This window comes from Pseudomonas huaxiensis (genome assembly GCF_003231275.1).
In the GTDB taxonomy this organism is placed as follows: domain Bacteria; phylum Pseudomonadota; class Gammaproteobacteria; order Pseudomonadales; family Pseudomonadaceae; genus Aquipseudomonas; species Aquipseudomonas huaxiensis.
The window spans coordinates 1-115343 of the sequence record NZ_QKVL01000003.1 but is presented as its reverse complement, the minus strand read 5'-3'; the positions used below and the strand labels follow the sequence as shown (position 1 = coordinate 115343).

At 57.7% G+C, this 115343-nt stretch carries 98 protein-coding genes, 2 tRNA genes and 1 other RNA gene (1 of these 101 running past the window's edge); 56 read left to right on the top strand and 45 right to left on the bottom strand.

All coding sequences use genetic code 11. The annotated features are described in order from the left end of the window. The 4 genes from DM374_RS05405 to DM374_RS05390 form a co-directional block, all read right to left on the bottom strand. A protein-coding gene (locus DM374_RS05405; protein ID WP_047335638.1) for a YqaJ viral recombinase family nuclease crosses the window boundary here: on the bottom strand, positions 1 to 590 show its 5' portion. Its footprint begins 415 nt before the window's first position; 590 of the gene's 1005 nt are visible here — the first part of the coding sequence; its start codon is at positions 588 to 590; its stop codon lies beyond the left edge, outside the window. 111 nt (positions 591 to 701) lie between these two features. Continuing rightward, the gene (locus tag DM374_RS05400; RefSeq protein WP_110968954.1) at positions 702 to 1670 is read right to left on the bottom strand and encodes a DUF932 domain-containing protein; all 969 of its coding nucleotides are present in this window, start codon (positions 1668 to 1670) and stop codon (positions 702 to 704) included. Between the two features lie 66 nt (positions 1671 to 1736). Then, a complete protein-coding gene (locus tag DM374_RS33645) occupies positions 1737 to 2066 on the bottom strand; it encodes a hypothetical protein (RefSeq protein WP_008436736.1) in 330 nt (109 codons plus the stop codon). A 488-nt stretch (positions 2067 to 2554) separates the two neighbouring features. Continuing rightward, positions 2555 to 3568, bottom strand: a complete 1014-nt coding sequence (locus DM374_RS05390; RefSeq protein ID WP_225422449.1) for a GlxA family transcriptional regulator — start codon at positions 3566 to 3568, stop codon at positions 2555 to 2557. A gap of 54 nt (positions 3569 to 3622) precedes the next feature. On the opposite strand from DM374_RS05390, the gene DM374_RS05385 reads away from it, so the two are divergent. Continuing rightward, complete coding sequence (locus DM374_RS05385; protein ID WP_025110503.1) at positions 3623 to 4354, top strand: DJ-1/PfpI family protein; 732 nt, start codon at positions 3623 to 3625, stop codon at positions 4352 to 4354. A gap of 308 nt (positions 4355 to 4662) precedes the next feature. Next, complete coding sequence (locus DM374_RS05380; protein WP_047335640.1) at positions 4663 to 5049, top strand: nuclear transport factor 2 family protein; 387 nt, start codon at positions 4663 to 4665, stop codon at positions 5047 to 5049. 337 nt (positions 5050 to 5386) lie between these two features. Here DM374_RS05380 and DM374_RS05375 read toward each other — a convergent pair whose 3' ends face one another. The 4 genes from DM374_RS05375 to DM374_RS05360 form a co-directional block, all read right to left on the bottom strand. Next, positions 5387 to 5869 (bottom strand): copper chaperone PCu(A)C, encoded by a 483-nt coding sequence (locus DM374_RS05375; RefSeq protein WP_016973811.1) that lies wholly within the window; start codon positions 5867 to 5869, stop codon positions 5387 to 5389. Further along, entirely contained in the window at positions 5869 to 6474 is a 606-nt protein-coding gene (locus DM374_RS05370; RefSeq protein ID WP_016973810.1) for an SCO family protein, read from the bottom strand. The genes DM374_RS05375 and DM374_RS05370 overlap by 1 nt, the downstream gene beginning before the upstream one ends. 366 nt (positions 6475 to 6840) lie before the next feature. After that, on the bottom strand, positions 6841 to 7581 hold the full coding sequence (locus DM374_RS05365; protein WP_016973809.1) for an SDR family oxidoreductase: 741 nt from the start codon (positions 7579 to 7581) through the stop codon (positions 6841 to 6843). 264 nt (positions 7582 to 7845) lie between these two features. Continuing rightward, positions 7846 to 8835: a GlxA family transcriptional regulator gene (locus tag DM374_RS05360; protein ID WP_110969113.1), complete on the bottom strand. Its 990-nt coding sequence runs from the start codon at positions 8833 to 8835 to the stop codon at positions 7846 to 7848. A 356-nt stretch (positions 8836 to 9191) separates the two neighbouring features. On the opposite strand from DM374_RS05360, the gene DM374_RS05355 reads away from it, so the two are divergent. The 4 genes from DM374_RS05355 (at position 9192) to DM374_RS05340 (ending at position 16689) form a co-directional block, all read left to right on the top strand. Continuing rightward, positions 9192 to 10466, top strand: coding sequence for an MFS transporter (locus DM374_RS05355; RefSeq protein ID WP_110968953.1), 1275 nt, complete (start codon positions 9192 to 9194; stop codon positions 10464 to 10466). 159 nt (positions 10467 to 10625) lie between these two features. After that, entirely contained in the window at positions 10626 to 11801 is a 1176-nt protein-coding gene (locus DM374_RS05350; RefSeq protein ID WP_110968952.1) for an efflux RND transporter periplasmic adaptor subunit, read from the top strand. Positions 11802 to 11977: 176 nt separating this feature from the next. Next, the gene (locus tag DM374_RS05345; RefSeq protein ID WP_110968951.1) at positions 11978 to 15163 is read left to right on the top strand and encodes an efflux RND transporter permease subunit; all 3186 of its coding nucleotides are present in this window, start codon (positions 11978 to 11980) and stop codon (positions 15161 to 15163) included. Continuing rightward, positions 15160 to 16689 (top strand): efflux transporter outer membrane subunit, encoded by a 1530-nt coding sequence (locus tag DM374_RS05340; protein WP_110968950.1) that lies wholly within the window; start codon positions 15160 to 15162, stop codon positions 16687 to 16689. Before DM374_RS05345 ends, DM374_RS05340 begins: the two co-directional genes overlap by 4 nt. A gap of 309 nt (positions 16690 to 16998) precedes the next feature. On the opposite strand, the gene DM374_RS05335 is transcribed toward DM374_RS05340, so the two are convergent. After that, positions 16999 to 17499 carry a GNAT family N-acetyltransferase gene (locus DM374_RS05335; RefSeq protein WP_110968949.1) on the bottom strand — a complete coding sequence of 167 codons (501 nt, stop codon included), beginning with the start codon at positions 17497 to 17499 and terminating at the stop codon, positions 16999 to 17001. 756 nt (positions 17500 to 18255) lie between these two features. Between DM374_RS05335 and DM374_RS05330 the strand changes: the two genes are divergently transcribed. The 4 genes from DM374_RS05330 to DM374_RS05315 all read left to right on the top strand — a co-directional run bounded on the left by DM374_RS05330 (position 18256) and on the right by DM374_RS05315 (position 22924). Beyond that, positions 18256 to 18987, top strand: a complete 732-nt coding sequence (locus tag DM374_RS05330; protein ID WP_110968948.1) for an SDR family NAD(P)-dependent oxidoreductase — start codon at positions 18256 to 18258, stop codon at positions 18985 to 18987. 610 nt (positions 18988 to 19597) lie between these two features. Continuing rightward, entirely contained in the window at positions 19598 to 20236 is a 639-nt protein-coding gene (locus DM374_RS05325) for a putative natural product biosynthesis protein (RefSeq protein WP_110968947.1), read from the top strand. Continuing rightward, on the top strand, positions 20236 to 20649 hold the full coding sequence (locus DM374_RS05320) for a DUF2946 domain-containing protein (protein WP_110968946.1): 414 nt from the start codon (positions 20236 to 20238) through the stop codon (positions 20647 to 20649). The genes DM374_RS05325 and DM374_RS05320 overlap by 1 nt, the downstream gene beginning before the upstream one ends. A 97-nt stretch (positions 20650 to 20746) precedes the next feature. Further along, a complete protein-coding gene (locus tag DM374_RS05315; protein WP_110968945.1) occupies positions 20747 to 22924 on the top strand; it encodes a TonB-dependent siderophore receptor in 2178 nt (725 codons plus the stop codon). A gap of 87 nt (positions 22925 to 23011) precedes the next feature. On the opposite strand, the gene DM374_RS05310 is transcribed toward DM374_RS05315, so the two are convergent. Beyond that, positions 23012 to 23299: a c-type cytochrome gene (locus DM374_RS05310; protein WP_110968944.1), complete on the bottom strand. Its 288-nt coding sequence runs from the start codon at positions 23297 to 23299 to the stop codon at positions 23012 to 23014. A gap of 680 nt (positions 23300 to 23979) precedes the next feature. On the opposite strand from DM374_RS05310, the gene DM374_RS33090 reads away from it, so the two are divergent. From DM374_RS33090 to DM374_RS05295, 4 genes are read left to right on the top strand one after another with little or no spacing between them, the layout of a single operon-like run. Beyond that, positions 23980 to 24492, top strand: coding sequence for a hypothetical protein (locus DM374_RS33090; RefSeq protein WP_157969665.1), 513 nt, complete (start codon positions 23980 to 23982; stop codon positions 24490 to 24492). After that, the gene (locus DM374_RS05305; RefSeq protein ID WP_157969664.1) at positions 24489 to 25745 is read left to right on the top strand and encodes a DGQHR domain-containing protein; all 1257 of its coding nucleotides are present in this window, start codon (positions 24489 to 24491) and stop codon (positions 25743 to 25745) included. The genes DM374_RS33090 and DM374_RS05305 overlap by 4 nt, the downstream gene beginning before the upstream one ends. A 33-nt stretch (positions 25746 to 25778) precedes the next feature. Further along, a complete protein-coding gene (locus DM374_RS05300; RefSeq protein WP_157969663.1) occupies positions 25779 to 26894 on the top strand; it encodes a ParB N-terminal domain-containing protein in 1116 nt (371 codons plus the stop codon). After that, positions 26884 to 27780, top strand: a complete 897-nt coding sequence (locus DM374_RS05295; protein WP_110968941.1) for a restriction endonuclease — start codon at positions 26884 to 26886, stop codon at positions 27778 to 27780. The genes DM374_RS05300 and DM374_RS05295 overlap by 11 nt, the downstream gene beginning before the upstream one ends. 145 nt (positions 27781 to 27925) lie before the next feature. On the opposite strand, the gene dndE is transcribed toward DM374_RS05295, so the two are convergent. From dndE to DM374_RS05240, 12 genes are all read right to left on the bottom strand, one after another. Beyond that, positions 27926 to 28273, bottom strand: coding sequence for a DNA sulfur modification protein DndE (dndE, locus tag DM374_RS05290; protein WP_110968940.1), 348 nt, complete (start codon positions 28271 to 28273; stop codon positions 27926 to 27928). Then, positions 28273 to 30267 (bottom strand): DNA sulfur modification protein DndD, encoded by a 1995-nt coding sequence (gene dndD / locus DM374_RS05285; RefSeq protein WP_110968939.1) that lies wholly within the window; start codon positions 30265 to 30267, stop codon positions 28273 to 28275. Before dndD ends, dndE begins: the two co-directional genes overlap by 1 nt. After that, a complete protein-coding gene (gene dndC, locus DM374_RS05280; protein ID WP_110968938.1) occupies positions 30264 to 31892 on the bottom strand; it encodes a DNA phosphorothioation system sulfurtransferase DndC in 1629 nt (542 codons plus the stop codon). The genes dndD and dndC overlap by 4 nt, the downstream gene beginning before the upstream one ends. Then, the gene (gene dndB / locus DM374_RS05275; RefSeq protein WP_110968937.1) at positions 31889 to 32974 is read right to left on the bottom strand and encodes a DNA sulfur modification protein DndB; all 1086 of its coding nucleotides are present in this window, start codon (positions 32972 to 32974) and stop codon (positions 31889 to 31891) included. Before dndB ends, dndC begins: the two co-directional genes overlap by 4 nt. 478 nt (positions 32975 to 33452) lie before the next feature. Then, positions 33453 to 34073 carry a class I SAM-dependent methyltransferase gene (locus DM374_RS05270; RefSeq protein ID WP_157969662.1) on the bottom strand — a complete coding sequence of 207 codons (621 nt, stop codon included), beginning with the start codon at positions 34071 to 34073 and terminating at the stop codon, positions 33453 to 33455. Then, entirely contained in the window at positions 34070 to 35059 is a 990-nt protein-coding gene (locus tag DM374_RS33085; RefSeq protein WP_157969661.1) for a hypothetical protein, read from the bottom strand. The genes DM374_RS05270 and DM374_RS33085 overlap by 4 nt, the downstream gene beginning before the upstream one ends. 161 nt (positions 35060 to 35220) lie before the next feature. Then, positions 35221 to 36477 carry an integrase domain-containing protein gene (locus tag DM374_RS05265; protein WP_110968935.1) on the bottom strand — a complete coding sequence of 419 codons (1257 nt, stop codon included), beginning with the start codon at positions 36475 to 36477 and terminating at the stop codon, positions 35221 to 35223. 185 nt (positions 36478 to 36662) lie between these two features. Then, positions 36663 to 37054: a transfer-messenger RNA gene (gene ssrA, locus DM374_RS05260) on the bottom strand. A 96-nt stretch (positions 37055 to 37150) separates the two neighbouring features. Further along, positions 37151 to 37429, bottom strand: coding sequence for a hypothetical protein (locus DM374_RS05255; protein WP_095159715.1), 279 nt, complete (start codon positions 37427 to 37429; stop codon positions 37151 to 37153). A 126-nt stretch (positions 37430 to 37555) separates the two neighbouring features. Further along, complete coding sequence (locus DM374_RS05250) at positions 37556 to 40366, bottom strand: FAD-binding and (Fe-S)-binding domain-containing protein (protein ID WP_110968934.1); 2811 nt, start codon at positions 40364 to 40366, stop codon at positions 37556 to 37558. A gap of 79 nt (positions 40367 to 40445) precedes the next feature. Beyond that, a complete protein-coding gene (lldD, locus tag DM374_RS05245) occupies positions 40446 to 41591 on the bottom strand; it encodes an FMN-dependent L-lactate dehydrogenase LldD (RefSeq protein ID WP_095159717.1) in 1146 nt (381 codons plus the stop codon). Positions 41592 to 41660: 69 nt separating this feature from the next. After that, positions 41661 to 43328, bottom strand: coding sequence for a lactate permease LctP family transporter (locus DM374_RS05240; protein WP_110968933.1), 1668 nt, complete (start codon positions 43326 to 43328; stop codon positions 41661 to 41663). A gap of 254 nt (positions 43329 to 43582) precedes the next feature. Here DM374_RS05240 and DM374_RS05235 point away from each other — a divergent pair, with 254 nt between their 5' ends. Next, positions 43583 to 44350 carry a GntR family transcriptional regulator gene (locus DM374_RS05235; RefSeq protein WP_095159719.1) on the top strand — a complete coding sequence of 256 codons (768 nt, stop codon included), beginning with the start codon at positions 43583 to 43585 and terminating at the stop codon, positions 44348 to 44350. A gap of 79 nt (positions 44351 to 44429) precedes the next feature. On the opposite strand, the gene smpB is transcribed toward DM374_RS05235, so the two are convergent. After that, positions 44430 to 44912, bottom strand: coding sequence for an SsrA-binding protein SmpB (gene smpB / locus DM374_RS05230; RefSeq protein ID WP_095159720.1), 483 nt, complete (start codon positions 44910 to 44912; stop codon positions 44430 to 44432). Positions 44913 to 45121: 209 nt separating this feature from the next. On the opposite strand from smpB, the gene DM374_RS05225 reads away from it, so the two are divergent. Beyond that, a complete protein-coding gene (locus DM374_RS05225; protein WP_110968932.1) occupies positions 45122 to 45556 on the top strand; it encodes a type II toxin-antitoxin system RatA family toxin in 435 nt (144 codons plus the stop codon). A 148-nt stretch (positions 45557 to 45704) separates the two neighbouring features. On the opposite strand, the gene DM374_RS05220 is transcribed toward DM374_RS05225, so the two are convergent. After that, entirely contained in the window at positions 45705 to 46226 is a 522-nt protein-coding gene (locus DM374_RS05220) for an outer membrane protein assembly factor BamE (protein ID WP_110968931.1), read from the bottom strand. A 97-nt stretch (positions 46227 to 46323) separates the two neighbouring features. Here DM374_RS05220 and fur point away from each other — a divergent pair, with 97 nt between their 5' ends. Further along, a complete protein-coding gene (fur, locus tag DM374_RS05215) occupies positions 46324 to 46728 on the top strand; it encodes a ferric iron uptake transcriptional regulator (protein ID WP_095159723.1) in 405 nt (134 codons plus the stop codon). Between the two features lie 63 nt (positions 46729 to 46791). Here fur and recN read toward each other — a convergent pair whose 3' ends face one another. Then, entirely contained in the window at positions 46792 to 48465 is a 1674-nt protein-coding gene (recN, locus tag DM374_RS05210) for a DNA repair protein RecN (protein WP_110968930.1), read from the bottom strand. Between the two features lie 226 nt (positions 48466 to 48691). Here recN and grpE point away from each other — a divergent pair, with 226 nt between their 5' ends. From grpE to DM374_RS05165, 8 genes are all read left to right on the top strand, one after another. Beyond that, on the top strand, positions 48692 to 49258 hold the full coding sequence (grpE, locus tag DM374_RS05200) for a nucleotide exchange factor GrpE (RefSeq protein WP_110968928.1): 567 nt from the start codon (positions 48692 to 48694) through the stop codon (positions 49256 to 49258). A 102-nt stretch (positions 49259 to 49360) separates the two neighbouring features. Further along, the gene (gene dnaK, locus DM374_RS05195) at positions 49361 to 51280 is read left to right on the top strand and encodes a molecular chaperone DnaK (RefSeq protein WP_110968927.1); all 1920 of its coding nucleotides are present in this window, start codon (positions 49361 to 49363) and stop codon (positions 51278 to 51280) included. Positions 51281 to 51472: 192 nt separating this feature from the next. After that, positions 51473 to 52597: a molecular chaperone DnaJ gene (gene dnaJ, locus DM374_RS05190; protein WP_110968926.1), complete on the top strand. Its 1125-nt coding sequence runs from the start codon at positions 51473 to 51475 to the stop codon at positions 52595 to 52597. A gap of 13 nt (positions 52598 to 52610) precedes the next feature. Next, on the top strand, positions 52611 to 53414 hold the full coding sequence (gene dapB, locus DM374_RS05185; protein WP_110968925.1) for a 4-hydroxy-tetrahydrodipicolinate reductase: 804 nt from the start codon (positions 52611 to 52613) through the stop codon (positions 53412 to 53414). 267 nt (positions 53415 to 53681) lie between these two features. Then, complete coding sequence (gene carA, locus DM374_RS05180; RefSeq protein ID WP_110968924.1) at positions 53682 to 54818, top strand: glutamine-hydrolyzing carbamoyl-phosphate synthase small subunit; 1137 nt, start codon at positions 53682 to 53684, stop codon at positions 54816 to 54818. Between the two features lie 107 nt (positions 54819 to 54925). Beyond that, positions 54926 to 58147, top strand: coding sequence for a carbamoyl-phosphate synthase large subunit (gene carB / locus DM374_RS05175; protein ID WP_110968923.1), 3222 nt, complete (start codon positions 54926 to 54928; stop codon positions 58145 to 58147). Beyond that, on the top strand, positions 58144 to 58626 hold the full coding sequence (greA, locus tag DM374_RS05170; RefSeq protein WP_177431512.1) for a transcription elongation factor GreA: 483 nt from the start codon (positions 58144 to 58146) through the stop codon (positions 58624 to 58626). Before carB ends, greA begins: the two co-directional genes overlap by 4 nt. Positions 58627 to 58654: 28 nt before the next feature. After that, entirely contained in the window at positions 58655 to 59050 is a 396-nt protein-coding gene (locus tag DM374_RS05165; protein ID WP_110968922.1) for an MFS transporter, read from the top strand. A gap of 12 nt (positions 59051 to 59062) precedes the next feature. Here DM374_RS05165 and DM374_RS05160 read toward each other — a convergent pair whose 3' ends face one another. Continuing rightward, a complete protein-coding gene (locus DM374_RS05160) occupies positions 59063 to 59371 on the bottom strand; it encodes a YhbY family RNA-binding protein (RefSeq protein ID WP_110968921.1) in 309 nt (102 codons plus the stop codon). A 100-nt stretch (positions 59372 to 59471) separates the two neighbouring features. Between DM374_RS05160 and rlmE the strand changes: the two genes are divergently transcribed. The 16 genes from rlmE (at position 59472) to DM374_RS05075 (ending at position 75421) form a co-directional block, all read left to right on the top strand. Continuing rightward, on the top strand, positions 59472 to 60095 hold the full coding sequence (rlmE, locus tag DM374_RS05155; RefSeq protein WP_110968920.1) for a 23S rRNA (uridine(2552)-2'-O)-methyltransferase RlmE: 624 nt from the start codon (positions 59472 to 59474) through the stop codon (positions 60093 to 60095). Positions 60096 to 60305: 210 nt separating this feature from the next. Further along, on the top strand, positions 60306 to 62213 hold the full coding sequence (ftsH, locus tag DM374_RS05150) for an ATP-dependent zinc metalloprotease FtsH (RefSeq protein ID WP_110968919.1): 1908 nt from the start codon (positions 60306 to 60308) through the stop codon (positions 62211 to 62213). Between the two features lie 8 nt (positions 62214 to 62221). Further along, on the top strand, positions 62222 to 63073 hold the full coding sequence (folP, locus tag DM374_RS05145; RefSeq protein WP_110968918.1) for a dihydropteroate synthase: 852 nt from the start codon (positions 62222 to 62224) through the stop codon (positions 63071 to 63073). A 16-nt stretch (positions 63074 to 63089) separates the two neighbouring features. Then, positions 63090 to 64430 (top strand): phosphoglucosamine mutase, encoded by a 1341-nt coding sequence (glmM, locus tag DM374_RS05140; protein ID WP_110968917.1) that lies wholly within the window; start codon positions 63090 to 63092, stop codon positions 64428 to 64430. A 66-nt stretch (positions 64431 to 64496) separates the two neighbouring features. After that, the gene (tpiA, locus tag DM374_RS05135) at positions 64497 to 65252 is read left to right on the top strand and encodes a triose-phosphate isomerase (RefSeq protein ID WP_110968916.1); all 756 of its coding nucleotides are present in this window, start codon (positions 64497 to 64499) and stop codon (positions 65250 to 65252) included. A 3-nt stretch (positions 65253 to 65255) separates the two neighbouring features. Further along, entirely contained in the window at positions 65256 to 65645 is a 390-nt protein-coding gene (gene secG / locus DM374_RS05130) for a preprotein translocase subunit SecG (RefSeq protein ID WP_095159738.1), read from the top strand. 19 nt (positions 65646 to 65664) lie between these two features. Then, positions 65665 to 65750 (top strand) — tRNA-Leu (locus DM374_RS05125). A gap of 98 nt (positions 65751 to 65848) precedes the next feature. Continuing rightward, positions 65849 to 65925: transfer RNA gene (locus DM374_RS05120), tRNA-Met, on the top strand. A gap of 131 nt (positions 65926 to 66056) precedes the next feature. Beyond that, complete coding sequence (rimP, locus tag DM374_RS05115) at positions 66057 to 66515, top strand: ribosome maturation factor RimP (protein ID WP_157969672.1); 459 nt, start codon at positions 66057 to 66059, stop codon at positions 66513 to 66515. Between the two features lie 60 nt (positions 66516 to 66575). Continuing rightward, entirely contained in the window at positions 66576 to 68057 is a 1482-nt protein-coding gene (nusA, locus tag DM374_RS05110) for a transcription termination factor NusA (protein ID WP_110968915.1), read from the top strand. A 26-nt stretch (positions 68058 to 68083) separates the two neighbouring features. Continuing rightward, the gene (infB, locus tag DM374_RS05105; RefSeq protein WP_110968914.1) at positions 68084 to 70591 is read left to right on the top strand and encodes a translation initiation factor IF-2; all 2508 of its coding nucleotides are present in this window, start codon (positions 68084 to 68086) and stop codon (positions 70589 to 70591) included. Positions 70592 to 70710: 119 nt separating this feature from the next. Continuing rightward, positions 70711 to 71109 (top strand): 30S ribosome-binding factor RbfA, encoded by a 399-nt coding sequence (gene rbfA, locus DM374_RS05100; RefSeq protein WP_095159741.1) that lies wholly within the window; start codon positions 70711 to 70713, stop codon positions 71107 to 71109. A 3-nt stretch (positions 71110 to 71112) separates the two neighbouring features. Continuing rightward, a complete protein-coding gene (truB, locus tag DM374_RS05095; RefSeq protein ID WP_110968913.1) occupies positions 71113 to 72030 on the top strand; it encodes a tRNA pseudouridine(55) synthase TruB in 918 nt (305 codons plus the stop codon). A gap of 153 nt (positions 72031 to 72183) precedes the next feature. Continuing rightward, positions 72184 to 72453 carry a 30S ribosomal protein S15 gene (gene rpsO / locus DM374_RS05090; protein ID WP_110968912.1) on the top strand — a complete coding sequence of 90 codons (270 nt, stop codon included), beginning with the start codon at positions 72184 to 72186 and terminating at the stop codon, positions 72451 to 72453. Positions 72454 to 72704: 251 nt separating this feature from the next. Then, a complete protein-coding gene (pnp, locus tag DM374_RS05080; protein ID WP_095159744.1) occupies positions 72705 to 74810 on the top strand; it encodes a polyribonucleotide nucleotidyltransferase in 2106 nt (701 codons plus the stop codon). Between the two features lie 257 nt (positions 74811 to 75067). Continuing rightward, complete coding sequence (locus DM374_RS05075; RefSeq protein ID WP_095159745.1) at positions 75068 to 75421, top strand: BON domain-containing protein; 354 nt, start codon at positions 75068 to 75070, stop codon at positions 75419 to 75421. 104 nt (positions 75422 to 75525) lie between these two features. On the opposite strand, the gene DM374_RS05070 is transcribed toward DM374_RS05075, so the two are convergent. The 15 genes from DM374_RS05070 to dksA all read right to left on the bottom strand — a co-directional run bounded on the left by DM374_RS05070 (position 75526) and on the right by dksA (position 96478). After that, complete coding sequence (locus DM374_RS05070; protein WP_110968911.1) at positions 75526 to 78462, bottom strand: DUF748 domain-containing protein; 2937 nt, start codon at positions 78460 to 78462, stop codon at positions 75526 to 75528. Positions 78463 to 78561: 99 nt separating this feature from the next. Continuing rightward, complete coding sequence (locus DM374_RS05065; protein WP_110968910.1) at positions 78562 to 79578, bottom strand: class I SAM-dependent rRNA methyltransferase; 1017 nt, start codon at positions 79576 to 79578, stop codon at positions 78562 to 78564. Positions 79579 to 79654: 76 nt separating this feature from the next. Further along, complete coding sequence (locus DM374_RS05060) at positions 79655 to 80833, bottom strand: acetyl-CoA C-acetyltransferase (protein ID WP_110968909.1); 1179 nt, start codon at positions 80831 to 80833, stop codon at positions 79655 to 79657. 135 nt (positions 80834 to 80968) lie between these two features. Continuing rightward, positions 80969 to 81838 carry an oxygenase MpaB family protein gene (locus tag DM374_RS05055; RefSeq protein WP_110969111.1) on the bottom strand — a complete coding sequence of 290 codons (870 nt, stop codon included), beginning with the start codon at positions 81836 to 81838 and terminating at the stop codon, positions 80969 to 80971. A 110-nt stretch (positions 81839 to 81948) separates the two neighbouring features. Continuing rightward, complete coding sequence (gene acs / locus DM374_RS05050) at positions 81949 to 83883, bottom strand: acetate--CoA ligase (RefSeq protein WP_110968908.1); 1935 nt, start codon at positions 83881 to 83883, stop codon at positions 81949 to 81951. A gap of 161 nt (positions 83884 to 84044) precedes the next feature. Next, positions 84045 to 85709 carry a glucose-6-phosphate isomerase gene (pgi, locus tag DM374_RS05045; protein WP_110968907.1) on the bottom strand — a complete coding sequence of 555 codons (1665 nt, stop codon included), beginning with the start codon at positions 85707 to 85709 and terminating at the stop codon, positions 84045 to 84047. A 165-nt stretch (positions 85710 to 85874) separates the two neighbouring features. Beyond that, positions 85875 to 86732 (bottom strand): pantoate--beta-alanine ligase, encoded by an 858-nt coding sequence (gene panC / locus DM374_RS05040; protein WP_110968906.1) that lies wholly within the window; start codon positions 86730 to 86732, stop codon positions 85875 to 85877. Continuing rightward, entirely contained in the window at positions 86729 to 87529 is an 801-nt protein-coding gene (gene panB / locus DM374_RS05035) for a 3-methyl-2-oxobutanoate hydroxymethyltransferase (protein ID WP_110968905.1), read from the bottom strand. Before panB ends, panC begins: the two co-directional genes overlap by 4 nt. A gap of 251 nt (positions 87530 to 87780) precedes the next feature. Continuing rightward, entirely contained in the window at positions 87781 to 88257 is a 477-nt protein-coding gene (folK, locus tag DM374_RS05030) for a 2-amino-4-hydroxy-6-hydroxymethyldihydropteridine diphosphokinase (protein WP_110968904.1), read from the bottom strand. Between the two features lie 5 nt (positions 88258 to 88262). After that, entirely contained in the window at positions 88263 to 89651 is a 1389-nt protein-coding gene (locus DM374_RS05025) for a polynucleotide adenylyltransferase PcnB (protein WP_177431511.1), read from the bottom strand. A 704-nt stretch (positions 89652 to 90355) separates the two neighbouring features. Next, positions 90356 to 91792, bottom strand: a complete 1437-nt coding sequence (locus tag DM374_RS05020) for a sigma-54-dependent transcriptional regulator (RefSeq protein WP_110968902.1) — start codon at positions 91790 to 91792, stop codon at positions 90356 to 90358. Between the two features lie 22 nt (positions 91793 to 91814). Beyond that, on the bottom strand, positions 91815 to 94769 hold the full coding sequence (locus tag DM374_RS05015; RefSeq protein ID WP_177431510.1) for a sensor histidine kinase: 2955 nt from the start codon (positions 94767 to 94769) through the stop codon (positions 91815 to 91817). After that, a complete protein-coding gene (locus DM374_RS05010) occupies positions 94753 to 94929 on the bottom strand; it encodes a hypothetical protein (protein WP_010796831.1) in 177 nt (58 codons plus the stop codon). Before DM374_RS05010 ends, DM374_RS05015 begins: the two co-directional genes overlap by 17 nt. A 151-nt stretch (positions 94930 to 95080) precedes the next feature. Next, positions 95081 to 95968 (bottom strand): tRNA glutamyl-Q(34) synthetase GluQRS, encoded by an 888-nt coding sequence (gene gluQRS / locus DM374_RS05005; protein WP_110968901.1) that lies wholly within the window; start codon positions 95966 to 95968, stop codon positions 95081 to 95083. Between the two features lie 66 nt (positions 95969 to 96034). Continuing rightward, a complete protein-coding gene (gene dksA, locus DM374_RS05000) occupies positions 96035 to 96478 on the bottom strand; it encodes an RNA polymerase-binding protein DksA (RefSeq protein ID WP_110968900.1) in 444 nt (147 codons plus the stop codon). A 213-nt stretch (positions 96479 to 96691) separates the two neighbouring features. Here dksA and DM374_RS04995 point away from each other — a divergent pair, with 213 nt between their 5' ends. Both DM374_RS04995 and sfsA read left to right on the top strand, forming a co-directional pair. Continuing rightward, complete coding sequence (locus DM374_RS04995; RefSeq protein WP_110968899.1) at positions 96692 to 97864, top strand: pyridoxal phosphate-dependent aminotransferase; 1173 nt, start codon at positions 96692 to 96694, stop codon at positions 97862 to 97864. After that, complete coding sequence (sfsA, locus tag DM374_RS04990) at positions 97864 to 98577, top strand: DNA/RNA nuclease SfsA (RefSeq protein ID WP_110968898.1); 714 nt, start codon at positions 97864 to 97866, stop codon at positions 98575 to 98577. Before DM374_RS04995 ends, sfsA begins: the two co-directional genes overlap by 1 nt. Here sfsA and DM374_RS04985 read toward each other — a convergent pair. Next, a complete protein-coding gene (locus DM374_RS04985; protein ID WP_110968897.1) occupies positions 98567 to 98884 on the bottom strand; it encodes a Rieske (2Fe-2S) protein in 318 nt (105 codons plus the stop codon). The two genes, sfsA and DM374_RS04985, sit on opposite strands and share 11 nt — an antisense overlap. Before the next feature lie 168 nt (positions 98885 to 99052). Here DM374_RS04985 and DM374_RS04980 point away from each other — a divergent pair, with 168 nt between their 5' ends. Genes DM374_RS04980 through DM374_RS04965 form a run of 4 tightly spaced genes read left to right on the top strand, consistent with a single transcriptional unit; the run spans position 99053 to position 102641 of the window. After that, positions 99053 to 99934 carry a heme/hemin ABC transporter substrate-binding protein gene (locus tag DM374_RS04980; RefSeq protein WP_110968896.1) on the top strand — a complete coding sequence of 294 codons (882 nt, stop codon included), beginning with the start codon at positions 99053 to 99055 and terminating at the stop codon, positions 99932 to 99934. A gap of 50 nt (positions 99935 to 99984) precedes the next feature. Continuing rightward, positions 99985 to 100968 carry a FecCD family ABC transporter permease gene (locus DM374_RS04975; RefSeq protein WP_177431517.1) on the top strand — a complete coding sequence of 328 codons (984 nt, stop codon included), beginning with the start codon at positions 99985 to 99987 and terminating at the stop codon, positions 100966 to 100968. Further along, entirely contained in the window at positions 100968 to 101735 is a 768-nt protein-coding gene (locus tag DM374_RS04970) for a heme ABC transporter ATP-binding protein (RefSeq protein WP_110968894.1), read from the top strand. The genes DM374_RS04975 and DM374_RS04970 overlap by 1 nt, the downstream gene beginning before the upstream one ends. Positions 101736 to 101738: 3 nt before the next feature. Next, positions 101739 to 102641, top strand: coding sequence for a ChaN family lipoprotein (locus DM374_RS04965; RefSeq protein WP_404821292.1), 903 nt, complete (start codon positions 101739 to 101741; stop codon positions 102639 to 102641). A 177-nt stretch (positions 102642 to 102818) separates the two neighbouring features. On the opposite strand, the gene DM374_RS04960 is transcribed toward DM374_RS04965, so the two are convergent. The 3 genes from DM374_RS04960 to DM374_RS04950 form a co-directional block, all read right to left on the bottom strand. Then, complete coding sequence (locus tag DM374_RS04960; protein WP_110968892.1) at positions 102819 to 103091, bottom strand: TfoX/Sxy family protein; 273 nt, start codon at positions 103089 to 103091, stop codon at positions 102819 to 102821. A 156-nt stretch (positions 103092 to 103247) separates the two neighbouring features. After that, the gene (locus tag DM374_RS04955; protein WP_110968891.1) at positions 103248 to 103592 is read right to left on the bottom strand and encodes a pentapeptide repeat-containing protein; all 345 of its coding nucleotides are present in this window, start codon (positions 103590 to 103592) and stop codon (positions 103248 to 103250) included. Positions 103593 to 103694: 102 nt separating this feature from the next. Next, positions 103695 to 105257: a bifunctional aminoglycoside phosphotransferase/ATP-binding protein gene (locus DM374_RS04950; RefSeq protein ID WP_110968890.1), complete on the bottom strand. Its 1563-nt coding sequence runs from the start codon at positions 105255 to 105257 to the stop codon at positions 103695 to 103697. Between the two features lie 117 nt (positions 105258 to 105374). Here DM374_RS04950 and mrcB point away from each other — a divergent pair, with 117 nt between their 5' ends. The 9 genes from mrcB (at position 105375) to msrQ (ending at position 115213) form a co-directional block, all read left to right on the top strand. After that, positions 105375 to 107696, top strand: coding sequence for a penicillin-binding protein 1B (gene mrcB, locus DM374_RS04945; RefSeq protein ID WP_110968889.1), 2322 nt, complete (start codon positions 105375 to 105377; stop codon positions 107694 to 107696). 25 nt (positions 107697 to 107721) lie between these two features. Continuing rightward, on the top strand, positions 107722 to 108465 hold the full coding sequence (locus tag DM374_RS04940; protein WP_110968888.1) for a tetratricopeptide repeat protein: 744 nt from the start codon (positions 107722 to 107724) through the stop codon (positions 108463 to 108465). Continuing rightward, entirely contained in the window at positions 108462 to 108794 is a 333-nt protein-coding gene (locus tag DM374_RS04935; protein WP_110968887.1) for a YqcC family protein, read from the top strand. The genes DM374_RS04940 and DM374_RS04935 overlap by 4 nt, the downstream gene beginning before the upstream one ends. A gap of 425 nt (positions 108795 to 109219) precedes the next feature. Beyond that, positions 109220 to 110944, top strand: a complete 1725-nt coding sequence (locus tag DM374_RS04930; protein WP_095159779.1) for an acetolactate synthase 3 large subunit — start codon at positions 109220 to 109222, stop codon at positions 110942 to 110944. 1 nt (position 110945) lies between these two features. Continuing rightward, on the top strand, positions 110946 to 111437 hold the full coding sequence (gene ilvN / locus DM374_RS04925) for an acetolactate synthase small subunit (RefSeq protein ID WP_042125802.1): 492 nt from the start codon (positions 110946 to 110948) through the stop codon (positions 111435 to 111437). 54 nt (positions 111438 to 111491) lie between these two features. Beyond that, positions 111492 to 112508 carry a ketol-acid reductoisomerase gene (ilvC, locus tag DM374_RS04920; RefSeq protein ID WP_095159771.1) on the top strand — a complete coding sequence of 339 codons (1017 nt, stop codon included), beginning with the start codon at positions 111492 to 111494 and terminating at the stop codon, positions 112506 to 112508. 147 nt (positions 112509 to 112655) lie between these two features. Next, positions 112656 to 113513, top strand: a complete 858-nt coding sequence (gene pssA / locus DM374_RS04915) for a CDP-diacylglycerol--serine O-phosphatidyltransferase (RefSeq protein WP_110968886.1) — start codon at positions 112656 to 112658, stop codon at positions 113511 to 113513. 66 nt (positions 113514 to 113579) lie between these two features. Next, positions 113580 to 114593, top strand: a complete 1014-nt coding sequence (gene msrP / locus DM374_RS04910) for a protein-methionine-sulfoxide reductase catalytic subunit MsrP (RefSeq protein WP_110968885.1) — start codon at positions 113580 to 113582, stop codon at positions 114591 to 114593. Next, complete coding sequence (gene msrQ, locus DM374_RS04905) at positions 114593 to 115213, top strand: protein-methionine-sulfoxide reductase heme-binding subunit MsrQ (RefSeq protein WP_110968884.1); 621 nt, start codon at positions 114593 to 114595, stop codon at positions 115211 to 115213. Before msrP ends, msrQ begins: the two co-directional genes overlap by 1 nt. Positions 115214 to 115343: the final 130 nt, after the last annotated feature.

Here is a 115343-nt window from a genome sequence, read left to right as displayed (position 1 = left end):
ATCAGTGACTCATCGCGCTCAATGCGATGGATTTCCAGGTGCTGACCTCCGAGCAGTACCGCCACATCCGCCGCCTGCTTGCCAGTCACGGCCAACTGGTGAATGACCTGCAACTGCACATACTCGGGCACGCCTTCTTTCCAGAGACGTGCGCCGTTTATGCCGGCGGTTTTGCATTCGAGAATCTGCACTTCTGACGCACCGATAACCTCACGGTCGATATTGGCCAGCATCCAGGCCAGTTTGGGATCAGGATGCTGCAGAACCGCATTGACCCGGCGGACCCGATGACCGCTGCGCCGGGTGTAATGGGATGCGACAATCGGCTCCAGGATGTTGCCCCAGTACGCGGGGCTTTCCTCATCCTGCGGATCGAGCATGGTTAGTAAGGTGTCACGCCCGGTTTTTTCCATCCACAGTTCCAGCTGTGATTTATAAGGGTTCAGGCCCACAGCGGCGGCGGCATCTGAACTGCCGATGCCTTGCTTGCGCACGGTCAACCAGTCCTCACGCGGCAGTTGTTTGGTGCCGACCAAGCGTAAGGCAGGACTGGGTTTAGTTCTGAGATGTAGTAGGGATTGAGAGCTCATAATCATTTCCTTGAGGCATAAAAACGCCCAACCAGCACGAAGCTGATCAGGCGTTTAGGGAGTGGAAGAACAGAATGGGGAAGGGGTTTATGAGGACAGTGAAAACTAGGCCTAAGCTGCAAGTTGTAGCGCCGCCTCCAGCGCCCGTTGCTTGAGCTGTGCTCCTTGCCCGAACCAGGCAGAGTCCATACGGTACTCGATGCTTCTCGCACGGCGTTCGTGGTCGACGTACTCCGTCACGGCGTTGAGCAGGCCCCAGGCGGTTCCTTGAGCTGACTCCAGGGTTGACCCGCGGCCCTGACCTTCATACAGGCATTGCACCTTGCGTAGCGCCCGCTCGTTGGGAAGTACTGCCGGTCGTGGCATGTTCGGATTGGCATCACACAGCACGTTCATGAAGAATCCCATGGCTTCATGCCACTGAACTTTGCGTTCAGATAGCATTCGCATCCGGTGCATGAAGTTGTCCCATTGCGAGACGGCGATACCGAGTTGCTTTTTAACTGCCTGTGGATCGAAACGCGTGCTGTGCGGCACCTTGATCGCTTTGGCCGAACCGTCCAGCGCAATAGTCAACGTGTTATTGCAAACTACCCGCACAGTTGTAGGTGTGGCCGTGGTAGCCAAGGTACCGTCACAGGAGGTGGCCAGCAGGAGATAACCATTGACCTGATCGTTGCCTCTCAAGGTCGTACCTTGGCCAGTGCGGGCCAGCGCCCAAAACTTGCGACCGCCTTTGAGTACGCCGGCCGTTTCCAGCTCGAAGCCCGATACTTCAGTGAGGTCCCGATAGAACTCCAAGACCTCGCGCGGCTGCACGACCTGGTAGCGCTGAGAAACCACGGACAACGGGGCCTTAGTATCGGAGCGGTAGAGAACCTTCTGGTCAGGGAAGGTGTGAATTGAGCCAAGTGCACCGATGCTATCGGATTTGAAATGCACCGGGCTGTCCTGGATCTTCCAGTCCATACCCGCTTCGCGCTGCCAGATTTCGATGGGTTGTTTCGGAGAAAGACGACTACCCAGACCGTGCCAGGGAGTTGCGCCAACATAAGCCATTTGTTCAATGAGATGAGCCATGGGAATAGGTCCTTTCACAAAAGGGGCGCCCCTGTTTGCATGAGAAACAGGGGCTGACTCGATGAGTTAGCGATTAGCGCTGAAGCTGTAACCGCACTCTAGGCATTGATAGTTATTCAGTACCTTGTCATCGATCTGTTCACCGAGCGTGGCCCCGGCGATACCGCCAGCGACCCCTCCAAACAACCCCCCTAAAATCGCCCCAGCGACGCTCCCGATTGCGATGCCTATTGGGCCTCCGGCGACACCTAAAACAGCTCCAGCTTCAGCGCCGGACAGAGCGCCAGCTGTACCACTAGCGGCGCCGCCTGCGGCACCGATCAAACCGCCTGCTTGTTTGCCGATATTTTTCGTGACGATGCGTCCAGAGTTACAACTTGGGCAAGGGCTATACATACGCAGATCCTCTCAAATGATGAGCGTGCTAAGCGAAGTGCAGGCACGCCAAAATCCCAACTGCAGTCGATACAGGTGGGCGTTCATAGAGGTGATATAGGTCTGAAATATTTTTGATTATCCACGGGCGCATAGCCAATGGTCATGACACTCGAGCCGGAGGGAGTATGAGGCAAACCCAGCCTACAACTGACCGCCTATCGGGTCTCTCGGACCAGAAATCCATTGATAGCGCCCAGCTTTACGACAGTAAAGACTCAGGCTAAGGTGCTGGCATAAGGGCAAGATTTTCTAGCATTTGTCCATAAGAAGTTCTTGGCTTCGCCGTAGTGAAACTACAGCCCTCCCATCCAGAATTTGTTGTGCCCCGAAAAATGCGCCGAGCGAGGTACTGTCATTGATCGCCAGCGGAATTGGCGATTGACGCATCGATGTGAGCGTGTCGGTCGTCCTGAAAATCCAAACCCATGGTCTGCGGGTATTGGATTTTAGTTTGCTGAGCTGAAACGACGACGGTACTCCGTCGGCGTCAGGCCAACGACCCTTCGGAATCGCGACCGGAAGGTCACCGCAGACCCGAATCCGGAAAGAAGTGCCGTTTGATCAATCGACGTCTCGCTCTCCTCAAGCAATGCACGCGCTCGATCAATACGGGCGGTGAGAAGCCACTGTAGAGGTGTAGTCCCGGTCTGTTCTTGAAATCGCCGAGCGAAGGTGCGAGAGCTCATGTTGGCACGCGCCGCAAGATTGTCGACCGTGTGCGAACTGTTCAGATTGTCCCGTATCCATTCGATCAAGGGCATTAAGCTCGTTGAAGAGCCTGGAAGCTCCTGACGAATGAACTGGGCCTGACCACCGTCACGGTACAGTGGCGCGACCGCTAGACGGGCAGTGTTTGCCGCAACAGTCTGACCAAAATCGCGTCGCACGAGATGCAAACACATATCTAATCCTGCTGACGCGCCGGCCGAAGTCACGATGCTTCCTTCATCGACGAACAGAACGTTAGGTTCTACTTGTATCTCTGGGTGAAGCTTGGCCAAGTCCTCGGCGAAACGCCAATGGGTGGTAGCGCGTTTTCCATCAAGAAGACCGCTCGCGGCAAGGATAAAAGCCCCCGTGCAGATTGAAGCCAATCGTGCACCACGAACATATGCCTCGCGAAGGGCGATTCTTACTGCCTCTGGAACCTCTCCAAACGGGTCTTCACACCCTGGAACGACGATAGTGTGGGCTAGCTCAAGACGGTCGAGGCCGTACCGCACCTGCATATCAAAACCAGCAGACCGAATTGTCCGCTCGGGTGCGCACACCTCAACCTCGTATGCGTTGCTGCCATCGACCTGAGAAGCCAAAGCGAAAACCTGATAGGCGATACCAAAGTCCAACGGCACCACGTCATTCAATACCAGAACCGCAATTTTATGCACGGCGTTGACCCCCGCTCTCAAAATCAAATAACTGGCAGAAAACGATCGCTTGATGTCATTTAAGCCACTCACGTGTAGCGTCTAGCAGGAATACTCTTTCGTCAACTACGACGAGAGGAGACGGTAATGTCTGATGAGCTGAGCAATAAGATTCAAGACCGACAACTGCAGATTGGCATGGTAATTTTTCCTGGTTTCACTCTGCAGGACTTGGCTGGCCCACAGACGGCGTTCGGCCTTCATGCCAAAACTCACATCATCTGGAAGACGCTGGAGCCCGTTCCCACGGATATGGGCGTCACCCTGAACCCCACGATCACGATTGATGACGTTCCAGATAACCTAGACGTGCTGTTTGTCGCAGGTGGCGGAGGAACCCCTGAAATCATGAAGGACCGGGAGTTGCTCGATTTTATTGCTCGCGCAGGACAGACTGCCACCTATGTAACTGCCGTATGCACAGGCTCTGTACTTCTTGCTATGGCGGGACTATTGGAGGGCTACCGTGCAGCAACCTACTGGCCTTTCTACGAACCCCTCATCGCACTGGGTATTGAACCGAGCTACGAACGGGTATGCGTCGACAGGAACCGAATCACAGGTGGCGGTGTAACGGCAGGTATCGACTTTGCGCTGAAGGTCATCGCCGAGCTTAAAGGCCAGGATGCGGCAGAGTTTACGCAGCTGGTGCTCGAGTACGACCCGCAGCCGACAATGAACTCGGGGAATCCACGTACCGCGCGGCCGGAGATCGTCGCACAGATAAAGGGTCTGTGGGGGCGAACTGACGAGGCTGTGAGAGTCGCGAGTGAGCATATGAAGCGTCGAGCGCAGTTATCAAAACTAGCTCCCGCGTGATCGTTGCTCTGTAACGTTGTTCTCGGCGGACCTTGGTCAGTCATTTCTGCGCCATGCCGCGGGGTCGCTCTAGGGGCAGGTCCTGAGCAGTAGTCATCGCCAAACAAAAAGCCCCTGCACTCCTACACGCAGGGGACTTGCCGTGGGAGTACCTGAAAATTGGGGGCTCGCGCAGCTAGATCTGAATGCATCGATCCTACGCCAGGGAGCGAGCACTCGTTTTAATAACCATTGTGGTGATCGCAGTACGTGGTGCTGAGCGGCTCTAAAACTTGCACATTTCACTAAGTAGCTCTCGAGGATTCAACATGACTTCGCATATAAAACCAGTCGCCACGACTGAGTACGACGATGTAATTCAGGCTGCTCAAGCTTATATTGACGGTTATCGCTCTGGGGACATCGCTGGAATTGAGAAAGCCTTCCACGAAGACGCGATAATGTGGGGCTACACGGGCGATGAGCTGCTTCAAGGTCCAGCTGTTCCGGTATTTGCGAGTTTCTTCAAAGCACTGGGCGCTTCACCGAACACCCGCAGTCGCCTGGATATCTTGGCTATCGCACCCACAGCTGCAGTTGTCCGAGTGGACATGGAGAATGACGTTTTGGGCTCGAGCTTCCACGACTTTCTTTCGCTGCTCAAGATCGACGGTCAGTGGAAAATAATCTCGAAGATATTCCAACGATACGCCTAAGCAAGCGACGGAGCCGCATCGGATAAATTTAGCCCGTCAGATGCAAGATCCTCTTCCTCTAAGCCGATGCTAAAAGGCTTGAGCGCGCTAACCTGAGGTGCATCGCAACCAGACAAGGGTCGCGCGAGGTCACCTGAGATAAGCCAGCAATTTTTTGTTGTGTTACACGCACGAAGGTAGCTAAGGCAAAAAAACTCTTTGCCTTAGCTTCATGCCGAATCTACTCGATAAACGCGGCCAGCGAATCCGACAACGTGGCTGGCGGCGTCGCCCAGTTTAAACGCTCGTCACGGTCAGCCACTTTTATCTACTGGCGCTCATCGTTGAAACTATCGATTCATTTTGCGTCATCAGCCATATTTAAAGCTCGCGCGGTGGCCTCAACCTTGATCGATTCCTTCTCGCCCTTGGCGTTCTCTACCGTAAGATTCACAAGCACCTGGTCACCTTCTTTTACCTGTTTCACCAAGTCAATAAGCATAATGTGATAGCTGTGGGGATCCAGGATGACTGCTTTGCCAGCAGGCAAGGCGACGAACTCTACTGGTTGCATGCGCATCACGTCGTTCTTGATTGTCGACTGGTGAACTTGCACGATTTTCGCCACCGGTGACTGGGCACTGAGCAGCTTGCTGTCGCTGCTTGCAGTTATCGTCATGAACGCACCAGTCGCTTGTTGTCCTGGCACTGTCGCGCGAACCCATGCGCCCTCTATCTGCGTTTGGGCTGAAACCTGGAAAGCCAGCCCTAGTAGAGAAAATCCAAGTACGATCTGTTTAACGTGTTGATTTATATTGGTAAAATTTGGACCTGAATACATTAGCAAATCTCCATGAGTGTAATCAGATCTTCTGCACATTGTTGTGCCGAAAGTGCTTGAGAAAATCCAAGGCGTAGCGTTCCTTGGTAGTCATACACATAGCTCGTCGATGAATGAGTAAGTGTATATGTTGACCCAATCGGTACTTTCTCGTAAAACACGCCAAACTCTTTGGCTGTAGCCGCTGTTTCTTCTAGCGTTCCGTAAAGAGCGATAAATGACGGATCAAAAGTTTTTACATAGGCGTCTAGGACGGCTGGTGAATCCCGCTCGGGATCGAGCGTAATAAAGATAACCTGAAGAAAGTAGCCGTCCTTATCCATCATTTTTTTGATTTTAACTGCACGAGCCAAGGCGGTGGGGCAGACTGCCGGACATTGAGTGAATCCAAAAAAAATCATGGGCATCACGCCTCGATAGCTTGAAAGCGTTCTTACCTCGCCGTCGGTGTCTTTTAGCCGGAATGTGCGCCCAAGAATTTTATTGCTTAAGTCTTTGCCGTATTTGTACGATAGCTCACCTCGGGTATCGCATCCTGCCAGCATGCCGATACCTAGAAGTCCCATACCTGAAATCACCTTGCGGCGAGTCAACAAAACGCTCATTGATTCAAGCCTCTTTATACAAAAAACCACAAATTGGATTAGCAAGTCTTCTTCGAATTATTACTTCATACATTGATCATGTGCTGCCGATGTATAAATACATCGGTTCAGGTCGAGCTGATCACCAGTGCGATTGAATTGAGGGTGTTGTCTCTAATGCTTTTGACGGCGCCTCAACTGTAAAACGTGGTTCGTCTAACTAGGCGTTCGCGAAAAGAAGATTTAAGTTCCCCGGCCACCCAACTAGAATGACTGCTGGAAATCAGCCCGAACTACCAAGTTCTTTAGCCCCGTAATGGCGTACAGTCTTACTAGCAAGGTGCCTGGGGTAACTAGTCAGAGAGTCTGTAGGTAGATAAATCAGGACTACGCGTTTACGCCCCCGTCCACGCTTAACCCGGTGCCGGTGATGTGTTTAGCGCTTGGGCTTGCGATGAACGCGACCGCCACTGCGACATCCTTCCCAGTACCGTATCGGCCTAATGCTGAATGAGCCCTCATTGCATCGGCACCATCACCATCGGCTGGGTTCATATCAGTGTCCGTAGGTCCAGGATGCACAGTATTAACGGTGATGCCACGCGGTCCTAGCTCACGAGCAAGTCCTCGTGTAAAGGAAAGTAGGGAGGACTTGGACATGGAATAGACTGTGACCGATTCGAAGGCCACACGCTCCGCCAGACAGGAACCGATATTGATGATTCTTCCGCCCTCTCCAAGATAGGTAATGGCTGCTTGAGAAGCCAAGATCACTGCTCTAATGTTTACGGCGATGATCTGGTCTATCTGATCCAGCGGCATTGTCTCTAGCGGGCAAATAAAAGCGACGCCCGCATTGTTTACTAGTATGTCCAACCCTCCTAAAAGCCTAGCTGCCTCATGTACAGAACGCGTAGCTGCTTGGGGATCCGCACTATCGGCCTGGATAGGGAAGGCTTTAACACCCAATCCCTCAATTTCTCTGGCCAGTTCCTCCGCCGCATCCCCAGAGCGAACATAGCTGAAAGCAATATCAGCTCCTTTTTCTGCCAACTCGATAGCGATAGCTGCGCCAATACCACGTGCAGCGCCAGTGATGAATGCACGTTTGCCTGAAAGTTCTTTCATGACTGTCCCATTAGTAGATTTGAGATTTACCGCGACCATTCGGGGTAACTAAACCCAGAAGCTGAAGTTTAAGCGTCACTAGCGCTTTGCAAAACGACTTAGTCCCCTCGATTTACGCCATACGGTTTAGTCGAACTTGTTTCCCCTTCCGAAATTAGAATCTACTGATGAGGCGGCTTTAAGAGGAATAGACTTTCGGTACAGCGCTCAAATACGCCGTTGCAGAGGGGATTGCGCCGAGCGCAATGAACCCTGAGCGGGCAGTTAAGACACTTCAGCCTCAACCGTAACCTCATAAGCGCTAACACCCTGATGTGCGGCCAGTCGTCTGATGCTTTGAGGAGGGTGCCCGATAACTCTGATGAAGGCTCTGCGCATCCGCTCCGGATCCTTGAAGCCAACCGAGTGTGCTATCAGTTCGATCGGTTCCGCCCCACGTTCAACGCGCAGCCTCGCGACCTCGACACGCAAACGCTCCACAGCTTTAGCGGGTGTTTCCCCCGTTTCCAGCAGAAAGGCTCGACCAAATTGGCGCAAGCTGAGGCACGCAATTGATGCCAAATGCTCTGTTGATAGCTGTTCGTTTAGATGCTCTCGCATGTAGGAAAGCACCTCCCTCATGCGATCCGTCGTCGGCTCCATATCGGCCATGGCTGAAAATTGTGACTGCCCTCCTGGCCGACGGTGGTACACGACCATGGCGCGGGCGACCTCATGGGAAACAGCATTTCCCAGATCCTCCTCAATCATGGCCAGCGCCAGATCGATTCCCGCAGAGATGCCAGCAGACGTCCAGATGCCACCATCCTTCGTAAATATATGATTGGGCTGTACCCGCACCTTCGGAAAATTGCGTTGCAGTCGCGCGGTCTGCCTCCAGTGTGTAGTAGCCCTGCGACCGTCTAACAGGCCCGCCGAAGCCAATAGAAAAGCCCCGGTGCAAACACTCGCAACTCGCCTGGTACCTTTCGCGGCCGCATTAGCGAGGTGGTCCGACACCATGGGAAGGTCATAGGGTTTGGAAAAAGCCTTACCGCCGACCACTATCAACGTATCGTACGGGCTAGATCTGATCTTCTGACTCCTTACTTCCAGACCAGCCGAACTCATAACGGGACCGCCCGACAACGAGACTACCGAACAGCAGTATGGATCTGATACCCCGATCTCTTTAGCGATTTCAAAGGCGGCCAGCGGACCACTAAGGTCCAGAATCTGAAACTCGGGAAAGACCAGGAAAGCGATGTCACGCATGGAATTACCTTCTCCAAAAATCATTGATCCTGTTCACAATTACTATTCCCTGCCAGCCTCCTGTTGGCGATTTTCGTACTGCTTTCCTCGGATGATCCTCTAAAAGTCGTATGGCGAAAAGAGCAAAAAACCCTCAAAAAACGTCATCCTAATTTTTCGCCTCGTAGTCCCGCTTCGCTATTTGCGTTCCTGTCTGTGACATCCGCTGGCCAATGCAGCATGACGGCCAAAAAGGAGGGAAGTAAGTCCTTTATCCCGCCATAAGTGACATAGAGAATGCTCCCGTTTCTCAACGGGAGAGTCGTCATGGCTGTAAGGGCTGTCACCTCAAATCTTCTTGGCTGGAGGCGGGTGCAATGAGTACATCAAAGTCGTCGGAAGACGTTCCAGCGCCAGAAAAATCGTCAAGTCGCTCGAATGTGGCTGTGTTGGCCATAGCCCAAGGATTATTCACGGCGGCCATCGCGATCGATCTCACATTGACCGGTTTGACGGGATATCAGCTTGCCCCTGATAAATCGCTCGCGACTCTGCCTTTTGCACTGATCACCGTAGCAGGCGCCATTGCGACATATTTCGCTTCTACGCTGATGCAGAAGATCGGAAGACGGCGTGGATTTGTGCTAGGTGCCTTCACCTGTGCAATAGGCGGATCGATTTCCGTATGGGCGGTCTTCCTGAACTCTTTCTGGCTATTCTGCATCGGGACAGCGGCCGTCGGTATCTTTCAAGCGTTCGCCCAGTATTACCGTTTGGCGGCGACAGATTCGGAACCTGACGACCGCAAAGCACGCGCAATCTCGTTGGTGCTTGCGGGCGGAGTGATCGCCGCTATTCTTGGGCCTTTGTTAGCGAGTTGGAGCACGAATTTATTCGCTACCCTATTCGCCGGTTCTTATTTGATGGTATGCCTGCTCGGCATTGCCTCGGCAGCATTACTTTGGTTAGGCTATGAAGATGCACTTCCAGAATCATTGGAGCTGCATGGCCACGAACAGCCGCCACGCAAGTTACTTACAATATTTCGACAGCCAGTTTCACTAGCGGCACTCGCGAATAACGTCATAGGCGGCGTGGTGATGATGTTCATCATGACTGCAACACCGCTGGCGGCTGTCGCCAGCAATCACTCAATAAATGATGGCGCCAGCATTATTCAATGGCATTTAGTAGGTATGTACGCGCCGTCACTATTTGCTGGACGCCTGATTTCCCGATTCGGATTGCCTTCGATTTTGTTCTTGGGAATTGCACTTAGTGCAGCTTGCGGGTTGATTGCACATTGTTCGGACAGCTTGGCGGCATTTTATATTGCACTTCTTTTTTTAGGCGTGGGATGGAATTTTATGTTTGTGGGCGGCACAGTCTTACTGACTGCTTCGCATCATCCCTCCGAGAAGGCTAGGGTGCAGGGAGTGGCAGAGTTTATTCGATACACGTTCACTGCATTTGCAACTTTGGCCGCCGGCCCTCTATTGCAATCACTTGGCTGGAAGGGTATGAACGATATGATTTTCCCACTATTAGCGGTATGCGCTGTTATTACCTTGTGGTGGGTGTGTATCGAACGCAGAATAAAAAACGCAACCAGTGAACACGTCTCGGGCAGCGAAAACCGATCGGCGACATAATTATCCGGGCGTGACGCACACCTTTTAAAAGCGGTATCGCTGGAGATCCAAAAAGCTTGGCGCTTTAAGAAACGCCACCTCATGTTGCTGTGAATGATCCATCGGAACTTGGCATTCACACAACAGCTAAGCTATAACAGAATTAATCTTGGAGTCATGATGAGCGCTAATTCCAAACCCCGCACTAGGCCGGCACTTTATTCCGCAGGTATACTTATTATTTTCGGAGTCGTTGCCTTTGGCGTGGTCGATAACTCAGAGAAAGCTGTAGCACAGGACGGCCCGCCCCCAGTCCAAGAGGTAGATGTCGTGGTCGTTAAAAAAGAAACGGTTACCGACTGGCAAACTTACTCTGGCCGATTAGCAGCGGTGGAAAAAGTTGAGGTTAAGCCACTGGTTGCGGGAACCATAACGGACGTCAACATACATGATGGCCAATTGGTAAAAAAAGGGGACACTCTGTTCGTCATCGACCCACGACCTTACCAAGCACAAGTCGAACGAGCTAAGGGGCAGGTTGCAGCAGCTCAAGCTCGCGCCGCGTACACGAAAAGCGACTGGGAGAGGGCACAGCGCCTGATTGCCGAAAATGCAATAGCGAAACGTGACTACGATGAAAAAAACAACGCGGCGTTGGAGGCCAGTGCCAATCTTAAGACTGCTGAAGCGGCGCTGGATGCAGCTAAAATTGATCTCGGCCATACCCAGATTACAGCTCCAATTTCTGGTCGAGTATCGCGGGCGGAAATAACACTTGGAAACATCGTAAACGCCGGGGCAGGCGCGGCACCTTTAACGATGCTTGTCTCTGTTAGCCCCATTTACGCAGAGTTCAACGCTGATGAGCAGACTTATCTTAAGTACATCAACAGACTCGGCAATAAGGCTACTGTTCCGGTTGATCTAGGACTTGCAGATGAGACAGGGTATTCGCGCCGGGGAGTCATCCAATCCGTAGACAATGAACTCGACACTACCTCAGGCACTATCCGCATGCGTGCACGGTTTGACAACGCTGATGGCACCATGGTCCCGGGGCTATATGCGCGTGTAAAAGTGGGCGGCAGTGAACCATACGCGGCCCTTCTTATTGATGATGCGGCAATTGGCACCGATCAAGACAAGCGATTTGTCTTGGTCGTGGGAAAAGATGACCATATTGTTTATCGCCCGGTAGCGCTGGGAAATCTACAAGGCAATTATCGCATTATCACGTCCGGACTCGAAGAGGGCGAACGGGTGGTGGTAGGCGGTATTCAGCGAGTCCGTCCAGGGGAGCAGGTTCTAGGAAAGATAATTCCCCAAAATGACGCTCAGGCTAGAAACGCTCACTGACCCACGACAGGACTAACTAAAATTCACCAGTAAATAATGAGTGTCCCTCAGGCACTTAGGATTTATTGATCCGTGCATTGATTATAAAACAGAGTGCATCCTTAAGCGTCCTGTTGTCTTTTTTAACCTTCAAGCAGCGCTGAGAGCAAGTAGCCGCCTCACTTAAAGAGTCATTAATGAACATATCAAAGTTCTTCATTGATCGTCCGATCTTTGCGGGCGTACTATCCGTGGTGATCCTGCTTGCAGGGTTGATAGCAATATTTAAATTGCCGATTTCTGAGTATCCAGAGGTCGTTCCGCCCTCGGTCACAATCAGCGCACAGTATCCTGGAGCGAACCCAAAAGTCATTGCCGAGACAGTTGCTGCGCCGCTTGAGGAAAAAATTAACGGCGTTGAGAATATGCTGTACATGCAGTCTCAAGCGAACAGTGACGGTAACCTGACCATCACTGTAACTTTCGCATTAGGAACTGACCCGGACTTGGCTACCCAGCTGGTACAGAACCGAGTCAATCAAGCATTGCCACGATTGCCCGAAGATGTACAACGATTGGGTGTTACTACGCTCAAAAGCTCTTCTTCATTAGTTCTTTTTCTGCACCTCGTGTCGCCGAATGATCGGTACGACACAACGTATTTGAGAAACTACGGCCTACGGAACGTCAAAACGCGCTTTGAGCGGATACCTGGCGTTGGCCGTGTCGATATGTGGGGGGCAGGTGACTACGCAATGCGTGTGTGGCTTGATCCGCAAAAGGTGGCGCAGCGTAATCTCACCGCCTCGGAGATTGTCACTTCCATTCAAGAACAGAATATTCAGGTTGCTGCGGGTGCCGTTGGTGCTGCGCCTTCTTCGCCGGGTACTGCAGTACAGCTGACAATCAACGCCCAGGGACGCTTGAAGACCGTCGACGAGTTCCGCGACATCATTCTCAAAACTAGCCCGAATGGCGCAGTTACTTATCTGCGGGATGTCGCCCGAGTCGAACTCTCTGCGGCTGAATACGGATTGCGTGCGCTGCTGGACAACAAACCCGCCGTCTCCCTCGCCATCTACCAATTGCCTGGCGCTAACGCGCTGGAGATCTCTGATCAAATCCGCGCCGCACTCAAAGATCTCAGCGCTGATTTCCCTCCAGGCCTGGATTACAGGCTTATCTACGACCCCACTCGCTTCGTGAAGTCGAGCATTCAGGCGGTTATAGAAACACTGCTCGAAGCCATCGCACTGGTGGTCGTGGTCGTAATTGTGTTCCTCCAATCATGGCGTACAGCGATCATCCCTTTAATCGCTGTACCGGTGTCCATCATCGGTACCTTTGCGCTATTGCTGGCCTTCGGCTTCTCAATCAATGCCCTGTCGCTTTTCGGAATGGTGTTAGCCATTGGTATCGTCGTTGACGATGCCATCGTTGTGGTTGAAAACGTGGAGAGGAACATAGCCAGCGGTCTGACCCCGAGGGACGCCACGTATAAAGCCATGCGAGAGGTCAGCGGCCCCATCATTGCCATCGCACTCACGTTGGTGGCTGTGTTTGTACCGTTGGCATTTATGAGCGGTCTCACGGGCCAGTTCTATAAGCAGTTTGCGATGACCATTGCGATCTCTACAGTGATATCTGCTTTCAACTCACTCACGCTCTCTCCAGCCCTCAGCGCACTACTTTTGCGTAGCCACGACGCTAAGCAAGACGCCTTAACGCGGGTGATGAATAAGCTACTGGGCGGTTTTTTTCGAGCCTTCAACAAGGTTTTTAATCGTGGCTCGGAGCAATACTCGAAAGGCGTAACAGGCATCCTTAAGCGCAAGGGCAGCATGCTGGTTGTTTATGTGGTTCTTCTGGGTCTCACGGCGGTTATGGGGAACGTTGTGCCTGCTGGGTTTATTCCCATGCAGGACAAGGAGTACTTGGTCACCATCGCCCAGCTTCCCAATGGCGCTTCTCTTGACCGAACGGAAGAAGTGATTCGCCAGATGAGCGAAATAGTCATGAAGCAGCCGGGCGCCGCTCACGCAGTCGGCTTCCCCGGCATGTCCGTTAACGGATTCATGAACAGTTCTAGCGCAGGGATTGTCTTTGTCCCCCTCAAGCCTCTCAGCGAGCGTACATCGAAAGATGAGTCCGCCGCGGCCATCGTCGCATCCCTTAACCAAAAGTTCGCCAGTATCAAAGGAGCCTATGTCGCAGCCTTTCCACCGCCTCCAATACTCGGGCTTGGCACACTAGGTGGCTTCAAAATGCAGCTGGAAGACCAAGGTAGCCTCGGGTATGAGGAGCTTAACAAGGCCGCTCAAGCATTCATGGCCAAGGCTGCAGTGACCCCGGAGCTTGGTGGGTCACTGACAAACTATCAGATCAACTTCCCGCAGCTAAACGTCGAGCTAGACCGTGTGAAAGCCAAACAGCTGGGCGTGTCTGTTACCGATGTATTCAAGACCATGCAGGTATACCTTGGCTCCTTGTATGTGAATGACTTCAACAGTTTTGGCCGTGTATATCAGGTACGAGTGCAGGCCGACGCACCGTTTCGTCAGCGAGCAGATGACATCCTTCAGCTAAAAACCAGAAACGACCGTGGAGAAATGGTGCCCCTATCGTCTCTGGTTCGTATCACCCCAACCTACGGTCCGGACATGGTGGTTCGGTATAACGGCTACACCGCAGCGGATATTAACGGCGGCCCAGCGCCGGGCTATTCGTCTGGCCAGGCCCAAGCAGCAGCAGAGCGCATTGCAGCCGAGGTGTTGCCTCAAGGCGTAAAATTCGAGTGGACTGAGCTGACTTACCAAAAGGTTTTGGCAGGTAATGCCGGTATGTGGGTCTTCCCTGTCAGCGTCCTGCTCGTATTCCTCGTACTGGCCGCACTGTACGAAAGCTTGACCCTCCCTTTGGCGGTAATCCTGATCGTTCCCATGAGCATCTTGTGCGCACTCACGGGGGTGTGGCTCACGCAAGGAGACAACAATATCTTTACCCAGATCGGGTTGATGGTATTGGTCGCATTGGCTTCCAAAAACGCCATCTTGATCGTCGAGTTCGCCAGAGAACTAGAGCACGACGGGTACACGCCGCTGAAGGCTGCCATTGAAGCGAGCCGCTTGCGCCTCCGGCCGATTCTCATGACTTCGATCGCCTTCATCATGGGCGTTGTTCCACTCGTGTTTTCCACTGGGGCGGGCTCAGAAATGCGCCAAGCCATGGGGATCTCGGTGTTTTTCGGCATGTTGGGCGTGACCCTGTTCGGTCTCGCACTAACACCTGTCTTCTACGTGGTCCTGCGTACGCTGGCAGGTGGCAAAGTACACGTGGCTCAAAAAGACGCGCCTCACCTGACAACGGAAGCATTGGACTCATGATCGGAGCCAAACGAATGATCCAATTACCTAAAAAGTCTATATTTGGACTGCTAACTTCCTCAGCGCTGCTATCGCTTCTATCAGCATGCTCTGTGGAGCCGACATACAACCGCCCCGACGTCCCGACTCCACAGGCGTTCAAGGAAGCTTCGGCTGAACAGAAGCAAGCATCATTGCCCAAAGATAGCGCCTGGAAAAACGCTGAACCGGCCGATGCCGAGCATCGTGGGGAATGGTGGCTAGTCTTTGGCGATCCGGTGCTAAACGACCTGGAGCGGCAAGCCGCAGAGGCTAATCAGAATCTGAAGGCGGCTGCCGCACGAGTCCAGCAATCGAGAGCCTTGACCCAATCAGCCCGAGCGGGATGGTTCCCGTCCCTAGATGCGGGATTTGGTCCTACGCGTGAACGCCTGTCTCCTGCCTCACAATTGTTGTCTGACGATGCGAATGGGTCCACGCAGACTCTTTGGCGGGCGCAGGCGACGGCCTCTTACGAGGTAGACCTGTTCGGGAAGGTGGATTCACAAGTGAACACTGCGCTCGCTAATCAAGCACAGAACGAGGCGCTGTATCGTTCTGTGCTGTTAGCCCTCCAAGCTGATGTGGCTAAAAATTATTTCGAGCTGCGTGAGTACGACAACCAACTTCGACTATTTCGTCGCACGGTCACCCTGCGTGAAAACACCCTGAAATTAGTAGAGGGGCGATTCAAAGAAGGTGACATAAGCGAACTTGACCTCTCGCGAGCTCGCAACGAACTATCGACCGCGAGGGCGGACTCGGTAGGGATCGCACGGCTTCGCGCGACGTCAGAACATAGTCTTGCCGTGTTGTTGGGTAAGTCTCCTGCCGACTTCGGCTTCCCTGACTCACCTATAGAGCCCATCGCGACCCAGGTGCCTATCGGGTTACCATCAGCCCTACTGGAGCGCCGTCCAGATATTGCTGCCGCCGAGAGAGCTATGGCCGCGGCTAATGCACAAATCGGATTGGCGAAATCAGCATTTTTCCCGCGGCTTAACATAAATGCCTCCGCCGGCTTCGAGTCGTCATCGCTGGGGAATCTGTTCGACTGGTCGACTCGGTCTTTTCTACTAGGCCCCCTTGCGGGAACGGCGCTGACGTTACCGATATTTGATGGTGGTCGGAGGAAAGCAGATCTCGCCTCTGCAAGGGCTCGATACGACGAGCAGGTTGCAAAGTATCGGGAGCAAGTATTGGTGGCGTTTAGAGAGGTAGAGGACAACCTGGCAGATCTGAGGTTGCTCGATGATCAGAAAGGTAATCAAAGCGAAGCTGTTGCAGCATCAATACGGACAGAGCGACTTTCTAAAACTCAGTATGAAGAGGGGCAGATCAGCTACTTGGACGTTATCGATGCTCAGCGCCAAGTCTTACAAACCGAACTGCAACTGAGCCGTCTGACGGGTACTCAGGCCATTGCAACGGTGAACCTGATTAGAGCCCTAGGTGGTGGGTGGAACCGAGCCGACACTAGCGTTGCCTCCAATGGCCGTAAGCGGTGATCACGTAGCCTGGACGGCTTTGAATTGCTCATAAAGAGCGGGTCAACTTGACCCGCTCTTTATGCTTCAAACCCAACGGAAATTTCCTGGCCAGAGCCAAACCGCATTAAGCGTCCGCTCAACACACCTTGCCTAATTAGACGGGTGCCTACCTGTCGTAAGATTGCACTCCAGTTGACTACGTGTTGCATTCGATTTGACCTTAATTGTGAGCGTCCGGCGACCTGACCTAGGTACTCGGCACCGATCGCCTGAATGCAGGAGTCTCGCAATCTGTTTTCCCGAAACGCTTACGCAAAAACCGCGACCCTACAGTTCACGTACCATCACCAAGTCTCGGTGGACATCATCGCCGCATTGAAAACTGGTTTCTCCAACTGTCAAAAATCCATTACGTTGGTAGAAGCCTATTGCGCGGGCATTCTGATCATTCACCGTGAGCCGGATACGATCTGAAATACCAGTAAGAGTCGCAGTTAAGAGGAGTTGTGCGGCACCGGTTCCATGGTGTTTTGAATCGACATAGCATCGCTTCAACTCAGGGATGCCATCCGCCAGTGGGATGCTTAATCGATCTGGTTTGTAGTCGACCAAACTGAAACCCACGATATCTCCGGCTTTCTCCAACACTCGCACCTCTTGGCTTGACGTATCCAGCGCGATCTGAAAACAACGCGCGGTCAGATTTTCGCTGATGTAGCGCTCCAGTTCTTCTGCTGGAGTGTCTGCTGGGCACGCCAGTGAAAATGTAGCCTTCGCGATTCTACTCATGCTCTCAGAGTCACTCATTATCGCTGGACGCACACGCATTCATCGCTCCTTGGATTGGTAGATATAAGCGCGTACCGACGACTGAGGAGGCAGCTACGCAACTCAAGTGTCACGAAATGAGCCTATGGAATGCAAGCCTGCCGAGAGTCCATGAGTACGAATAGTGATCAAACAAGGAGCCTCGGCCGGACTACAACAGAGCTGTGAGGTCAGTTCGTATGCGTCCGCCGAAGTCACGTTGCATGACTAAGCAGATATGCGCTGCCTATCCTCATCGCTCATATCCCGGGCGAGTAGCTCAACTTCGTACAAGCGGCCAATCGAGTGCCGTGCCTAACAAGCCGCAGCCAGCCGGAACTGGCTTTGGACCCTTCGCGAACTTACGATTCTGAGCTAGGGCTCAGCTCGTCGAAGCAGCGATTCTTGACGGAAGAAACCTGCAGTTTAGTGCCGCCGTAAGTGGGCCATCCCGTGACCGGTAATGAGGGAAAAATGTCGTTTCCGCCTCCTGCAGTCAGACGTAGAGTCGACGTTCGAACGGTAAGATTGACTCATCCTCATCCTGGAGAAGGACACTCATCACCGTTCAGGCGCTTCAACGCAAGGAAACGAGAAATGGCCAAAAAGTGCTTGGGATTCCAGCGGACCACCCGATGTTTGCTGCGATCAAAAGCGGCTATGAGAGTCATGGCCTCTCATGACAACCTGCCAAAAAGTAGCGCATCGAAGATTGCGATTTTTTTGACCTAGACCGCTTAAAAACAAAGCGAAACTTTCTAATAGGTAAATGCATGTATGAGCGAGAAGACATTGTTATTGACCGGTGCCAGTCGTGGCATCGGCCATGCCACCGTCAAACACTTTCAAGCCGCTGGGTGGAGGATTTTCACCGCCTCTCGCCAGGACTGGGTCGCTGAATGCCCATGGGCCGAGGGCTTACTCAACCACATTCATCTTGATCTCGAAGATATTGATAGCGTCAGTGACAGCCTGGCGGCCATCAGGGAAAAATTGGGCGGACGCTTGGATGCATTGGTAAACAATGCAGGAGTTTCGCCTAAGGGGCCTGAGGGGACACGACTTGGTGTTCTGGAGTCCGACTATGCAACCTGGATCAAGGTCTTCAATGTCAATCTGTTTTCTACGGCCCTCCTTGCGCGGGGGCTGTTTGATGAATTGAAAGCTGCAAAAGGTAGCATCATCAACGTTACCTCTATTGCAGGATCCAAGGTGCACCCGTTCGCAGGTGTCGCTTATTCCACATCCAAAGCTGCGCTCTCCGCCCTGACTCGGGAAATGGCCTTTGATTTTGGCCGACATGGCGTAAGGGTCAACGCTATCGCACCTGGAGAAATCGAAACCTCAATACTGTCCGCAGGCACTGCGGAAATCGTTGAACGGCTAGTGCCGATGAACCGGCTGGGTAAACCTGAAGAAGTTGCCTCGCTCGTCTACTTCCTTTGCACCAGTGGCGCTTCTTATGTAAACGGCGCAGAGATTCACGTTAACGGTGGCCAGCATGTCTAACGTTAATGGCCGGATCTGAGAGTGTTAAGCCATAGTGAAAAAAGGTCCTGTAGCAGCAGTTTTCAATATGGTGATTCGGCTTAGGGCATAGCAGATGATAGGGCTTGAACTTGTTGGTGGCGGTCAGTTTGCTCTGCATCGGGCAGACATAATCCGGCACAGAGCATGGACTTCACTGACCGTTCAACCCGTGGTTGGGCCGGTAGTCTTTGCTGCCTATTCTGTCCTGTGGCGAAGTTGAGTATCGCCTTACTTTTCTGCCTGACCTCGCTACTACGAATTGGACAAAAGCCGCGCTCTAGTCGCGAGATGCACTGCAAGGCAACGCTCTGGATACTCCTGATCCTCAGCCCATCCTCGAGCTCTCCCTCAGTTAACGCTTCCACGGGGGCTGGCTCGATTTGTCCGCCACCGCTCGTTTGTTGTCGTCCGTTTACGCTAGGTCGTCGCTGCAGCGATTGCCGTTGAACGCCCTCCAATCGTCTTGTAGAGAAGGCAGTATGTCTCGCGTTATTAATCACTCCGGTTGCAGTTCCAGTGCTCCCGAAGGTCTGACTTTCAGTTTTCCTGCATTCAATAAATCGCAAGCGGCGATGGCATGGAGGCTGCTATGCGCTCTGTAGTTATTCCTTCAGGCGTTTCGCGGCTGGTTAGCAAAACGTCGCGCATAAACAGTCGTGGCGACTTCCTATTGCCGTTTCCAGACTATCCCTGCAACGCACGCAGCTTTGTTCAACTGGATGCCGGATTGCTGCCTTATTGGCATACGTTGTTCGATGTGTGTCCGGGGCTGCTCAAGCTAGATCCACCAGACGGCTTGAACATATTTCGCACTTTTATGACCTGGGCGTACCGCAATCATCCGTCGCTGAATTGGACTTACTACCTGAGTGTCTGCCGTTGGTTACTCACGTCGACCTATCGGGCGCACATCCACGAAGAACACATTGATGCCTTCATGACTGCGGCAGCGGCCCGGTGGATAAATACTGACGATAGCCAAGCACGAGGACTGGTGTTGGCTTGGCAAGGCTCGCCGATGAGGGTGTTTGACTGGAAAGTAGCGCCTCGTTCTTTCGCGGGTGTTGACCCTGAAAAAGAGGATTTCCCACCGGCACTCTGGGATTTTTCCTGGTGTCCTCTGACGGGGAAAGCGGGTGCCGGGTTTCGACGGTGGTTGCCCATCCCCGAATACGAGCGGCAGACGCAGGTATCGAAGGCTGCGCGTGATGAGCAGAAGCCCTGCTAATGCGTAAGCGTCACATTATCGGAGCATGGCTGAGCCTGTTCGCCATACTGATGATTTTTGCCGGCCCCCTGATCAGTCAGGGGATCAGCCTTTCCCATGGCAAAAGTCAACCAATGAGCATGGCTGGCATGGAGTGCCACGACATGCTTGGCACGAGCCAGAAGTCTCACCATGCTTCTGTCGGCAAGACCCATGATCTGGTCGTGTGGGAAAAATGCGGATATTGCTCTCTTCTGTTCCAGCATCCCGCTCTTGCCGAGTCAAACCTGTCCAGGTTTCAACTTAATGTTCCACCGTTACAGCTTTTTTCTACTCACTTAATTCCCCAGCAAGCAGCGCCACCGATATTCCTCGGTGCAAGAAGCCGAGCGCCACCGATTCGATCGTTGAACGTCATACCCACTTTTGGCTGAACGCGCATTGCCGACTCTGCATCGACCGGCTTTTGAGTCCGCCGACGCCGAATCCCTCTGCGCGTTCTGCTTCAAATGACTTTTATCGGAAGATCCCATGTACTCGGACAAGAACGGGCCGCTGTTCTACATTGTTCCATCGCGTCTGCGTTGGCGCCATGCCTTTTGCGTGTTTCTGGGGCTAGCATTACCGGTCATTGCGCACCCACACGACGGTGCCGTGGATGTACCCCCAACATCCGATCAATCACAGATTTGGACGTTGGAAACCATAAACGTTTCTGGGGCGCGTGAAGGCTACAGCGCACCATCTTCTGCGTCGGCCACTCGCACCGACACGCCCCTGGTCGAAGTCCCGCAATCCGTTCAAGTTGTAACGCAAACGATGCTCAAGGAGCAGGGCAGTCATTCGCTTGCTGACGCGCTGGTTAACGTCTCAGGGGTAAGAGCAACCAAGCCGCAAGAGGCACTGTTCGCTCAGCCAATCGTGCGCGGTTTTCCGGCGGAAATTTACATGAACGGGCTGCCTGCATTTGGCGGCACGGCAGCGAGCATCGACCCGACCAGCCTCATCGGCACCGAGCGCATTGAGGTACTCAAAGGCCCTACATCAGCGTTGTACGGCGGCGGTATCGGCGCACCGCTGGGTGGTTTGATCAACGTAGTTTCTAAACGACCCGAGACCGAGCCAAGTGCACTGTTGTCGATGCGCACCGGTAGCTTCGGCACAGAGAATCCTTCGCTGGATCTCAACACACCCATCGGCGACAAGGTCGCCGCACGGATTGCCGCTGACTATCAAGAAAATGACAGCTGGATTGACCACGTCAACGGCCATCAGTGGTCGATACAACCAAGTATCGCGTTCCAGCTATCGCCAGAGACTGAGCTGTTACTGCGAGGCCAATACGAGAATCGCAGCCAGCTCGAATATTCCGGCCTGCCAGCCGCCCAAGCATTGAGCGGGCAGATTGATCGCAACGCTTTCCCAGGAGCGACCAGTGGACAACCTCACACCACTATCGAGAATCGAACAACCACTGCCGAACTCACACATGAGCTTAACGACGACACACGACTGACCGTCACCGCTCAGTATTACGAGGGCAAAGTTCGTGACTATGGCGGCCTTGTATTTCCGAACCTTCTAGGACCGAATCCTACGACACCCACGGTTTACCCGATATTCAAGCTTTACCTGCCCACGAACATCCGGGAAAGCACGCTGGATACCAACCTAGGTTCCCGAGTCGAATCGTTGGGTGGAGATCATGAGTTGCTGGTTGGTATCAGTTACGACAACACTCACTTCAGCTCGGGGATGTCCGACATTGAACTCATCGGCGAGCTTGACCTTGCCAATCCGGGATATGGGATTTCCTACGGTGCGACGCCCGAAACAATGTTGTCCCAGACCAACCGTTACGAGACCAAGGCCCTATATGTTCAGGATCAAGCGACCTATGGCCGCTTCCATCTGTTGGGGTCGTTGCGATTGACCCAGCTCGACATCAACCAACAAGAGCAAGGTTTAGATACTTCATATCATCGTATGACACCACGATTTGGCATCACCTATGATCTCACCGAAAGTCTTGCGCTCTACGCGGCGTATTCCACCGGGTTCAGGGGGGCGTTCAACTTCACTGGTAACGAGACACCCAAGCCTGAGCTGTCTCGCAATTATGAGGCGGGCGTCAAACTGGCGTTCAACGATCTGGGCATTTCTGGCACTCTCGCCATGTTCGAGCAGACGCGTCGTAATGTGTCCACCCCTGATCCTGACCCTACCTACGCGATTCTGGGTTACTCGGTACAGAGCGGCGAACAACGCGCTCGCGGGGTAGAAGCGGATCTGGTTTGGGAACCGACCCCCGCTTTTTCATTGCTGGGTAACTACGCCTACACCCAGGCAGAAATCACAGAGGACAACTCGATTCCGGTCGGTGATGGACTGCCTCGCGTACCACGGCACAGTGGTCGCCTCGCAGCCCGCTATCGGATACTTGATGGCGCCGCTAAAGGACTGGGCTTCGGTGCCGGTATTACAGCAGTCAGTGCGCGTGAGCTGACCCTGCCTAATACGGTATCCGTACCAGGCTACGCACTGCTGGATGCGCAGACTTCATACGATTTCGACCGCTACACGATCTCGGTTTCGGCGGTAAACCTGACAGGTCGCAAAGTCTTCGAGACCTTTCAATATCTGGGCTCTCCAGTGGCACTGCCCACTCAACCACGTTCAGCTTACCTGACGCTGACGGCCCGCTTCTAAAGATACCATCACGATCGATATGCCGTAGTTCCGCGGCCGTAGATAAGAGCGGGTGGGTGGCAGCAAGCTGCCATCCCTACCGCAACCTTACTTAGACATCCAGGCAATCACGGCTTTGTAATCTTCGTCGCTACAGTCCATGCACAATCCTCGAGCCGGCATGGCCTTGAAGCCCTCGGTCACGTGCTTGACCAATACGTCAGCGCCTTGCGCCAAGCGGGGTTTCCAAGCCTCTTGATCACCTTTTTTTGGAGCCATGGGTGACTGGCCGTTATGGCACACAGAGCAGGAGCGGCTGAACACCGCTTCAGGCTCTTGGGCGGCATAAGCATGTGATAGTACGAGTAAACAACAAGCTGCCAATACTTTTTTCACGGTGGACCTCGTTGGGCATTTTTATAATCACGCGATGCCTTTGCAAGGACATGGTCAATCCGTTGGGGATGAGCATTGCCAGTGCATTCAACGCTGGGCAGAAAGCACCTCACGAAGGCGTTTTGAGTTTAATAAGAGTGTTTTGACACCCCAAGTGCGACAGGCCGCCGCACCAGGCGGCCTAACCGTTGGGTTGAGGTGCGCCTGAGAGTAAGGCGCGCTATCTGTGGCAAGTTGTTGCAGGTGATTCTTTATATCGATGCGTGCCGCATTCACTGGCAGACGTGGTGATTTTTCTTAGCCGGATTAAATTCATGTGATGAGTAACGATGTGCGACGGTTTTGGCACTCCTCTAATTTGGATCCGTCCCGCTTACCTTCGCTATATCGAAGCCACCGATACCATTGAGATCAAGACCAAACCGCGAACGGTGATGGTGTTTTTGTCCGTACCATCGACGAAATCGTAGTGACACTGGATCTCTGAGTGGCCCTGACCAACCGATACCAACCTCAGAAAGCTGGATTGGCCGTCGCGAGTCCTGATTGGCGCCGTGTCCCCTCACTAGGACTTTACGAGTGCGCTGGCAATTTGCCCATGGCCATTACACTGACGTAGCATAGGAGACAGGGCCTGGAGGGCCGGCTGTGGCCCGCCAAAATGGATCAAGGGAAGGCACTTGAGTACGATAAATAAATTTCAGGATCTGCTCGCCGATACGGATCGCTACAAGGCGAACCTGTATCAGTTTTATCTTGATCTGAGCGCTTGGCGTCAGTTCCAGTCAACAATGCAGCTAGGTTGGACAAGGCTGAGGTTTGACGCTGCTAATCGACGCCAGATCCCCAAAGAGCGTGGCATCTATGTGTTCTCAGTAGCTCTGGATCCATCGAACCTACCTACGCATGGCTATATCCTTTACATGGGGATTACGGGTGATGATTCAGCGGGAACTCTTCACTCCCGTTATGCCCAATATTTGGGCGACCTAAGGCGACGTAATGGTCGTCCAAAAGTGTATTTAATGCTCGAGCGCTGGAGAGGTGATTTATTTTTCAGTTTCGTGCCAATACCTGACCGGCGTATGAGCTTAAGCAAGCTGGAAAGAGCATTTCTCTCTGCCGTCAATCCACCCGTCAATGAGCGGGATTTTGAGGCCAGTATTTCCAACGCTAGGAGGGCGGCATTTTGAATAGCAATGGTGAGCTTTTGCTTCCAGCCCTGCGAGGGCATATAGGGGACTGGGTTTACTATACCTGCCTCATGCCTATCTCCGAGATAGCCTTGCGCGTTGATTACGCAAAGGATATTCACAACGACAAGGCTTTATCACGTTTAATCCAGCGGAGCCTTGAAGGTGAGCGTGCGGAGCACATCGCTTCGTATCTTGAGCGTACGACCGAGCGCTTCTTCAATTCGCTGGTGCTGGCAACTTACGATGGCCATCCAGAATGGTTGGAGGTAGGTAACTTCGGTAAGACATCAGATCAAGGTCTGGTCTCCCGTATCGGTGAGCAGGCACTGGATACACTTGGATTTTTGAGTCTGTCAGGTGATGAGAAAATCTTTGCAGTGGATGGGCAACACAGGCTTGCGGGTATCAAGCGAGCAATAGCTGATCAAACCGATTTCGGAATTGAGCGTCTATCAGTAATTTTCATTGCCCATAGTGAGGCCAAGCGAGAGCGCACTCGGCGCCTGTTTACAACACTCAACAAGACCGCGAAGGCAGTCAAGAAACGGGACATCATTGCTCTCGACGAAGACGATACGATGGCTATTACCGCTCGTCGTTTCATTGAGACTAATTCGTGGTTTTCTTCACCCAAAATTCTCATTGAAGCCAGCGAAAATATACCATCTACAAACAGGGTGTCTTTGACAACCATCTCAAATCTCTATGATGTTCTCAAACAGATATTCAAACATCGGATTGGTAAAAAGACCGACACTTCACTTCGATTTTTTAGGCCGTCAGAGAAAGAATTGGATGGCTATTATGCATATGCACTTAAGTTCTTCGAAGCCATGGCGGAAGCGTTTCCTGCTGTTGGTCAGCTCTTTGGGTCCACTGAGCCGGCGCGGGTAACGCAATTGCATAGAGGCGAACACGGAGGCCATCTCTTATTTCGTCCTCTGGGATTGAACGTTTTTACGTCTGTGGCTATTGCTTTCGCAAAGCATCACGAGCTATCTCTTCCGGAAGCCGTTCGCCAGCTTGCGGTTATTCCTACCGACCTAAATGCTCGCCCTTACAGGGACGTTATTTGGGACAACGATCGCCAACGGATGATGTTGACCGGCAAGCGTCTTCTGATCGAGCTACTGAGCTATATGGTCGGCCTTCCGACAGATCGCGTTAAGCTTCGTGCTTCCTATGCGAAAACGTTGGGCACCGAGTTTGAAGCTAGGTTACCCAATCGTGTTTTGACCGAGATCGAGTAATCTCAATCATAATGGCATAGTGAGGAAATACACGTGTATATGGATCAATTGAGTCGGCAAGAATTATCTGTTGATAGCATCCTTCTTGACCCGAATAACCCACGTTTCTGGACGCAGTCAAACCGCCCCACTGTTCCAGACAAAAATATCGCCGACGCCTCAAAACAAGCGAGAGCTCGCCAAGATATCGACTTACACGGTATCGAAAATTTGTACAACAGCATGCTACGCAACGGTTTTTTGTTGCTTGATCGGATCGTTGTTCGACCTATTGCCGGAATCCCTGACAAATACGTTGTGGTGGAGGGGAACCGGCGCTTTCGTTCACTAAGTAAATTACGCGCGGATATTCAGAACGGAGACGTTGTTGGGGAGGATATCGATGAAGACGCGCTGATAAAGCTGTTAGAAGAAACCAATGAGATCGAAGTGCTGGTCTATAACGGTTCGGGCAGTGTGGATATTTCTTGGATGTTTCAAGGGATACGCCATATTAGCGGTATCCGTGATTGGGATCCTGCACAGCGTGCGAAGTTAGTTGCTGAGCAGATCGATGGTGAACACAAAAAGCTTGGGGTTGTCGGACAACAATTTGGATTGTCTGCGCAAGCCACTGGTCGACTCTATCGGACCTATCGTGCACTTGCTCAGATGCGAGAGGACGAGGAGTTTAGTGCTAAGGCACGCAATGACTATTTTTCTCTATTCGAAGAGGCTGTGAGAAATAATATCCTGAAAGAATGGATGGGATGGGATGAAACGGTAAAGCGCTTTAGCGATCTTAATAATCTGCGTCGATTTTACTCGTGGATAACTCCAGACGAAGATAACAAGGGCCGTCGTCGTCTTCACGATCCTAAACAGATAAAGAATATTGCCTATCTCATCGAAAATCATCACAACGGATTGATTGATGATTTTGAGGGGCACTTGGTCTCGATTGAGGAGGCAAGGGTACAAGCAACGTCAGACGACCCTAAGCCTAAGGATTGGCGCAAGCTTATGGCGACTGCCCAGATTCTTCTCGGCGACTTACCACAGTCAGCCCTGTCAGATGATCCTCAGGAGTTTTTGGACGAACTCAATAAACTGGCCGCAATCATAGAGCAGCGACGCAAAATGGTAGAGGTCGCCCTAAATGGCGACTAGAAAAACCGTTGCAGGCTTCGCAGATATCAAAAGTGCAATACGTTTTTATGTAGTTGAAAGACTAGAATTCGTAACGGTGGGTGCAGGTTGTCCACCACTTATCAATGTGAGTGACCATTTTGTAGCCTTTCTTATCGAACGGAGTGTTGACGAAACGGAAGCAGTTGATATTGCGACGGATCAGGCACTCCTGTTAATGGATGAGATCGAACGTCAAATTCAGCGCTGGAAGTACCAAGGTGTAGCACCACCTTTTGATCGTATCCCAGATCAGGACGGTACACTCGTAACGTGGCGTCACGCTCGATATGAAGCTCATACCGGGACGACAGCTCCTGAGCGGAATATTTTTGATATATATGCTTGGCTGGGTACTCTACACGAAAAAGAATTTCATCTTCCTTGCCTATGCTATTTACGAATCCTTGGATGTGATCCAATTTATTTGACAGATGGTGGGCGTGACGAGGGTATAGATTACATTGGGTTGATTAAGACAGGGCCCCTTCGATCTACCGCTATATTTATCCAGGCTAAATCCAGCGTGACGGCATTCGGGGCTGCTGAAGTATTACAAGAATATGCTAAATATGCCGGTTTACCCCGGACAGAAAAATATATGCAATATTTAAATGCCTTGGGCGTTCCAAAATCAACATCTGGAGCTGCCTATGTGTATGCCATTATATCCAATGGCGATGTAAAGCATGGGGCAAGCACCTCTGCTCCAAAGGTGGGAGCCTTGTTGAGGTCTAGGCGGCAAGTGGCTGAGGCTTTGGCCGAACAGTACTCATTGGCCGATTTAATAAGTCTAAGTGAGAATATTAAGATACCTAGCCATCCAGATCTCACGAGCAATCTCGCCCCTTTGCTCATGGCAATATAAAGTACAAAGTCCGAAATGAAGGTGCGTAGAGGTTTGCTATGGGTTTAGTTTCTTTTGTTTTTTTAAACCCTAAAGATTTAAAAGGGGCGCGTTTATTCTCTAGGGAATGTAGGCGCCCAGTATTTCTTTAAAAAGAACGCGTGAATTAAAGGGCCTCAGAAAAAGATAATAAATTCTTATGGTTGCGTAATGCTGCAATGCCGTCCTCGACATGTGCGGCCCAGGCTTTCATGAGGTCACGGCTCTCAAATGTTGGATACTTTATCTTCAAAACCAACTCTGTAACGGAGGCCGTGTCGCCAAGCCAAGTTACCTTGTCTAGAACCAGCGAGCCGTCTAGTTTAATTGTTTCTCCACCATAGATAAAACTCGATTCAATGGATCGAAAAAACGCGATTCTTGCGCTTACGTTCGGCGTTATGCCAGTTTGCATCTTAAGTCGCTTAAGATGATCTTCTGTCTGGCGGCCAAGTTGCATTCGATTCGGCAGCATTAACGCGCCCCTCCATCGTAACTCCAAAAATAGCCTGGTAAAATCCGCGTTGATAGTTTATTGCTATCAAATTCTATCTCGTAGGAGTGCGAAATGTACGGCGAAAGATATTCGCTAAAGTAAGCTTCACCAATTTCCGTGTCCGTGGATAATAAAATCACTTGGTGGCTAGCAAACGGGAAATAATTTTCTACTAAGTTTTGGCGATGGATTGAGTCCAGGCGACCGAGAGGGGTGTCGATTATGACAGGCAAATGTCTTCCCGAAGTTTTTGCAAGTGCATCTAGGACTGCTACAGCATAGATCTGCTTTTCACCGGCGGAAAGCGCTTTGCGGTTCAGAGTGTTTTGCTGCTGATCTATTAGTTCTACGTCAAAAGTTTCCGGGTTGATACGCGCCGTTATTTTAAGATCATCCTTGCGGGCCAAACGACTATAGGCATCGGAGAAGTTTTTCTCTAGTTTTTTGACCCGTGCCGCTGTGAGAGCTTTGGCATAATCATTTAGCATTGAAACTGTCATAGCTGCGTTTGAAATCGCGGTCGTCAAGCCATGATTAGAACGCACACTATCATGGATTTTCCGGATTTTTCGCTCGCAGTCGAGTTGTTTTGATATCGTGAGCTTGATGTTTCTTAAAAGATTTTCATGCTCGTCATTAGCGTTTATGCGTTTTTTGTCTAATTCTCTTATTTTTGAAAATGATTCAAGCAGCTGTTGATCGTCTGGCGCGCGTTCGATGTTTCTCGCTGCATCTTCAAGTGCGCGCTCAATTTCAGCAAGGCGAGTCTTAGCTAGATTAAATCGTTTGAACGATTGCTTTGCTTCATAATTGATTGCATGACTTATTACGCCCGTTTCACGATCGGATATGTCCAATAATATCTCGGTAGACGGTTTGGAGCTAAAATAGCTTTTTAGCTCCAGCTGCATCATTTCCTCTACGGCATTCTGTGTGGGTTGAGGTGCTGACTTTAATCTCTCTTTGAATGCCCCGAGAAATAATTCTAGTTGTTCTGAAAAATTCTTAGCTCTCTTAGATTTGCTTTCACCGTCTAGGTGCTTTAGCAAACTACCCAATGTTTTTGGGGCAAGGCAATAGACCAAGGATCCTTCACACTCAGACCGAATATTTCTTTCTATAACAGCTTTTTCTTTCAAAAGCTCCTCAATAACCAACTGCTCTTGATTTTTGCTGAGTGCAAAAGCTCCACCTTGAGCTGCCAATGTACCCTCAAGTTTACGTATGTCGTCAGATATAAAATCTACACGGTTTTTTACTAGGTCTGCAGCAAAGCGGAACTGTTCAACACTCAATCGTAAGCGGTCCGATTCAGCCTCGATTTCGGAGAGCCTGACCTGCTCTGTACTCTCTAAATGCAGTGAGTTTTGCCTCTTTAAATAGATAGTCAAGTCAGTGGCCAGTCGCTCGATAACATCCAAGCCTAGGAGCCTCTTAACTGCTGTTTTTAGCAGTTGACCGGAAGCATCCTCTGCTAATGCCGATATTTTTTCTCCATCAAAAAAAAACAGATCAGCAACACCTGGTGGAACTAACTCGTTCAAGAAGCCTTGGCATTGCTCATAATTTAGCTCTTTTAAAGGAATACCGTTTTGCTGCAAAACCAAATTGTCGACTGTGTCACGATGCCAGCTCCGCACTACAGTGAACTCTGACTCTTCACCATCTTTGTTGTAAGTAAACGTTAGCTCTACAGCGGCTTCAGTGGGGCGTGAAGTTTCATCCGCGCCGTGATTAATCAACGCCGAGATGTGGGCAATGTAATCTCGAGTCTGATGAATACCTTCAAATGCGAGCCTGCCATGCAGGGCATATCGAATCGCGGTCAATATCGAAGTTTTCCCAGCACCATTTAGTCCACCAATAAGAATCACTGGTTTCTGATTTTGGGAGGAGCCCTGAGGGTCCAAATGTATTTCATGGGTACCATGAAATACACGAAAGTTATGCAGTACTAGCTTTTTAATAATCATTTAACAAAGTCTTCACGCCGTGAGCTCTTGGTTTTTTCCACTTCAATAATCTGCTCGGATATGTTTTTTAAATCATTTTCCAAAATTGAAATAGCGTCAGCATGAAGGTCCCGTTCATGTCGCTTCTGAAGTGCGGTGTTTTGCTGTTCGATAACCTCAAGTGATCCCCAGTCTTGTTTGAGGACTGTCCCAATTTTTTCAAATATACCTTGCCGTCGCCCCAAACCTTCCATGGAAATTTCAAGCTCAATCAATTTCATCACCATTTCTGGCTCTACTTCATATTTCGAACATATATCGGTAAGTATATCGGCATCGTGGACATCGAATCTGCTTTGGTCATCGATAACCCAGGCTAAATCAGTTCCATATACGTTGCGGTATATTTCAGGGAGCTCGTCTCTCCAATCAGGCTCATTAGGATCTCTAAGCCATTGTTGCCGGATAACATGCAATTCCGGCTCGGAAATGAGCTTTATAGAGTGGCCACCTTTGTTGATGTCTCTTTCAAGTTCGAGCAGCTCTTGAAGCCAGATTTTTCGATACTTTAGCCAGTAAGGACCAGGGACATGCTTCCGTACTTCATTAAGATCTGCGCCTTCTTTTGCATACTGATAAGTCACCTTGCCCGATCTCCGTTTATAATTACGGAAAACGTTTTTTTGCTCCGGGTCACTTGTGCTTGCCAAAAGGTCCCTAAATTTCAAAAGCGGTAGCATCCAATCTTCACCGTTCTGAATAAGGCTTTCCATCGCACGATCTTTGGTAACGACCGTACAAGTCCAACAGCCAAAGCGAGAATTTCCACATGAGGGAGTGCTTTCGTCAATTACTAAAGGACATTCCCCTTGTCCAGAGGAGTGCATATAAAGCGTCCACAACTGCCGATTACTTCCGCCCCATGGATTCTCCCACTCTTCGATATCGACGCCGGCGTAACGGAAAGCACCGCGAAGCAGCTTCCATACATCTTCAGTGTCCCAAGTGTCAATTGGTGTGTATATAAAGGCGTTGGCTAAAGTGGTATGACGTGCCAAGTGTGTGCCATCAATCTTATGCTTTGCAATCACCTGCGCCCGAGATGAACTCTCGCTGCTTCGGGCCCCAAGCAGAACTACTACTTCTTCAAACTGACTGACTTTTTCTTTGATGAACTCACTTACTGGGTTTATTTTCATCCGTTCGGTGCACCAGCGAAAACTTCTACTTGGCGCAGGATACCCTTTGCCTAATAGATTTACCCAAAATGTTTCCGAAACCTTCGGCGTTACAGCGTGTTGAGTAATTGGAAGACCATCTCTGCGGGCACCTTTTTCAATTAGCTGCATGCTTTCGAGTATTAAGTCTACGACTACCGGTGTTTCAACAAGAGTGTCTGAGCAGACTAAGAAAACATGTTTTTTTCGATCTTCCGGTTTTAATCCGAGTAATGCAAGATAGACCAGCGTAATGACTGCTGATGAATCTTTTCCTCCACTATAACCGATGATCCATGGGCGGCCATCTGAGCAGTATATTCGTTGCACTTCAGCAACATAATCCGCTAAAGGTTTGCCTGCGAAGATTTCTTTGTTAATGAAGTCTTCGTAATCGGCTAAGTCGAAATTTTGGTTAAGGTTACTCATTGCTGTAAAACCTGTTTTTCCAACATGACTTCTTCTGGAGTTAGAGGAAGTTGGAGCGCTTGTTTTAGCGCATTGCATGTTAATTGAATAGAAACTGTAGACTTGCTTAGCTTTCCATGGGACATGGTTCGGCGTAACCATTCAGGATTTGTTTTGCTCCAGTCTATATGTCTAAGTTCTTGGAGTTCACTTTCCCAAGTTTCTGGGCGTGCGAAAATTAGATGTTTACCCAAAAGTCCGAGTGCATGCAATCCGACGCCATGTGCATGAATATACTCTAAGCGTAATTGGGTTGGTGAAACTTCCTTTTTGATCGCCATCTGCCAATCGGGCATGCACTGATATAGGGCCTCCCAGTAAGTTTTTGCCAACAGCGACTCTGCATCGCTATATGTATCACGATTACCTTTTCCTAGGAGAGCTCGAGTCGCTTGTTTGATGCTGCTCAAAGTAAATAATTTATTAGATCTAACTGCTACGTTGGATCTCTCCATCTCTGTAAGGCCCATGAAAGGACAGATGGTCGTTGCTAGGGTGCGCGCGAGTTCCGACTCAGGATCCCGATGGTCGTAAAGCGTTGCCAAGGAGGGGCTGGGCTTGACTGCGTATTTGTTTAGGTCGGCAAACATCTGTTGGCTACGTCTAAGACCTTCGTCGACAAAGAACAGAACAGGTATGTTGTCCTGCCCGAGTTCTGGCCGTTCTTGAAGTGCCTCTTCAATTGCTTTTCGACGATGTTGGCCGTCATTGATGAGGATTTGCGCGTCCATAGGGACCCTTAATGTCCCTAGGTTGTAGGAACCGGCGTGCTCCTCAAATGCAACGTCTACCGCTATGGAAGCTGTAAGCGCGGAAAATACGTAGTTCCCAGGATTGTCCAACAAATACCTCACCATTTCAGGGATACGCGCTTTGTTGATAATTCTCTGGGCGCGCAGCTCCGGCGGGACCTCGCATTCATCAAAGCTGAATATTTTTGGGATGATCCTTAGGGGACAGGTCGCTATATAGAAGGGGCGGCCTGCTTGGATGCCCCTCACTGCGGGAAAAGAGTAGCAATAATCGGCGTGAAGTGAGGTCATGGCCCATCGGTCAAGTCGTTGAGATGCCCCAATTATGACGTTTTTTGCATATTTTTAAACGTATTTTTGCTGTGTATGTCTTTTTTTGACGTACAGATTGCTGCTACTGAGTGTTTACCACGTCAGCATTGGCTGGTTCGAGGTATGAGGTATTGCCACATCGTTGCAATTCGAAACCTTCCCAAGCCCTTTCCATTCATTCCCTGTCTAACGTCGATTTATTTCGTATGGAATCATCTCATCGAGCAGCGAACCGTAAAGGCGATTCCGTGGGGTCTATGCAATCCATAGATCTGGATCGGCGCGGCCTGTTTGGTTGTTCACAGGGGTGGGGGCGTCGAATCGACAGGGTTGCCATTTAAGACTTAAAGAGCTACATAGATCGGGCGTTTCTATGAGTTTATTAACGTCAGCATGACAACACTTGATTCCTAACATTAAACGTAGAGCTAAAGGCTGAACTGGATTTTTTGTCCTACTATGTTTTTTTTATAATGCAGTTTAGCCATAGATTGCCTGCACGTTGAGCTGAATCTTTTGATGTCCAGATTCGTAGGGTATTGATATAGTTAAATTTATTGAGGAGGCCCCGAAGCCTGCTTTCATTGTAGTACACGAATAGCCTTTCATCATCGTGGCGTATCTGGCCCTTACCATGCTTCAAAGAAAAATAAAAACATCCGTCACTTTTAAGTGATGTGAAGATTTTGTCAAACACAAGCAGTAGATTGTCTTCATGTACGTGAAGTAGTGATGCGCATGCCCAGACCCCATCAAATTGCTCGTTAAAGGTCATTTTTTCAATAGGGATTTCATGGACCACTGATCCGCTGTTTTGGCGTGCGATTCTTGCCATTACCGGGGAGGCTTCGAGACCTTCGGTAAAAAACCCAAGTTGCTGGAATTTAATCATGTCTCGACCAGAGCCGCAGCCGATATCTAATATTTTTCCTTTTGGTTTTATATGCGTGGTGAACTCTAGCCACTGATCGTTCAATTGCAGGTGGAGAGTCTTCTCGGCATATTCTTCACCATTTTTGTTGTAGTAATCAATTGTTTGACTGTCAGCTTCGGGTGCCAATGTCCTTAGATTTTTCATTTTTGATCCCTTAGGAGTTTGTCTACCAGATTCTCCCATTCTTCTATTTGCTTAATGAAGTCGTCGTAATCGCTTCGAGTCAGTCCTTCGATCTCTCTTGGAAACACTGCATCATGAGTGCGCAGGGCAGTGCCTTTAGTTTTTTGAGTGAGCGAGTATGCGTCACGTAATGCTGTAAGGTGCGCTAAGTAAGTTCCAAGACAGCCGATTAGATCCTGGCTACTCGGCTTTACGAGTCCTGATTTTTCTTCAATAAGTTTTGCAAGGCGCTCACCTGTGTCTATTATGACTTTTACCCTAGGTAAAGCTGCTTTATGATGGGTTCCCAAGTAAGGTAATTCCGAAATAAGTCTAAATGCTTTCTTGGGCTGGCCTGTCTCATAAATGAACAATGATGTACTCATCTTCTTGGTACTGTCACTCTCAAACTTGTACCGTTCAGGAGCATCGTTGGCTAATTGGTTGTGTAGCTGCATACTTAGCTCTTTGCTTTGCTTTAATAGCACAAGCATTGGGCCGTAGAATTCGTTTACTTGCTTGCTTCGATATTCAATTAGTTTTAGCTTTGCTTCAAACCCCGATTTTTTGAGTCGCTCGGTGGTGTCATGAAGGCGCTGGCCTCTTTGAATAAGCAGAGATATTATCCCTCCTATCACAATACCGAGTAGAGCAAACAATCCCGGAAAAAGTGCGGTGTACCAGGGCTTTAACTTTTGTAATTGATCATGTATTTCTACAAGTTCTTTGTGGAGTTCTGGCTGTGTTATATTTGTTGATTCGCTAGTTTCGGTGATTTTTAGTGGGTGTTGCTCGGTTTGCTTTGTATTGGATGAGGGAGAGGTTGCTTTTTCTGGTGAGCTTTCTGCTTTTTGTGCGCTAGCACTACTTTCATGAGGGGGGAGCGGAGGGGTTGTTGGTTCACTATATGCGAAGCTGCTGAATAAGATTGTAATTAATATGGAGTTTATTTTGGTCGGTTTTTTCATTTTATTATCTTTCCTTGAAGGAGTTGGCAATGTTTGGGGTCGAAGTGTTCGATATAGTGTATATTTCAAGATTAAGAGCCGCTTGCGATATCAATTTTATCTAACCCTCACTCTTTGCCTGGGTTTAAGCGCAATAGCAGCGCCTAAGCGGAAACTTGGAATCAGCCCATCGATACTATTTTTAAGTCTCTAGGCGCCTGGATGGCAGAGACGGACAGGCTGCCAGTGGCGGCTTTTTGAATGTGTTCGCTCCACCAGATCATCATAGGGCGTCTGCGCTCAATGTAGTCCGCTCGGTTGTATGCGCTGCGTACCTCGTCTTTGTCTACGTGCGCAAGTGCGACCTCGATAAGCTCAGGTTCCCATCCTTCTTCGTTCAGGATCGTACTGGCCATGGAGCGCATGCCGTGGCTCACCAATCTACCTTCAAATCCCATACGTTTCAGGGCCATGTTTGCCGTCTGACTATTGCAATGATCCCGTGGGTCTCTGTCAGCTGGGAACACGTATTCTCTGTGGCCGCTGTAGGGCTTTATTGTCTCCAGCAGAGCAAGTGCGTGTTCAGTCAGTGGTATGACGTGCGCACGTCGCTTCTTCATCCGCTCCGCTGGGATCGTCCAGATTTTCTTGTCTAGATCGATGTCAGCCCAGGATGTCGTAGCGGCTTCCGCTGGGCGAGTCATTGTGTGAAGTTGCCATTCGATCAGGCAGCGCGTTGTTCTTTTTATGCTCGCATTAGCAATGGCAATCATCAGCTCTGGCAGTTCTTCCGGACGGAGGGCTGCCATGTTTTGTTTTTTCGGTTTCTTGAAAACGGCCCGAATACCACTGAGCGGGTTGGCGAAGATCATTCCCGAGTTCACGCCGTAGGTCATGATCTCGTTGAGTCGTTGGGTCAGTCGCTTCACGGTCTCCAGGCTGCCTTTGGTTTCCAGAGGGCGCAGCAGCTCGATGACCCTCGGGGCATTGATCTGCGAGATAGGTGTTGTTCCCAGCGATGGAAAGACATGCCGCGTAAGAGAGCGCCAGATGTCCTCGGCATACGCCTGAGTGACCGAATCTTTTTTCAGTTCAAACCAGGCAGATGCCACGTTCTCGAACGTGTGCTCGGTTGCCTGCCTTTTTGTCTGCTCCAACTCGCTACGTTGTTCTTTCGGATCGATGCCCTGGGCGAGAAGCTCTCTGGCTTCGACCGTCTTCTTCCTGGCTTGCGCGAGTGAGAGCTCTGGATAGGTGCCGAGGCCCATATTGATGCGGTTCTTGGTGATCGGCTGCCGATAGTTGAAATTCCAGAGCGTAGAACCATTGACCCTCACGCGCAGCTGCAAACCGTCTCCATCGCTGAGGACGTAGTCTTTGTCTTTCGGCTTTACCGCTTTGAGCTGGCGGTCAGAGAGGCGGGTGGCTTGGGCGCACATGAGGTGTTCCATGACATCAATTGGTATTCCAAAAACTACCACTGAAGGGCTTGGAATACCATCTGGAATACCCGATGTCGTGGATTGTGCCGGACGTCCATGGACGCTAATAGACCCTAAAGCCTTGATTTTGCTGGATTTCAGGCACAAAAAAAGACGTCCGTGGACGTCTTTAGATGTAAATTTGGTGGAGCCGGGGGGATTTGAACCCCCGTCCGCCAATGTTCCGCTGTCGGTACTACATGCTTAGCCGTGTCTACTGAGTTAATCCGCAGCCGCCCGACGGGCAGGGTGCTTTGGACGAGTTGTGTAAGTTTTAGCCGATTCGTCCACAACGTACTGCACGGCGATCCTGTTCTGTATGACAATCACTTCGGGTTTACAGGCATCCCCTAGTGATTGCTGGAGCCGAAGCTACCAGAAGAGCGGGCTCGGCTGCTTACGCAGCGAGAGCGTAGCCCTCGTAGTTTTCGTCATTGGCAACTATAGAAAGTTGCAACAGTGGATTTACGAGTTCTGTTACCAACTCGGCATGCACCTAGAGTTTCACTACCGGCGTCGAATCCTAATCGGCCCCAATTGTTGCTCTCTAGCTGAGCGCCTTTATCAAGCGCGTGAGGCGGAGTATACGCCATCATCCGGGCGACGTACACCATCGCCCGGACGCGCTGGCTCACTGGTTACCGCCGCCTTTGGTGCTGTCTTCCAGATCCTTCAGGGCCTTCGTGGTGAGGGCGATGCAGTCCTTGTCGTTGCCTGCCGCCTGGGCGGCGCGGGCGTCGTCGGTTTGTTCCTTGACTGACTTGGCGAGGTTTTCCGAGGTCGTGCTGAGGGTGGCCGCTTGGTCGTCGATTTTCTGCAGGTTCGCAGCACACAGGTCGTCTGCGGCAAACACAGGGGAGGCAAGCAGTGCGGCGCTCATGAACAGTCCGGTAATCACAGTACGCTTCATGTGAATCTCCTTGGCTGGGAAGGCCTCGGGAAGATGGGGCCTATCAGGATGGACTTCGCCGCTTGCCAGGGGTTCAGATGAATCTCGCGGCGGGCCGTTGACCGGTAACGGCCCGCCGCGATTGCCTCAGATCGCGCGAGCGCGAGTCACCCGGTCCACCAGATAGACCAGCCCGTGATAGTCGATCCCGCCATGGTTGGAAAGGCCGATCTCACAGGTACGGCTGGTGGAAATCCCTTCACTGCAATACTGCACGGCATCCTTCAGGCTGCGCAGCGAGTGGGCATTCAGTTCCGGCGTGGTAAAGCCCTTGTCGCCGGCAAACCCGCAGCAATGAATACCTTCCGGAATCACCACGTCCTTGCTGCACATCCGTGCGAGGTCGATCAGTGCCTGGCTCTCGCCCAGGTGCTGGGTGCTGCAGGTCACATGCACGGCAATCGGGGCGTCCTGCGGCGTGAACTCAAGCTTGTCCAGCAGGTGGGTGCGGATGAAGCGCACCGGGTCGTACATGTCCAGGCGAGTGTCGGCCAAATCCTGCACCAGGCGCAGGGTGCACGGGCTGGTGTCGCAGTAGATCGGATCAAGGCCGCCACGGCTGGCATGCAGCAGGGCGCTGATCAGCTCCTGGCGTTTGTGCTCGGCCTGTTCGGCGTAGCCTTTGGAGGCGAACGGCTGGCCACAGCAGAGGCTGTCCTGGTTGTCCGGGAAGATCACTTGATAGCCGGCTTTTTCCAGTAGGCCGCGGGTTTTGTCCAGCAGCGAGGTCTGTTCGCGATCCGCTGCCGCCGGGCCCATCACCCGCGACACGCACGCCGCCAGGTACACCACGCGAGGCCGGGCATCATGGCTGGCGACACTCACCAGCGGATTCTTCAGCGGTTGCGGCATGGCCGGCGTCCACTGTGGCAAGCGGCCGTTGCTGACCTTGCTCAACGAGCGGCTGATGCGGCTCAGGCGCGGTGCGCCGAGCAGACGGCGCGCGCCATTGGCGACACGCAGGGTCAGTCGCGCGCCACTGAGGGCGGTGTGGAAATTCTCCGCCAGCCAGTCGGCGGTCTTGCCGTGATGGGCCACTTCACCGCGCAGTTTCTTCACCAGCTCGCCGGTGTTGATCCCGACCGGGCAGCGCTGGGCGCAGAGCCCGGTGGCGGCGCAGGTGTCGATGCCCTGGTACTGATAGTCGCGCTCCAGCGCCGCGGTATCTTCGCCGGCGCGCTTGCGCGCCTGAATGTCCCGCCACATGACGATGCGCTGGCGCGGGCTGAGGGTCAGCCCCTTGGACGGACAGACCGGTTCACAGAAACCACACTCGATGCACTTGTCGACGATCTCGTCGGCGGCCGGCAACGGTTTCACATTTTTCAGATGGATATCCGGGTCTTCGCTGAGCACTACATCCGGGTTGAGGATGCCGTTGGGATCGAGCAGACGCTTGAGCTTCCACATCAATTGGTAAGCGTCGTTGCCCCACTCCAGCTCCACGAAGGGTGCCATGTTGCGCCCGGTGCCGTGCTCGGCCTTGAGCGAGCCGCCGAACTCCACGGCCACCAGCTGTGCCACGTCATCCATGAAGGCCTGGTAGCGCGCGACTTCTACAGCGCTGTTGAAGCCCTGGGTGAAGACGAAGTGCAGGTTGCCTTCCAGCGCGTGGCCGAAAATGATCGCCTCGTCGTAATGGTGCTTGTCGAACAACTGGATCAGTCGGTTGACGCCCTCGGCCAATTGTTCGACGGGGAAGGTGACGTCTTCGATGATTACCGTGGTCCCGGTCTGACGCACTGCGCCGACAGCGGGGAAGGTGTCTTTGCGAATTTTCCACAGCAGGTTGTACACCGCCGGGTCTTCGCTGAAGTCGACTTTCTGTTCCAGAGGGAACTCGGCGATGGAGGCCATGATCAGCCCCAGTTGCTCATGTAGCAGGCTCTGGCTGGCGGCGCGGGATTCGATCAGCAGGGCGCAGGCGTTGTCCGACAGCTCTTTCACCCATTCCGGCATGCCCGGTTTGTTCTGCACCGAGCGCAGGCTGCGACGGTCGAGCAATTCCACTGCCGAGACTGGCTGTTGCTTGAGCACGGTGACGGCCTTGCAGCAGCTTTCCACGGTCGGGAAGACGATCAGCGCAGACGCCTTGTGCGGGTGATCGACGACGGTGTCGTAGGTCACGGCGCTGATGAAGCCCAGCGTGCCTTCGGAGCCGACCAGCAGATGCTGCAGGATGTCGAGCGGCTGGTCGTAGTCCACCAACGCATTGAGGGACAGACCTGTGGTGTTCTTCAGTCGGTATTTATGCCGGATGCGGTCAGCAAGTTCGGTGTTGGCACGGGTCTCGCGGCCGAGGCGGGCGAGTTCGTTCAGCAGGTCGGCGTGGCTGTTTTCGAAGGCGGCGACGCTGGCCGGATCTTCGCTGTCCAGGCGCGTGCCGTCAGCCAGCACCAGGCGCAGGCCGGCCAGGGTGTGATAGGTGTTCTGTGCGGTGCCGCAGCACATGCCGCTGGCGTTGTTGGCGACGATGCCGCCGATCTTGCAGGCGTTGATCGAGGCCGGGTCCGGGCCGATCTTGCGGCCGAACGGTGCCAGCCAGGCGTTGGCCTGGGCGCCGATGACGCCGGGTTGCAGGCGGATCTGCTCGCCCTGGCCGCGAATCTCGCGGCCGTTCCAGTTGTCACCGAGAACGATCAGCACCGAGTCGCTGATGGCCTGTCCGGACAGGCTGGTGCCGGCGGCGCGGAAGGTGACCGGGACGCGGTCGCGCTGGGCCAGGTGGATCAGGCCGACCACTTCGTCCTCGGATTCGACGCGCACCACCAGCTTGGGGATCAGCCGGTAGAAGCTGGCATCGGTGCCGAAGGCCAGGGTGGAGGTCGGGTCGTCGAAGCGGCGGTCGGCGGGAATCAGTTGCTCGGCGTCGCGCAGGAACGAGGCGGGCAGGCTCATGCAGTCTCCTCGCGGGGCCGCGGCGTCTGGCGCGCCGCGTGCCCCGGTCAATCAGGCGGTGTGGGGTGTGGGCGCGCTATCAGGCGCCCAGTTCGCGGACCAGCGAGTCGCGAGTGATTTCGCTGATGGACTTGGCGCCCGTGAGCACCATGGCCACGCGCATTTCTTTCTCGAACAGGTCCAGCAGGTTGCGTACGCCGGCCTCGCCGTGGGTGGCCAGGGCATAGAGGAAGGCGCGGCCGATCATCACGGTGTCGGCACCGAGGGCGATCATGCGCACCACGTCCAGGCCGCTGCGGATACCGGAGTCGGCGAGGATGGTGATGTCACCCTTCACCGCGTCGGCGATGGCCGGCAGGGCGCGGGCGCTGGACAGCACGCCGTCGAGCTGGCGACCACCATGGTTCGACACGACGATGCCGTCGGCGCCGAATTTCACCGCGTCGCGGGCGTCGTCCGGATCGAGGATGCCCTTGATGATCATCGGGCCGTCCCAGAATTCGCGGATCCACTCCAGGTCTTTCCAGGAGATCGACGGGTCGAAGTTGTTACCCAGCCAACCGATGTAGTCGGCCAGACCGGTGGGGTTGCCACGGTATTTGGAGATGTTGCCCAGGTCGTGCGGACGGCCCAGCAGACCGACATCGAGCGCCCATTGCGGGTGAGTCATGGCTTGCCAGACGCGGCGCAGCGGCGCGTTCGGTCCGCTCATGCCGGAGTGGGCATCGCGGTAGCGAGCGCCGGGAACCGGCATGTCGACGGTGAACACCAGGGTCTTCACGCCGGCAGCCTTGGCACGCTCCAGGGCGTTGCGCATGAAGCCGCGGTCCTTGAGCACGTAAAGCTGGAACCACATCGGCCGGTCAATGGCCGGGGCAACTTCTTCGATCGGGCAGACCGAGACCGTCGACATGGTGAAGGGAATGCCCTTGGCGGCGGCCGCGCGGGCAGCCTGGACTTCGCCACGGCGGGCGTACATGCCGGTCAGGCCGACCGGAGCCAGCACGACCGGCATGTTCAGGGTTTCATCGAACAGCCGGGTCTGCAGGCTGAGTTCGGACATGTTCTTCAGAACGCGCTGACGCAAAGCGATGCTGGCCAGGTCTTCGACGTTGTGGCGCAGGGTGTATTCGGCGTATGCGCCACCGTCGGCGTAATGGAACAGGAATGGCGGCAGCTTGCTCTGGGCCGCGGCGCGATAGTCGGTGGAGGCGGAAATGATCATGGGGTCTCGCAGCGTTTGTGTGAGAAGGCGGCTGCCGGGCGCGCCGTGACGCGCCCGGCCCCTGTCACTTTAGTGGTGAACAAGCATGCCGGTCAGCCAGTAGGCCTGGACCAAGGTGATCACGCCGACGATGGTGGCGAAGAACAGGCTGTGCTTGAGGGTGAAGCGGAACAGATCCGATTCCTTGCCAACCAGGCCGGTGGCGGCGCAGGCCACGGCGATGGATTGCGGGGAAATCATCTTGCCGGTCACGCCACCGCTGGTGTTCGCCGCGACCAGCAGGGTGTCGTTGACCCCGATCTGGTGGGCGGTGGTGGCTTGCAGCGAGCTGAACAGGGCGTTGGACGAGGTGTCCGAACCGGTCAGGAACACGCCCAGCCAGCCGAGGAACGGCGAGAAGAACGGGAACGCGGCGCCGGTGCCGGCCAGTACCAAGGCCATGGTCGACGACATGCCCGAGTAGTTGGTGACGAAGGCGAACGCCAGAACCATGCCGATGGACAGGATCGGCCAGCGCAGCTCGTAGAAGGTTTCTTTCAAAGTGGTCAGACCAGTTTTGAAATTGATCTTCAGGACGAGCATCGACAGCAGCGCCGAGATGAAGATCGCGGTGCCGGTGGCGGAGATCGGGTCGAGCTTGAACACCGCCGGCATCGCGGTTGGTGCGGTGACGATCGGTGCGGTCTTGATGACCAGTTGATCCAGGTGCGGGATGGCGAAGTTGAACACCCAGTTGTACATCGCGCCGCCAGAGGCGAATGCGGCCTTGAATGGCTTCAGGGTCCAGATGGTGACCAGCACGGTCAGAATCAGGAACGGCGACCAGGCCTTGAAAATTTCACCCAGGCTGTACGGCGTAGGTTGGCTACCGGTATTGACCACGGCGGCACCGACGCTGCCGGTGGCGGTTGTGAACGAGTGCTTGGGCTGCCAGACCTTCAGGAACAGGGTCAGGGAGATCAGGCTGGCGAGGGCCGAGGTGATGTCCGGCAGCTCTGGACCAATGAAGTTCGAGGTGAAGTACTGGGTAACGGCGAAGCTCAGGCCGGCAACCAGGGCGGCAGGCCAGGTTTCCTTCACGCCGCGCAGGCCGTCCATCATGAACACCAGCCAGAACGGTACGAACAGCGACAGCAGCGGCAGTTGACGACCGGTCATGGCGCCGATGTGGAACGCATCGATACCGGTGACCTGGCCCGCGACGATGATCGGGATACCCAGGGCGCCGAAGGCGACGGGTGCGGTGTTGGCGATCAGGCACAGACCGGCGGCGTACAGCGGGTTGAAGCCCAGGCCCACGAGCAGAGCGGCGGTGATGGCCACTGGCGCACCAAAGCCGGCCGCACCTTCAAGGAAGGCGCCGAAGCAGAAGCCGATCAGCAGCACTTGCAGGCGTTGGTCGTCGGTAATCGACAGCACCGAGCTGCGGATCACTTCGAACTGGCCACTCTTGACCGTCAGTTTGTACAGGAAGACCGCGGCGACGATGATCCAGGCAATGGGCCACAGACCATAGGCGAAGCCGTAACCGGCGGCAGCGAACGCCATGTCGGCAGGCATCTGGAAGGCGAAGATCGCTACCAGAATCGACAGGCCCAGCGTGATGCTGCCCGCGATGTGTCCCTTGAGACGGAACACGGCCAGCGCCAGGAAGAAGAACACGATAGGAATGACCGCCGCCAGTGCGGACAGGCCGAGACTACCAAGCGGGCTATAGATTTGTTGCCATGTTTGCATGTTGGGTGGCCCCTAATTGTTGTTGGTCAGGCACTGGCATTGGTTAATTGGTAATACCAATTTACAATGTCGAGGCGCTAGGTTAAAAGCCTCGTTATAGGTGTGTCAATTTGTCCCGGCAAAACTTTCGTCTGATGCCGTCGGACGGATCTGACTGAGTGGTAAGGAAACTTGCCAACTGAGTGGTGTGACGGGTGGCCGGATAGGCCAAAATAGACGGCCCCGAACTGACTCGGGATTGTGGAGAGCACGTGATGGTTTTCGACCAGGTCCGCCAGCGCCGTTTGTCCGACGATATCGTCGAGCGGCTGGAAGGAATGATTCTTGAGGGCACCCTGACCGCCGGCGAGCGCTTGCCGGCCGAGCGGGTGCTGGCTGAACAGTTCGGCGTGTCGCGCCCGTCGTTGCGCGAGGCAATCCAGAAGCTGGTGGCCAAAGGCATGCTGGTCAGCCGCCAGGGTGGTGGTAACTATGTGGTCGAATCGCTGGGGACGACGTTCAGTGATCCGTTGCTGCAACTGCTCGAAAACAATCCCGAGGCCCAGCGTGACCTGCTGGAGTTCCGCCATACCCTTGAGGCGTCATGCGCGTATTACGCGGCCATGCGCGCCACGGATGTGGATCGTGAGCGGCTGAAGGCAGCGTTCGATACCTTGCAGGACTGCTACACCCGGTGCGATGAAGTCAGCCGGGCGGAAGAGGGCGCTGCGGATGCGCGCTTCCATCTGGCGATTGCTGAGGCCAGTCATAACGCGGTGTTGCTGCACACCATTCGCGGGCTGTTCGATCTGCTCAAGCGCAACGTGGTGACCAACATCGGTGGGATGTACAAGCAGCGCACGGAAACCCGCGACATGCTGATCAGTCAGCACCGCGATCTGTATCTGGCGATTGTCGAAGGACGCGCGCAGGACGCTCGCGAAGTGTCGAGCCGACACATTCTGTATGTGCAGGAAGTGTTGGAGGAGGTGAGGCAGGAAGTTCAGCGGGTGGCGCGAGCGGAGCGGCGCAAGGGGCGTTGAATGCTGTGCACGGCCATCGCTGGCAAGCGGCACGCCGCCCGGCCAGCGATGAGGCCCTGAAAGACTGAATGCAGATGACTCAGTCTTCGCGTCCTTTGTTGCGCACTGCGCGCTGCAGTTCGCGATCGGAATCACGCTCGCGCTGGGTATCGCGCTTGTCGTATTCCTTCTTGCCCTTGCCCAGAGCGATCTCGCACTTGATCAAGTGCTTGCTCCAGTACATGGACAGTGCGACGCAGGTATAGCCCTTCTGCTGCACGCCCACGAACAGACGTTCCAGCTCGCGGCGATTGAGCAGCAGCTTGCGGGTGCGTGTCGGGTCGGCAATGACGTGGGTACTGGCTGCCGTCAGCGGAGTGATGTGGCTGCCCATCAGCCAGGCTTCACCGTCCTTGAGCAGCACGTAGCTGTCCACCAGGTGCGCCTTGCCGGCACGCAGGCTCTTTACTTCCCAACCGGACAGGACCAGTCCGGCCTCGAATTTGTGTTCGATGAAGTAATCGTGTCGCGCTTTCTTGTTCTGCGCGATGGTCCCTGTCGGATGTTTCGTTTGTTTGGCCATAGGGGCGGCATTATAGGCAGTCGTTGCGTCGTCGGCTACGGGGGAGTGGTGAGCTTGAGCCGTCGCATTGAATCCCGGACAATGCGCGCATTTTTCGGCCACTCCGCTGTCATCAGTGATGTGGCATTTGGCCGGTTGCCGGGTGCCGCATTCTTTGTTCTAGTGGCGCCGGTTTGCTTTTTTCGCTCAGTTTTGGAAATGACGCCTGGATGACTACCCATATTCAACGGTCGGCCCTGCTGCCTTATCCCGCTCGGTCACTCTACGATCTGGTCAACGATGTTGCGCGCTATCCGGAGTTTCTGCCCTGGTGCTCGGCGAGCACGGTGCTGGAAGTCAGCGAGACGCATATGCGGGCCAAGGTCGAGGTGGCCAAGGGCGGTATCAGTCAGCATTTCGTAACCCAGAATGTGCTGGTGCCGGGGCAGTCCATTGAAATGAATCTGGAGGAAGGGCCGTTCAGTCAGTTGCACGGGCTCTGGGTGTTCAAGCCGCTGGGGGAGAAGGCCTGCAAGATCAGTCTCGATCTGTCCTTCGAATATTCCGGGGCGCTGGTGCGCGCGACCTTGGGGCCGCTGTTCAACCAGGCCGCCAACACGCTGGTCGATGCGTTCTGTCAGCGGGCCAAGCAGCTCAACGGGTGAGAGGGTTTTGCGCCGACCGCTTGTGGCGGATGCCAAGGCGGCGCGCAAGCAGCGGCTGACAAGGTGAGAAGGGTCTTCAAGAGCGTCAGGCGCAGAAGGCAGACGTAAAAAAGCCCGAACATGTTCGGGCTTTTTTTGTGGCTTCGGGTTACTGCGTTTGCAGTGGTTCCTGAACCGGGACGGGCATGACTTCGATGGTATCGACGTCGCGCTGGATCTTGTCTTCCAGCGAGCCGGGGCGTGCTGGCTTGTCCACTTTCACCGGCGTGACCTGTTGTTCAGGCTGGGTGACGGTGGTGTTTCTCTCGCTGCCGAGGATTTCCTGGTCGCGGCTCACGCCCGGCATGAAGTCGCCGGACAGGCTGGCCAATTGGTCGCTCTCGTTGAAGAAAATACTGATGCGTTCCTGTTGGCGCTCGCCGCCGCCTGGCTGCAGGCTATACAGATAGTCCCAGCGATTGGTATGGAACGTATCCTGGATCAGCGGGTTGCCCATGATAAACCGTACTTGCCGACGGGTCATTCCGGGGCGCAATTGGTCTATCATGTCCTGCGTCACGACATTGCCCTGCTGGATGTCGATTTTGTAAACCCCGGGAAACGAGCAACCGGCGAGTGCGAGCAGTCCCACGAGGGTGAGGCTGGTTAGCAAGAGCTTGGTGTTTTGCATCGGTGGGCGACTTCCACTATCTTGGCTGGACAACGTAAACCCCGATCATACCCGTATTCAGAGAAGCTGCGAAGCAGCATCGGCGAGAAAGCTGACCATGGTTGAAAATAGCGAACTGCGCAAAGCCGGTCTCAAGGTAACCCTGCCTCGAGTCAAGATCCTACAGATGCTCGACTCCACCGAGCAGCGCCATATGAGCGCTGAAGATGTCTACAAGGCATTGATGGAAGCTGGAGAAGATGTTGGCCTGGCCACGGTGTACCGTGTTCTGACCCAGTTCGAGGCGGCCGGTCTGGTCGTGCGTCACAACTTCGACGGCGGTCATGCGGTATTCGAACTGGCCGACGGTGGCCACCACGACCATATGGTCAACGTGGAATCCGGTGAGGTGATCGAGTTCTTCGATCCCGAAATCGAGAAGCGCCAGAAAGAAATTGTTGCCCAGCACGGTTACGAGCTGGTTGATCACAATCTGGTGCTGTACGTACGCAAGAAGAAGTAAGCGCTAGCGCTTGCGGCAAAAGCTTCGAAGGCGACCTCAGGGTCGCCTTCGTGCTTTCCGGGGTCAGGCTTTGCTGGTCACGACCATTTTCTTGGCGTGGGCCAGAGATTCCTTGGTCAAATCGATGCCGCCGAGCATGCGGGCGACTTCCTCGACACGTTCGCGCTTGCCCAGGCTGGCAACTGCGGTGTGGGTAGCATCGCTGTTGCGTACCTTGTGCACGAACAGGTGGTGATGACCTTGCGCGGCAACCTGCGGCAGGTGAGTGACGGTCAGTACCTGGCCGCGCTCGCCCAGTCGGCGCAGCAATTGCCCGACTATTTCTGCGGTAGGACCGCCGATCCCCACATCCACTTCGTCGAATACCAGTGTCGGGATGCGTGAGGTCTGTGCGGTGATCACCTGGATGGCCAGGCTGATGCGTGACAGCTCGCCCCCAGACGCCACTTTTGCCAGGCCCTTGAGCGGTTGGCCGGGGTTCGCGCTGACCAGCAGTTCCACCTGTTCCAGGCCGTGTGGGTGCAGGTCGTCGCCGTTGCCAGGGCGTAGCTCGATACAGAAGCGTCCTCCGGGCATCCCCAGGCGCTGAATTTCAACTTCTACCGCAGCGGCAAGCTGATTGGCCGCGCTCCGGCGCAGCCCGCTGAGCTCGCTGGCCTTCTCCTGGTAATGACGGGCATACGCCTTCAGTTCTTCTTCCAGTCGCTCGATGGATTCATCGTTGGCATTGAGGCTTTCCAGTTCTTCGCCCAGGCGTTGTTGCAGGCTGATCAATTCACTGGGGTGTACGCGATGCTTGCGCGCCAGGGTGTAGAGCGTATCCAGGCGTTCTTCCAGCTGTTGCAGGCGCGCCGGGTCAGCATCGAAATTGTCGAGGAAGCGGTTGAGTTCACCCACCGCTTCCTCTACCTGGATCTGTGCGCTGGCAATCAGGTTGGCAGCCTCGCCCAGGGCGTGCGGTGCGTTGTTTATCGCAGTCAGGCGGTTGAGGCTGACAGTCAGTGCGCTGAGCACGTTGCCCGAATCGTTTTCGCTACAGTGGTCGATCACTTGGCGGCAGATGCCGAACAGCGCTTCGGCATTGGTCAGGTTCTTGTGTTCCTGTTCCAGTTGCTCCAGTTCGTTTTCGCCGAGGCCGAGATTGTCCAGCTCTTCCAGTTGATAGCTGAGCAACTGGTGCTGCGCGCGCTGCTCGTCGCCGGAGTTGCACAGTCGGTCCAGCTCCGCGCGCGTCTGGCGCCAGCGCTGGGCTGCCATCTGCACCTGGCGGGCAAGATCGGTGGCGCCGGCGTATTCATCGAGCAGGCGACGGTGGGTGTCGGTTTTCAGCAGCGACTGGTGTTCGTGCTGGCTGTGGATGTCGATCAGCAATTCGCCGACCGCCTTGAGATCGCTCAGCGGGCAGGGCGTTCCGTTGATATAGCCGCGGCTGCGGCCCTCGGCGGTAATGACCCGGCGCAAAATGCACGGGCCGTCGCTGTCGAGGTCGCGTTCGGCCAGCCAGGTGCGTGCTTCAGGAATGTCGATCAGATCGAAGGTCGCGAGGATGTCGGCCTTGTCCGCGCCGGGGCGCACCACGCCGCTGTCGGCACGATCACCCAGCGTCAGGCCAAGCGCATCGAGCATGATCGATTTGCCAGCACCGGTTTCGCCGGTGATGACGCTCATGCCTCGGGCGAGTTCGAGGTCGAGGTGTTCGACGATGGCGTAATTGTGGATGGACAGGTGCACCAGCATTCGGGCGGCTCCCAGAAAAATGTCTGGTTATTTATACAGTGTTTTCAAATTCCCTGACAATGCCCGCGCTTAGTCCGATTCCGTCGCCGAGGCCGCGTTTTGATCGCGGACAGTTATGTCGTCGCCACATTGATGTTCAATCACCCTTGAAGCTGCTTTTTGCGACCCCATATAGGCCGGCAGATACGCGAGTCGAGCTCGCTGACGAAATGAGAGGAGAGATTTCATGGCTGATGAACAGATGCTGGACGAACAGAATCTGAACGCCGATAAATCCGCCGACGCGGGCGCCAACGAGCTGGCTGCGCGCGTACAGGTGCTCGAAGAGCAACTGGCGGCGGCCCAGGATCAGGCCCTGCGTACCGCGGCCGATCTGCAGAATATTCGCCGCCGCGCCGAACAGGACGTGGAAAAGGCGCACAAATTCGCCCTGGAGAAGTTCGCTGGCGACCTGCTGCCGGTGATCGACAGCCTGGAGCGCGGTCTTGAGCTGTCCAACCCGGATGACGAAAGCATTCGTCCGATGCGCGAAGGCATCGAGCTGACCCTGAAGATGTTCCAGGACACCCTCAAGCGCTTCAACCTCGAAGCCATTGATCCGCACGGCGAGCCGTTCAACGCTGAGCATCACCAGGCAATGGCCCTGCAGGAAAGTGCCGAGGTCGAGCCGAACACCGTGCTCAAGGTCTTCCAGAAGGGCTATCAGCTCAATGGTCGCCTGCTGCGCCCGGCAATGGTCGTGGTCAGCAAGGCTCCGGCGCCAGTTTCGCCTTCTATCGACGAGAAGGCTTGAAATTAACCTGGCGACCCCCATCTAGGTGTCAAGCGTTTAAGTGCTACCGCAGTTGGCCAACACCACTGTGGCAACCAAATCCAAAGTTTCGGGAGAGTTAACATGGGCAAAATTATCGGTATCGACCTGGGGACTACCAACTCCTGCGTCTCCATTCTGGAAAACGGCAACGTCAAGGTGATCGAGAACGCCGAAGGCGCTCGCACCACGCCGTCGATCATCGCTTACGCCAACGATGGCGAAATCCTGGTTGGCCAGTCGGCCAAGCGCCAGGCGGTGACCAACCCGCACAACACCCTGTACGCGGTAAAGCGTCTGATCGGCCGTCGCTTCGATGAAGAAGTCGTGCAGAAAGACATCCAGATGGTTCCGTACAAGATCGTCAAGGCTGACAACAGCGACGCCTGGGTCGAAGTGAACGGTCAGAAAATGGCTCCGCCGCAAATCAGCGCCGAAGTCCTGAAAAAGATGAAGAAAACCGCCGAAGACTACCTCGGCGAAGCAGTGACCGAAGCCGTCATCACTGTTCCTGCGTACTTCAACGACAGCCAGCGCCAGGCAACCAAAGACGCTGGTCGTATCGCAGGTCTGGACGTCAAGCGGATCATCAACGAACCAACCGCAGCCGCTCTGGCCTACGGTATGGACAAAGCCAAGGGCGACCACACCGTCATCGTTTATGACCTGGGTGGCGGTACCTTCGACGTGTCGGTGATCGAGATCGCTGAAGTCGACGGCGAGCACCAGTTCGAAGTGTTGGCAACCAACGGTGACACGTTCCTCGGTGGTGAAGACTTCGATATTCGCCTGATCGACTACCTCGTCGACGAGTTCAAGAAAGAAAGCGGCATGAACCTTAAGGGTGACCCGCTGGCGATGCAGCGTCTGAAAGAAGCTGCTGAAAAAGCCAAGATCGAGCTCTCCTCGAGCCAGCAGACCGACGTCAACCTGCCGTACATCACTGCTGATGCGACCGGTCCGAAGCACCTGAACGTGAAGATCTCCCGCGCCAAGCTGGAGTCGCTGGTCGAAGATCTGGTTCAGCGCACCATCGAGCCTTGCCGCATCGCTTTGAAAGATGCCGGTATCGACGTCAGCAAGATTGACGACGTGATCCTGGTCGGTGGCCAGACCCGTATGCCGCTGGTGCAGAAAACCGTTGCTGATTTCTTCGGCAAGGAAGCGCGTAAAGACGTCAACCCGGACGAAGCTGTTGCCATGGGTGCTGCCATCCAGGGTGCTGTTCTGGCCGGTGACGTGAAAGACGTGCTGCTGCTGGACGTCAGCCCGCTGACCCTGGGTATCGAAACCATGGGTGGCGTGATGACCGCGCTGATCGAGAAGAACACCACCATCCCGACCAAAAAGTCGCAGGTGTTCTCGACTGCCGATGACAACCAGAATGCCGTGACCATTCACGTGCTGCAGGGTGAGCGCAAACAGGCCGCACAGAACAAGTCCCTGGGCAAGTTCGACCTGGCCGAGATTCCACCTGCTCCACGTGGCGTGCCACAAATCGAAGTGACCTTCGACATCGACGCCAACGGCATCCTGCACGTCGGCGCGAAAGACAAGGCCACCGGCAAGCAACAGTCCATCGTGATCAAGGCCAACTCCGGTCTGTCCGAGGAAGAAATCCAGCAGATGGTCCGCGACGCTGAAGTCAACGCCGAGGAAGACCGCAAGTTCGAAGAGCTGGCCGCAGCCCGTAACCAGGGTGATGCACTGGTTCACTCGACTCGCAAAATGGTCGCTGATGCCGGTGACAAGGTAACCGCTGACGAGAAGTCCGCGATCGAAGCTGCTGTTGCTGCTCTGGAAGCTGCTGTCAAAGGCGACGACAAGGCTGCTATCGATGCGAAGGTCGAAGAGCTGTCGAAAGTCTCCGCTCCGGTTGCTCAGAAGATGTACGCCGAGCAGGCCGAAAAGCCGGAAGCGGGTGCTCAGGCACAGCCGGCTGATGAAGCCAAGCACGACGACGTCGTCGACGCGGAGTTCGAAGAAGTCAAAGACAACAAGTAATTGCTGCTTGTTGTCGGCCGGTTGACTGATGTTTGACGTTGACTGGTAGGATATCGCCGCGCGGGGGCTTGCTCCCGCGTTGGCGTGTCTGGAATACCCGAATTTTTACAGCACTGGTTTACATGCCGGTGCTGTCGGCACAGCGCTCAACGCGCAGAGGTTTGCCGAACGTCCTCAAGAGTGCATAGAACCATGGCGAAGCGTGACTATTACGAGGTTCTGGGAGTCGAGCGAGGCGCAAGCGAGGCCGATCTGAAAAAGGCCTATCGCCGCCTGGCGATGAAGCATCACCCGGACCGTAATCCCGACGACAAAGAGTCGGAAGAGAAATTCAAGGAAGCCAACGAGGCTTACGAAGTCCTGTCCGATGCCAGCAAGCGCGCGGCCTACGACCAGTATGGCCATGCCGGTGTCGACCCAAGCATGGGTGGCGGCGGTGCGGGCTTCGGTGGCGCCAACTTCTCTGACATCTTCGGCGATGTCTTCAGTGATTTCTTCGGTGGTGGCCGCGGCGGCTCTCGTGGCGGCGCCCAGCGTGGCAGCGACCTGCGTTACACGCTGGAACTGAACCTTGAAGAAGCGGTGCGCGGTACCACGGTCAATATCCGTGTACCAACGCTGGTCAACTGCAATCCGTGCGACGGTTCCGGTGCGAAGAAAGGTTCTTCGCCGGCGACCTGCCCGACCTGCGGTGGTATCGGTCAGGTGCGCATGCAGCAAGGCTTCTTCTCTGTGCAGCAGACCTGTCCGCGCTGCCAGGGTCAGGGCAAGATCATCACCGACCCGTGCGACTCCTGCCACGGCGAAGGACGCATCGAAGAGTACAAGACGCTGTCGGTCAAGGTGCCGGCTGGCGTCGATACCGGCGACCGCATTCGTCTTTCCGGCGAGGGCGAGGCGGGTACTCAGGGTGGTCCCACTGGTGACCTGTACGTCGTGATCAATGTGCGTGAGCACCCGATCTTCCGGCGCGACGGCAAGCACCTGTACTGCGAAGTGCCAATCAGCTACACCGACGCTGCGCTGGGTGGCGAGCTGGAAGTGCCGACTCTCGATGGTCGGGTCAAGCTGAAGATCCCGGAAGGGACCCAGACCGGCAAGCAGTTCCGTCTGCGCGGCAAGGGTGTCGCTCCGGTGCGTGGCGGTGGTGCCGGTGACCTGGTGTGTCGGGTGGCGGTAGAAACCCCGGTTAATCTCAGTCGTCGTCAGCGTGAGCTTCTCGAAGAACTGCGTGCTTCACTGGAAGGCGATAGTTCCCATTCTCCCAAGGCCAATGGCTGGTTCGAGGGTGTAAAGCGCTTCTTCGGCGATCTGTAAAAAAGGAAAAGGCATGCGACGTATAGCGGTAGTGGGCGCGGCAGGGCGCATGGGCAAAACCCTGATCGAGGCGATTCAGCAGACTCAGGGTGCCGGTCTCACGGCGGCGGTTGATCGTCCCGACAGCACGCTGGTGGGTGCTGATGCTGGTGAGCTGGCTGCGCTGGGACGCATTGGTGTACCGCTTTCCGGTGACCTCGTGCGAGTCGTGGATGAGTTCGATGTGCTTATCGATTTCACTCACCCCTCGGTCACGCTGAAGAACCTGGCTTTCTGCCGCAAGGCGGGTAAAGCCATGGTTATCGGCACCACGGGTTTCAGTGTCGAGGAAAAGCAACTGCTGGCCGAGGCCGGTAAAGAGATTCCGATCGTCTTTGCCGCCAACTTCAGCATCGGTGTCAATCTGTGTCTGAAGCTGCTCGACACCGCTGCTCGTGTGCTGGGTGATGAGGTGGATATCGAGATCCTCGAGGCTCACCACCGTCACAAGGTCGATGCGCCATCCGGTACCGCGCTGCGCATGGGCGAAGTGGTTGCCCAGGCGCTGGGTCGCAATCTGCAGGAAGTGGCTGTCTACGGTCGTGAAGGCCAGACCGGCGCACGTGATCGCCAGACCATCGGTTTCGCCACTGTGCGTGCCGGTGACGTGGTGGGTGACCACACGGTGCTGTTTGCCGCAGAAGGCGAGCGTGTCGAGATCACTCACAAGGCATCCAGTCGCATGACCTTCGCCAAGGGTGCGGTGCGTGCTGCGCTCTGGCTCGATGGTCGTGAGCCAGGTCTGTATGACATGCAGGATGTGCTCGACCTGCATTGATTTATCGCCTCATCTCTCTCGGAAACGGGCTGGTCAGTGATCGCCAGCTCGTTTTCGCAGCCCTTGTGGTGCGACTTGTCGCATTCCTGAGCCTTTCAGGCACATCAGTGGTAGACCAAAAAAGCACATTTCTGTAAGCTACAGCTTTAGTGTGTCCACTAAAAGCGCGCAGATAATTCGACGAAGAAAGCGGGGTGACGTGTCTATACGTCATTCCGCTTTTTTGCAACCTGCGATCGCCCCTTCAGGCTATTTACGGAGGTCTTCTTGACTAAGCCAGCCATACTCGCCCTTGCCGATGGCAGCATTTTTCGCGGTGAAGCCATTGGAGCCGACGGTCAGACCGTTGGCGAGGTGGTGTTCAACACCGCAATGACCGGCTATCAGGAAATCCTGACTGACCCTTCGTACTCGCAACAGATCGTTACCCTGACTTACCCACACATCGGCAACACCGGTACTACTCCGGAAGACGCCGAGTCCGACCGCGTATGGTCGGCCGGCCTGGTTATCCGTGATCTGCCGCTGATTGCCAGCAACTGGCGTAACACGCTGTCCCTGAGCGACTACCTCAAAGCCAACAATGTCGTGGCGATCGCCGGTATCGACACTCGCCGCTTGACTCGCATCCTGCGTGAAAAGGGCGCGCAGAATGGTTGCATCCTCGCGGGTGACAACATCAGCGAAGAAGCCGCCATTGCCGCCGCTCGCGGCTTCCCTGGTCTGAAAGGCATGGACCTGGCCAAAGTGGTCAGCACCAAGACTTCCTACGAATGGCGTTCCAGTGTCTGGGAGCTGAAAAGCGACAGCCACCCGACCATCGAGGCTGCCGATCTGCCGTACCACGTCGTCGCCTACGACTACGGCGTCAAGCTGAACATCCTGCGCATGCTGGTTGCTCGCGGCTGCCGCCTGACCGTGGTGCCGGCGCAAACCCCGGCCAGCGAAGTCCTGGCGCTCAAACCTGATGGCGTGTTCCTGTCCAACGGCCCTGGCGACCCAGAGCCTTGCGACTACGCTATCCAGGCCATCAAGGAAATCCTCGAGACCGAGATTCCGGTGTTCGGTATCTGCCTCGGTCACCAACTGCTGGCCCTGGCCTCCGGCGCCAAGACCGTCAAGATGGGTCACGGCCACCACGGTGCCAACCACCCGGTCCAGGACCTGGATACCGGCGTTGTAATGATCACCAGCCAGAACCACGGTTTCGCGGTCGACGAGGCCACGCTGCCGGCCAACGTTCGTGCGATCCACAAGTCGCTGTTCGACGGTACCCTGCAGGGTATCGAGCGTACCGACAAGAGCGCGTTCAGCTTCCAGGGCCACCCTGAAGCGAGCCCTGGCCCGACCGACGTCGCGCCACTGTTCGATCGCTTCATCGATGCCATGGCCAAGCGCCGCTAAGCATCCCTGCGAGAAGGCCCTGAACCGGCTTCGGCCTGGTTCGGGCGCGCCTGACCAAGATTGTTCAAGACGGCTTGCCGACTGACCTGCGGATTTGAGTGACAACCATGCCAAAACGTACAGACATTAAAAGCATCCTGATTCTCGGCGCTGGCCCGATCGTGATCGGCCAGGCCTGCGAATTCGACTACTCCGGCGCCCAGGCTTGCAAAGCCCTGCGCGAGGAAGGCTATCGCGTCATCCTGGTGAACTCCAACCCGGCCACCATCATGACTGACCCGGCCATGGCCGACGCCACCTACATCGAGCCGATCAAGTGGCAGACGGTTGCCAAGATCATCGAGGCAGAGCGTCCGGATGCGCTGCTGCCAACCATGGGTGGCCAGACCGCCCTGAACTGCGCCCTGGACCTGGAGCGCGAAGGCGTCCTGGAAAAATTCGGCGTGGAAATGATCGGTGCCAACGCCGACACCATCGACAAAGCCGAAGACCGCTCGCGCTTCGACAAGGCCATGAAGTCGATCGGCCTGGATTGCCCGCGTTCCGGTATCGCGCACACCATGGACGAGGCCAACGCGGTCCTCGACAAGCTGGGCTTCCCTTGCATCATTCGTCCGTCCTTCACCATGGGCGGCACCGGCGGCGGCATCGCCTACAACCGTGAAGAATTCGAAGAAATCTGCGCCCGTGGTCTGGACTTGTCGCCGACCAAGGAACTGCTGATCGACGAATCGCTGATCGGCTGGAAAGAGTACGAGATGGAAGTGGTCCGCGACAAAAAGGACAACTGCATCATCGTCTGCTCCATCGAGAACTTCGATCCGATGGGTGTGCACACCGGTGACTCGATCACCGTCGCACCGGCTCAGACCCTGACCGACAAGGAATACCAGATCATGCGCAACGCCTCCCTGGCGGTGCTGCGTGAAATCGGCGTCGAAACCGGCGGTTCCAACGTTCAGTTCGGTATCTGCCCGGACACCGGCCGCATGGTCGTGATCGAGATGAACCCGCGGGTATCGCGTTCTTCCGCCCTGGCTTCGAAAGCCACCGGTTTCCCGATCGCCAAGATCGCGGCCAAGCTGGCGGTCGGCTACACCCTCGACGAACTGCAGAACGACATCACTGGCGGCCGTACCCCGGCGTCCTTCGAGCCGTCGATCGACTACGTCGTTACCAAGCTGCCGCGCTTTGCATTCGAGAAATTCCCGAAAGCCGACGCCCGCCTGACCACCCAGATGAAATCCGTGGGTGAAGTCATGGCCATCGGCCGTACCTTCCAGGAGTCCCTGCAGAAAGCCCTGCGCGGTCTGGAAGTTGGCGTCTGCGGCCTCGACCCTAAAGTCGATCTGGCCAGCCCTGAAGCCTCAAGCATTCTCAAGCGCGAACTGACCGTGCCGGGCGCCGAGCGTATCTGGTATGTGGCTGATGCTTTCCGCGCCGGTATGACCCGCGACGAAATCTTCGCCCTGACCAGCATCGACCACTGGTTCCTGATCCAGATCGAAGACCTGATCAAGGATGAAGAGAAGGTCAAGACCCTCGGTCTGTCGACCATCGACAAGGACCTGATGCTGCGCCTGAAGCGCAAGGGCTTCTCCGACCAGCGTCTGGCCAAGCTGCTTGGCATCACTGACAAGAATCTGCGTCGTCATCGCCATAAGCTGGAAGTGTTCCCGGTCTACAAGCGCGTCGATACCTGCGCCGCCGAGTTCGCGACCGACACCGCCTACCTGTATTCGACCTATGAGGAAGAGTGCGAGGCCAACCCGTCGACTCGCGACAAGATCATGATTCTGGGCGGCGGTCCAAACCGTATCGGCCAGGGCATCGAGTTCGACTACTGCTGCGTACACGCGGCACTGGCCCTGCGTGAAGACGGTTACGAGACCATCATGGTCAACTGCAACCCGGAAACCGTCTCCACTGACTACGACACCTCTGATCGTTTGTACTTCGAGCCGCTGACGCTGGAAGACGTGCTGGAAGTGGTTCGCGTCGAGAAGCCGAAAGGCGTGATCGTCCACTACGGCGGCCAGACCCCGCTGAAACTGGCTCGCGCGCTGGAAGAGGCCGGTGTGCCAATCATCGGTACCAGCCCTGACGCCATCGACCGCGCGGAAGACCGTGAGCGCTTCCAGCAGATGGTTCAGCGCCTGAATCTGCTGCAGCCGCCAAACGCCACCGTGCGTAGCGAAGACGAAGCCATTCGTGCCGCCGGTGTTATCGGTTATCCGCTGGTAGTTCGCCCGTCCTACGTGCTGGGCGGCCGTGCCATGGAAATCGTCTACGAGCTGGACGAGCTCAAGCGCTACCTGCGCGAAGCCGTACAGGTTTCCAACGACAGCCCGGTCCTGCTCGACCACTTCCTCAACTGCGCCATCGAGATGGACGTGGATGCGGTGTGCGACGGCACCGACGTGGTTATCGGCGCAATCATGCAGCACATCGAGCAGGCCGGCGTTCACTCCGGTGACTCCGCGTGCTCGCTGCCGCCATACTCGCTGCCAGCCCATGTTCAGGACGAAGTCCGCGAACAGGTCAAGAAGATGGCCCTGGAACTTGGCGTTGTTGGTCTGATGAACGTCCAGCTGGCGCTGCAGGGCGACAAGATCTACGTGATCGAGGTCAACCCGCGCGCTTCCCGTACCGTGCCATTCGTGTCGAAGTGCATCGGCACTTCGCTGGCGATGATCGCCGCGCGCGTCATGGCTGGTAAATCGCTGAAAGAGTTGGGCTTCACCAAGGAAATCATCCCGAACTTCTACAGTGTCAAGGAAGCGGTGTTCCCATTCGCCAAGTTCCCGGGTGTTGACCCGATCCTCGGCCCTGAGATGAAATCCACCGGTGAAGTGATGGGCGTCGGCGACAGCTTCGGTGAAGCCTTCGCCAAAGCGCAGATGGGCGCCAGCGAAGTGCTGCCGACCGGCGGTACTGCGTTCATCAGCGTGCGTGATGACGACAAGCCACAAGTGGCTGGCGTTGCCCGTGACCTGATCGCTCTGGGCTTCGAAGTGGTTGCTACTGCCGGTACCGCCAAGATCATCGAAGCGGCTGGCCTGAAAGTGCGTCGCGTGAACAAGGTGACCGAAGGTCGTCCGCACGTGGTCGACATGATCAAGAACGACGAAGTGTCGCTGATCATCAACACCACCGAAGGTCGTCAGTCGATTGCCGATTCCTACTCGATTCGTCGCAATGCGTTGCAGCACAAGATTTACTGCACCACTACCATTGCGGCCGGTGAAGCTATCTGTGAAGCGCTGAAATTCGGTCCGGAAAAGACCGTTCGCCGCTTGCAGGATCTGCATGCAGGACTTAAAGCATGAGCATTACCAAATACCCGATGACCGTTCAGGGCGCTCGCGCCCTGGAAGAAGAGCACCTGTTCCTGAGCAAGACCGAGCGCCCGCGCCTGAGTCAGGCGATTGGCGAAGCGCGCGAGCTGGGTGACCTCAAGGAAAACGCTGAATACCATGCCGCTCGTGAGGAGCAAGGCATGGTTGAAGCCCGTATCCGTGATATCGAAGGCCGTTTGCAGAACTCGGTCGTGATCGACGTGACCACTATTGCCCACACTGGCAAGGTCATTTTCGGCACTACCGTGGTCCTGGAAAACACCGAGACTGGCGATCAGGTGACTTACCAGATCGTTGGTGAGGACGAAGCCGACATCAAGAAGGGCAAGCTGTCGGCGGGCGCGCCGATTGCCCGTGCCATCATCGGCAAGGAAGAAGGTGACGTGGTGGTCGTCAAGACACCTAGTGGCACGCTCGAGTACGAGATTGTCGAAGTCAAACACATCTGACCGGTCCCGTGGCTTCACTGCCACGGCCGTGATCTGGCAGCTGGCCCAGGTACTCTGGGTCGGTGGCCTGTGGATCCTTCATCTGGGGTTGTTGCCCGCGCTGAATCGGGTCGGCCTAGCGCCGTTGCTGGTCGAGGATGTCAGTCGTGTGGTGGCGTCATTGCTGGTGGCTTTCGCGGCTGTCGGTAGCGGCGTTCAGGTGTTGGTGCTGGTCCGGGCCGAGGGCATGACCAGTCTATGGCGGGACGCGCGTGGGCAGTTGCTGCTTATGGCGGTGCTGGCGTGTGCTGTCTACTTCTTACTGAGCACGGTGTTCGCAGGGCAACTGCGCTGGCAGTTGTTCTGTTACCTGGTGCTGGGCCTTACTGGTCTGCTGATAGTGTTGCAACCGGTGCCGGGCAGGGCGCGCAAAGCGCGCCACTGATCGGAGCGAACATCACTTGTAGCGATGGATGTTCGACAGTTGCTTGTTCGGCTGTGGGTTGCGGCGATAGATCAGTGCCTTCTTCCCGATGGTCTGCACCAGTTCGGCGCGGCCAACCTTGCACAGTTCGGCGATTGCTGCGGCACGCTCTTCGCGGTCATCCGAGCGGATCTCGACCTTGATCAGTTCGTGATCGGCCAGGGCGCGTTCCAGTTCGGTAAGAACGCCCTCAGTCAGTCCATTGCCTGCCACAATCAGAACTGGTTTCAGATCGTGGCCAATGGATTTGTACTGTTTCTTCTGCTCGTTATTGAGCGGCATAATCTGACCCTTTGTCTGATTCTGTAAAAATGGCGGCCATTTTACCCGAGGGCCCGTGGATCCGCCCAGTTAATCACGACCCTAATCATCGAGGTGCCCAGTGGCGCGTTCCAAGACAAGCCTTGGCTGGCTGAAAGAACATTTCAACGATCCTTACGTCAAAATGGCGCAAAAGGATGGTTATCGCTCGCGTGCGAGCTACAAACTGCTGGAAATTCAGGAAAAATACAAAATCATCCGTCCTGGCATGAGCGTGGTCGACCTAGGGGCCGCGCCAGGTGGTTGGTCGCAGGTGACCAGTCGTCTGATCGGCGGTCAAGGGCGTCTGATCGCGTCTGACATCCTGGAGATGGACAGCATTCCTGATGTCACCTTCATTCAGGGCGACTTCACTCAGGATGATGTGCTGGCACAAATTCTTGAGGCGGTCGGTAATTCGCATGTGGACCTTGTGATTTCCGATATGGCCCCCAATATGAGTGGTACGCCAGCCGTCGATATCCCCAAGGCGATGTTTCTCTGTGAGCTAGCCATTGATCTGGCTACTCGCGTGCTCAAGCCCGGTGGTGATTTCCTGATCAAGATTTTCCAGGGTGAAGGCTTTGACGTTTACCTCAAGGATGCTCGTAAGAAGTTCGACAAGGTGCAGATGCTGAAACCCGACTCTTCGCGTGATCGCTCACGAGAGCAGTACCTGCTGGCGAGAGGGTATCGCGGGGAATAAAAGCATCACCGGCGGCTTCTTGAGGCAGCGATAGTTTTTTCCAATCAGCCGGTCTGTCTGATATGAATGAACATCGTGTAGTCTAGATTCACAAAGGGTTACAGACGGCGCCAACTGCTGTTGTAGGTAATGTAGTAAGTTACGCCGGTGATTATCATGCGAGGCACGGTTGCGCCTAAACCTGCTTCAGAGGGTAGCTAATTGAACGATATGGCAAAGAATTTGATCCTGTGGTTGATCATCGCGGCTGTCCTGGTGACAGTGATGAACAACTTCTCCAGCCCGAATGAGCCGCAAACCCTCAACTATTCCGACTTCATCCAGCAAGTCAAGGATGGCAAGGTCGAGCGCGTTGCGGTCGACGGCTACGTCATTACAGGTAAACGTACTGATGGCGACACCTTCAAGACCATTCGTCCGGCGATTCAGGACAACGGCCTGATTGGCGACCTGGTCGACAACCATGTTGTGGTCGAAGGCAAGCAGCCAGAGCAGCAAAGCATCTGGACGCAGCTACTGGTAGCCAGCTTCCCGATCCTCGTAATCATTGCGGTCTTCATGTTCTTCATGCGGCAGATGCAAGGCGGCGCCGGTGGTAAAGGCGGGCCGATGAGCTTTGGCAAGAGCAAGGCGCGACTGCTGTCTGAGGATCAGGTCAAAACCACACTGGCCGACGTGGCGGGTTGTGATGAAGCGAAGGAAGAAGTCGGCGAGCTCGTCGAGTTCCTGCGTGATCCGGGCAAGTTCCAGCGCCTGGGTGGTCGTATTCCTCGCGGCGTCTTGATGGTTGGCCCTCCTGGTACCGGTAAGACATTGTTGGCCAAGGCCATTGCCGGTGAGGCGAAGGTTCCGTTCTTCACCATTTCCGGTTCCGACTTCGTTGAAATGTTTGTGGGTGTGGGTGCCAGTCGCGTACGTGACATGTTCGAGCAGGCCAAGAAGCATGCGCCTTGCATCATCTTCATCGACGAAATCGACGCTGTAGGTCGCCATCGTGGTGCTGGCATGGGTGGCGGTCACGACGAGCGTGAACAGACCCTCAACCAGCTGCTGGTGGAGATGGATGGCTTCGAGATGAACGATGGCATCATCGTGATCGCCGCAACCAACCGTCCAGACGTGCTTGACCCTGCCTTGCTGCGTCCCGGCCGTTTCGACCGCCAGGTGGTGGTCGGTTTGCCAGACATTCGTGGCCGTGAGCAGATTCTCAAGGTCCACATGCGCAAGGTGCCGATTGGCGAAAACGTCAATCCTGCAGTCATTGCTCGCGGTACTCCTGGCTTCTCTGGTGCTGACCTGGCCAACCTGGTCAACGAGGCTTCTCTTTTCGCGGCGCGGGGCGGCAAGCGCGTGGTCGAAATGAAGGAGTTCGAGCTGGCCAAAGACAAGATCATGATGGGTGCCGAGCGCAAATCCATGGTCATGTCGGAAAAAGAGAAACAGAACACCGCTTACCACGAGGCGGGCCATGCGATCGTTGGTCGCATCGTTCCGGAGCACGATCCGGTTTACAAGGTATCGATCATCCCTCGCGGCCGAGCGTTGGGTGTGACCATGTTCCTGCCGGAAGAGGATCGTTACAGCCTCTCCAAGCGTGCGCTGATCAGTCAGATCTGTTCACTGTACGGCGGCCGTATTGCTGAGGAAATGACGCTGGGCTTTGACGGTGTGACAACCGGCGCTTCCAACGACATCATGCGTGCCAGTCAGATCGCTCGTAACATGGTTACCAAGTGGGGCTTGTCGGAGAAGCTTGGCCCGCTCATGTACGCCGAAGAAGAGGGTGAAGTGTTCCTGGGGCGCGGCTCCAGTTCTGGGCACGCCAGTGTGTCCGGCGAGACTGCGAAGCTGATCGACTCTGAGGTTCGCAGCATCATCGATCAGTGCTATGCCACGGCCAAGCAGATCCTCACCGACAACCGTGACAAGCTCGATGCAATGGCTGACGCACTCATGAAGTACGAAACCATTGATGCCGAGCAGATTGAAGACATCATGGCTGGCCGCCCGCCGCGTGAACCGCGTGACTGGGATGGTGATTCGGGTGCATCTGGAACGACGGCTTCGCAGGGTGATCGTCCGGAGTCCCCAATCGGTGGGCCGGCAGCGCAACACTAAGGGCTGACATGACTTCACAGCAGTACCCAACCCGGTTGCCTTGCGGCAACCGGGTTCTTGACCTTTCACTTACCCATGTAATGGGTATTCTCAATATCACCCCGGATTCCTTTTCAGATGGCGGCCGCTTCACTCAGCGCGACGCGGCGCTGCGCCATGCCGAGGAAATGGTGGCTGCCGGCGCTACGTTGATCGATGTGGGTGGGGAGTCCACTCGGCCGGGGGCGCGCGTTGTCACTGCCCTTGAAGAGCTTGAGCGTGTTGCGCCTATTGTCGAGGCTCTGAATCGTGAGCTGGATGTGGTCATCTCGGTGGACACTTCGACACCCTCGGTTATCCGTGAGTCAGCGCGCCTCGGGGCAGGGCTGATCAACGATGTCCGCTCGCTCAGTCGTGACGGCGCCCTGGATGCCGCTGCGGCTACCGGCTTGCCTGTGTGCCTCATGCATATGCGCGGTGAGCCCGGAAACATGCAGGACGCCCCAAGCTACGGCGATGTGACTGCCGAGGTTGCGACGTATCTCGAGGAGCGGATGGCTGCCTGCAGTTCGGTTGGAATCGAGTCGGAGCGCATAATTCTTGACCCAGGTTTCGGTTTTGCCAAAACGCTGGAGCATAATCTCAGCCTGTTCAAGCATATGGACAGCCTGCAGCGCTTGGGGCGCCCATTGCTGGTGGGTGTCTCGCGCAAGAGTATGATCGGCCTGACCCTTAATCGGGCTGTAGATGGACGGCTATATGGCAGCTTGGCGCTGGCCGCATTGGCGATCACCAAAGGAGCGAAGATCCTTCGTGTTCACGATGTTGCCGAGACTGTCGACATCGTACGGATGATCGCTGCGGTACAAGCCGCCGAATAAGAGTGACGGAGCATTTATGAGTAGAAAATATTTTGGTACCGACGGCATCCGCGGTCGTGTTGGTGAATACCCGATTACGCCTGATTTCATGCTTAAGCTGGGTTGGGCGGCGGGTATGGCCTTTCGCAAGCAGGGGCACTGCCGTGTATTGGTAGGCAAGGACACCCGTATTTCCGGGTATATGTTCGAGTCTGCCCTGGAGGCCGGGCTTTCGGCTGCCGGGGCTGATGTGCTGCTGCTGGGGCCGATGCCGACTCCGGCTATCGCTTACCTGACGCGAACCTTCCATGCCGAGGCGGGTATCGTGATCAGTGCCTCCCACAATCCGCATGACGACAACGGCATCAAGTTTTTCTCCGGGCAAGGTACCAAGTTGCCTGACGAAGTCGAACTGATGATCGAAGAGCTGCTTGACCAGCCGATGACGGTGGTCGAGTCGAGCAAGCTGGGCAAGGTCTCCCGAATCAACGATGCGGCCGGTCGCTATATCGAATTCTGCAAGAGCAGCGTGCCGAGCAGTACCGATTTCTCTGGTCTGAAGCTGGCCATCGACTGTGCTCATGGCGCGACCTACAAGGTTGCTCCAAGCGTGTTTCGTGAGTTGGGTGCCGAAGTTACTGTTCTGTCTGCACAGCCGGATGGTCTGAACATCAACGAAAACTGCGGCTCGACTCATATCGAGTCGCTGCAGGCAGCGGTACTGGTTGGTCACGCCGATCTGGGTATCGCCTTCGACGGCGATGGTGACCGCGTGCTGATGGTTGATCACACGGGCGCCATTGTTGATGGTGACGAACTCTTGTTCATCATCGCTCGTGACCTCCATGACCGCGGCAAGCTTCAGGGGGGCGTGGTGGGTACGCTCATGAGCAACCTGGGGCTGGAGCTTGCGCTGAAGGACCTGTCGATTCCTTTCGTGCGAGCGAAGGTGGGTGACCGTTACGTCATGGCGGAGTTGCTGGCGCGCGAGTGGATCATTGGCGGGGAAAACTCCGGGCATGTGGTTTGCTGCAATCACACCACGACTGGAGACGCGATCATCGCTGCTCTGCAGGTGCTGATGGCGCTCAAGCGCCGTGGAGAGACCCTTGCGCAAGCTCGCCAGGCTGTCCGCAAGTGCCCGCAGGTGCTGATCAATGTCCGTTTCGGGGCAAGCAAGGTCGATCCGCTTGAGCACCCTTCGGTGAAGGAAGCGTGTGAGCGTATTACCGAGGATATGGCCGGGCGTGGTCGCGTGTTGTTGCGCAAGTCCGGAACAGAGCCTCTCGTGCGTGTAATGGTCGAAGGTGACGACGAAAGTCAGGTTCGCGGCCATGCCGAAGCACTGGCAAAACTGGTAAGTGAAGTTTGCGTTTGATTTACGCTTGCCAGTAGTGATCGGGTTGGGTAACATCTGCGCCCACTTTGACCGACGAGGTACAGCATGCGTCGCCCTATGGTAGCTGGTAACTGGAAGATGCACGGTACCCGCGCCAGCGTCGCTGAGCTGATCAAAAGCCTGAGTAATCAGGCCCTGCCAAGCGGTGTTGATGTCGCGGTGTTTCCACCCAGCCTGTTCATTGCACAGGTGGTCGACGGGCTTGAAGGCAAGTCGATCGCTGTAGGTGCTCAGGACTCCGCGGTCGAACCCCAGCAAGGGGCTTTGACGGGAGAGGTGGCTCCGAGTCAGTTGGTTGATGTCGGTTGTGAGTGGGTGTTGATCGGTCACTCCGAGCGGCGTCAGATTCTGGAAGAGCAAGACTCGACCCTGATTCGGAAGTTCGCAGCGGCACAGTCCTGTGGATTGAAGGTTGTGTTCTGTGTAGGGGAGACCCTCGAAGAGCGCGAAGCAGGCAAGACGCTTGAAGTTGTTGGGCAGCAGCTGGACAGCATCATCGATACGTTGGGTGTTGCGGTCTTTGCAAGTGCGATTATTGCCTATGAGCCAGTTTGGGCCATCGGTACTGGCCTCACAGCTACTCCGCAGCAAGCGCAGGATGTGCATAAAGCCATTCGCGAGCAGTTGGCGGTAAAGGATTCAGAAGTTGCGCAGAATGCGCGGCTTCTATACGGCGGCAGCGTGAAGGCGGCCAATGCGGCTGAGCTGTTCGGCATGCCGGATATTGATGGGGGGCTCATTGGTGGGGCTTCCCTGAACGCAGACGAATTCGGTGCAATTTGTCGCGCCGCAGGAAACTGAAAAATGCTGGAAACAGTTATTGTCGTTCTTCATCTGTTGGGCGCACTGGGTTTGGTAGTGCTGGTTCTGCTTCAACAGGGTAAAGGTGCGGAAGCAGGTGCATCTTTCGGCGCAGGTGCTTCAAATACTGTGTTCGGAAGCCAAGGTTCTGCTACCTTCCTGAGTAAGTTTACTGCTATACTAGCTGCCTCTTTCTTCTTAACTGCTCTTGGGTTAGGATACTTTGCTAAAGAGAAAGCTCATGAGCTGACTCAAGTAGGGTTGCCAGATCCAGCGGTATTAGAAGTTAAGCAAGCCAAACCGGCAGCAGATGATGTACCGGTGCTCCAGGAGCAACAGAAGAACGAAGCCGGCAACACTGGCGATGTTCCTCCAGCTCAAGAGCAGAAGTAACGGGTTTCAAAGTAGTATTGCCGAGGTGGTGGAATTGGTAGACACGCAACCTTGAGGTGGTTGTGCCCATAGGGTGTAGGGGTTCGAGTCCCCTTCTCGGTACCATTTGAAGCATGAGAGCCCGCTTTGAGCGGGCTTTCTTGTAGGTGGAGGTTGGATTGACCCTCCCGGGGTTCGGTCGTATACTTTCGCCCCAGCTTTGTCGCGGGGTGGAGCAGTCTGGTAGCTCGTCGGGCTCATAACCCGAAGGTCGTTGGTTCAAATCCAGCCCCCGCAACCAGTTTCAGCGGAGCCCCTTTTCAAGGGGCTTTTTGTTAGCTGAACAGTTCTCAGCGCCGATGTTCAACGGCGCATTTCATGGATGGGCGCTTGCCCATTTTTTATTTGCACAGCATGCACGAGGGGGTTCAGGTGTCGAGCAAGCTAGAACAGTTGCAGGCCTTGTTGGCCCCGGTGGTCGAGGCGCTCGGCTATCAATGCTGGGGAATCGAGTTCATTTCTCAAGGCAAACATTCGGTACTGCGTATCTATATCGACAAAGAAGGCGGCATTCTGGTCGAAGATTGCGAAGCCGTCAGTCGCCAGATCAGTGGCGTTCTGGATGTTGAAGATCCAATCAGCTCCGAATACACCCTTGAAGTGTCCTCTCCTGGCATGGATCGCCCGCTGTTCACTCTTGAACAGTTTGCCTCGCATGCCGGCGAACAAGTGAAGATCAAGCTGCGTACGCCCTTCGAAGGTCGTCGTAACTTTCAAGGCCTGCTCCGCGGTGTGGAGGAACAGGATGTCGTGGTCCAGGTGGACAGTCACGAATTCCTGTTGCCGATCGACTCGATCGACAAGGCCAACATTATTCCCAGTTTTGACTGAGACATGCCGGATCCGCTCCAGAAAAGCGGACCTAATGGCTTGCGAAAGGCGAGGCGTACGATGAGCAAAGAAGTACTGCTGGTTGTTGAGTCGGTATCCAATGAAAAGGGCGTACCGGCCGGCGTGATTTTTGAAGCGCTGGAAGTGGCTCTGGCCACCGCAACTAAAAAACGTTTTGAAGACGAAGTTGACCTGCGTGTGGAAATCAACCGCCACACCGGTAACTACGAAACCTTCCGCCGCTGGACCGTGGTCGAAGACGAAGACCTGGACGATCCTGCGATCGAACTGGCCGTCGACCAGGCCCAGGCGAAAAAGCCGGACGCTGTCGCTGGCGAGATCATCGAAGAGAAGATCGAATCCATCGAGTTCGGCCGTATTGCTGCCCAGACCGCCAAGCAAGTCATTGTGCAGAAGGTTCGCGAGGCAGAGCGTGCTCAGGTGGTCGATGCCTATCGTGAGCGTGTGGGTGAAATCATCTCCGGCACCGTCAAGAAAGTTACCCGCGACAACGTCATCGTTGATCTGGGTAACAACGCCGAAGCACTGCTGGCACGTGAAGACATCATTTCTCGCGAGACTTTCCGGGTAGGCGTTCGAGTTCGTGCGCTGCTCAAGGAAATCCGCACTGAGAACCGCGGTCCGCAACTGATCCTGTCGCGTACCGCGCCGCAGATGCTGATCGAGCTGTTCCGCATCGAAGTACCGGAAATCGCCGAGGGCCTGATCGAAGTGATGGCTGCTTCGCGTGATCCGGGCTCTCGAGCAAAGATCGCCGTCCGCTCCAAGGACAAACGCATTGACCCACAAGGCGCCTGCATCGGCATGCGCGGCTCCCGGGTTCAAGCGGTTTCCGGAGAGCTGGGTGGTGAGCGCGTGGATATCGTGCTCTGGGACGACAACCCTGCACAGTTCGTCATCAACGCCATGTCGCCGGCTGAAGTCGCGGCGATCATCGTTGATGAAGATGCCCACGCGATGGATATCGCTGTTGCCGCTGACAACCTGGCGCAGGCGATCGGTCGCGGCGGTCAGAACGTTCGCCTGGCCAGTCAACTGACCGGCTGGACCCTGAACGTGATGACCGAATCGGACATCCAGGCCAAGCAGCAAGCGGAAACCGGCGACATCCTGCGCAACTTCATCGAAGAGCTGGAAGTCGACGAAGAACTGGCCCAGGTGCTGGTCGACGAAGGCTTTACCAGCCTCGAAGAAATTGCCTATGTACCGCTGGAAGAAATGCTCAACATCGATGGCTTCGACGAGGAGATCGTCAACGAGCTCCGCGCTCGTGCCAAGGACCGTCTGTTGACCAAAGCCATCGCTACCGAGGAAAAACTGGCAGACGCCCATCCGGCCGAAGACCTGCTCTCTCTTGAGGGTATGGACAAGGATCTGGCGGCGGAACTGGCGGTGCGCGGCGTGGTTACCCGCGAAGACCTGGCCGAGCAGTCGATTGACGATCTGCTCGACATCGACGGCATCGACGAAGAGCGTGCCGGCAAGTTGATCATGGCCGCCCGAGCCCACTGGTTCGAGTAAGCAGGCTGGCCTGAGGAGAGAAGTGCATGACGCAAGTCACGGTGAAAGAATTGGCCCAAGAGGTCGCTGCACCGGTAGAGCGCCTGCTGCAGCAGATGCGTGAGGCAGGTCTGCCGCACACCGATGCCGGTCAGCTGGTGAGCGACAGTGAGAAGCAGGCTCTGCTGACCCATTTGAAAAGCAGCCATAAGGCAAAGGTGGAAGAGCCGCGCAAGATTACCTTGCAGCGCAAGACCACCAGCACCCTGCGTGTTGCCGGTAGCAAGAGCATCAGCGTAGAAGTACGCAAGAAGAAAGTTTTCGTACAGCGCAGCCCGGAAGAAGTCCAGGCTGAGCAGAAGCGTGAGCTGGAAGAGCGCCGCGCGGCCGAAAATGCTGTCCGCGAGAAGTCCGAAGCCGAAGCGCGTCAGCGCACCGAGGAAGAGACTCGTCGCCAAGCGCCAGCAGCACCGGCTGCCGCGCCTGTAGCCGCTCCGGTTGCGCAGGCTGAGGCCTCGGCTGCCGTCGAGCCCGCTGCAGCCCCGGCTCCAGCTGCTGACCGCAAGAAAGATGAAAGCCGTCGCAACGACCGTGCACGTGACGATGATCGTCGCGGTGGCGAGCGTCGCAACGAAGCGCCGCGCGTATCGGTCAAGGTCAAGGAGAAAGAGAAAGCTCCTACTCCTCGCGCCGCTCCACGTACTACCGAGGAAGAAAGCGATGGTTTCCGTCGCGGCGGTCGTGGCAAGTCCAAGCCGAAGAAACGCAACGCTCACGGTTTCCAGAGCCCTACCGGTCCGGTAATCCGCGACGTAAGCATCGGCGAGACCATTACGGTTTCCGACCTTGCGCAGCAGATGTCGGTCAAAGGCGCTGAAGTCGTCAAGTTCATGTTCAAGATGGGTACTCCGGTCACCATCAACCAGGTGCTCGATCAGGAGACTGCTCAACTGGTCGCCGAAGAGCTGGGCCACAAGGTCACCCTGGTCAGCGACACTGCCCTGGAAGACTCCCTGGCCGAATCGCTGAAGTTCGAAGGTGAGACCTTTGCCCGTGCGCCGGTCGTGACCGTAATGGGCCACGTTGACCACGGTAAGACCTCGCTGCTCGACTACATCCGTCGTGCCAAGGTTGCTGCTGGCGAAGCCGGTGGTATCACCCAGCACATCGGTGCCTACCACGTGGAAACCGACCGCGGCATGGTCACCTTCCTCGACACCCCTGGTCACGCCGCGTTTACCGCCATGCGTGCCCGTGGTGCCAAGGCGACCGACATCGTGATCCTGGTGGTCGCGGCTGACGACGGTGTGATGCCTCAGACCCGCGAAGCGGTTCAGCACGCCAAGGCTGCTGGCGTTCCACTGGTTGTTGCAGTGAACAAGATCGACAAGCCGGGCGCTGACCTCGACCGCATCCGCAACGAGCTGTCCGTCGAAGGCGTTACTTCCGAGGACTGGGGTGGTGACACTCCATTCGTCAAAGTTTCGGCGAAGATGGGTACCGGTGTTGACGAACTGCTCGAAGCCGTTCTGCTGCAAGCCGAGATCCTCGAGCTCAAAGCCACTCCATCCGCGCCAGGTCGTGGTGTCGTGGTCGAGTCTCGCCTGGACAAGGGCCGTGGCCCGGTGGCGACCGTTCTGGTTCAGGACGGCACCCTGCGTCAAGGCGACATGGTTCTGTGCGGTTCCAACTACGGCCGCGTACGAGCGATGCTCGACGAGAACGGCAAGCCCGTCAAAGAAGCCGGTCCGTCTATCCCGGTCGAGATCCTCGGCCTGGACGGCACCCCGGACGCTGGCGACGAGCTGTCGGTAGTGGCTGACGAGAAGAAAGCCCGCGAAGTTGCACTGTTCCGCCAAGGCAAGTTCCGCGAAGTCAAACTGGCTCGCGCTCATGCTGGCAAGCTGGAAAACATCTTCGAGAACATGGGCCAGGAAGAGAAGAAGACCCTCAACATCGTCCTCAAGGCCGACGTTCGTGGTTCTCTCGAGGCTCTGCAAGGTTCGCTCGGCGGCCTGGGCAACGACGAAGTGCAAGTGCGCGTGATCGGTGGCGGTGTCGGTGGTATCACCGAGAGCGACGCCAACCTGGCACTGGCTTCGAACGCAGTACTGTTCGGCTTCAACGTTCGTGCCGATGCCGGTGCGCGCAAGATCGTCGAGCAGGAAGGTCTGGATATGCGTTACTACAACGTAATCTACGACATCATCGAAGACGTCAAGAAAGCCCTGACCGGTATGCTCGGCAGCGATGTTCGCGAGAACATCCTGGGTATCGCCGAAGTGCGTGACGTGTTCCGTTCGCCGAAGTTCGGCGCGATCGCTGGTTGCATGGTCGTGGAAGGTACGGTTCACCGTAACCGCCCGATCCGTGTACTGCGCGAAGACGTGGTTATCTTCGAAGGCGAGCTGGAATCCCTGCGCCGCTTCAAGGACGATGCGTCCGAAGTACGTGCCGGCATGGAATGCGGTATCGGCGTCAAGAGCTACAACGACGTCAAGGTCGGCGACAAGATCGAAGTCTTCGAGAAAGTCCAGGTGGCTCGTACGCTCTGATTCACGAGCTTGGAAGCGACGGGCGGGTGGCTGTGAAGCCACGCTTGTCGCTGAACGCAACGCCCGGTCCGGCTGATGCCTGGCCGGGCGTTTGCCGCTTTAGTTACAGGTAGCAAGACATGGCAAAAGAATATAGCCGTACCCAACGCATCGGCGATCAAATGCAGCGTGAGCTGGCCCAGTTGATCCGTCGTGAAGTCAAAGACCCGCGCGTCGGCCTGGTGACCATCACCGCCGTCGATGTCAGCCGCGATGTTGGCCATGCCAAGGTGTTCATCACCGTCATGGGCCAGGACAGCGCCGAAGACATCAAGCAGAGTCTGAAAGTCCTGAACTCCGCCTCCGGTTTCCTGCGCATGCAGCTCGGCCGTGAAATGAAGCTGCGCAGCGTGCCGCAACTGCATTTCCACTATGACGAGAGCGTCACCCGCGGCGCCCATCTGTCCGCGCTGATCGAGCGCGCCGTCGCCGAGGACAGCCAGCACCAGAGCACCGACGTTCCGGATAGCAAGGAGTGATCCGTGGCTCAGGTCAAACGTATCCGTCGTAACGTCAGTGGCATCATCCTGCTCGACAAGCCGCTGGGGTTCACCTCCAACGCCGCGTTGCAGAAGGTTCGCTGGCTGCTCAATGCTGAAAAGGCCGGACATACCGGCAGCCTTGATCCGCTGGCTAGTGGCGTACTGCCGCTGTGCTTCGGCGAGGCGACCAAGTTCTCGCAATACCTGCTCGATTCCGACAAGGGCTACGAGACGGTCATGCAACTGGGGCAGACCACCACCACCGGCGATGCCGAGGGTGAAGTCCTGCAGACCCGCGATGTGACCGTTGGTCGCGCCGACATTGAAGCGGTGTTGCCACAATTTCGTGGTCAAATCAGCCAGATACCACCGATGTACTCGGCCCTCAAGCGCGATGGCCAGCCGTTGTACAAACTGGCGCGTGCAGGTGAAGTAGTGGAGCGTGAAGCACGTTCTGTTACTATTACCCGCTTGGAACTGCTGGAGTGCGAAGGCACCCGGGTTCGTCTCTCGGTCGGTTGCACCAAGGGCACGTATATCCGCACCCTGGTCGAAGATATCGGCGAGGTGTTGGGATGTGGTGCTTATGTCGCCGAACTGCGTCGCACCCATGCCGGACCGTTCGAACTGGCCCAGACCGTAACCCTCGAAGAACTCGAGCAGGTTCACGCCGATGGCGGCAATGAAGCGATCGATCGCTTCCTGATGCCTTCGGACAGCGGCTTGCTTGACTGGCCGTTGCTGCAGTTCTCCGAGCACAGTGCGTTTTACTGGCTGCATGGTCAGCCGGTACGTTCGCCGGACGCGCCGAAATTCGGCATGGTCCGCGTACAGGATCACAACGGTCGCTTCATCGGGATCGGTGAAGTGAGCGAAGACGGGCGCATCGCGCCGCGTCGACTGATTCGGTCGGAATGACCGAAACCGTCAGTGTCGGGCTCAGGTCCGGCACGGATGGATCAGAGGGTGGCTGTTAATAGGCACGGTCACACCTCACTTTTATGAATACAGGGAGCAGTCCCTGGCCTATTGGAAGCCTTTACCGGTTTCCCTTGATTTGGAGAAAGCCAGATGGCACTCAGCGTTGAAGAAAAAGCAAAGATCGTTGGCGACTACCAGCAAGCCGCTGGTGACACCGGTAGCCCGGAAGTACAGGTTGCTCTGCTGACCGCCAACATCAACAAGCTGCAAGGCCACTTCAAGGCCAACGGCAAAGACCACCACTCCCGTCGTGGTCTGATCCGCATGGTAAACCAGCGCCGCAAGCTGCTGGACTACCTGAAAGGTAAAGACACCACTCGTTACAGCGCCCTGATCGGTCGTCTGGGTCTGCGTCGCTAATAGCGGCCTGGCCAGTGGTGTGCGCGGCGTGCTGCGGTCTTCAGCCAAGAGCTTTCGCTCCATGGCTGACGAGCGCGCCGCGCGTATCTATGAGGTTGGCAGTCTGTCTTGCCCGAGCGGTTTCCGCGACGGCCGGGCAGGCTCCCAACCTTTAGTTTTATCTGGACGGTCAATGGGGCCGATTCCCCGTTCTGCCCAAGAATTCGCAAGAAACCAGTTCCCCCAGAGCCACTGAGAAAAGGTAGGAAACCGTGAACCCGGTAATCAAGAAATTTCAGTTCGGTCAATCGACCGTAACCCTCGAGACTGGCCGTATCGCCCGTCAGGCATCCGGTGCCGTATTGGTCACCGTTGATAATGACGTCACCGTGCTGGTGACCGTGGTTGGCGCGAAGCACGCTGATCCGAGCAAGGGCTTCTTCCCGCTGTCCGTGCATTATCAGGAAAAGACCTACGCCGCCGGCAAGATCCCTGGTGGTTTCTTCAAGCGTGAAGGCCGTCCTTCCGAGAAAGAAACCCTGACTTCGCGTCTGATCGACCGTCCGATCCGTCCGCTGTTCCCAGAAGGCTTCATGAACGAAGTGCAGGTTGTCTGCACCGTCGTTTCCACCAGCAAGAAGACCGATCCGGACATCGCTGCGATGATCGGTACCTCGGCTGCCCTGGCGATCTCCGGCATCCCGTTCGAAGGCCCTATCGGTGCCGCGCGCGTTGCCTTCCACGAGAGCACCGGCTACCTGCTGAACCCGACCTACGAGCAACTGGCTGCTTCCAGCCTGGACATGGTCGTCGCCGGTACTTCCGACGCCGTTCTGATGGTTGAATCGGAAGCCAAAGAGCTGACCGAAGACCAGATGCTGGGCGCCGTGCTGTTTGCCCACGACGAATTCCAGGCAGTCATCCAGGCTGTCAAAGAGCTGGCCGCCGAAGCTGCCAAGCCGACTTGGGACTGGAAGCCAGCCGTTGCCAACACCGAACTGCTGAACGCCATCCGCGCCGAGTTCGGCGAAGCCGTTTCCCAGGGCTACACCATCACCGTCAAGGCCGACCGTTACGCTCGTCTCGGCGAACTGCGCGATCAGGCGATCGCCAAGTTCTCCGGTGAGGAAGGTCAGGCTTCGGCAGGTGAAGTCAAAGAAATCTTCGGCGAAATCGAATACCGCACCGTTCGCGAAAACATCGTAAACGGCAAGCCACGTATCGACGGCCGTGACACCAAGACCGTACGTCCGCTGAACATCGAAGTCGGTGTTCTGCCGAAGACTCACGGCTCCGCACTGTTCACCCGTGGCGAGACCCAGGCGCTGGTTGTTGCGACCCTCGGTACTGCCCGCGACGCACAGCTGCTGGACACCCTCGAAGGCGAGCGTAAAGACCCCTTCATGCTGCACTACAACTTCCCACCGTTCTCGGTGGGCGAGTGTGGCCGCATGGGCGGTGCTGGTCGTCGTGAAATCGGCCACGGTCGTCTGGCCCGTCGTTCGGTTCAGGCCATGCTGCCAGCCGCCGACGCATTCCCGTACACCATCCGCGTTGTGTCGGAAATCACCGAATCCAACGGTTCCAGCTCGATGGCATCGGTTTGCGGTGCTTCGCTGGCACTGATGGACGCCGGTGTACCGATGAAGGCTCCGGTTGCCGGTATCGCCATGGGCCTGGTTAAAGAAGGCGAGAAGTTCGCCATTCTGACCGACATCCTCGGTGACGAAGACCACCTGGGCGACATGGACTTCAAGGTTGCCGGTACCTCCAAGGGTGTTACCGCGCTGCAGATGGACATCAAGATCAACGGCATCACCGAAGAGATCATGGAGATCGCCCTGGGCCAAGCCCTGGAAGCGCGCCTGAACATCCTCGGTCAGATGAACCAGATCATCGGTCAGTCCCGTAGCGAGCTGTCGGAAAATGCTCCGACCATGATCGCGATGAAGATCGACACCGACAAGATCCGTGACGTCATCGGTAAAGGCGGCGCGACCATCCGTGGTATCTGCGAAGAAACCAAGGCTTCGATCGATATCGAAGACGACGGCTCGATCAAGATCTTCGGCGAAACCAAAGATGCAGCAGAAGCAGCGCGTCAGCGCGTTCTGAGCATCACTGCCGAAGCCGAGATCGGCAAGATCTACGTCGGCAAGGTAGAGCGCATCGTCGACTTTGGCGCCTTCGTCAACATCCTGCCGGGCAAGGACGGTCTGGTTCACATCTCCATGCTGAGCGACGCTCGCGTAGAGAAAGTGACCGACATCCTGAAAGAAGGTCAGGAAGTTGAAGTTCTGGTGCTGGACGTGGACAACCGCGGTCGCATCAAGCTGTCGATCAAAGACGTTGCTGCAGCGAAGGCTTCGGGCGTTTAACTCCCGGCTTTCGAGAAAGGACCCTCCGGGGTCCTTTTTTTATGCGCGCGAATTGATGGGACAACTTGCATCTTGCATGCGCAATAACGCGGCAACTTGCAATTTGCACGATCCCGGCATTTTCGTGTTTGCGTAAGCTGTTGTTTTTAAACGATTTTTAAGATATCAAAAACTGGCACAGCGTCTGCAATGTAAGGATTACACCTGCCACCAGGACCTTTCGGTGGCAGATTTCTCGATAAACAGGAGTGTCTCGTATGAAGAAGTTCGCTATTGCTGCTGCCACCGCTACTGCCCTGACTCTGACCATGGCCAACGTAGCGTTCGCCCAACAGCCGACCACCCAAGCGCCACTGACTCTTGCGGCCGGTGAAGTGACCAAGGCCAAGGAAGCCACTTCCGATACCTGGATTACTACCAAGGTAAAAGCTGATCTGGTTACCGAAAAAGGCATTCCTGGTACCGACATCAAAGTCGAAACCAACAAAGGCGTAGTGTCGCTGTCGTCCGACGTGGCAGTGTCCTCGTCGCAGAAAGACATGGCAGTTGCCATCGCCAAGAAAATCAAAGGCGTACAGGCTGTATCGGCTGATGGCCTGAAAACCAACTGATTGGTTCGTCCGCTCGCTGATCCTGACGGTTCATGCGACAGCCCAAAAGGATTTGGGCGCACAGAGCCCCGGCAATGCCGGGGCTCTTTTTTGTCGGTAGAAAACTATTCGGCGTCGAGGTGCAGTGGCGAGATCACCCGGCCATCGGACTCGGCCTGGCCCAGGCTGGCATCGACGAAGTAGACCCGCTCGTCTTCCAGCTTGCCCTTGTCCACCAGATAATCCTTGATGCTGCTGGCCCTTGCCTGGCCGAGCTGACGCAGCAGTACAGCGCTTTCCGCCCAGGTCTTGAGCACGGCATCACGCATCTGGCCGACACGCTGCTCGGTGTCCAGTTGCTCCCACTCTATTGGCGGTTGCTGCTTGAGACGGGTGCGGTAGATGCCTTCGAGCATTGCCGGCTTGTCGCCTTCCGGCACCTGCAGCATCGACGCCTGGGCCGGGACCTTGTCGCCGCGGCGCTGAAGGATCTTGTAGTAGGTGCTCTGGTATTCACGCTCCAGTCGTTGCTGGGCAATCAACGGGCCGTCGCTGCTCTGGGCGCTGGTGCCTTCGATTTCCAGGCGCAGGGCTGGGCGTTCTTTCAGGGCAGCGGACAGCTTGTCGAGGGCACCCTGGGCATCAGTGCTCAGATCGCTGGAGCCTGGGGCGAAGGCAACGTTGCCGAGGTCTTCGGAGCCGCCGCCGGCGATCAGCCCACCGATGAACTTGAACGGTGCCTGTGCCGCGCGCAGCACCAGATTGCGCAAGGTTTGCCAAACGATCGGCATGACGCTGAACTGCGGGTTGTTCAGGTCCCCGGTGACCGGCAATTCGATGGAGATCTTGCCCTCGGTGTCTTTAAGCAGTGCCACCGCCAGGCGGATCGGCAGGTCCACGGCGTCCGGGCTGTCGACCTTCTCGCCCAGTTGCAACTGCTCCAGCACCACCTTGTTCTCGGCCTTGAGCTGGCCGTTGGTAATCACATAGTGCAGGTCGAGATTCAGCCGGCCCTTGCGGATGCGGAAGCCGGCAAACTTGCCGGAGTAGGGCGTCAGTGTGGTCAGCTCGACCCGGCGGAAGCTGGTGGCGATATCCAGGCTGGCCATCGGATTGAACGGGTTGAGCGCGCCTTTGATGATCACCGGTGCATACCGGTCGACCTTGCCTTTGACGTCGACCTTGGCCGGCTTCGGCTGGCGATTGTCGATGGTGCCGATCTGGCCGTTGAGCTGCTGGACCGCCGTGGCGAAGTTGGGCGTGAGGCTGAAGTCGGCGAAGTTGGCCGAACCGTCGTTGATGTCGATCTGGCCGATATGCACGCCCAGAGGCTTGCTGTTTCCTGGCGCGGCCTTGGCCTGGTTTTTCGCCCCGTTGTCGGCGGGTTGCGGAATCAGCAGGTCGTCGACGTTGGTGGTGCGGTCTTCGTTGATCATGAAACGCGCGTAAGGCTGGAGCAGATTGACCTTGGCGATGCTCAGGGCATCACCGTGGCGGTATTCGATGCCGTCCAGATCGAGTTGCTGCCATTTGACGAAGTCGCGGTTCTTGATGGTGTCCAGGGTGTGCAACTGGTTGACCCGGGCCTTGCCGGTAATGGCAAAGGCCAGTGGCTCGGTGCTCTTGAGGTCGACATTAAGGTCGCTGCCGAGCATGCCGCTACGCAGTTCGAGGCGAATGAACGGGCTGATGTAGGCCTGGGCAATACGCAGGTCGATGTCTTGGGTGCTGACCTTGAGCTTCGCCGTGACCGGCGCCAGGTTGACCTCGCCGGACGCCTGCAGCTTGCCCTGCTTGCCGACGCCGCTGTCGAGCTTGAGGGTAAAGGGCGACTTGTTCAGGCTGTCGAAATTCTGCAGATCAAGGTTGATCGGGCCGACATCCAGAGCAACCGCTTCCTTTTGTGTGCGATCGGCCAGATGCACCTGATAGTTGCGCAACTGGGTGTCGCGCAGGAGTACTTGCCATGGCTTGCTGGGCGCGTCCTGCGCGGCTTTTTCTTTGGCCGAAGGCTCAGCGGTGGCCGGCTCGGCTTTTTCCTTGGGCGTGGCCTTGGCCGGCTGGCTGACGAACAGTTTCTGCCAGTCCAGTTGCCCGTCGGCTTCAAGGGCTGCCCAGGTTTCCAGTTGTTCGCTGCGGATCTTGCCGACGGTCACCAACTGTTTGGCCAAGTCTACCGAGCTTTCTGTCACGTCCAGTTTGGCCAGACGCACCAGCGGGCGGCCATCGGGGGCCTTGATCGCGAATGACGCGATACTCAGCGCGGTGTTGTCCAGCAGGAGTTCGGTTTCCTTGGCCAGGCTGATGCTGTAGTCGGTCTGCAGGTTGTACACACCGTTTTCCAGCACCAGTGGAACGGCGTCACGCACATAAGGCCAAAACGCTTTCATTTTTCCATCGGTGATTTTCAGCGTGCCCTTGGAAGCGATCGGCGAAAGGCTGAAAGTACCGCTCCAGTCGATATGACCACCGTTCGGGCCGGCCGCCACCAGCGTCATGTCGGTGTTGTCGTCGGGCAGGGTGCTGAGGTTTTTCAGCTCCAGGTTCATCGCGTCGTACAGGAATTCGATCGGTTCGCTTGGGCGGTCATCCTGGAAATGCAGATAGCCGTCGCTCAGGCGGATACTGCCGATGCGCAGCGGAAACGGATCGCTGGCCGGCGCTTCGGGTTTCGCCTCGCCTGGCGGGAGCTTGAACAGTTGGGTCAGGTTCAGGCTGCCGTCCTTGGCGAACAGCAGCTCGGTGCGCGGTTTGACCAGTTCGACGCTGTCCAGGTGCAGGGCGCCGCTCCACAGGCTGTCCAGTTGCAAATTGGCGTACAGGCGTTCGAAGCCGACCTGCTCCTTGCCCGGTTCACCGATCTGCAGGCCCCAGACCGTCAGTTCCAGGCTGAACGGATTGAGTTCGATGCGCTGCAACTGTGCCGGTACGGTGGCGTACTGGGCCAGTTGTTGATTGGCAATGCGAAGGGCGACGCCGGGAAGGATTAAGAAGCCAAGAAGGCTGTACAAGGCCAGGGCGGCCAGCAGGGCGCCGAGGGCGCGGGTCAATCCTTTGGACATGTGCGGCATCTGCGTAGGAAGCGGGACGCTTAGAGTATGGCACGTTAATCGAGTTCCGGCGGTTGCCGGGAAAACCCGACAACCCACGGTTCATGCGACCTACAGATGAAGTACCAGGGTCTTCAGGGGCGGGCGGCCATCTTGCGAGGGGAAGTCCGCGGCCGGGCTGATTACCTGCCACTCGCGAACCGGGCGACCGGCTTTCTCCGCGCAACGCAGGACCTGTTCGCGCCAGTCGTCCATGTCGACCCGGGCCAGGTTGTTGTTGCAGATCAGCACACCGTCTTTGGCGGTGGTCAGCAAGGCCGGTTTGAGCAGGCTTTGGTAATCGCGCAGCAGGTCAACCGTGCCGAACGCGCTTTTGGCCCAGGCCGGCGGGTCGAGAAATACCAGATCGAACTGCCGGGCCTCCAGACGCACATAGGACGGCAGTTTCTGCCCGCGCCGCTGGCTGATGGGCAGCCCGGCCAGTTGGCGGATTGCCGGGAAGTAGTCTGACTGGATGAAGTCCATCGGTGCCAGTTGCGGGTTGAGTGCACCGTTCTCGCGGCCCACGGCCAGGTTACCTTCGGCGAAATCGAGGTTGCACACCTCGCTGGCACCGCCTGCCGCAGCGCTCAGGCCGACGCCACAGGTGTAGGAAAAGAGATTGAGTACACGCTTGCCGGCGCTGTGCTGCTTGACCCAGCCACGGGCATTGCGCAAGTCGAGGAACAGCAGGGGATCCTGCCCGGCATGACGGCCGCGCACCCGATAATTCAGCCCCCACTCATGGCCGACGGTGTCCGCCAACGCTTGCTCGGTCGCCTGGTACACCGTGTCCTGACGGTCGATGCGGCTGTTACCCCGCGAGCGGTCGTTGTAGACCAGTTGCAGCGGCTGCCCGAGGCTTTGCTCGATGCTGGTGTGCAGGTCCAGCAGGGCGTCGCGTTCCAGCGTCTGGTGAAAGCTCTGCACCATGAGTTGCGGGCCGTAGCGATCGGCGGTCAGGCCGGGCACGCCTTCCTGGCTGCCGTGGAACAGGCGGTAACAGTCGGTGCCCTGGGCATGCAGTTCAGCGAGAAGGGGTTGGCGGCTATCGAGGGCGGCGCGCAGCGCCTGATTCAAGGAGGACATGCACGTGGCCTTGGTTGCGGGCGTGCAGTTTACCGTCGGGGCGGAGGAGGGGCCAGCGCGGCCCCTCCCGTGTCGATCAGCGTTCGATTGCCAGGGCAACGCCCTGGCCACCGCCGATGCACAGGGTCGCCAGACCTTTTTTCGCATCGCGCTTGATCATTTCGTGGAGCAGGGTGACCAGCACGCGGCAGCCCGATGCGCCGATCGGGTGGCCGATGGCGATGGCGCCGCCATTGACGTTGACCTTGCTCGCATCCCAACCCAACTCCTTGCCCACCGACAGGGCCTGGGCGGCGAAGGCTTCGTTGGCCTCGATCAGGTCGAGCTGGTCAAGGCTCCAGCCGGCCTTGTCCAGGCAGCGACGGGTGGCGCTAACCGGGCCGATGCCCATGATCGCCGGGTCGACGCCGGCGTTGGCGTAGGCCTTGATCCGCGCCAGCACTGGCAGCTGCAGTTCTTGTGCCTTGGCCGCGCTCATCAGCATCACGGCGGCGGCGCCGTCATTGAGCGACGAAGCGTTGCCGGCGGTAACGCTGCCGTCTTTCTTGAAGGCTGGCTTGAGCTTGCCGAGGGATTCGGTGGTGGTGCCGGCCCGGGGCTGTTCGTCGGTGACGAAGGCGATCGGGTCGCCCTTGCGCTGGGGAATCAGGATCGGAGTGATTTCGTCGACGAAACGCCGGGCTTCGATGGCGGCCGTAGCTTTCTGCTGGGAAGCGGCGGCGAAGGCATCCTGTTCTTCACGGCTGATGCCGTACTTCTCCACCAGGTTCTCGGCGGTGATGCCCATGTGGTAGTCGTTGAACGCGTCCCACAGGCCGTCGCTGATCATGGTGTCGACCAGGCTGGCGTGGCCCATGCGCAGACCGGTGCGGGCGCCGGGCATGACGTAGTTGGACAGGCTCATGTTTTCCTGGCCGCCGGCGATGATGATGTCGGCGTCGCCGCAGCGGATGGCCTGGGCGGCGAGGTGCAGCGCCTTGAGGCCGGAGCCGCAGACCTTGTTCAGGGTCATGGCCGGAACAGCGTGGGGCAGACCTGCCTTGATCGCGGCCTGGCGTGCCGGGTTTTGTCCGGCGCCGGCGGTCAGTACCTGGCCGAGGATGACCTCGTCGACCAGTTCGCCGTCCAGACCGGTCTGGGCCAGCAACTGGCGGATCACGGCGGCGCCCAGGTCAACGGCTGGAATAGTGGCCAGCGCGCCCTGGAAACTGCCGACGGCAGTCCGGGTGGCGGCGACGATTACGACATCTTGCATGCGCGGGTCCTCATTGTTGTTGGATTTGGCGTGGGAACGCTGAAGCTTCTGTGGCTTCGATCGGGCGACATAGTGGCATAGATGGCCGTGGAGTGGAGATGTCCGGTGCCGAGGCCCTCAAGCGTAGCGCCGGGCTTAACTGATCCCCATTCGCCGCCGTGCCCGGTGCGCCGATCCATCGCGCATGGCCCAGCGCAACACCGGGGCGACCGTCTCGATGCCCAGCCCAACCACTCGTTGTTTCAGTGCGCCTTGCCTGAGCGCGAGCATGTCCGCGGCCCAGTCCGGCAGCAGCCCAATCCCGGCCTGCATCATCAGGCTGCCGACCGGCTTGGCCAGGCGGCTCGGCGCCGGGGCGTCGAGCAGGACGCGGAGCACTTCGCGGCTGCGTTCATCACACTGGAGTTGCGGGCGCATGCGCCGCAGGTAATCCGCGACTTCCTGGCGGGAGCGCGGTACGTCGCGAGCGCCGAGGCGCTCGGCTACCAGGGCTATCTCGTTGTAATAGGCGTCTTGCGCGGCATCACTCAGGTGCGGGTTGCGGTAGCGCAGGTGAGCGGCGAGGAAGCTGCTCACTTCGGCGACATGCACCCAGGTCAGCAGGTCCGGGTCACTGGCAGCATACGGGCGACCATCCTTGGCGGTGCCGACGACCTGCAAGTGGATGGTGCGTACCCGCTCGATCAGCCAGTTGGCGTCGCGGGTCGAGCCGAAGGTGGTGCCGGAGATGAACTGGCTGGTGCGACGCAGGCGGCCGAGCATGTCCTCGCGGAAGTTGGAGTGGTCCCACACCCCGGCCAGCGCCAGCGGGTGCAGGACCTGCAACATCAGGGCGCTGATGCCACCGACCAGCATGCTGGGAAAGTCGCCGTGCACTTGCCAGCACACGCTTTGCGGGCCGAACAGGCCGGGGTCGCCCTTGGGGTTTTCCAGGTCGAGCTGGCCGAGGGCGAGGCCGGTGAGGCTCATGACTTGGGTTTCGATGCGGCGGCGAAGGGGTTCCATGGGGGCCTTGATGTCGGTTTCCGAAGCGTTGGGGGCGCTGTGCAACGTTCTAAATGTCTGTAGGAGCGAGCTTGCTCGCGATAAGGCCCCCAATCCAGGCAAACGTTCTATCAGGTATTCAGCCGCTTATCGATCAACCCCTGCACTACGCTCGGGTCGGCCAGGGTCGAGGTATCCCCCAGGTTGTCCAGCTCGTTGCAGGCGATCTTGCGCAGGATCCGCCGCATGATCTTGCCCGAGCGGGTCTTGGGCAATGCCGGCGCCCACTGGATCAGCTCCGGTTTGGCGAAGCTGCCGATTTCCTTGCTGACCAGGGCCAGCAGTTCTTTTTTCAGCGCGTCGTCTGGCTCGACGCCATTCATCGGTGTGACGAAGGCGTAGATGCCCTGGCCCTTGAGGTCGTGGGGATAACCGACCACCGCCGCCTCGGCGATGCTGTCGTGCAGCACCAGTGCGCTTTCCACCTCGGCGGTGCCGATGCGGTGGCCGGACACATTGATCACATCGTCGATGCGCCCGGTTATCCACAGGTCGCCCTGGTCGTCGCGGCGGGCGCCGTCGCCGGTGAAGTAATAGCCGGGGAAGGGTTTGAAGTAGGTGTCGATCATCCGCTGGTGATCGCCGTAGACGCTGCGGATCTGTGCCGGCCAACTGGCCTTGATCGCCAGCATGCCTGCGCCGGGGCCTTCGATGACCTCGCCTTTCTCGTCCAGCAGCACCGGCTGGACGCCGAACATCGGCTTGGTCGCGCAGCCGGGCTTGATGTGTCGGGCGCTGACCAGCGGGGTCAGCATCGTGGCGCCGGTTTCGGTCTGCCACCAGGTGTCGACGATGGGACAGCGCTGCTCGCCGACGACGTTGAAGTACCACTCCCAGGCTTCCGGGTTGATCGGCTCGCCGACGCTGCCGAGCAGGCGCAGGCTCTTGCGCGACGTGTTTTTCAGCGGGCCTTCGCCTTCGCGCATCAAGGCGCGCAGGGCAGTGGGCGCGGTGTAGAAGATGTTCACCTTGTGTTTGTCCACGACTTGCCAGAAGCGCGAGGCGTCCGGGTAGTTCGGCACGCCTTCGAACATCACACTGGTGGCGCCGTTGGCCAGCGGCCCATAAACGATATAGCTGTGGCCGGTAACCCAGCCGACGTCTGCGCTGCACCAGAAGACTTCGCCTTCGCGGTAGTCGAACACCACTTTGAAGGTCATGGCTGCCTGCAGCAGATAACCGGCGGTGCTGTGCAGCACGCCCTTGGGTTTGCCGGTGCTGCCGGAGGTGTAGAGGATGAACAGCGGGTCTTCGGCGTCCATCGGTTCGGGCGGACAGTCGTCGCTGACCTGGGCGATGGCATCGTGGTACCAGAGGTCGCGTTTGTCGTTCCATTCGACTTTGCCACCGGTGCGCTTGACCACCACCACGCTGTTTACGTTCGGGCAACTGGCCAGGGCCTTGTCGACGTTCTGCTTGAGGGCGACGGTCTTGCCGCCGCGCACGCCTTCATCGGCGGTGATCACCGTCCGGCAGTCGGCATCGAGGATGCGGTCGCGCAGGGCATCGGGGGAAAAGCCGCCGAACACCACCGAGTGAATCGCGCCGATGCGCGTGCAGGCGAGCATGGCGAAGGCCGCCTCCGGGATCATCGGCATGTAGATGCACACCCGGTCGCCTTTTTTCACTCCGCGCTGCTTGAGTACGTTGGCCAGCCGACAGACCTGCTGGTGCACCTGGCGATAGCTGAGGGTGGCGGAACGGTCCGGGTCGTCGCCTTCCCAGATGATCGCCGGATGATCGCCGTGTCTGGCCAGGTGGCGGTCGAGGCAGTTGTAGCTGACGTTGAGTTTGGCGTCCTTGAACCAGACGGCTTTGCCGGTGCGGATGTCGCACTCCTGGATCGCGCTCCACGGGCTGATCCAGTCCAGGCGTTTGGCCTGCTCGGTCCAGAATTGATCGGGCTGTTCTATCGATTGGCGGTAGAGGCGTTCATAGTCGGCCTGGCTGATTTCGGCGGCGCGACTGACGGCGTCGGCTTTGGGGAAGGTACTGATCTCGAACATGGCACAACCTGTCCTGTTGTTATGGGACGGCGTTGCCTTCATCAGCGGCGACGCTCCTGCTGCACGCGGGGGAGCGGGTCTTCGCCGTGATGTTCGAAGGCTGCCGGGTCAGGACAGTGTAGTCGCTGCCCCCAACCATGTTCGGGGGCAGCGTTAGGCGGTCAGCCGCGGTGACGGCCGCGGAAGTAGTTGATGAGGCCTTGGGTCGAGGCGTCTTCGGCAGGTTCTTCGATGCCGCCGGTCAGGCGCTGGTAGACGCCTTTGCCGAGTTCCTTGCCCAGTTCCACGCCCCATTGGTCGAAGGCGTTGATGCCCCAGATCACGCTCTGCACGAAGACCTTGTGCTCGTACATTGCCACCAGCGCGCCGAGACGACGCGGGCTGATCCGCTCCACCACCAGGGTGTTGCTCGGGCGGTTGCCCGGAATCACCTTGTGCGGCGCCAGCTTCTGCACCTCGGCCTCGGCCATGCCTTTCTCGCGCAGTTCGGTCTCGGCCTCGGCGCGGGTCTTGCCGAGCATCAGCGCCTGGCTTTGCGACAGGCAGTTGGCGTACAGCCACTGATGGTGGTCGGCAACCGGGTTGAAGCTGACTACCGGAACGATGAAGTCTGCCGGAATCAACTGGGTGCCCTGGTGCAGCAACTGGTGATACGCGTGCTGGCCGTTGCAGCCCACGCCACCCCAGATGACCGGGCCGGTGTCGTGGTTGACCGGCGTGCCGTCCTGACGGACGGATTTACCGTTGGATTCCATGTCCAGTTGTTGCAGGTGCTTGGTGATGTTGCGCAGGTAATGGTCGTACGGCAGGATCGCGTGGGCCTGCGCGCCCCAGAAGTTACCGTACCAGACACCGAGCAGGGCCAGCAGCACCGGCATGTTCTGCTCGAACGGCGCGTTCTGGAAATGCTGGTCCATGGTGTAGGCACCGGACAGCAGTTCCTTGAAGTTGGCGGTGCCGATGGCCAGGGCGATCGGCAGACCGATGGCCGACCACAGCGAGTAGCGCCCGCCCACCCAGTCCCACATCGGGAAGATGTTCTCTTCGCGGATACCGAAGGCCACAGCGGCGGCCTTGTTGCTGGAAACGGCGATGAAGTGGCGATACAGCTCGGCTTCCGAGCCGCCCTGGGCCAGGTACCAGGCGCGAGCGGCCTGGGCGTTCTTCAGGGTTTCCAGGGTGTTGAAGGACTTCGAGGAAACAATGAACAGGGTGGTTTCGGCGCGCAGCTTGGCCGACAGCTCGTGGAATTCACTGCCATCGATGTTCGCCAGGTAATGGCAGCGCACGCCACGTTGCGCGTAGGGCAGCAGGGCTTCGGAGACCAGTTCCGGGCCGAGGAACGAGCCGCCGATACCGATGTTCACCACGTCGGTGATCGGCTTCTCGCTGTAGCCGCGCCACAGGCCGTCGTGGATCTTGCCAACCAGTTCGGTGACCTGGTTCAGCACTTTGTGCACTTCCGGCATCACGTTGACGCCGTTGACGCTCAGCTTGTCGCCGACCGGGCGGCGCAGCGCAGTGTGCAGGGCCGGGCGACCTTCGGAGGCGTTGAGGATCTCGCCGGCGAACAGGGCGTCGATCGCCTCTTTCAAGCCGACTTCATTGGCCAGACCGACCAGCTTGGTGCGGGTCTCGGCGTTGATCAGGTTTTTCGAGTAGTCGAGGAAAAGCCCGCAACTGCTCAGGGAGAATTGGTTGAAACGTTGCGGTTCGGCATTGAATGCCTCGCGCATGCTGAAATCCTGCATGGCTTCGCGGTGTTGCTGGAGTGCCTGCCAGGCTGGCAGAGCGGTGACATCATGAGGAGTGCGGTAATACGCCATCGCTGCAGGTTTCCTTGGTTGCTTGAACTGCCTTGGACACTGTGTACCCGGGACCGTTTGCCGGCCCCCGCGGATTATTTCGCGGCGGGCCGGCAAATGCCATTGAGATATGTCATTCCGACACGGTCTGGCCTTCGGATGATGGCACGGACTTGCTCTTCGAGCTTACTTCTCGTCGAGATTCAGGTGCAGGTTGTCGATCAGGCGGGTGGCACCGAGGAACGCTGCCACCAGGATCACCAGATCGCGGTCGGTTTCGCCGGCCGGGCGCAGGTTCAGCGCCTGGCGTACTTCCAGGTAGTCCGGCTTGAGGCCGGCGGCTTGCAGCGCTTGCTGGCCTTCGGCAATCAGCGCCGGGTAGTCGCGACGACCCTGGCGGATCGCCTCGGCCATATGGCTCAGGGTGCGGTAGACGGTTGGCGCGATGGCGCGCTGTTCGTCGTTCAGGTAGCCGTTGCGCGAGGACAGCGCCAGGCCGTCGTCGGCGCGCACGGTCGGTTCGCCGATGATCTGGATCGGCATGTTCAGGTCACGCACCAGCGCACGGATCACAGCCAGTTGCTGGAAATCTTTCTGGCCGAATATGGCCAGGTCCGGCTGGACCATGTTGAACAGTTTGCTGACCACCGTGGCCACACCTTCGAAGTGGCCGGGACGGCTGGCGCCGCAGAGACCTTCCGAGAGGTGCGGAACGCTGACCCGGGTCTGAACGCCCATGCCATCGGGGTACATCTCTTCGACGGTAGGGGCGAACAGCAGGTGGCAACCAGCCTGGAGCAGGCGTTCCTGGTCGGCGGCCAGGGTGCGCGGGTACTTGTCGAGGTCTTCGCTGGGGCCGAACTGCAGCGGGTTGACGAAGATGCTGGCGACGACGAAATCGGCGCGTTGGGCGGCCTTGGTCACCAGGGCCGCGTGGCCGCTGTGCAGGTTACCCATGGTCGGTACGAAACCGACCCGCTTGCCTTCGCTGCGGGCGCGGGCGACGGCAGCGCGCAGCTCGCGAACGGTCTTGACGGTGTTCATGCGCTGAACCCATGTTCGGTGCCGGGGAAGCTGACGTCCTTGACCGCTTGGACATAGGCCTGGAAAGCACTCTGGATGTCCGGCTGGCCGGCCATGAAGTTCTTCACGAACTTCGGTGTACGACCGGTCAGCGACAGACCCAGCATGTCGTGCATGACCAGCACCTGACCATCGGTGGCGCTGCCGGCGCCGATACCGATGACCGGAATGCCCACGGCCTGGGTGATTTCCGCGGCCAGTTCGCTCGGCACGCATTCGAGCAGCAGCATTGCGACACCGGCCTGCTCCAGGGCGATGGCGTCGGCGCGCATCTGCCGGGCCTGATTTTCCTGACGGCCCTGGACCTTGTAGCCGCCGAGGATGTTCACCGCTTGCGGGGTCAGGCCCATGTGGGCGCAGACCGGCACGCCGCGCTCAGCCAGCAGGCGGATGGTGTCGCCCAGCCAGGCGGCGCCTTCGAGCTTGACCATGTGCGCACCGGCCTGCATCAGCTCGGCACAACTGGCGAAGGCTTGCTCGGGAGTGGCATAGGCCATGAAGGGCAGGTCGGCCAGGATCAGCGCACCTTCGTTGCCGCGTTTGACGCTGGCGACGTGGTAGGCCATTTCTGAATTGGTCACCGGCAAAGTGCTGTCATGGCCCTGCAGGACCATGCCCAGGGAATCGCCCACCAACAGGATCTCTACGCCGGCGCGGTTCGCGGTCTGGGCGAAGGTCGCGTCATAGCAGGTCAGCATGGCGATTTTCTCACCCTTGGCCTTGAGGGCCTGGAGGGTGGTCAAGGTTACGTCTGGCATGAAAAGCAATCCTCGTTCAGGCGCTGTGAAAAACCACTGCGTACAACGCATGTATTCATCTTCTGGAACAGCACATCATCGATCGTGGTGTTTGGGTTTGGATCTGTTCCAGGCCTATTTACGCCTTGTATATGGCACTGGGGTGCCACGGGACGCCTATAGTCGTGAGCGCGAGGGGCGAAGTCAATTACCGTGTTACCGCATTGTTACGTCGTGGCTGTTACGGGCGTTACCGCTGGGGGAACGCCCGGTTACAAGCGCTCGAGGCCGACGAACGGGCAATCTGCCAGTAATTCCGAGAGGGGCCGCTGATCTGCCAACCGGAAGCCTTCGGGCACCAGTTCGGCCAGGGGATAGAGCACGAACGGGCGTGCGTGCATGTGGTAGTGGGGTACTTTCAGCCGGGGTTCGTCGATGACCCGGTCGGCGTACAGGAGGATATCCAGATCAAGAGTGCGCGGCCCCCAGCGCTCCTTGCGCTCACGGCCCTGATCCGCCTCGATGGCTTGCAGGGCGTCGAGCAGCGCAATGGGCTCGAGTGCGGTGTCCAGCGCGGCTACGGCGTTGGTGTAGCGCGGCTGGCCGGGGGACAGCGAATCGCTGGCATAAAAGGACGAAACGCCAGGGACCTGGGTACCCGGCAGCAGTGCCAGCGCTTCAATGGCGCTGCGCAACTGCTCCTGCGGATTGGCCAGGTTGCTGCCCAACCCGATGTAGACGCGGACCATGCTGCTTACTCGCCTGTGCCACTGTCGACGCGCTTGCGCTTGCTCGGGCTGCGCTTGCGTTTGCGCGGGCCGGCGCTGCTGCCTTCGTCACGGCCGCCCAGCTCGCGGATCATCTCGCGGCGCTCGCTTTCATTGCATTCCTGATAGTCGGTCCACCACTGGCCAAGGTCGTCGGTTTCCTCACCCGCGCTTTCACGCAACAGCAGGAAGTCGTAACCGGCACGGAAACGCGGGTTGTCGAGCAACAGGTCGGCACGCTTGCCGCTGCGGCGTGGCAGGCGTTCCTGCATGTCCCAGATCTCGCGGATCGGCAGGGTGAAGCGCTTCGGAATCGCGATCCGCTGGCATTGCTCGGCGATCAACTCGTGGGCGGCTTCCTGCATGGCCGGGATCGGTGGCATGCCGCGGCTTTGCAGGTACAGGGCGCGACCCGGCAGCGCTGGCCAGAGCAGGGCGGCGAACAGGAACGCCGGGGTGACCGGCTTGCCCTGCTTGATCCGCAGGTCGGTATTGATCAGCGCCTGACTGATCAGCGTGTGGGTGTAGTTCGGGTGCTCTTCCAGGGCCTGGGCACTGGCCGGGAACAGCGGGTCGAACAGTTGCAGGTCCACCAGCATCTCGAAGGTGTCGGCGGCGTGTCCGGACAGGAACAGTTTCAGCGATTCTTCGAACAGCCGCGCCGCCGGGATTTCCCGCAGCATCGGTGCCAGTTCGCGGATCGGCTGCACGGTGTGCTTTTCGATACCGAAGTTCAGCTTGGCGGCGAAACGCACGGCACGCAGCATGCGGACCGGGTCTTCCTGGTAGCGCTGAGTCGGGTCGCCGATCAGCCGCAGCAGGCGATTGCGGATGTCGTGTACGCCATTGGCGTAATCGAGAATGCGCTCGCTGACGGGGTCGTAGTATAGGGCGTTGATGGTGAAGTCACGGCGCTGGGCATCTTCTTCCAGGGTGCCGTAGACGTTGTCACGCAGGATCCGTCCGCTTTCGTTGCGGGAAGACTGGTGACTGTTTTCTTCTTCATCCACCGGATGGTTGGCGCGGAAGGTGGCGACTTCGATGATCTCGCGCCCGAAATGGACGTGGACCAGCTTGAAGCGTCGACCGATGACCCGGGCGTTGCGGAATTCCGCACGGACCTGCTCGGGGGTGGCGCTGGTAGCGACGTCGAAGTCCTTGGGGTTGATGCCCAAGAGCATGTCGCGTACGCAGCCACCGACCAGATAGGCCTGGTAGCCGGCGCTTTGCAGGCGCTCGACGATGCTCACCGCATGGCGGCTGAACTGGCTGCGCTGCAGCGAATGTTGTGCGCTGTTGATCACCTCGGGCGTAGTGCGCCGATGGTGCTGGACATGCACGGGGGGACGGAAAGACTGGAACAGCTTCTTCAGCATGGGATGCACTGTTTGAAGGAATTTTCGGCCATAAACGTAGAATGGCCGCATGATGGGCGTGGATTCTAGCATTTAGTCAGAAAAGGGTGTAGGCGCCCGAAAAATGGCTGTGTAGGAAGCTTCGCAGAAGGGAGAAACTACAAGGGGAGCCGAAGCTCCCCAAGAAGTAGTTGCGTGCTCTTATTGTTTTTTTGTCGGGCTTCTTGTTTTTATTCACGCCCTATCCACAAAACGCCACAAGGCTTGTGGATCGTCTCCCTAATCGGGAGTACAAGAGCAAACGGATTGCTTTGGTCGCCGATGTTGCGATGATCTCTCGATCCAACCAGTTCAGGCTCTGCTTGAGTGCAGTTTTTGTTGTTCTCTGCCCGGTTGTGGGGCAAGCCCCAAACACAACTCCTCTCCAAAAGAATCAGTTAGCTGCGCCTCCGCCGTATTGTTCTTATTGTGCGTGAGCCGATTCGTCTTATTTTTATTGTGTTTTGCTGTGCTTGTTATTGTTCTTGTACCGAACATATAGCAGGTGCCGTGCCAACTTTTGCAAAGCCTAGTAAAACAAGGGGTTAGGTGGTTCCGGGGGCAAATTCGAGGCGAAAAAAAACCGGGATTTCGTTACCGTAAACCCCGGTTTTTGTTACGTCGCCGTCTAGAGGTAACAGTTTGTGCCACGCCGTCACTGTTACCTGCGGAGCAGCGGCCGTGCCTCAGCTCTCGCTGGTAGCGCCGCTCTTGCGTCGTGGAATGCCCAGGCGCTGGCGCCGTTCCCACAGGCATTTGCGGCTGACACCCAGCTTGCGTGCCAGCTCGGTCTCGGTCATGTGGTCCTGATGCTCGAGGACGAAGTGCTGGAAGTAATCCTCCAGCGACAGGTCTTCGGTTGGCTCGTGGCTGGTGGCGTTGGCGGCGCTGCCGATAGCCGGCAGGTTGTCGAAGTGCACGTCGTCTTCCAGGTCGCTCAGCTCGATGTCGATGCCCAGCAGGTCAGCGGAGATTTCCGGGCTCTCACTCAGAATCACCGCGCGCTCGACGGCGTTTTCCAGCTCCCGCACGTTACCCGGCCACGAGTAGTGACGGATGGCCTGTTCCGCGTCGTGGGCGAACTTCAGGTCAGAACGGCCAATGCGGGCGCCCTGGCGGGCGAGGAAGGCGTTGGCGATTTCATTGACGTCTGCACCGCGCTCACGCAGCGCCGGCAGTTTCAGCGCGATGACGTGCAGGCGGTAATAGAGGTCTTCGCGGAATTGGCCGACCTTGGCTAGGTTCTTCAAGTCACGGTGGGTCGCCGCGATCAGGCGCACATCGACCTTCTGCGACTGCACCGAACCCACCCGGCGAATCTCGCCTTCCTGCAGTACCCGCAGCAGGCGCGCCTGGGCTTCCAGTGGCAACTCGCCGATTTCGTCGAGGAACAGCGTGCCGCCATCCGCAGCTTCGACCAGACCGGCACGCCCGGCGCTGGCACCGGTGAAGGCGCCTTTCTCGTGGCCGAACAGTTCGGATTCGATCAGGCTTTCCGGAATCGCCGCGCAGTTCACCGAAATCATCGGTGCCTTGGCGCGGCGCGAAAGATTGTGCAGGGCGCGTGCGACCAACTCCTTGCCGGTGCCGGATTCGCCCTGGATCAGGACGTTGGAATCGGTGGGCGCGACCTTGCGGATCTTGCTATAGAGGTCCTGCATCGGCGGGCAGGTACCGATGATGCCGATCTCGCCATTGGCATTGCCGGCGGCGACTTTCTCGCCCGCGGCCGCCTTGCCGTTGGCGCGTTCGACCGGTGCTGCCGGAGCGTTCTGACGGTCGCGCAGGATACGGGCGACAGCCTGAAGCATTTCATCGTGGTCGAACGGCTTGGCGATGTAGTCGACGGCGCCCATCTTCATGGAGTCGACGGCCGAGCGCAGGCTGGCGTAACTGGTCATGATCAGCACGGGGGTGCCTTGGCCGAGCTTGATCAGTTCGGTGCCGGGAGCACCGGGAAGGCGCAGGTCGCTGACGATGAGGTCGAAGGTGGCAATGCTGAAGCGCTCTTGGGCTTCCTGCACCGACCCGGCCTCGCTGACCTGGTACTGGTTTCGCTCCAACAGACGGCGCAGGGCGGAACGGATAATGGTTTCGTCTTCGACGATCAGAATGTGAGGCATTGATTCAATTCTCTCGACGGTCTCAGTTCACAGCGGACGTCGCTTCGACATGACGTGGCAGGGTCACTCGGATCCGGGTGCCGCGCTGGCTTTGAACATCGGCCGGGCTGTCGATGGTGATCTGTCCATAATGCTCTTCCACGATGGAATAGACCAGAGCGAGCCCCAGCCCGGTTCCTTCGCCCGGATCCTTGGTGGTGAAGAACGGTTCGAACAGACGGTCCATGATGTTTTTCGGAATGCCGCTGCCTTCGTCCTCGACGATGAGGTCGACGGTATGTTCGCTGGCCTCGCTTTTGACCCGTACCGCGGCGCCAGCGGGGCAGGCATCGCGGGCGTTGGACAGCAGGTTGATAAGCACTTGCGCAAGGCGTTGCGGATCGCCTTCGACCCAGTGATCGGGATCGCACAGGTTGAAGAACTGCACTTCGAAATTGCGCCGGTTCAACGCCAGCAGGCCGATGGCATCCTGCGCCACTTCAGCCAGGCACACCGGCTCGTCGGTTTGCTGGTGGCTGCCAGCATGGGCGAAGCTCATGAGCGACTGGACGATGCGGGAAATGCGCTTGGTCTGCTCGAGAATCTGGCTGCTCAGCTCGGTGATCTCGCTGTCATCTTCGCGCTCTTCGCGAAGGTTTTGCGCCAGGCAGGCGATGCCAGTCACCGGGTTGCCGATTTCGTGGGCGACCCCGGCGGCCAGTCGACCAATGCTGGCCAGGCGTTCGGAGTGCACCAGCTTGTCTTCGAGCATCTGGGTTTCGGTGAGGTCTTCCACCAGCACCACCAGACCGCTGTTGCCCGGTGCGAGCGGCTCGTCGATGGCGGCCTTGTGCAGGTTCAGCCAACGGGTCTGGCCATCGAGGCCAAGGCGCTGTTTATGCAAGTGTTCGTCGGGCACGTTGATGAAGCCCAGCAGCAGGCCGCGCCACGGTTCGACAATGGTGCTCAGGCGCGAGCCGACCACGCGCTTGGCGGGGATTCCGGTCAGCTCTTCCATTGCCTTGTTCCACATGAGGATTTCCTGGTCCTTGGCCAGGGAGCAGACACCCATCGGCAGTTCCTGCAGGGTCTGTCGATGGTAGCGGCGCAGCGCATCCAGCTCGGCGGCGAGGCCGGTGAGGCGCGAGTGGTAGTCCTCCAGCCGGCTCTCGATGAAGTGGATGTCCTCGGTAACGTAGTTCTCGCTGCCGGACTTGTAGGGCAGGAAGGTCTCGACCATATCCTGGGCCACGCTCGGGCCCATCAGTCCGGACAGGTTGGCCTCGATGCGGTCGCGCAGGCGGCGAAGGGCATAGGGGCGGCGCTCGTCGAACGGCAGATAAAGGTCACGCAGTGCTTGTTCGACTTCCTTCTGCGCGGCTTTTGCCCCCAACGGCTTGGCCAGTTGCGTGGCGAATTCCTGGGGCGAGGCGGCGTGCAGTTCGCGGCGCTGCGGACGGCGGACGTTGTCCACGGCGCAGGCTTCTGCGGCAGAGACCTCTTCGGCGCTGGCATTGGTGAACAGCGATATCAGGGTGAACAGCAACACGTTGGCCGCGAGGGAGGCGATGGCCGCCATGTGCCAACTGGTGTCGTCCAGCACGTAGATCATGTTCAGCAGCGGGATATAGAAGCCCTGCAGGTTGCCGACCAGCGGCAACAGCATGGTCACCATCCACACGGTGATCCCTGCCAGCAGGCCGGCGATGAAGCCCCGACGGTTGGCCGTCGGCCAGTACAGCACCGAGAGCACCCCGGGAAGGAACTGCAGCGTCGCTACGAAGGCGACGATGCCGAGGTTGGCCAGTTCCTGTTGCGCACCCAGCAGCAGGTAGAAACCGAAGCCGGCGGCGATGATGGCGACGATCAGCGCGCGGCGGGTCCACTTCAGCCAGCGGTAGATGTTGCCCTCCGCCGGCGGTTGATACAGCGGCAGCACCAGATGGTTCAGGGCCATGCCCGACAGTGCCAGGGTGGTCACGATGATCAGCCCGCTGGCGGCCGAGAGTCCGCCGATGTAAGCCAGTAGAGCGAGGGCCTTGTTGTTGGCCGCGATGCCCAGGCCGAGGGTAAAGAATTCCGGGTGGGTGCTGGCGCCGAGCTTCAGGCCGGCCCAGAGGATCAGTGGTACCGCCAGGCTCATCAGCAGCAGGAACAGCGGCAGGCCCCAACTGGCGCTGACCAGCGAGCGCGGATTGAGGTTTTCGGTGAAGGCCATGTGGTACATGTGCGGCATCACGATGGCCGAGGCGAAGAACACCAGCAGCAATGTGCGCCACGGGCCTTCCTGCAGCGGCGTGTGCAGGGCGGCGAGGGCGGTCTGGTTCTGCAGCAGCCAGACTTCCAGTTGATGGGGGCCACCGAATACACCGTACAGCGCGTACAGGCCGATGCCGCCAATGGCCAATAATTTGACCACCGATTCGAAGGCAATGGCGAACACCAGGCCTTCGTGTTTCTCGCGGGTGGCGATATGCCGCGAGCCGAAGAAGATGGTGAACAGCGTGATCATTGCGCAGAAGGCCAGGGCCACCCGGCTTTTGACTGGCTCGCCGGTGAGGATGCTGATGGAGTCCGCCACCGCCTGGATCTGCAGGGCCAACAACGGCAACACACCGATCAGCATGAACACCGTGGTCAGGGCGCCGGCCCAGGTGCTGCGAAAGCGGAAGGCGATCAGGTCGGCCAGGGAGGAAAGCTGGTAGGTGCGGGTGATCTTGAGGATCGGGTAGAGCAGCACCGGTGCCAGCAGAAATGCGCCGGACACCCCCAGGTAACAGGCGAGGAAGCCATAGCCATATTGGTAGGCTAGGCCGACCGTGCCATAGAACGCCCAGGCGCTGGCATAGACGCCCAGCGAGAGGGTGTAGGTCAGGGGGTGGCGGATGATCGCTCGGGGGATCATGCCGCGTTCGCTGACCCAGGCCACGCCGAACAGCACCAGCAGGTAGGCGGCGCTGATCAGGATCATCTGGGTCAGGCTAAAGCTCATCGGCATCACGTTGGCTCTGCAGGATAAAGGTCACGACGATCAGGATCAGCCAGAGCAGGTAAGGGCGATACCAGGCACCGGTCGGGTCGATCCACCAGTCCATGATGGCCGGGGAGAACAGGTAGATCCCCACGACCAGAAGCAGGACCAAACGATAGATGTACATGCTGGCCTCATTGGATTTTGCCGCTGCGAACTGGACTTATTATTGGCGCAAAACTGTGGCGATGGTAACGGAAGGGCCGCTGCCTGCAAACGGACTTCATTCAGTGGCCCAAGGAATTGAATTTATTGGTCTTTCTGCTGGAAGACCGGGTTCAGCGCAGTTGGGCCTCGGGCAGGGTGAAGCTGCGCGGGATTGCATCGGCATCCCAGTGCGCGACGGCATGGCGCAGCACCTCGGCCGGGGTGGACGCGGCCATCGCCGGATCGGTGCTCTGACCCAGTGCACGCAATGCCCGCAGGATCAGGGGTGTGGCCTGTTCAGCCGGCAGCGGCGCGGAACGGTAGGACTTGCCCAGCTTGTGCCCGTCGGGTTGGGTGATCAGTGGCACGTGCAGGTAGCGCGGCTGCGCAAGCCCAAGTAGTTCCTGCAAGTACAACTGACGCGGTGTGTTGTCCAGCAGATCGGCGCCGCGAACGACATGGGTCACGCCTTGCCACGCATCATCCAGCACCACCGCCAACTGGTAGGCATACAGGCCGTCGCGCCGCTGAATGACGAAATCGCCGACGTCACGTCCCAGATGTTGCTCGAAATCACCCTGGACACGGTCGGTGAAGCGGTAGGTCAATTCCGGTACACGAATTCGAATTGCGGCATCGTCCCGCGCGTGGCAGAGGTTGCGGCACAGGCCCGGGTAGATGCCGTTGTAGCCTTCCAGTTGCTTGCGCGAGCAGGTGCAGGCGTAGGCCAGGCCTTGGCGGAACAGGCGTTCGATCACTTCGGCGTAAGCATCGTGGCGGTCATGCTGGTAGACGACTTCGCCGTCCCATTCCAGGCCGTAGCTTTCCAGTGTCTTGAGAATCGCGGCCTGGGCGCCGGGGGCTTCGCGAGGTGGGTCGATGTCTTCCATGCGCAGCAGCCAGCGGCCACCCACGGCACGGGCGTCGAGCCAGGAGGCGAGGGCTGCGACCAGCGAGCCGAAGTGCAGGAAGCCACTGGGTGTCGGAGCGAAGCGTCCGATGTAGTGGGACTGGTTCATGGTGGATGCCGGGATCTGTAAATGAAACGGGGCGCAATATGCGCCCCGTTCTAGATGCGGTAAGGATCAGCCTTTGCCGACGGTCTTTTCCTTTTTCTCTGCAATTTCCTTGCAGTCGAAGCACAGGTCTGCGGTAGGACGGGCTTCCAGCCGACGCAGGCCGATTTCCACGCCACAGCTATCGCACCAGCCGTATTCATCGTCCTGGATTTTTTGCAAAGTCTTGTCGATTTTCTTGATCAGCTTGCGTTCGCGGTCACGGTTACGAAGCTCCAGAGCGAACTCTTCTTCCTGGCTGGCACGGTCTGCCGGATCGGGGAAGTTGGCCGCTTCATCCTTCATATGGTCCACGGTGCGGTCCACGCTGGTCATCAGGTCCTGTTTCCAGGCACCGAGCAGCTTGATGAAGTGTTTTTTCATGGGCTCGCCCATGTACTCCTCACCTTTGGTTGCGACATACGGGTCGAGACCATACATGGAGCCTGCTTTTTGCTTTTCTACGGTGGACATGAATAGACCGCCTCTCACTCATCTGAATCCAATGCGCAGGCTTATTCCATCTCCGGCGCCCGCCGGCCCTGCGACTGCGAGCCGCCGAACTTACCAGATAGGACGGGGGTGCGCTACTCCCCGTTAGCTCGGGTAGGACAGCGAGGTTTAGCCATACGTTCGTCGTTGCGCATGGGTAGAATCACCAGTTTAGTCCCAATTGAGAGAAGTCCCATGGCTCAGCCCTACAGTGCGCGCAGTCGCGCCATCGAACCCTTCCATGTGATGGCACTGTTGGCCCGGGCCAACGAGTTGCAGGCCGCCGGTCATGATGTGATTCACCTGGAAATCGGCGAGCCGGACTTCTCCACCGCTGCGCCCATCGTCGAAGCCGGCCAGGCCGCACTGGGCGCCGGTCACACGCGTTACACCGCAGCCCGGGGGCTGCCGGCGCTGCGTGAAGCCATTGCCGGCTTCTATGACCAGCGCTATGGCGTGAACATCGACCCGCAGCGGATTCTCATTACCCCAGGCGGTTCCGGCGCGTTGCTGCTGACCAGTAGCCTGCTGGTGGACCCCGGCAAGCATTGGCTGCTGGCCGACCCAGGCTATCCGTGTAACCGCCATTTCCTGCGGCTGGTGGAAGGCGGTGCACAACTGGTGCCGGTGGGGCCCGACGTCAACTATCAACTGACCGCCGATCTGGTCGAGCGCTATTGGGATAACGATACAGTCGGCGCCCTGGTGGCTTCGCCGGCCAACCCGACCGGCACCGTGCTCGATCGCGAGCAACTGGCGGGCTTGTCGCGGGCGACCCGGGCACATAATGGCCATCTGGTGGTGGACGAGATCTATCACGGCCTGACCTATGGGATGGACGCTCCCAGCGTGCTGGAAGTCGATGACCAAGCCTTTGTCCTTAATAGTTTCTCCAAATATTTCGGAATGACCGGCTGGCGCCTGGGCTGGATGGTCGCACCGCCTGCGGCCGTGCCTGAACTGGAGAAACTGGCGCAGAACCTCTATATCAGTGCGCCGAGCATGGCTCAGCATGCAGCCCTGGCCTGTTTCGAACCCGGTACCCTGGCGATCCTCGAAGAGCGCCGTGCCGAATTCGCCCGCCGCCGCGACTTCCTCCTGCCAGCCCTGCGCGGGCTCGGCTTCGGGATCACGGTGGAGCCACAAGGTGCGTTCTACCTGTACGCCGACATCAGCACATTCGGTGGTGACGCGTTCGCGTTCTGCCGGCACTTCCTGGAAACCGAGCATGTCGCCTTCACCCCCGGCGTGGATTTCGGACGGCACCAAGCCAGCCATCATGTGCGTTTCGCCTACACCCAGAGCCTGCCGCGTCTGCAAGAAGCGGTGGAGCGGATTGCCCGTGGGCTGAAGAGCTGGCAAGGCTGATGCATTTCACTCCATTGCTCGAAGAAGCCCGGCTGCTGCGCCGTTACAAACGCTTTCTCGCGGATATCGAACTGCCGAGCGGCGAGCAGTTGACCATCCACTGCCCGAACACCGGCTCGATGCTCAACTGCATGAAGGAGGGCGGCAAGGTCTGGTTCAGTCGCTCCAACGATCCCAAGCGCAAGCTGCCCGGCACCTGGGAAATCAGCGAGACCCCGCAAGGCCGGCTGGCCTGTGTGAATACCGGGCGGGCCAATGCCATCGTCGAAGAAGCGCTGCGCGCGGGCGTAATCAGTGAGCTGGCGGGTTTCACCGCGCTGCGCCGCGAAGTGCCGTATGGCGAGGAGAACAGCCGCATCGACTTTCAACTGACCTTCGACAGCGGCCTGGCCTATGTGGAGGTCAAGAGCGTGACCCTCGGTTTCGACGGTTCGGCCATCGCGGCCTTTCCCGATGCCGTGACCCAGCGCGGCGCCAAGCACCTGCGCGAACTGGCGGCGCTGGCCCGGCAAGGTGTCCGCGCGGTGCAGCTTTATTGTGTGAACCTCAACGGTATCGAGGCAGTACGCCCGGCTGAAGAGATAGACCCGGGATACGCCATCGCGCTGCGGGCCGCCGTGCTCGATGGCGTCGAAGTGCTGGCGTACGGGGTGACGCTGGACAGCGAGCAGGTGCGTATCGACCGCGCCCTGCCGGTGCTGCTCAATCCGTAAGCCAGATGCCTTGGCTGTCTTCATGGCAGTCGAGGGCTTCCAGGGCATCACCCTCGCACGGCCCGGCCACGCACTCGCCGTTCTCGATAAGAAACAGTGCGCCATGCCGGGCGCAGGTGATCAGGCTGGCGCTGCTGTCGAGGAACTGGTCTGGCTGCCAGTTGAGCGCAATCCCGCGATGAGGGCAGCGGTTTCGGTACAGATAGACCCGCCCTTGCCGGCGTACGCCCAGCAGTTCGGTGTTTTCGCTGGTGAAACCGCGGCTCTGGCCTTCGCCCAGTTCGGCGGAGGTACAAAGGAAGTGCATGAGCGATGGGCTCCGTTAAGGATGCAAGGCAGCTTGACGCTCAAATGCAAATAATTATCAAATTGCCGGCTCTGATGGCGTCGGGCGCCTTTATACCTTGCCCGGCGCTTCTCTCACACCGCTATCCGAGGGGTGGCGGTTCGTCCTGATCGAAAAGGAAGCCCCGTTATGCGCCGATATGCCAGCCTGATCGCCCTTTGTATCGGGCTTGTGTTCAACCCGGCGCACGCCGCCGATTCGCTGCCGCAGCGCTGGGTCAGTGCTGGCGGGGCTTTGAGCGAATGGATTGCCGAGTTGGGGGCGGAGTCGCGGTTGGTGGGCGTCGATACCACCAGCCAGCACCCTGAATCCCTGAAAAGCCTGCCCAGCATCGGTTACCAGCGCCAGCTTTCGGCCGAAGGCGTGCTGAGCCTGCGCCCTGATGTGCTGGTTGGCACCGAGGAAATGGGCCCGCCGCCGGTCCTGTCGCAGATCCGCGGTGCAGGGGTGCGGGTCGAACTGTTCTCCAGCCGCGCCGACCTGGAAGCCGTGCAGGGTAACCTCAAGCACCTGGGCGAATTGCTTGGCAAGACGGAGCAGGCCGAACAGCGTTTCGCTGACTATCGCCAGCAACTTGAAACCCTGCGTACCCGGATCAAGGCGGTGCAGGGTTCGGAGCAGGCGCCTGGGGTGATCCTGCTGGTGGGCCATGCTGGCGGCAAGCCGATGATTGCCGGCACCGATACGGCTGGCGCCTGGCTGGTGGAACAGGCCGGCGGCCGCAATCTGGCGACTCACCAGGGCTACAAGAACTTTTCGGGAGAAGCGCTGGCCGCCTTGAACCCGCAAGTGGTGGTGTTTGCTGACCGTGCCCTCACCGGCGATGCTGCGCTGCAGGCACTGCTGAAAGAGAACCCCGCGCTGGCCGCATCCCGTGCGGCGAAAGAAAAGCGTCTGATTGATCTTGACCCGACGCTGCTGGTCGGCGGCCTCGGTCCGCGCCTGCCGGCGAGCCTGCAAGCGCTGGCCCAGGCGTTCTATCCGACGGCCAAGGCTCAACTGGCGCCATGACCCGTCTGATCCAGCCGCGCACGCTGTTCATCATCCTCAGCCTGTTGTGTCTGCTGGCGGTCTGGTTGTCGCTGGCGCTCGGGCCGGTGAGTCTGCCGCTGATGGACACCTTGCGCGCGGGCTTGCGCCTGCTCGGTCTGCCAGTCAATGGCGACGGGCTGGAGCAGGCCGAGTTGATTCTCGGACAGATCCGCCTGCCGCGGACGCTGCTCGGACTCGCGGTGGGCGCTGTGCTGGCGCTGGCCGGCGTGGCCATGCAAGGGCTGTTTCGCAATCCGCTGGCGGACCCGGGATTGGTGGGCGTTTCCAGCGGCGCGGCGCTTGGTGCGGCGGTGGCGATTGTTGGCAGCGCCTGGGTGGGTGGCGTGCCGGAAGCTATCGCGCCCTATCTGCTGTCGGTATGTGCTTTTCTCGGCGGCCTGGGTGTGACCGCGCTGGTCTATCGCCTGGGGCGGCGTGACGGCCAGACCAGCGTAGCCACCATGTTGCTTGCCGGTATCGCCTTGACGGCCCTGGCCAGCTCGGCGGTGGGGCTGTTCACTTATCTGGCGGATGACGCGACTCTGCGTACCCTGACGTTCTGGAACTTGGGCAGCCTCAACGGCGCGAGCTACCAGCGTCTCTGGCCACTGGTGCTGGTGGCGACGGCGGTGGCGCTGTGGTTGCCGCGTCGTGCCGAGGCCTTGAATGCGCTGCTGCTGGGCGAATCGGAGGCTCGCCATCTGGGCATCGAAGTCGAGTCGCTGAAACGCGAACTGGTGTTTTGTACGGCGCTGGGTGTGGGGGCGGCGGTAGCAGCGGCGGGGCTGATCGGTTTTGTCGGGCTGGTGGTGCCGCATCTGGTGCGGCTGTTGTCCGGCCCGGACCACCGGGTCTTGCTGCCCGCCTCATTGCTGGCGGGTGCTTCGCTGCTGTTGTTCGCTGATCTGATCGCCCGGCTGGCGCTGGCGCCGGCGGAGTTGCCGATCGGTATCGTCACCGCGTTCATCGGCGCGCCGTTTTTCCTTTATCTGCTGCTGCGGGGACGTACCTGATGCTCCAGGTCGAAGATCTTCAAGTCGTCCGAGGACGCAAGACGGTGCTCGATGGTGTGAGCCTCAAGGTCCAGCCAGGTGAAGTGCTGGGTGTGCTCGGGCCCAACGGCGCGGGCAAGAGCACGCTGCTCGGCGCACTGTGCGGTGAGCTGGCGACCCAGCGTGGCCGTGTCCTGCTCCACGATCGCGCGCTTGCCGACTGGCCAGGCCATGAGCGCGCCCAACTGCTGGCGGTCTTGCCACAGGTATCGAGCCTCGGCTTTGCTTTCCGTGTCGAGGAAGTGGTGGGCATGGGGCGTCTGCCGCATCGGACCGGCAAGGACCGCGATCATGAAATCGTCCACGCGGCACTGGAGGCGGCGGATGCCCTGCATCTGGTCGACCGCAGCTACCTCGCGCTGTCGGGTGGCGAGCGGCAGCGCGTGCATCTGGCGCGGGTGCTGGCGCAGCTCTGGCCGGGCGAGGAGGGACGGACCTTGCTGCTTGACGAGCCGACCTCGGCCCTCGACCCGTTGCACCAGCACACCACGCTGCAGGCGGTCCGCGGATTTGCCGATCGCGGCGCTGCGGTATTGGTGATCCTCCACGACCTGAACCTGGCCGCACGCTATTGTGATCGTATTCTGCTGCTCGAACAGGGTCGGCCTTACGTCTTCGATACGCCGCAGCAGGTCTTGCAGCCCGAGGCCCTGCAGGCGGTGTTCGGGCTGGAGGTGTTGGTTCATACCCATCCCGAGCGCGGCCACCCGCTCATCATTGCCCGTTAGGAGTTGCTTATGCCCTGGTCCCGGTCGTTCGGCATCCTCATTCTGCTGGCCTGGGGCCTGGCGGGTTGTCACGCCATGGCTCCGCTGCCGGCGTTGCCGCAATGGCAGAGCCCGGAAGGGCGCGACCATGCCGATCTCGGGCAGATTCGCGAGACCGCCAGCGGTCGCCTGCTGACACCGGAGCAATTGGTGAGCCGGCTGGCGGTAGCGCCACGGGTGCTGGTGGGCGAGCAGCATGACAATCCCGATCACCACGCCTTGCAGCGCTGGCTGTTGCAGGTCCTGGCGCAACAGCGCGCACAGGGCAGCCTGTTGCTGGAAATGCTGGAGCCGGTGCAGCAGGCCAATGTCGACGCGGTTCGTCAGCAAAAGCCACTGCCTGATGATCTGGCCAAGGCGCTGGCGTGGCGGGATGGCTGGGACTGGAAATTCTACGGTCCACTGCTGGAAGAAGCCTTCCGCCAAGGCTATCCGGTGCTCGCGGCCAACCTGGACCGCAGCGAGATGAAAGACATCTACCGCAACCCACCGCAGTTGTCCGGGCCTCGCTCTACCGCGCCGGCGGTGCGCGAAGTGTTGCTGGACGAAGTGCGCGAGGGCCATTGCGGGATGCTCCCGGAAGGTCAGTTACCGGCGATGCTGGCGGTGCAGCAGCAACGCGACCGGCGCATGGCTCAGCGTCTGCTGGCGGCGCCCGCACCGGCCTTGCTGCTGGCTGGTGGTTATCACGTGCGCAAGGATGTCGGTGTGCCGTTGCACCTGGCTGACCTGGGGGCGGCGCAAGAAGACACGGTCGTGTTGATGCTGGCTCAAGTGGGCGAGGAGGTCGCGCCGGCGATGGCGGATTTCGTCTGGTTCACCGCAGCCTTGCCTGAGAAGGACTACTGCGCCGATCTGCGGCAATGAAATCGCGGGCAAAAAAAGACCCGGCAAGATGCCGGGTCAATAACCGTGATTAGCCTGATGAGGAGATAATCTGAGAGTCCGAACCAGGGGCTTTCAGCTTATCCAACCAGTCTCGCGACCAGTTGTGATAATCATAGTGATTCTCATTTCGAAGTCAATCGATTTGTACGATAAACCTTAATTTTTTTTCCGAACGGCCGTCGCATTCAGTTGCTTGTTCAGTGCTTCCTTGCGTTCGGCGGGGATATCGTTCCAGTGCACGTCCAGCAACGCGCCTTCAATGGCGTACAGCAGCACCTTCGATGCCCGGAAACCTCGGGTGCGCACCGCCCGGTAAGCATCCACCGCGCCCAGGCGGCGAAGGTCCGAGGCGCTGTGGATACCTACCGCGTGCAACCACTGTGCTGAGGTCTTGCCAAGATTCTTCAGGTGCTGAAGTTCATCGTTCATCAAGCCTCCTTGCGCCGGCTGAACGGTTCTTGTGGAGGAAGTCGCGGGTAAACACTGAGGAGTGTAGCGGCACTTGGAAAATACGCGGCGATTTGCCATGTAGTGCTGGGAGGGTTGCGCCCGACGGACCTGACGAGCAGGTCCGCCGGGTGCTGTTCAGCGTGTGCGGTAACGCAGGCGGGTGCCGTATTGCACCGACATGAGGATCTCGTCGGCGCTCAGTTCGGATGGGAAATAGGTCCCGGAGATCTGTGCGTGGGCGATGCTGGCCCCTTCCATGGGCGTGTCCTTTAGATTCAGACCGCGCAAGTCGGCGGCGCGGAAGTAGGCATTCGTGAAGTCGATGCCCGAGGTGTCGAGGCCGCGCAGGTCAAGACCGCGAAAGTCGCCATCGCGGAAGTCGATACTGACGCCCTTTGGTTTCTCTCTGTTGAAATCTGCGATGTTCTCGTTGTGAATCAATGCATACAGCGTGCTGTCGAGTTGCCGTGGCTGATTCATGAGAACGCCTCCTGGGTGGCCTGATAATGGCATTATAGTGTCACCCTTTGCAGGCGGCGGAATAGAGGCGTGAAGTGTGGACTGCTTCACGCCTCTACCGTTTTACAGGCCCGGCAGGCGCTGGCGGATCTGCTTGACCAGATTGTCCAGGCTGTCGCTTTCGTTGGTTTCCACGCGTTTGCTTTGCAGCAGCTCTTCGGCGCTCAGCGCCTCGCGGCTGGCCTGCTGCGCGGTGACCACTTCCAGTGTCGCATCGGAAGGATCGTTCCGGTCGGCCTGGCGCTGGGCCAGCCAACTGGCGATCACGGCATCAGGGGCGTTGCAGTCGAGGATCAGGAACGGTACGCCGGTCGCGCTGGCCACTTCGGCCGCTGCCTGGCGCTGTGCCTGCTTGAGGTAGGTGGCATCGATGACGACCGGGAAGCCGGCCCGCAGGATCAGCGCGGCCAATTGATGCAGGCGCTCGTAAGTGGCCTGGCTGGCGTCACTGCTGTAGATGCCGGCTTGCAACTCGCCGGCGGCCTCGCTGTTTTGTTCGCCGAACACGCGCTTGCGCTCCACATCCGAACGCAGGCGGATCGCCCCCAGTGCTTCCACCAGACGCATTGCCACGTGGCTCTTGCCTACGGCGGAAACGCCATGGGTGATGGCCAGCAGACGCGAAGGAATGGCGCTGTAGCTTTCCGCCAGGTTGGCGTAGTTGCGGTACTGGCGCAGGGTGGTGGCGCGCTGCACGCCATCGGCGTCGGCCGGCATGCTGAACAGCGCGATCTTGGCCCGAACCAGGGCGCGGTAGGCTTTGTAGAAGTTCAGCAGTTCCAGGCCTTCGTAGTCGCCGGTCAGTTCCAGGTACTGGCTGATGAAGCGCCGCGACAGGGATTTCAGCCCGCGGTCTTCAAGGTCCATGGCCAGGAAGGCGGCGTCGGCGTAGACGTCGGTCAGGCGGAAGGGCTCGTTGAACTCGATGCAGTCGAAGATCACCACGTTGCCGTCGATCACAGTGGCATTGCCCAGGTGGATGTCACCGTGGCATTCGCGGATGAAACCTTGAGCCTTGCGTGCTTCCAGCAGCGTATGCAGACGGTCGAAGCTGCTGCGGGCCCAGGCTTGCAGGGCGTCGAGTTGTTGCAGGTCGGCCTTGTCGCTGAGGAAGGGACGGATCTGCTCGAAGTTCTGCTCGACGGGCGCCATTACGCTTTCTGGCGTACCCAGCGGGTGCTCGGCGGAAACCCGTGGTGCCTGCAGGTGGAACTCGGCGATCTGCTTCGCCATCTGGTCGATGTGTGTGGTGGTCAGCTCGCCGTTGGCTTGCAGGGTGCTGAGCATCTGTTCCTGCGGGAACTGGCGCATTTTCAGCGCGTATTCGATCGCCGTGCCTTCGCCGCCGAGTTGCGGGGCCTCGGCAGTGCCGGTGATCGGCAGGACTTCCAGATAAAGCCCATCGGTCAGGCGCTGGTTCAGGCGCAGTTCTTCAGCGCAGAAGTGCGCGCGGCCCGACAGCTCGGTGAAGTCGAGGAAACCGAAGTTCATCGGCTTCTTGATCTTGTAGGCGTAGTCGCCAGTGAGCAGAACCCAGGAGATGTGCGTTTCGATAACCCGGAAATCCTGCACGGGATGGGGAAACAGGGCGGGGTTCTGCAAGGCTGTGATCAAGGCTTGGCTCACGGGCGATCCTTCTGGGCAAATGGGATTCTAATCGGCCATTATGGCGACAAGCATGCCGTCTGGAAACCGCCGGGGGGCGCCTGTCGATGAACGATAAAGTGCGTATAATCCGCGCCCATGACTCGTACCCGATCCTCCCGTACCCCTAAAAAACAACCGTCTGGCCGCGCTCGCGCCTTGCTGGGCTGGGCTATCAAGCTCGGTCTCGTCGGCCTTGTCGTGCTGGCCGGTTTCGCCGTCTATCTCGATGCGGTCGTCCAGGAAAAATTCTCTGGCAAGCGCTGGACCATTCCCGCCAAGGTCTATGCGAGGCCACTGGAGTTGTTCGTCGGCCAGAAGCTGAGCAAGGAGGATTTCCTCGTTGAACTCGATGCCCTCGGCTATCGGCGTGAAAGCGCGGCCAACGGCCCCGGCGCGGCGGCAGTAAGCGGCAATACCGTCGACTTGAATACCCGCGGTTTCCAGTTCTATGAAGGCATGGAGTCTGCGCGGCAAGTGCGGGTGCGCTTCTCGGGTGACTACGTGGCCGGCCTCAGCGCGGCCAATGATTCCAAGCTGGCGGTGGTCCGCCTGGAACCGCTGCTGATCGGTGGCCTGTATCCGAAGAACCTCGAAGACCGCATTCTGATCAAGCTCGATCAGGTGCCGCCGTACCTGCTCGATACCCTGGTAGCGGTGGAAGACCGGGACTTCTATCACCACCTCGGTGTGTCGCCCAAGTCCATCGCCCGTGCCGTGTGGGTCAACACCTCGTCCGGCGCCATGCGCCAGGGCGGCAGTACCCTGACCCAGCAGTTGGTGAAGAACTTCTTCCTGACCAACGAACGCAGCCTCTCCCGCAAGCTCACCGAAGCAATGATGGCGATGCTGCTGGAGCTGCATTACAGCAAGCAGGAAATCCTCGAGGCTTACCTGAACGAAGTGTTCGTCGGTCAGGATGGCCAGCGGGCAGTGCATGGTTTCGGCCTTGCCAGCCAGTTCTTCTTCAGTCAGCCGTTGTCGGAGTTGAAGCTGCATCAGGTGGCCTTGCTGGTGGGCATGGTCAAGGGGCCGTCCGCCTACAACCCGCGGCGTTATCCGGAGCGCGCTCTGCAACGGCGTAACCTGGTGCTCGACCTGCTTGCGGAGCAGGGCGTGGCCACGCCGGAAGCGGTCGAGGCGGCGAAGAAGATGCCGCTGGGCGTGACCAAGCGCGGCAGCCTCGCGGACAGTTCCTTCCCTGGCTTCCTCGATCTGGTCAAGCGCCAACTGCGCCAGGACTACCGCGATGAAGACTTGACCGAAGAAGGTCTGCGCATCTTCACCAGCTTTGACCCGATCCTGCAGATGAAGGCCGAAGCCTCGATGGCCGACACCTTCAAGCGTCTGGCCGGTCGCAAGGGCTCGGATGAGGTCGAAGCGGCCATGGTCGTCACCAACCCGGAAACCGGTGAGGTGCAGGCGCTGATCGGCAGTCGTCAAGCGGGCTTTGCCGGCTTCAACCGGGCAATCGATGCCGTGCGGCCGATCGGCTCGCTGGTCAAGCCGGCGGTCTATCTGACGGCGCTGGAGAAGCCCAGCCAATACACGCTGACCAGTTGGGTGCAGGACGAACCGTTCTCGGTGAAAGGCGCCGACGGACAGGTCTGGAAGCCGCAGAACTATGATCGGCGCGCTCACGGCACGATTTATCTGTATCAGGGCCTCGCCAACTCCTACAACCTGTCGACGGCCAAGCTGGGCCTGGAACTGGGTGTGCCGAATGTGCTCAAAACCATCGGGCGCCTGGGTGTCGAGGTCGACTGGCCTGCGTTCCCGTCCATGCTGCTGGGCGCTGGCGGCATGTCGCCGATGCAAGTGGCGACTATGTACCAGACGCTCGCCAACGGTGGCTTCAACACCCCGATGCGCGGTATTCGCAGTGTGCTGACCGCCGAAGGTGAGCCGCTCAAACGCTATCCGTTCCAGATCCAGCAGCGCTTCGATCCGGGCTCCATCTACCTGGTGCAGAACGCCATGCAGCGGGTCATGCGCGAAGGTACTGGCCGCTCGGTCTACAGCGTGCTGCCGAGCTCGCTGAACCTGGCGGGCAAGACCGGTACCAGTAACGATTCGCGCGACAGTTGGTTCGCCGGCTTCAGCCAGGACCTTTTGGCGGTGGTCTGGCTGGGCCGTGACGACAACGGCAAGACGCCCTTTACCGGCGCCACCGGTGCCCTGCAGGTCTGGACCAGTTTCATGCGCAAGGCCGACCCGCTGCCGCTGGACATGGCGATGCCGGACAACGTCGTGCAGGCATGGCTGGATCCGCACAGTGGCCAGGGTTCGGATGCGAGCTGCCCGGGCGCGGTGCAGATGCCGTATATTCGCGGAAGCGAACCGGCGCCAGGCGCGGCCTGCGGCGGCGAACAGACACCAGCCGACTCGGTCATGGACTGGGTGAAGGGCTGGATGAATTAAGCAGCATCAGCCAAGAGGACGTGATGTGAACAAGTGGTTGTTTCCTGCCTTGACGGCGCTGGCTTTGCTCAACGGCTGCGCCAGCGTGCAGCGTGGTTCGATTCCGGTGGTGGATTCGGGCACCCGGGTATCCAACAGCGAGCGGGTTACGGCCAATCGGGCCGTGACGTCGCAGGTCAATACCGGCTCGCGCCAGAATCAAGCGATCCAGCAAGACAGTGGCGTGACCGTGATGGTCCCGCAAGGCAGCGGCGCTTCGCCGATCCAGACCTTCCCGGCCTCCACGGCACCTGCGGGAATCAGCACCGGTCCGATCACGCCGGGTCCGGTGACATCGGAACCCTTCACGCCGCAATCGACAAACGCGGGCAGTTACACCATGCCATCCGCGCCGACCGGAATTCCGCGTGCTGCCACCAGCGGTGGCCTGTCGGCCGACGAACAGCTTGATGGCCCAGTACTGGCGCTATTGACCACCGCGCAGCAACAGCAGAGCGGCGGCGACTACAACGGCGCGTCTTCCAGCCTGGAGCGTGCCCAGCGCATTGCGCCACGCGAACCGCAGGTGCTCTATCGCCTGGCTCAGGTCCGTCTCGCCCAGGGCGATGCGCCACAGGCCGAGCAGTTGGCGCGCCGTGCGTTGACCTACGCGAACGGTCGACCTGATCTGCAATCCGGTCTGTGGAACATCATCGCCCAGTCCCGCGAGAAGCAAGGCGATGCCGCCGGCGCGGCACTGGCGCGGCAGAAAGCCCAGGTCAACCTGTGATGGATCCGCGGATCCTGGATATCGCCGATCATCTGCTGCTGATCGAGCGTGAGCTGCATGTGCAGGGCTGGTGGAGTGCCGAGATACCCAGCGCTCAGGCACTGGCCAGTACCGTTCCTTTCGCGGTCGACAGCCTGAGCTTCGAGCAATGGCTGCAATGGATCTTCCTTCCGCGCATGAAGGAGATCCTCGAGAAGGGGCTCGCGCTGCCCAATGCCTCCGGCATTCTGGTGATGGCAGAGACGGTTTACGCCAACCGTCCGGAAGAAAGTCGCAAGTTGCGCAAGCTGTTGGCCGAGTTCGACCAATTGATTAGCCCATCCAACTGATTTCACTGTTGTTTATCCGCCGGGGCCGCTTTTGCGGCCCCGCGTCGTTGTGGCAGAGTGATTGCGAGAGCCAGGCAAACGTTTCCGCCCGGCTGGCAGAGCGTCCCGGCTGGAATTAAACCTTCAAGATCACTTGACTTGGGCAGTTCGAATCAGAACAATCCAAAGTCCGCTGTAGGGGGACTGCCAGAAGCAGACCCGCTAAGCAGATCATGAGGCGCACACCCGCGCCGACCTGTTACACCCCGCAACGCGTTACCTCGCGCTGGGTGGGAAAACCCCGCAACACTTTGGGGCGCTCCCAATACTTGCTCAGTCAGTGCTGACGTAGTCGGCGACTTCGTCGCTCATGCTCTGCTTGGCAGTAAACCTATTAAGACCCGTCCCGGAGTGGACGGTATTCTGGCGTTTTAGAGGTGAACAACGTGGAGCTTTTATCTGGCGCTGAAATGGTCGTCCGCTTCTTGCGTGACGAGGGCGTTAAGCACATCTATGGGTACCCAGGCGGTGCTCTTCTTCATGTTTACGATGCTCTGTTCAAAGAACCGGAAGTGAACCACATCCTGGTTCGCCACGAGCAGGCAGCTACCCATATGGCGGACGGTTACGCCCGTGCCACCGGCAAAGCCGGCGTGGTACTGGTGACTTCCGGTCCAGGCGCGACCAATGCCATCACCGGCATCGCAACCGCCTATATGGACTCGATCCCGATGGTCATCCTGTCTGGTCAGGTGCCTAGCACCATGGTCGGCACCGATGCCTTCCAGGAAACCGACATGATCGGTATTTCCCGGCCTATCGTGAAGCACAGCTTCATGATCAAGCATGCCTCGGAAATCCCTGAAGTCCTGAAAAAAGCCTTCTACCTTGCGCAATCCGGTCGTCCTGGCCCGGTGGTTGTCGATATTCCGAAGGATATGACCAACCCGGCCGAGAAGTTCGAGTACGTCTATCCGAAGAAGGTCAAGCTGCGCTCCTACAGCCCGGCCGTCCGCGGTCACTCCGGTCAGATCCGCAAGGCTGCGGAAATGCTCCTGGCGGCCAAGCGTCCGATCGTTTACGCCGGTGGTGGCGTAATCCTCGGTGGTGGCTCCGCGCCGCTGACCGAGCTTGCGCAACTGCTCAACCTGCCAGTCACCAACACCCTGATGGGCCTCGGTGGCTATCCAGGTACTGATCGCCAATTCCTCGGCATGCTCGGCATGCACGGCAGCTACCCTGCAAACCTGGCGATGCACCACGCCGATGTGATCCTCGCTGTCGGCGCACGCTTCGACGACCGCGTTGTCAACGGCCCAGCCAAGTTCTGCCCGAACGCCAAGGTCATCCATATCGATATCGACCCGGCGTCGATCTCCAAGACGATCAAGGCTGACGTGCCAATCGTTGGTCCGGTTGAAAGCGTTCTGACCGAGATGCTCGCTACCGTTCGCGAAATCGGCGAGCAGCCTGAAAAGGCAGCGATCGATGCCTGGTGGAAACAGATCGAAGAATGGCGCGGCGATCGCGGCATGTTCCCTTACGACAAAGGGGATGGCAGCGTCATCAAGCCTCAGACCGTTATCGAGACTCTGTGCGAAGTGACCGGTGGTGATGCATTCGTCACTTCCGACGTTGGCCAGCATCAGATGTTCGCGGCGCAGTACTACCGGTTCAACAAGCCGAACCGCTGGATCAACTCCGGCGGCCTGGGCACCATGGGCTTCGGTTTCCCGGCGGCCATGGGCGTCAAGCTGAACTTCCCGGAAAGCGATGTCGCTTGCGTCACCGGCGAAGGCAGCATCCAGATGAACATCCAGGAACTGTCGACCTGCCTGCAGTACGATCTGCCGGTCAAGATCGTCAACCTGAACAACGGCGTGCTGGGCATGGTTCGCCAGTGGCAGGACATGGCTTACAACAGCCGCCACTCGCATTCCTACATGGAGTCGCTGCCTGACTTCGTCAAGCTGGCTGAAGCCTATGGTCATGTGGGGATCCGCATCACCAGCCTGAAGGACCTCAAGCCGAAGCTCGAAGAAGCCTTCGCCCTCAAGGACCGCCTGGTGTTCATCGACATCCAGGTCGACAACAGCGAACACGTCTACCCGATGCAGATCAAGGACGGTTCGATGCGCGACATGTGGCTGAGCAAGACGGAGCGTACCTGATATGCGGCACATTATTTCCCTGCTGTTGGAAAACGAACCCGGTGCCCTGTCCCGCGTCGTTGGCTTGTTCTCGCAACGCAACTACAACATCGAAAGCCTGACCGTTGCGCCAACCGAAGACCCGACCCTGTCGCGTCTGACGCTGACCACGGTGGGCCACGATGAGGTGATCGAGCAGATCACCAAGAACCTGAACAAACTGGTTGAAGTGGTCAAACTGGTCGACCTGTCGGAAAGTGCTCATATCGAGCGCGAACTGATGCTGGTCAAAGTGAAGGCCACTGGTGCACAGCGCGCCGAGATCAAGCGCACCACCGATATCTATCGTGGGCAGATCGTCGACGTCAGCGCCAGTGTGTACACCGTGCAGTTGACCGGCACCAGCGACAAGCTCGACAGCTTCATTCAGGCAATCGGCACCGCGTCCATTCTTGAAACCGTGCGCAGTGGTGTCACCGGCATTGCCCGTGGCGACAAAGTGCTGAGCATCTAACTCGACAAAATTAGCGAATGGCCTGAACAAGGCCGAGATAACCAGGGGTATTTCATGAAAGTTTTCTACGACAAAGACTGCGATCTCTCGATCATCCAAGGCAAGAAAGTTGCCATCATCGGTTACGGTTCCCAGGGCCACGCTCAAGCGTGCAACCTGAAGGACTCCGGTGTGGATGTCACCGTCGGTCTGCGTAAAGGTTCGGCTACCGTTGCCAAGGCTGAAGCCCACGGCCTGAAAGTTGCTGACGTTGCTACCGCTGTCGCTGCTGCCGACCTGGTCATGATCCTCACTCCGGACGAGTTCCAGGGCAACCTGTACAAGAACGAAATCGAGCCGAACATCAAGCAGGGCGCTACCCTGGCGTTCTCCCACGGCTTCTCGATCCACTACAATCAGGTCGTTCCTCGTGGCGACCTCGACGTGATCATGATCGCGCCGAAAGCACCAGGCCACACCGTTCGCTCCGAGTTCGTCAAAGGCGGCGGTATCCCTGACCTGATCGCTATCTACCAGGACGCCTCGGGCAACGCCAAGAACGTTGCTCTGTCCTACGCCGCTGGCGTCGGTGGCGGCCGTACCGGCATCATCGAAACCACCTTCAAGGACGAGACCGAAACCGACCTGTTCGGCGAGCAAGCCGTTCTGTGTGGCGGTACCGTCGAGCTGGTCAAAGCCGGTTTCGAAACTCTGGTTGAAGCTGGCTACGCGCCAGAAATGGCCTACTTCGAGTGCCTGCACGAACTGAAGCTGATCGTTGACCTCATGTACGAAGGCGGTATCGCCAACATGAACTACTCGATCTCCAACAACGCCGAATACGGCGAGTACGTGACCGGCCCTGAAGTCATCAACGCCGAATCCCGTCAGGCCATGCGCAACGCTCTGAAGCGCATCCAGGACGGCGAGTACGCCAAGATGTTCATCAGCGAAGGCGCTACCAACTACCCATCCATGACCGCCAAGCGTCGTAACAACGCCGCTCACGGTATCGAAGTCATCGGCGAGCAACTGCGCTCGATGATGCCTTGGATCTCGGCGAACAAAATCGTCGACAAGGCCAAGAACTGATTGGTCCTGATGCGATGAAAAACGCGGCTTAGGCCGCGTTTTTTCATTTCCGGGGTCAGCTTCTGGTATAAGCTTTCATCCGTTTGTCGGCGAACCCTCGTCGCAAACCTTTGTCGAAAACTTCCACCCCGTTGCAAGGTAATGTCCATGAGCGAACGTCCCGAAGAGCCGAACAAGGCCTCTGACGCCGAAAGCCTGCTACCGATCGATGAGCATGTCGAAGAAGGGCATGACGCCGAAGGACGCAAAGTCCGGCACCGCGGTGTCTATCTGCTGCCAAACCTTTTCACCACCGCGAACCTGTTCGCCGGTTTCTATTCGATCATCAACTCCATGAGCGCCCAGAGCGCGCTGAGTGCCGGTGATCCTCGCGAGGCGAGCAAGTATTTCGCTTTCGCAGCCATTGCGATCTTCGTTGCCATGGTGCTCGACGGCCTTGATGGTCGCGTGGCGCGCATGACCAATACCCAGAGTGCTTTCGGTGCGGAGTACGACTCCCTGTCCGACATGGTTGCCTTCGGTGTGGCCCCGGCGTTGCTGGCCTTTGGTTGGGCACTGGGCGATATGGGTAAAGTCGGCTGGATGGTCGCCTTCATTTATGTTGCGGGCGCGGCACTGCGTCTGGCCCGGTTCAACACCCAGGTCGGCAAGGCCGACAAGCGTTACTTCATCGGTCTGGCCAGTCCGGCCGCTGCTGGTGTGGTCGCGGGTACGGTATGGGCGTTCAGTGACTTCGGCATCCAGGGGTCGAAGCTTTCGTTCCTGGTGGCACTGCTGGTTGCGGGCGCTGGCATGCTGATGGTCAGCAACATCAAGTACAACAGCTTCAAGGAGCTGGATCTGAAGGGGCGTGTTCCCTTCGTCGCGATCCTGGCCGTGGTATTGGTTTTCGCCGTGGTGTTCAGCGATCCGCCGCGTATCCTGCTGCTGGTGTTCCTTGCCTACGCTGCTTCCGGGCCTGCGCAATACCTGCTGCGCATGCGTCGCCGGAAAAACGCCGAGTAGTGATGTAATTTCTCCCTGACTTCGTAGTCTACTGCTGCATCTGTCCAGCAGTTCTGCGGAGTCATCATGCTGATCAAGTTCCCCCGGGCCTCCGACTGCTCTGAGTCGGAGGTCACGCCTGAATCAATCTATCTTTCCCGTCGTACTTTGCTGGGTGGCTCGATGGCCGGCCTGGCGATTGCCGGTTTGCCTCGATGGGCCGGGGCGGGGGAGGTGTCGCGCTATGCCGACGTAGAGCCCGGCAAGGCTCCGGACTGGTTCAGTGCAAAACTTCCCGAAACCCGTTGGCAGGCGGTCACTGTGCAGGGCGAGGCTATAACGCCTTTCAAGGATGCTACGCACTACAACAACTTCTATGAGTTCGGCACCGACAAAGGTGATCCCGCGGAGAATGCCGGTGGGCTACCCACCTCGCCATGGACGGTGGTCATTGATGGGGAGGTGGGTAAGCCTGGCCGCTACGCGCTGGAAGATTTCATGAAGCCTTACCAGTTGGAGGAGCGCATCTATCGGCTGCGCTGCGTGGAGGCGTGGTCAATGGTCATTCCCTGGCTGGGTTTTCCGCTTTCGGCTCTTATCAAAGAGGCTCAGCCGACCTCCAAGGCTAAATACGTGCGTTTCGAGACGCTGCAAGACCCTCGGCATATGCCCGGCCAGCGTTCGGGGTTCGCCTTGATCGATTGGCCATATGTGGAAGGGTTGCGTCTGGATGAGGCGATGAACCCTTTGGCGATACTCGCGGTGGGCATGTATGGCCGAGAGTTGCCGAACCAGAATGGCGCTCCGTTGCGGTTGGTGGTCCCCTGGAAGTACGGTTTCAAGAGCATCAAGTCGATCGTTCGGATCAGTCTGGTCACTGAGCAGCCGAAGACCACGTGGCAACGTATAGCGCCGGAAGAGTACGGCTTCTATGCCAACGTGAACCCGACGGTGGATCACCCTCGCTGGACCCAGGCGCGTGAGCGGCGCCTGCCGAGCGGGCTGTTCAGTCCCAATGTTCGCGACACTCAAATGTTCAACGGCTATGCCGAAGAGGTGAGTGGGCTCTACACCGGGCTGGACCTGAGGACGAACTACTGATGCGTTACCCACTGTTCCGGTTGTGCATCTTTATAGTGGCTTCCATCTGGCCGCTGTTGTGGCTTTACCAGGCATGGATCTTCGCGCTGGGTCCTGATCCGGGAAAGGTCCTGGTGGATCGGTTGGGGCTGGGTGGGCTTATCTTTCTTCTGATCACATTGAGCATGACGCCCTTGCAGCGGTTAACGGGGTGGTCCGGCTGGATCGTGGTGCGCCGGCAGTTGGGATTGTGGTGCTTTGCCTATATTGCGTTGCACCTGAGTGCGTACCTCTTCTTTATTCTTGGTCTTGACTGGGGGCAGTTGGCTGTCGAGCTTCGCAAACGGCCATATATCATTGTCGGGGTCTTGGGATTTACCGGGTTGTTGAGTCTGGCTGTAACGTCGAATCGCTTCAGTCAGCGCCGATTGGGTGCGCGCTGGAAGAAGCTGCACAAGTTGGTGTATGCCATCCTGGGGCTAGGATTGCTGCACTTCCTTTGGGTGGTTCGAGCAGATCTCAAGGAATGGACTGTCTATGCGGTGATCGGCGCGGGGCTGTTGCTGCTTCGGATTCCGGCTATCGGGCAGCGGTTACCGCGTCTTGGTGGGCGTAAAACGGGGTCTGTAACAAAAGTTTAAATAAACCCTTGACGCCCCGTTTTATCTGTCTATAATTCGCCCCACTTCCGGCGCAGTCGAAACGGAAAACTCCTTGAGATTCAAAGAGTTAGAAGTTTCAGGTAACGTAGGAAGTGTTTCGGTCTCCACA

Bases quoted from the DNA above. Each gene is read 5' to 3' on its own strand.
- DM374_RS05075 (WP_095159745.1), top strand. From the start codon at position 75,068: ATGAAGAAGTTCGCTATTGCTGCTGCCACCGCTACTGCCCTGACTCTG.
- DM374_RS05335 (WP_110968949.1), bottom strand. From the start codon at position 17,499: ATGCGTGTGCGTCCAGCGATAATGAGTGACTCTGAGAGCATGAGTAGA.
- DM374_RS33085 (WP_157969661.1), bottom strand. From the start codon at position 35,059: ATGAAAAAACCGACCAAAATAAACTCCATATTAATTACAATCTTATTC.
- pgi (WP_110968907.1), bottom strand. From the start codon at position 85,709: ATGGCGTATTACCGCACTCCTCATGATGTCACCGCTCTGCCAGCCTGG.
- nusA (WP_110968915.1), top strand. From the start codon at position 66,576: ATGAGCAAAGAAGTACTGCTGGTTGTTGAGTCGGTATCCAATGAAAAG.
- DM374_RS05400 (WP_110968954.1), bottom strand. From the start codon at position 1,670: ATGGCTCATCTCATTGAACAAATGGCTTATGTTGGCGCAACTCCCTGG.
- folP (WP_110968918.1), top strand. From the start codon at position 62,222: ATGACTTCACAGCAGTACCCAACCCGGTTGCCTTGCGGCAACCGGGTT.
- msrQ (WP_110968884.1), top strand. From the start codon at position 114,593: ATGCGTTACCCACTGTTCCGGTTGTGCATCTTTATAGTGGCTTCCATC.
- dapB (WP_110968925.1), top strand. From the start codon at position 52,611: ATGCGACGTATAGCGGTAGTGGGCGCGGCAGGGCGCATGGGCAAAACC.
- greA (WP_177431512.1), top strand. From the start codon at position 58,144: ATGAGCATTACCAAATACCCGATGACCGTTCAGGGCGCTCGCGCCCTG.
- dksA (WP_110968900.1), bottom strand. From the start codon at position 96,478: ATGTCCACCGTAGAAAAGCAAAAAGCAGGCTCCATGTATGGTCTCGAC.
- DM374_RS05330 (WP_110968948.1), top strand. From the start codon at position 18,256: ATGAGCGAGAAGACATTGTTATTGACCGGTGCCAGTCGTGGCATCGGC.
- DM374_RS05250 (WP_110968934.1), bottom strand. From the start codon at position 40,366: ATGAGCCTGCCCGCCTCGTTCCTGCGCGACGCCGAGCAACTGATTCCC.
- DM374_RS05325 (WP_110968947.1), top strand. From the start codon at position 19,598: ATGCGCTCTGTAGTTATTCCTTCAGGCGTTTCGCGGCTGGTTAGCAAA.
- dnaK (WP_110968927.1), top strand. From the start codon at position 49,361: ATGGGCAAAATTATCGGTATCGACCTGGGGACTACCAACTCCTGCGTC.
- DM374_RS05295 (WP_110968941.1), top strand. From the start codon at position 26,884: ATGGCGACTAGAAAAACCGTTGCAGGCTTCGCAGATATCAAAAGTGCA.
- DM374_RS05365 (WP_016973809.1), bottom strand. From the start codon at position 7,581: ATGAAAGAACTTTCAGGCAAACGTGCATTCATCACTGGCGCTGCACGT.
- dndD (WP_110968939.1), bottom strand. From the start codon at position 30,267: ATGATTATTAAAAAGCTAGTACTGCATAACTTTCGTGTATTTCATGGT.
- DM374_RS05070 (WP_110968911.1), bottom strand. From the start codon at position 78,462: ATGTCCAAAGGATTGACCCGCGCCCTCGGCGCCCTGCTGGCCGCCCTG.
- ilvC (WP_095159771.1), top strand. From the start codon at position 111,492: ATGAAAGTTTTCTACGACAAAGACTGCGATCTCTCGATCATCCAAGGC.
- DM374_RS05320 (WP_110968946.1), top strand. From the start codon at position 20,236: ATGCGTAAGCGTCACATTATCGGAGCATGGCTGAGCCTGTTCGCCATA.
- DM374_RS05235 (WP_095159719.1), top strand. From the start codon at position 43,583: ATGGTTTTCGACCAGGTCCGCCAGCGCCGTTTGTCCGACGATATCGTC.
- folK (WP_110968904.1), bottom strand. From the start codon at position 88,257: ATGGTCCGCGTCTACATCGGGTTGGGCAGCAACCTGGCCAATCCGCAG.
- DM374_RS05350 (WP_110968952.1), top strand. From the start codon at position 10,626: ATGAGCGCTAATTCCAAACCCCGCACTAGGCCGGCACTTTATTCCGCA.
- DM374_RS05360 (WP_110969113.1), bottom strand. From the start codon at position 8,835: ATGCGTGACATCGCTTTCCTGGTCTTTCCCGAGTTTCAGATTCTGGAC.
- DM374_RS05270 (WP_157969662.1), bottom strand. From the start codon at position 34,073: ATGAAAAATCTAAGGACATTGGCACCCGAAGCTGACAGTCAAACAATT.
- DM374_RS05065 (WP_110968910.1), bottom strand. From the start codon at position 79,578: ATGTCCTCCTTGAATCAGGCGCTGCGCGCCGCCCTCGATAGCCGCCAA.
- dnaJ (WP_110968926.1), top strand. From the start codon at position 51,473: ATGGCGAAGCGTGACTATTACGAGGTTCTGGGAGTCGAGCGAGGCGCA.
- gluQRS (WP_110968901.1), bottom strand. From the start codon at position 95,968: ATGAACCAGTCCCACTACATCGGACGCTTCGCTCCGACACCCAGTGGC.
- DM374_RS05255 (WP_095159715.1), bottom strand. From the start codon at position 37,429: ATGAAGCGTACTGTGATTACCGGACTGTTCATGAGCGCCGCACTGCTT.
- rpsO (WP_110968912.1), top strand. From the start codon at position 72,184: ATGGCACTCAGCGTTGAAGAAAAAGCAAAGATCGTTGGCGACTACCAG.
- DM374_RS05160 (WP_110968921.1), bottom strand. From the start codon at position 59,371: ATGCCGCTCAATAACGAGCAGAAGAAACAGTACAAATCCATTGGCCAC.
- DM374_RS05025 (WP_177431511.1), bottom strand. From the start codon at position 89,651: ATGCTGAAGAAGCTGTTCCAGTCTTTCCGTCCCCCCGTGCATGTCCAG.
- carB (WP_110968923.1), top strand. From the start codon at position 54,926: ATGCCAAAACGTACAGACATTAAAAGCATCCTGATTCTCGGCGCTGGC.
- DM374_RS04960 (WP_110968892.1), bottom strand. From the start codon at position 103,091: ATGAACGATGAACTTCAGCACCTGAAGAATCTTGGCAAGACCTCAGCA.
- rbfA (WP_095159741.1), top strand. From the start codon at position 70,711: ATGGCAAAAGAATATAGCCGTACCCAACGCATCGGCGATCAAATGCAG.
- DM374_RS05355 (WP_110968953.1), top strand. From the start codon at position 9,192: ATGAGTACATCAAAGTCGTCGGAAGACGTTCCAGCGCCAGAAAAATCG.
- DM374_RS05060 (WP_110968909.1), bottom strand. From the start codon at position 80,833: ATGCAAGATGTCGTAATCGTCGCCGCCACCCGGACTGCCGTCGGCAGT.
- grpE (WP_110968928.1), top strand. From the start codon at position 48,692: ATGGCTGATGAACAGATGCTGGACGAACAGAATCTGAACGCCGATAAA.
- ftsH (WP_110968919.1), top strand. From the start codon at position 60,306: ATGGCAAAGAATTTGATCCTGTGGTTGATCATCGCGGCTGTCCTGGTG.
- DM374_RS05220 (WP_110968931.1), bottom strand. From the start codon at position 46,226: ATGCAAAACACCAAGCTCTTGCTAACCAGCCTCACCCTCGTGGGACTG.
- tpiA (WP_110968916.1), top strand. From the start codon at position 64,497: ATGCGTCGCCCTATGGTAGCTGGTAACTGGAAGATGCACGGTACCCGC.
- lldD (WP_095159717.1), bottom strand. From the start codon at position 41,591: ATGATCATTTCCGCCTCCACCGACTATCGCGCCGCGGCCCAGAGCAAG.
- ilvN (WP_042125802.1), top strand. From the start codon at position 110,946: ATGCGGCACATTATTTCCCTGCTGTTGGAAAACGAACCCGGTGCCCTG.
- DM374_RS05015 (WP_177431510.1), bottom strand. From the start codon at position 94,769: ATGCCGATGAGCTTTAGCCTGACCCAGATGATCCTGATCAGCGCCGCC.
- mrcB (WP_110968889.1), top strand. From the start codon at position 105,375: ATGACTCGTACCCGATCCTCCCGTACCCCTAAAAAACAACCGTCTGGC.
- DM374_RS05345 (WP_110968951.1), top strand. From the start codon at position 11,978: ATGAACATATCAAAGTTCTTCATTGATCGTCCGATCTTTGCGGGCGTA.
- DM374_RS05265 (WP_110968935.1), bottom strand. From the start codon at position 36,477: ATGTGCGCCCAAGCCACCCGCCTCTCTGACCGCCAGCTCAAAGCGGTA.
- dndB (WP_110968937.1), bottom strand. From the start codon at position 32,974: ATGACCTCACTTCACGCCGATTATTGCTACTCTTTTCCCGCAGTGAGG.
- sfsA (WP_110968898.1), top strand. From the start codon at position 97,864: ATGCATTTCACTCCATTGCTCGAAGAAGCCCGGCTGCTGCGCCGTTAC.
- DM374_RS05375 (WP_016973811.1), bottom strand. From the start codon at position 5,869: ATGTATTCAGGTCCAAATTTTACCAATATAAATCAACACGTTAAACAG.
- DM374_RS04980 (WP_110968896.1), top strand. From the start codon at position 99,053: ATGCGCCGATATGCCAGCCTGATCGCCCTTTGTATCGGGCTTGTGTTC.
- DM374_RS05240 (WP_110968933.1), bottom strand. From the start codon at position 43,328: ATGCAAACATGGCAACAAATCTATAGCCCGCTTGGTAGTCTCGGCCTG.
- DM374_RS05385 (WP_025110503.1), top strand. From the start codon at position 3,623: ATGTCTGATGAGCTGAGCAATAAGATTCAAGACCGACAACTGCAGATT.
- DM374_RS05315 (WP_110968945.1), top strand. From the start codon at position 20,747: ATGTACTCGGACAAGAACGGGCCGCTGTTCTACATTGTTCCATCGCGT.
- DM374_RS05370 (WP_016973810.1), bottom strand. From the start codon at position 6,474: ATGAGCGTTTTGTTGACTCGCCGCAAGGTGATTTCAGGTATGGGACTT.
- smpB (WP_095159720.1), bottom strand. From the start codon at position 44,912: ATGGCCAAACAAACGAAACATCCGACAGGGACCATCGCGCAGAACAAG.
- msrP (WP_110968885.1), top strand. From the start codon at position 113,580: ATGCTGATCAAGTTCCCCCGGGCCTCCGACTGCTCTGAGTCGGAGGTC.
- DM374_RS05340 (WP_110968950.1), top strand. From the start codon at position 15,160: ATGATCGGAGCCAAACGAATGATCCAATTACCTAAAAAGTCTATATTT.
- panB (WP_110968905.1), bottom strand. From the start codon at position 87,529: ATGCCAGACGTAACCTTGACCACCCTCCAGGCCCTCAAGGCCAAGGGT.
- panC (WP_110968906.1), bottom strand. From the start codon at position 86,732: ATGAACACCGTCAAGACCGTTCGCGAGCTGCGCGCTGCCGTCGCCCGC.
- dndE (WP_110968940.1), bottom strand. From the start codon at position 28,273: ATGCTGCCGAATCGAATGCAACTTGGCCGCCAGACAGAAGATCATCTT.
- DM374_RS05225 (WP_110968932.1), top strand. From the start codon at position 45,122: ATGACTACCCATATTCAACGGTCGGCCCTGCTGCCTTATCCCGCTCGG.
- DM374_RS05380 (WP_047335640.1), top strand. From the start codon at position 4,663: ATGACTTCGCATATAAAACCAGTCGCCACGACTGAGTACGACGATGTA.
- pssA (WP_110968886.1), top strand. From the start codon at position 112,656: ATGAGCGAACGTCCCGAAGAGCCGAACAAGGCCTCTGACGCCGAAAGC.
- DM374_RS04985 (WP_110968897.1), bottom strand. From the start codon at position 98,884: ATGCACTTCCTTTGTACCTCCGCCGAACTGGGCGAAGGCCAGAGCCGC.
- DM374_RS05020 (WP_110968902.1), bottom strand. From the start codon at position 91,792: ATGCCTCACATTCTGATCGTCGAAGACGAAACCATTATCCGTTCCGCC.
- glmM (WP_110968917.1), top strand. From the start codon at position 63,090: ATGAGTAGAAAATATTTTGGTACCGACGGCATCCGCGGTCGTGTTGGT.
- DM374_RS04955 (WP_110968891.1), bottom strand. From the start codon at position 103,592: ATGAATCAGCCACGGCAACTCGACAGCACGCTGTATGCATTGATTCAC.
- dndC (WP_110968938.1), bottom strand. From the start codon at position 31,892: ATGAGTAACCTTAACCAAAATTTCGACTTAGCCGATTACGAAGACTTC.
- DM374_RS05055 (WP_110969111.1), bottom strand. From the start codon at position 81,838: ATGGAACCCCTTCGCCGCCGCATCGAAACCCAAGTCATGAGCCTCACC.
- DM374_RS04995 (WP_110968899.1), top strand. From the start codon at position 96,692: ATGGCTCAGCCCTACAGTGCGCGCAGTCGCGCCATCGAACCCTTCCAT.
- DM374_RS05010 (WP_010796831.1), bottom strand. From the start codon at position 94,929: ATGTACATCTATCGTTTGGTCCTGCTTCTGGTCGTGGGGATCTACCTG.
- fur (WP_095159723.1), top strand. From the start codon at position 46,324: ATGGTTGAAAATAGCGAACTGCGCAAAGCCGGTCTCAAGGTAACCCTG.
- secG (WP_095159738.1), top strand. From the start codon at position 65,256: ATGCTGGAAACAGTTATTGTCGTTCTTCATCTGTTGGGCGCACTGGGT.
- acs (WP_110968908.1), bottom strand. From the start codon at position 83,883: ATGTTCGAGATCAGTACCTTCCCCAAAGCCGACGCCGTCAGTCGCGCC.
- recN (WP_110968930.1), bottom strand. From the start codon at position 48,465: ATGCTGGTGCACCTGTCCATCCACAATTACGCCATCGTCGAACACCTC.
- infB (WP_110968914.1), top strand. From the start codon at position 68,084: ATGACGCAAGTCACGGTGAAAGAATTGGCCCAAGAGGTCGCTGCACCG.
- DM374_RS04970 (WP_110968894.1), top strand. From the start codon at position 100,968: ATGCTCCAGGTCGAAGATCTTCAAGTCGTCCGAGGACGCAAGACGGTG.
- DM374_RS33645 (WP_008436736.1), bottom strand. From the start codon at position 2,066: ATGTATAGCCCTTGCCCAAGTTGTAACTCTGGACGCATCGTCACGAAA.